Raw genomic sequence first — 115343 nt, 5'->3', positions numbered from 1 at the left:
TGATTACCCCGGAAGGAACAAGAAGCTGGGTGCCGAAATGGCGCAAAGGCTTTTATCATATGGCGATGGCGGCAAGAGTTCCGATTATTGTGGCAGCAGGCGATTTCAAAACGAAACAGATTCATTTGGGCTATGAAATTTCGGTGAAAGATCTCGAAACCCGCTCTTTCGAAGATATTATGCAGGAAATGGAAGATTATTACAAAAAAATTACACCCAAATATCCTGAAAAATGGAATCCAAAAATTTATTAAATAGCAAAATAATGACCGAAGATAAAAAAAACGGAATTCTGCACAAACTCAACAACTGGGGCGGCGATAATTTGGGTAAAACACTGGGAATTATTTTCACTGATGTTACCGATGATACCCTTACTGCCACTATGCCGGTAACGCCAAGAGTTCATCAGCCTTTCGGCATTCTCCACGGCGGTGCAAACTGTGTTCTGGCCGAAACGCTTGGCTCCTGTCTTTCTGTTTTGCACGTAGATACGGAGAAAGTGGTGCCTGTGGGAACCAATATCAATTCCAATCATTTACGCAGCAAAAAAGACGGAATGGTCACCGGAACTGCGAGATTTATCCGCAAAGGAAACACCATGCATGTCTCCGAAATCGATATCCGCGACGAATATGGTCACCTGATCAATCACACCACCATGACCAATAATATCATTCCACGTCCCAAATAAAAATGATTTTCTTTAGATTTCCTTTTTCCGAAACCATTTACACTACCGGCGATACTTCGGCTTCTGATGCAGTGTCTTTTCTGTCCTTCGATCAGTCAGAAAAATTAGATTTTAAAAGAAATATCAACGCAATATCAATAAGTGAGTTTTTAAATCATGAAGTCTTTAATGATGAATTGAAAATGGAACTCCTTGAATTTAAAGAGGAAACATCGGAAGAGTATCAGAAGAAGTTATTGAATGTAATGGACTTTATTAAAGATAATCAACTTTCCAAACTGGTGATTTCCAGAAGAAAACTGGTAGAATTCAACGGTTCGAAACTCAGTCTTTCCCAAACATTTCTTAATCTTTGCGAAGCCTACAAAAACGCTTTTGTGTATTTTTTTATTAAAGACGGAAAATGCTGGCTGGGTGCTTTTTCAGAATTATTAGGAAAATTTGATAAAAGAACGTCGGAGTTTGAAACCATAAGTCTTGCCGGAACGATACCTGTGGACGAAAAGTGGACAGATAAGGAAATTGAAGAACAAAAACCGGTAACAGATTTTATCTCTAATACGCTGAAAAATTATGCTTCTGAAGTTCATAAAAGCGACACTTACGACCATATTTCCGGAAACATCAAGCATTTAAGAACCGATTTCAAAGCGAAAATCACTGAAGAGGATTTGGAGAAAATCATTGCAGAACTTCATCCTACGCCTGCGGTATGCGGAATTCCAAAGGAAATGTGCAGAAATGCAATCGAAAATTTTGAACCGCATCCAAGAAATTTCTATGCCGGTTATATTAAAGTCGAGACCGAAGAAAATGTTCAGTATTTTGTAAATCTTCGCTGCGCTGAATTCTTTAAAAATGCAGCCCTAATCTATGTTGGAGGCGGCATTACCGCTGAAAGTTCCCCCGAAAAAGAATGGCGCGAAACCGAACTGAAGTCGGAGGCCATCCTGAAAAATCTCAGTTTTAAATAAATTTTTAATATGAAAATTCACCATATCGCCATCATCTGTTCCGATTATCAGGTCTCGAAAAAATTTTATACCGAAATTTTAGGGCTTCAAATTTTACGCGAAGTTTACCGTGCAGAGCGGGATTCCTATAAACTCGATCTGGGGGTTGGTGAGCATTATGTGATTGAACTTTTTTCATTTCCCAATCCACCGGCAAGACCTTCGCGCCCCGAAAGCTGCGGGTTGCGCCATTTGGCTTTTTCTGTGGAAAATTTGGAGGAAAAGCGCGATGAACTCATGAAAAAAGGTTTGGTATGTGAGGAAATCCGCGTGGATGAATTTACAGACCGGAAATTTTTTTTCACCCAGGATCCCGATGCTTTGCCGCTGGAATTTTACGAAGCTTAAAAGATGAAATTGTTTTATATCCTTCTCGGCGCTTCAGTCCATGGCAGAACGATTGAGCAGCATGATGTGTTTTTTGGCATCGCGGAAAAACTGAAAGATTTGGTTCCTTATATCAAAGAGTTCTGGCCGGAAGCGGGCAGCGATCTTCATCTTGATGCTTATCAGGAAGTGAAATTTGTCGATGGCTACGACGTTAAAATTGTTGAAAAAGGCAGTGAGAAATCCGAAAATCATTTGTTTTTCATCAATCTTGGCGGGTATAAAGCCGGTTTTTTCGAGGAATTTCATGAACAGCATTTGATGGTGGGAAAAAAAATGTCGGAGGTCATCAAAAGATCAAAGCAGACCGAATTTTACAAAACGATGGGATTCCCAGGTGCGGTAAGCCATATCGACGATAAACACGGCGTTGATGTTGATGATATTTTCAAAGTAAATGATCTTCTGCCTCAGGAAATGAGGGAAAAATATTCATTGGTTTTGGAAAAGTCTGGTGAAATTGAGCGGAAGAATTTCATCAAACCCAAATATCTTAAAATCGATAAAATTTAGAATGAGTTTATTCTTTTGCGATCTCTTCACGGTTATCTGATTCTTCTTTTATGCCTTCCTCAATCAGTTCTTCCACAACTTCTTTCTCCTCAGGTTTCAGCGTTTTTACTTCCTCTTCCTGTTTTTTATCGTACAGATTGATGTGAAATTGGCAGAGAATAGGGAAGTGGTCGGAACCAATGTGTTCCAAAGTTTCGAGTTTCTCTACGAAAATTTCTGGTGAGTGGAAAAGCAAATCCAGCGGAACCCGGAAAAACCAGTATTTTGCATGGAATGTTGCTAAAATCCCTCTTCCTACACGCGCATCAATCAGTTCACTGGTTTTACGGAAAAGAATGGAAGTCACCGACCACGCTACCGTGTTGAAATCGCCGATTACCAAAGACGGAATCTGGTTTTCTTTAATTTTTTTTGCCACACAAAGCAAATCACCATCACGTTCTTTCGAAGTGGTTTCCTCCGTAGGACTTGGCGGCGGTGGATGTACGGCAAAAACAACAAAATCATGTCCGTCCGCGGTCTGAAACCGTGCTTCGATGCTTGGAACATCATCTGCTACAAAAAAATGTACAGTAGATTCTACAAACGGAATTTTAGAATAAAGATGCATTCCGTATGTGTTTTCCAGGGTTATCTTTTCTGTGTAAGGATAGTTTTTTTCAAGTTTGCGGTTGGCCTGTTCCCAGTCAGTATTGCTTTCCATCGTGATGAAGATGTCGGGACTGTATTTCGCTATAAGTTGATGCAGTTTTTGGAAATTTTTATTGAACTGATAAACATTCACCGAAATGACTTTAACCGTCGCCGAAGCAGTAGAATTCTTTTTTACTTCTTTCTTTTTGTAAAATTTGGTGTAGCGGATTAAAATATAAAGGTGATAGAGAATCAAGATAAACTGCAAGGCATTTAAGAGCCACATCCAAAAGTTTTTTTCAGCAAAAATAATTGACGATGAAAATAAGATTCCCTGCAGTACAAGAATCTGAATCTTCATGAATTCCGGGACACGGAAAACCCAGTGCTGGCTCCTGAAAAACGGAAGAATGCTCAGAATAATAAGCAATACCGACAAAATAGCGAGAAATATTTCCATAGTTTATTTCATACAAAGTAAAACTAAAAAGTATTATTCTGCATACTTTTCAATTAAATAATTAAGCCATTTTTATGCCCTAAGAATTGCTTTTCGTAATTTTGTGAACTCCCCACCTCACGGGAAGGAATATAAATCAATAAAGAAAAAAGTGAAAATATGAAAATCGGAATTCTCGGTGGCGGACAGTTGGGCCGGATGCTTATTCAGGAAGCATTAAAATATGATGACGAATGGTTTACCCTCGATCCTGCCAAAGATGCGCCCTGCCATGCAATATCTAACTTTACCGAGGGAAATTTCGATGATTTCGATACGGTGTTAAATTTCGGGAAAGGGAAGGATGTAGTGTCCATCGAGATCGAGCATGTGAATGTTGATGCGCTTTACGAACTCCGCGAATGTGGTGTTAAGGTAATTCCAAGTCCCGAAATCATTCAGATTATCCAGCAAAAAATTCTCCAGAAAGAGTTTTATCTAAAACACGATATTCCAAGTCCGGAATTTCAGATTATCCAGAATACATCCGAAGCGAATTTTCCGCTGCCTTTTGTTCAGAAAATGAATGCTGGCGGTTATGATGGGAAGGGCGTACAGGTCATCAGAACCGAAGAAGATCTGAAAAAATTGTGGAACGTGCCTTCAGTTTTGGAAAGTCTGGTGGATATCGAAAAAGAACTTTCTGTAATTGTTGCCATCAACGAAAACGGTGAAACCAAAACTTTTCCGGTCACTGAAATGGTGGCGGATCCCAAACTTAATCTTCTGGATTTTAATATCTGTCCGGCGCATATTTCAGAACATGTGGAGCAACAAATTCAGCAAATCGTGAAGAAATTCATCAAGGCGGCTAATTCTCCCGGACTTTTTGCCATTGAACTTTTCCTCGATAAGAAAGATGAGGTTTGGGTAAATGAAACCGCGCCGAGACTGCACAATTCGGGCCATCAGACGCAGGAAGGAAACACCAATTCACAGTTCGAACAGCTTTACCGCGTTTTAAAAAATCTTCCGCTCGCGGATACCGATGCTTTCGGATTTTCAGGAATGCTGAATCTGGTGGGTGAAGAAAATTTCTCTGGAAAAGTAAAGTATGAAGGATTGGATGAAGTACTGAAATTACCCAAAACCTACGTTCATCTTTACGGAAAAACAGCAACCAAACCCGGGCGAAAAATGGGTCACATCAACATTCTGGCAAACTCTAGAAAAGAACTTTTAGAAAAACTTATTCACGTAAAATCACTTGTGAAGGTCGTTTCCGGGCATTAAACGTTTCGTTTAAAATTGTATTCTTTAATTAAATATTTTGTAATAACTTTAATACAAAATATTTGATTATGAGTAATATAGCAACAGTTTTGGCCCGCAAGGGGAATTTGTTTGTCAGTGTCAATCCGGAACAGACCGTTCTGGAAGCGTTACAGCTCATGGCTGACAGAAATGTTGGTGCAGTGGTGGTAAACGATGCCGACACGTATCACGGTATTTTTACCGAAAGAGATTATTCCCGCAATGTTATTCTTAAAAACCGGCATTCTTCAGAAACTAAGGTGAAGGAAGTAATGTCGGTAAATCTTCCTGAAATTAAACCGCTCGACACCCTGAATCACTGTATGCAATTGATGGCCGATCACAATGTGCGCTATCTGCCGGTGATGGAAGAGGGTAAAATGAACGGTATTATTTCGATTACCGATGTCATCCGCGAAAAAGTAATTGATCAGAAAGAAGTCATTAAACAGCTGAAAGAATATATTCAGGGTTAATCAATGCTTTGTTTTCTCCTCCGGAACATTCCCTTCTGGTAATTGGTGATAAAAACGCCGCAGATAATAAGCGCAGTGGCGGTAATAAATGCTGCCGAAATTTCTTCATCCAGAATCAGCCATCCCAAAAATATTGCGATTACTGTATTTACATAAGAAAGCAGGGAAACCTGGGTTGGCGATATTTTCTTTAAAGCAAAGTGAAACGCAAAATAAGCCGCTACAGACCCAAAAACCGCGAGATAAACAGTTGCTGCGATGCTTTTGAACGACCAGGAAGTCACCTCAATTTTATCAGACAGAATAAAAGCCAATGCAATCTGCGCTACTCCTGCAAATGCGAACTGGTAGAAGAGGTTCAACGAAATATTCTGGTGCTGAAGTTTCATTTTTTTGGTTAGAATTGATCCCAAAGCCCAACCGCAGATGGCAATAAAAATAAAGATGACGCCCATGCGGTAATCCGGATTCAGTAAATCCTGAATACCATCTTTAAAAATCAGAAGAATCCCGCTGAAGCCCATTAATATTCCCAGTAAAGAACGGTAGGTAAATTTCTGAAGACCAAAAAATATGCTTCCCAGAAATACAAGAAGCGGAGAAGTAGCGCTGATTAAAGAAGCCAAACTGCTCGAAAGATGCTCTTCTGCAACGGTCGTCATTCCGTTGGCTACAATCAGCATCAGTACGGAAAAAATGATTTGAATTCTTAGATTTTTCCACCCGATCCATCGAAGTTGTTTTGAAAACAGCAGAATGATAAATAATAATCCGGCCGCAATGACCTGTCGGATTCCCGCAACAAACCAGGGCGGAATAGTTTCCACCGCAATACGGATCCCGAGAAAAGTGGTTCCCCAAACGATGGCAAAGGTTAAAATAGCAATAATAAGTTTGGGGTCTTTGGGAAATTTCACAGTGCAAAAGTACGCTTTTTTGCTGCTTTTACGGGTCGGAGGAAGAATTGTTCTTATAAAATTCTTATCTTTAAAACTTTAAAAAAAGTAAAAAATGGTCGGAATTATCATGGGCAGCCAAAGCGATTTGCCCGTTATGCAACAGGCAGCGGATTTTCTAAAATCACTCGAAATTCCTTATGAATTAACGGTAGTTTCAGCCCACAGAACTCCGGAAAGAATGTTTGATTACGCAAAAACGGCAAAATCCCGTGGCCTGAAAGTCATCGTCGCCGGAGCTGGTGGGGCAGCCCATTTACCGGGAATGGTGGCTAGTTGTACCACTTTACCTGTGATTGGCGTTCCGATTTTATCTTCCAATTCAATAGACGGTTGGGATTCTGTACTTTCTATTTTGCAGATGCCGTCGGGAATTCCTGTAGCTACCGTAGCACTGAACGGCGCGACGAATGCCGGCATTTTAGCCGCTAAAATCATCGGAACTTCAGATGAGAATGTTTCTGGAAAATTAGAGCATTATCAGAATTCTTTGAAAGATAAGGTATTGGGAACGGTAGAAGATATCCGGGAGATTCATCCGAACAACTTCGATTAAAATAAAACGAACGCACTTCTATGAGGTGCGTTCGTTATTGTCAGCAGGTTTTTTTCTATTTATTATAGCTCGGGAGTGAAGGGTTAGTAATAAAATTACATTTTCTAACCGCAATAACTGAGGTTGCTGTATTGTTTGAATTGTCAGTGTCGGTAACTTCCGAGGTGTCGACAAGAGTTACACTTTTAAAACTCTCATTGTTTTTAAGTGCTTTCGGATAATATTCTCCCGTGATGGTCACAATTCCTGACCGGTTTGCCGGCAAGCCAACTTTGCCGCTTACTCTATTGGTTGGGAATGATGTGGTGGGTAGATTACTCGCGGTAAATCCAGTGGTTGATAATGATGTAATCTTAAACTGCGAAGTATTGAGCAGTGTTCCTGCGGAATTCTGTATTTCATTGCTGAAATTAATATTGCTCAGTGCAATGGGTGTATCATTTGTCACTTCAATATTTAGAGTAACCCGTGTTTTCTTGTCATTACATAAGATCGCCATATCAGAACGGCTGTCCACGCGGATATTTCCAGGAGTTGTAAGCAAAATATTGCGGATTTCGTGAAAGTTGTAACCACCGCCGGTTGCACCTGCGAAACCCACCTTTAAAGTCGGCGGAATAGGATAGGTTGCGCTGTTGATTGTATACGTAATAATTTCGGTGAAAGTTGTTTCCCCTTGTTTTCTCCACTTCACGTTTACCTGATAATCGGCGCCAACTCTTTTAACTTCCAGCTGGAATCTGCGGTAGAATTGATTGTCGGTAGGGCGGGTGGGTGTAATAGTGTTATAATCGATTTCGTTTCGGTTTCTGATTTGAGCCAGTGTTCCTGTTCGGTCTCCGAGCGGCGTATGAGCAAAATAAGGGTTAGACAGGTTATAAGTCGCAGAGGTAGGACCTCTTAAAACGACTGAGTTGGGAACTTCAACATTCGTTCCGCCATTTCTGTTTTCATTTGCGCGTGCAAAGTTTCCATATTCATCAAAACCAACGCCAATATAACCGCCACTCAAGCCTGTTGTTCCTGCAGGATTGTTGTAGGTAGCATAACCCAGTGAACCGCCGTATCCGCCTAGTTTAAACTCAGCTTCGGTTACATTTCCATTGAAAAGGAATACGGAAAATCCGTCCGCTCCGTTGTATCCGTCGTTGCTGGACCGCCATGCTTTGTACTCAAAATCCGCAAGGACCCCCAAATCAGTAGGAAAAGATTGCAGGATATACATATAACCTTTTTGATATGTAGCAGCATTTGTAAGCCGTAACCAGCCTTCACCGTTTGGATCTACGCCGGAAGCTGCCGTAAGCGTGGCATTGTCGCCCAATTTCAGCCCGCTGGAATCATTGGTTCTGAAGTTGTTGGTAATAGTAAACTGTGCGTTGTTCAGACTACAGCCAAGCAGTATGCCTGTCAGTAACAGTAATTTATTTTTTTTCATCACTTGTCTTATCTTACAACAAATACGATATTCATGAAACTCGCGTCGCTGGCATTGCCATATACCTCATAACTCATCAGTCCATTGGCATCGATGGTTACATTTCTTAGCAACGCAGTGTCATAATATGTAATATAATACTCCAGTTTATCTTTTGTAAGAGTGGGAATTGATCCTGCAGAACCTGTGCTTTTTACCGGTGGATTGGTAAACTGACTGGTATAAACTGCATGAAGATCCATTGTTTTTACACCCAAGGTAGTGGTGTTGACAAGGACTGAAGGCATGTAGAAAAATTTTGGAGTCACAGCTTCCTTAATCACAGCCTCCCATTTCCCAGTACCATTATCATAATAGTAAAATCCCGGAGCTTTGATGTTTGAAGTCTTGGTACTCGCTGATCCCGGAACTGCCGTAGCATAAATCAGTGTTGAGTGTTGGCTGCTGCCATATAAGGCATCTTTTGCTTTCAGTTCATCACCAGACATTCTAGTGATAAGTACACCTTCGGGAACCGTGGTTACAGTGGATTTTCTAACGTCAAATGTTGTAGAGGGTGCACTAGTATTGATACCAACTTGAGCGGTTGCCATAACGGATGCAGTACATCCAAGCAGGAAGTAAATTTTCTTCATTTATCTGTTTTTTGTTTTTAAAGGAGTGCAAATATAATTAAAAACCCCGGTACAAAAGAGAATAAACGTTAAATTTCGTTAATTTACTATTTTACACACAATATTTAGAAATCATCAGTGATATGATGTTAAGCATATGATTTCTATCTTTTAAAATTGGAAACGCTCAACTTCATAAGAAGTGAGTGTTTTGGAATTTATGGCGTATTTATTTTAGTGAGAATAGCCAAATGTAAGATTCCGGAAACTCTTTTGCCCAGTAATTTTCAGAATGGGTTCCGTAATCATCAAATTTCGTTTTGATGTTTTTCCTGCAAATTCCTTTGCCCATCAGTAACTGAACTGCTTTTTCAATGTCGGTGACCATTTCATCTGACTCTTTTCTGCCCGCCAGAAGATAGATTTTGGTCTTTTTTAAAGATTTTGAATATTCATTTAAATAAAGAGTCAAATCTTCCTTCGCAAACCAGAAGCTCGGACTGAACACGCCCAGTTTCCCAAATTTTTCAGGATATTTCAGGCCTGTGTAGAAGGAAATCAACCCGCCCATCGAAGAGCCGATTAATCCGGTGTTCTTTGCTGAAGAAGCCGTTCTGTAGTTTTTATCGATATAAGGTTTCAGGGTTTGTGCCAGAAAATCAGCGTACAGATCGCCTTTTCCGCCGCCGTGTTTTGTATTTTTCCAGGGCGAATATTCATTCAGTCTTTCGCTGCCGCCATTGTCGATGCCTACAATAATGGCCTGCTTTTTACCTTCGAGGAAGAACTCATCCATGGTTTCATCTACCTGCCATTCACCTGAAAAAGACGTAAGGTTGTCGAATAAATTCTGCGCATCGTGCATATAAATCACAGGGTATTTCTTCTTCGAGGCATCGTAATCTTCAGGAAGATAGATCCAGATTTTCCTTGTTGTACCGAGTTGCGGAACGGGGAAGTTTTCACTAAGGATTTTTACGTTTTTTGATGCGGTATGCTTTTTCTGCTCAGGTTCAGCCCATGAAAGTATGGTGTTTTCAAGTGTTTGCGGTATTCCCGTAAATGTAAAAGTTCTGTTTTCAATTCCTTTTCCTTCTGTATTTCCTTCCGCGGTTTCCCACCTTCCTGAAGTGAATTTATATTCAGCTGTTCCGGCCTGTTCAGGTATTTCAAGTTCATAGGTTCCGTTTTTGCTTTTCTTTAGTTCGAATGCCGGGTCCTGAGGATTCCATCCGTTCAGTGAAGAAACCATGAAAATTCTGGCATCTTCCGGCGTGTTTTCCGGTGTGGTAACGACAAGTATTACCTGCGCATTCAGAATTCCAAAATTCAGAAGGATGAAAACAAAATATTTCATGGTTTATTTTCTGAAGAATTCCATCAAATCCATATAATTTTTCTGGTTCACACCGTGCCCGTTCATATATTCACGGAAGGTAAAATAACAGCTTAAATCATAGAGGAGATCCGCCGCTTTACGGCCCCACTCCAATGGAATCACTGCATCATCAGTTCCGTGGGAAATGAAAAACCGAAGGTGCTGTAGTTTCTTTTTGTCTTTTATGATATCTTCCATCAGTTTTTCTTCCGGATAGGCGCTCATGCATGCCACCTTCGAAAACAGCAGTGGGTTTTGCAGCGCTAAGGCGTAAGCAAGAATGCCACCCTGGGAGAAGCCACAAAGGTGGGTTTCATTTTCGGTAAGTCCGTAATGATTGGTAATCTTCATGATGTTCTGAAGCAGTCCGTCCAGCGATGCTTTGGCTTGCGGAACATCAATTCGGTTTTCGGTATTCATAAGGTCGATGTCGTACCACGAGTAACCTTCGTACTGTGAATTAAGCGGTGCACGGAAACTCACCACGAGCCAATCTTCCGGCAGGGTAGGGACAAAAGAAAATAAATCCTGTTCATTGCTTCCGTATCCGTGAAGTAAAATTAAAAGTGGAGTTTCGGGTGTAATATTTTGTGGTTCGCGAACCAGATAAGATAAATCCATAGAACAAAGATATTCTATTTTTTCAGGAGCAACAAGGGTTGGTTTTCTTTTGGCTTCACGTCTGCCTATCTGCGCTCGCCAAATTCTGCGGCTGCGGAGCGGACTCTAAATCTGGCTCTGACAGGTGATCCCATCGGTGCTGTAAGAACGATTTTCTCTTCCGAATAAGATAATATTCTGTAATATCATAGAAAATATTTCATATCAAGTTAAACTTTAAGTAAAAGATGCTTTAACATTTGATTAATAATTATTTATAATCAAGTTCTAAAATTTACTTTAATTAATTTTAAATATATATTCACCTGTTTTACATTTGTATCGGGCAAAATTTTAGATATAACCCATGTAAAAATCTGTCTTAAAAATGGTATGTAAATATTTGCGAATCTCATCGTCCCTTTTATATACATGAACTGTGATTTTAAGATTATTTTTTACTTTCAATCCATAATATTTTACATCAAAACTAAATTATAAAAAATAGGAAAATAAAAGAGTCAGAATTTTAAGACCTTTCTTTTCATCAGTCATTTTCAGATTAACACAAAAAAAACCGGATATAAAATCCGGTTCAATATTTGTAAAGCTGGGCTTTAGATTTCTCTTTTTACCACAGCAACAGGTTTTAATCTGATCAGTTTCATTTTATCCAGTAAAACCATAATCAGATAAGTCACGTCGATTTCGTGCCATCTTACCCCACCGAAATTTGCTCTTCCGCCGTGTTTGTGGTGGTTGTTGTGATAACCTTCGCCCATCATCAGCCAGTCGAAATGGAACAGGTTTTTAGAGGTATCTGAAACTTTAAAATTCACGTAGCCGTAAATATGTCCGAACCAATTGATGATCACGCCGTGAATTGGTGCCATCATGTACGCAACCGGCAGCAGAATCCACTGCCACCACGCCGTTGCAAAGAAATAGAAAAATGCGGTATAAGCAACTGCCCAGGCAAGCCTGGAACCCCAAGAGCTTGCAAACCTATCAAAACCTTCCCACTGAGGAACGTTCTTCGTGAATTTATCCTCTATTTTTACCTTCTGCTGGTTGATCTGCTGGTAAATCGATTTCGTGCGCCACATCATCGTGAAAAGGTTGTGGTCATATTTCGGGGAGTGCGGATCTTTTTCGGTGTCGGCATACGCGTGGTGCATGCGGTGCATTACGCCATATCCGTACGCGGAGAGATAATTCGATCCCTGGGTGAGCCAGGTAAGAACATAACAAAGTTTTTCGCCGAAGCGCGACATTTTAAAAGACTGGTGCGCAGCATACCGGTGCAGGAAAAAAGTCTGAAAAAAAAGTCCTGAGTACCAAAGGACTGCAATAAAGATGATAATAACCATTAAAAAAAAAATTTAGGCGTAAAGGTACGAATTTAAAAAAGAACAAATCACTGCAAAACAGCGCACCCTTAGATAAATGCTATATCAATAATAAAAAATCCGGAAGATTCTTCCGGATTTGTGTTTTATAACGCTTTCACGATAAAGTAATTTTTCTTGCCTTTCTGCAAAAGCAGAAACTTTCCGTCGATTAAATCTTTTTCCGCAACTTCGAAAGTGTCGTTTACTTTGTCTTTGTTGATGGAAATTGCGTTGCCGGACAATTCTCTTCTGGCTTCTCCTTTTGACTTCAGAAAGCCTGATTTTTCAGAAATTAAATCGATCACATTGCTGCCAACCACTTCACTTTTGGCGATTTCCTTTTGCGGAACGCCTTCAAAAACCTCCAGGAAAGTCGCTTCATCCAGATTCACCAGATCTTCAGCCGTGGATCTTCCGAAAAGAATTTCCGAAGCCTTCACTGCTTTTTCATATTCTTCGCGGTTGTGAACCCAAATTGTCACTTCTTCAGCCAGTTTTTTCTGAAGTTTTCTTTCGTGCGGTGCGGTCTGATGTTCTGCGATAAGATTTTCAATTTCTTCCTTGCTTAAAAAAGTATAGAATTTAATGAATCTTTCAGCATCGGCGTCGGTGGAATTCACCCAGAACTGGTAAAACTTGTAAGGCGACGTTCTTTTTGGATCGAGCCAGTAATTTTCACCACTTTCAGATTTTCCAAACTTGGATCCGTCCGCTTTTGTGATCAAAGGAACAGTCAGCGCAAATGCTTCACCTTTTGCTTTTCTGCGGATCAGTTCAGTTCCGGTGGTGATATTTCCCCACTGATCTGAACCGCCCATCTGAAGTTTTACATTTTTCTCTTTATACAGGTGCAGGAAGTCGTAGCCCTGTAAAAGTTGATAGGTAAATTCAGTGAAACTCATTCCTTCTGCGCCGCCTTCACCAGTGATTCTTTTCTTCACCGATTCTTTGGCCATCATGTAGTTTACAGTGATGTTTTTGCCGATATCACGGATGAACTGAAGGAAAGAGAATTCCTTCATCCAGTCGTAATTGTTCACAAGTTCTGCGCTGTTGCTTTCAGTTCCATCAAAATTTAAGAATTTTGAAAGCTGCGTTTTCAGACATGAAACATAATGGTTCAGGGTTTCTTCATCCAGCGCGTTACGTTCAGTAGATTTTCCGGAGGGATCGCCGATCATTCCCGTGGCGCCACCCACCAACGCGATAGGTTTGTGACCGTGCTGCTGAAAATGGGCCAGAACTTTAATTGGAATCAGACTTCCGATATGCAGAGAATCCGCCGTAGGATCGAAGCCGATATACGCCGTAGTCATTTCTTTATTCAGTTGTTCATCGGTTCCGGGCATCATGTCGGCATACAGGCCGCGCCATTTCAGTTCTTCAATAAAGGGATTCATCTTCTAAAAATTTTAAGAGGCAAAGATAGGATTTTTGAAGGAAATTTTAGGGCCGGATTTTATGGGAAGTTTTCAGCCCGATTGCAAATCTGTGGAAAATTCAGCACTCTTTTCGTTTCAGGACTTTTCCCCGCGGTTCGTCGCCTTCGTACAGCGCAATTTCGGAGTGCAGAAACTCAGCCGCTGCAGCTGAATCTTTGACTTTTACCGCACTGCGTTCCAACATTTCAGCTTCAAAGGGATTCAATAAATATTCCCGAAGCCCATTTTCCCGCCAGTTGATTCCGGTACTGCATTTTTTATAGATTTCACGCGCCAGCGACAGAGCATCCAGAAGTGCCTGGTTGGCACCCTGACCTTTAAACGGACTCATCGGATGCGCGGCATCACCAATTAAAGTAACAGATCCTGCATGCACCAATGATTCTGAACTCAGTAAATCCCGGTCGTAAACGGGATAGCCGGAAATGAATCTCTCTTCAGTAGCTGCTAAAATTTCCGGAACCGGACTGTGCCAGGGTGTTCTGCGGATGGCTTCTTCTTTAAGAGCTCTGGCACCTTTTGCACTTAGGATTCTGGCTTCATCTTCAGGCATGGGAAAACTCAGCTGCCACATGACCGATTCGGCATCATAAGGCATGATGTAAATTCTTTCATTTCCGTTGGCGGTTTGAAATACCGTCGCGGAATCCAGTAAAGAATGGTGGGGGAGGCCAATCGAACTCAGCGGACAGATGCCCAGAATAACAATGCAGTCCAGATAGCGCAGCGGAGAAATCTTATCTCCAATCAAAAGACTCCGGACAGTGCTCCGGATTCCGTCGGACCCTACAATGAGATCAGCTTTTTCCACAACCATTTCGCCATTGACGAGAAAACTGAGGTTCATGCCGTTCTCTTTATTTTCCTCAAAACCGGTCAGCTGGTAGCCCCATTTAATGAAATTTGTGTTGCCAAGCTGCTCCATCAATGATGAACGCAGCGCCTGTCTGGCAATATGTACATTGGTTTTCCTGGCAGACGGTTTGTTGCTGCCTTCCAGCCATTTTCGCATTCCCCATTCGCCGACTGTTTTTCCCTCCGGCGTATGGACCAAATGTCGTGTAGATATCACACCTTTTTCCAGTTTCTGTATTCCGAATCCTTGAATTGCCTTGCTGGCCTGTTGAAGCGTAAGTCCATATCCCTGAGACCGCGCACCGAAACTCTGGTCACGTTCATAAAGCGTAAAAGGGATACCGCGGTGCAGACACGCAACCGCAAGCGCAGTTCCGCCAATTCCGCCGCCAATGATCGCAACATGAGGAAATTTTTCATGATTGGGAACTGGAAAATCTTCCGCAGGAATCAGTCCCGTTCCGGAACAGGTAGCACAGGGATAAAGATGGGCGTGCGGACGCACAGGCTCGGGAATTGCTCCATCGGATTTTTCATATTCTTCCAGGGCTTTTTCGTACCGGATTCTTACACTTTTTCGGATGCGCTGCTTTTTTTTGCCTTGCCCGGCGCATTCTGTACAAACCGTCCAGCATTGTGTTGGATGTTCCATTATGACCGGTGTTTTTTAAAGCATGGATTCGACATCTGTTCAGAAATTTCAGCAAAGATAATATTTTGCTCGCGGAAGATTTTTAATCTTATTCCACACTATCAGTTTCCTAAGTTTTTCATTAAATTTTAAAAGCCTAATTTTGCACCCCGAAATTCAGATAAGAACCTGTCGTTAAATGTAAAGCATTCCGGTAGCCATTCTTGTTAATTATAAATTGATAAAAATTCAGATATGAAAAGAATTGGCGAACACCGAAAACTGCTTGGCGTTGACAAAACCGCGACTTTAAAAGAGTTAAAAACCATTTACAGAAACACGATGAAAGACGCGCATCCTGATAAATTTGTGAATGATGAAGCAGGAAAACTCGAGGCTGAAGAGAAAAGCAAATCGGTGATTGAAGCATACCACTTTCTCGTGAGCATCAACCCGGAAACACAGGAAAAATATAGAGAGGAATATACCGAAACCACTTCCAAATCAAACATTCAGGATTTTGAGTACGAAAAACAGATTCTGAAAATTCAGCATTTGAACGGTAAAATGTTCGAATACATTGGCGTTCCAAGAAATACTTATATCAAAATGGTGAACGCTGATTCGCCAAGCCGTTTTGCAAGAAGACATATCTACGGAAATTTTGTCTACAGAAAAGCCGGCGAGGCCATGGTAGATTAATTTACAGATAAAAAAACCTCTTTTAAATCATTTAAAAGAGGTTTTTTTTTGAACTGAACTTTACTGGTTCTCTTCTTTTGCATCTGCCCAACGCTTCTCGCGCCAGTCCTGCTGTTCCTTTTTGTTCAGGAACGTCCATGCAATGATGCGGCTGGATTTGTTGCCTGTGCCTAATGGAATTGTTTTCAGGTGGAAAATATCGGCTTCTTCCAGAAGTTTATAAATTTTTTTCAGGTTCGATTCCTTCGAAACCAAAGTCGAAAACCAATAGCAGTTTTTGCTAAAATCCTTGCTTTCTGCGATCATGTTGCGGATAAAGGCAATCTCGCCACCGGGATAAATCAGTTCGTTGCTGATGCCCGCAAAATTGAGTTCAGCCGCTGCAGTCTTTTTGCCGGTAAGATTCCGAACCTTTCTTTGGGTTCCTTTTTCAGCTTCGTCGGCAGAAGAATGAAAAGGTGGATTGCACATTGTGAAATCAATTTTTTCATCAGCCTTGAGCACGCCCTCGAAAAACAGTTCTGGATTTTCCTGAAGGCGGATTTCGATATGCTCTTTTAATGACTCGTTCGAGGCTGCAATATTTTTTGCCGCTTCTACCGATTTTGGGTCGATATCGGAACCGATGAAGCTCCACCCGTATTCAGTGACTCCAATGAGCGGGTAAATGCAGCTGGCACCCACGCCCACATCCAGCGCCGTAATTTTCTCTCCGGACGGAATCCTCCCAAAATTGCTTTGGCTCAGTAAATCTGCCATATAATGCAGGTAATCTGCTCTGCCCGGAATGGGTGGACAAAGATTTTCTGAAGGGAAATCCCAGTTTTTAATGCCGTAGTAATGGTTCAGCAGGGCTTTATTCAGCAGCTTTACTGCTTCGGGATTGGCAAAATCAACGGAATCATTTCCGTATTTATTGGGTTTGATGTGTTTTGAAAGTTCGGGAACGGCAGTCTTCAGCGCTTGCACATCATAGAGGTCGCGGTTTTTGTTGCGGATATGAAGTCTGGTTTTTTCACCGGTATTTTTTTCTGTGGACATAATGCTTACGTAAAATTTGAATCGGCTAAGCTACGAAATCGACAGGCGACCTAAGAAACTTATCTTATTTTTCCTGAAAATTTAAATTTCATAACAGATAAGAAACCGTCTTATTGCGTGTGATGCAGCACTACATATTCCCAGGGCTTAAGTGAAAAAATAGTTTGGGCTTTCACTTCCTGCGGTTTTCCGGTGAAAAGATTGGTGTACATTCCCGTATCAAAATGGGTATCGAAGTTCACCTTCACCGGATCTTTGCTTAGATTAAAGAAAGCCAGAACTTTGTTGCCATTTTTCTCCCGCACAAAAGAAATAACCTGATCCATTTTATCGTTCATAATTCTCACCATTTCGCCGCCATGCATTCCGTTCCAGAGCGCCTGATTTTGATGCTTCAGGTTAAAAAGGGTAGTGTAGAGCACTTCGTTTTCGTGTTTTTTCCACTCTATAGGGTCGCGGTCGAAAAACTTCAGAGAGCGGTCCAGACCCGCTTCCTGACCGCTGTACACGAGCGGCATCCCGTCCATGAGCGCAGTGAACACAATTGCAGCTTTCAGCGCGGGCCCGAAATTGCTGTACTGGTTCCCCTCCCACGAATTTTTGTCGTGATTGTCAATGAAATTCATTCTAATTCCCTCCTTCGGGAAAATGGAAACATGTTCTGCAATATATGCTTCACCCAGCGTTTTTACACTTTTGTTGTTAATGGCGATCTGGTGCAGGATATTCCAGAGCGTCCAGTTGTAGGTGGCATCGAAAGCTTTGCGGTGAAGTTCCTTGTCTTCTGCTTCCGCCAGCATAAATACCGGTTTTATGGTTTCGAGTTCTGCACGGGCGTTTTCCCAGAAATCAATGGGAACAAAACTCGCCACATCGCATCGGTAGCCATCGATATCATATTCTTTTACCCAGAATTTCAGGGCGTCGGTCATGTATTTTCTTAAACCCGGCTGGCTGTAATCGAAGTCTATGATGTCATCGTAATCGCGCCATGGTGTGGACTGAAATTTTCGGTTTCTTCCCCGGCTGTACCATTCGGGATGTTCGGTTGCCAGCGCGTTATCCCAACTGCTGTGGTTCGCCACCCAATCCAGGATCACGTACATTCCCTGGGCATGGATTTCCTTTACAAGGTTTCTGAAATCAGCTTCAGTTCCAAATTCGGGATTCACTTTCAGGTAATCCTTTACCGAATAGTAACTGCCCAGACTTCCCTTTCTGTTCACGATGCCAATCGGCTGTACCGGCATCAGCCAGATAATGTCAATACCCATTTTTTTAAGCCGTGGCAGTTGTTTTTCCACTGCATTAAAGCTTCCTTCGGGTGAAAACTGACGGATATTCAGTTCATAGACTGTAGCATTTTTCACCCAGTCTGGGTTCGTGAGTTCGACATATTTCTTTGGCTGGTAGCGGGAATCGGTTGGCTGTGCATTCATGGTGAGATAAAAAAAAGCTAAAAAGACGGTAATCACGTGTGTCATGATGTTGATTTTTTCAATGAATAAATGTAGTGTTTAATTCGTAACCACTGTTCATTTCCATCTTCATAAAATTTAGGTGTAGTCTTTGCTGAAACTCTTAAGTAAGATGAATCTAAAATTTATAAACTAAAATTCAAAATCTCTATGATTCCAAAAAAAATCCACTACTGCTGGTTTGGCGGACAGCCAAAAAGCGAACTAGCCGAGCATTGTCTTGCTTCCTGGAAACACATTCATCCCGATTTTGAAATTATTGAATGGAACGAAAGCAATTCCCCGCTTCAGGACAATAATTATGTGAAAGAAGCCTATGCGCAGGGCAAATGGGCCTTTGTTTCCGATTATGTGCGTTCCAAAGTCATGTATGAACACGGCGGAATTTATATGGACACCGATATGGAACTGAAACTCCCGCTCGATGAATTTCTGAACGAAAAGGCAGTATGCGGTTTCGAGGTGAAAGGCGTTCCGTATTCAGCATTTTGGATGGCCGAGCCAAAGCATCAACTGTCTAAGGATTTTATGGATTGGTACAACCGCCAGGATGGTTTTTTTGAGAGAATTAATACCGATATCTTTTCTGAAATGCTCGAGAAGGAATACGGCGCTGACCGGTACAGTGATACCATACAAAAATTGAAACACGGTGTTACTCTTTATCCCTCCGTGTATTTCTCTCAGGATTTACCCAAGAATTATGTGAGTCACCACTTCAACGGTTCATGGTTTGGCGGCGATGCGGAAAATACGCACAAAAAGATGGTGAATGTGTACGGGCTTTTGGATCGACTTATTCATTATCCCGATGCCGCAAAAGCGGTAGAAAGCATTATTGACGAGCACCGCATTATCGATGTTAAAAAATTGCTGGATTTAATTCCTAAAAATAAAATCAGGGATTATCTTTGCGAAAATCCCTGATCACGTTCTTCAGTTGTTATCAATTAATTTTTATAATATTTCCCAATTCCCGCCGAATCAAAAGTAAAATTATGATGATTTTCCAACCTGTCAAGTTTCTTACTAATGGTAAGCGCCCATAGCACGAGTTCTTTACTGAAGTTTTGGTCCTCGTGGCCAAGTTGATCGGCGTACTCCTTAACAAATTCAGTTAGTGGTTTTATGCTTTCAAGTTTGTTATAAAACTCTTCATCAGTATCGGTGTAATTCAGTTCTACTGTATTTTGGTTGAACCACTGAATCAAATCCGTGTACGGAGTTTTAAAGCCTTCTTTTTCCAGTTTCGGGATGCGCGGGAAAAGCTGTTCAAACTGAACCATCACCGCCTGATCGATCAGCAGTTTCGCGACGTGGTCGGCGCCTTCCTGTTCGCCTTCGTAAACCAGTTCAATTTTTCCGGTGATCGAAGGAATGATAGACATGAAATCCAGAAGTCTTACAGTGGTTCTCTCGACGTCCGATTCAATGAGCCGGAGTTTTGCGGCAGCCATAAGATTTTCCATCGCAGAAATTGTGAGCCGTGCACTTACGCCACTTTTCGCATCCACATATTCGCTTTCACGAGCTGCGAAGGCGACTTCTTCCAAAAGGTCTTTTGCCAACCCGGGCACCATAATCTGTGCTTTATCTTCGGCGGAAACCAGAGCTTCCTGCTCGGTAATCTGCCGCGCCAGCGCGATGGTTTTCGGGTAATGCGTGAAAATCTGGGAACCAATTCTGTCTTTCAGTGGAGTTACAATACTGCCTCGGTTTGTGTAATCTTCGGGATTGGCTGTAAACAGAAACTGTATGTCCAGCGGCATCCTGAGCTGGAAACCGCGAATCTGTACATCACCTTCCTGTAGAATGTTGAAAAGGGAAACCTGAATTCTTGCCTGCAGATCTGGTAATTCATTCAAAACAAAGATGCAGCGGTTCGCCCTTGGAATCATGCCGTAATGCAGCACCCGTTCATCAGAATAAGGTAATTTTAGCGTCGCAGCCTTAATCGGATCGATATCACCAATCAAATCTGCCACGTTTACATCCGGTGTGGCGAGTTTTTCGAAGAAGCGGTCGCTGCGGTGAACCCAGGAAACAGGAGTCTCATCGCCCATTTCGGCAATAAGATCGCGGGCCATTTTTGAGATAGGCTGAAACGGACTGTCATTAATTTCAGAGCCTTTTACAATCGGCATATATTCGTCCAGAAGGCTCACCATGCTTCTGGCAATACGGGTTTTAGCCTGCCCGCGCAACCCAAGCAAATTAATGTGGTGACCTGCGAGCAGGGCTTTCTTCAATTGCGGAATTACGGTGTCTTCATAACCCCAAAGCCCTTCAAATACAGGTTCTTTGGCTTTGATCTTCGCGATAAGGTTTGCCTGAATTTCCTGACTGATGGTTTTATGGGTATAGCCGGAATTTTTTAATTCTTTAAATGTAATATCGTTTTTCATTTCGGTTAAGTAATAATTATTGTAATGAGCGCTTTCTAATTTTTATGTTTCTGAACTTCGGTCATCCAGCATCCAGCATCCCTCCTCTCAAAGTCTTCTGATTCTGTTTCTTTCGTAATCCTCAAAAATCATTTCTCCCAAATTAGAAAGTCCGGTAAGAAATGCTTTTCCTTTATTTTGTGCGGTAAACGCCTCCACAAATTTCCGGAGGTAAGGATCCTGGGCGATCATAAAGGTGGTAATGGGTATTTTCAGTCTTCTGGCCTGTGCTGCTTTAGTCAGACATTGGGAAACAATCATCTCATCGAGACCAAAACTGTTGGTGTAGAGTTCATCGTTGGGCAGTTTAATGCAGCTCGGTTTGCCGTCGGTAATCATGAAGATCTGTTTGTTTGTATTTCGTTTTCTTCGCAGAATATCCATCGCCAGCTCAAGTCCGGCAACGGTATTTGTGTGGTACGGGCCGACGTTTAAATAAGGAAGGTCTTTTATTTTTATCGGCCAGGCTTCGTTGCCAAACACTATGATATCAATCGAATCTTTTGGGTATTTACGTTTGATGAGTTCTACCAATGCCATGGCTACTTTTTTGGCTGGTGTGATGCGGTCTTCACCGTAGAGAATCATCGAATGGCTGATGTCGATCATGAGTACAGTACTCATCTGGGCTTTGTGACGGGTTTCCTCTACCACCAAATCATCTTCAGTAAGCCTGAGGTCGGCGATGCCATTGTTGATCTGGGCATTTTTAAGGCTTTCGGTCATGTTTACCGTGTTCAGATCGTCGCCGTACTGAAAGTTCCGGGTTTCCCCGTCGCGTTCGTCACCGACGCCTACTTTTGACGTGCGGTGATTACCGATGCCGGTTTTTTTCAGTTTTCCGAAAATCTGATCGAGGGCAAATTCGCGCAAAGCCTTTTCAAGCTTGGGTGTTAAAACGTTTTTGCCCTTTCCTGTTCCGGTGTTTCCTTCTTCAGGTTCTTTTTCTTCTTTGATATAGCCACGTTTTTTCAGGTCTTCTTCGAAATCGGCCAGCGTATATTCATTGGTAAAGATGTCATATTCCTTATCGAGCATTTCGAGCCATTCAAAAGCTTCTTCAATATCGCCGGAAGTGTGGGTGAGAAGATCTTTGAAGACATCAAAAACCCGGTCGAAGTGAGAGATTTCTTCCGGCGTATGTTTTTTAAATATAAAACCGTTTAAGGAATTGGGTTCTTTTTTCATCATTATAATCTTACATTTGATCCGGAAAAGTTATGGAAATTTTGTTCCATAAATTCTTCGCTTGCATAGATATTCGAAATGACGATTATTTGTGAAAGTTAAAATTGAAAACTACATCTTCATTTCAATCTCAACTTAATCTCCGGTATATTTCTTCACTGTTTTTTCGAAGAGATCGATATCGAAAGGCTTGGCAAGAAATTCGTCTGCACCGGCTTCACTGGCCAGTGCGCTGATGTTGCTGTTCGCTGAAAAATAGATCACGGGAATGTGTTTCAGCGTTTCGTTGGCTTTGATCAACTTTGTGGCTTCAATCCCGCTGATATCCGGCAGCCAATTGTCCATGAAAATAAGGTCGGGCATATAACTGCTGATCTGTTCTTCTACACTGTTGGTGGTGGGCGAAGTTTTCACTTCCAGGCCAAGATCTTCGAGAATTTCTGTGCAAAGCTCCAGAATTTCAATATTGTCATCAAAAATAAATACTTTTTTATTCATAGGATATTCAGTGATTAAGGTAAGTTATTAATATATTCCGACATTTCGTTGGATTTCAGCACGACATCTACGTCCACATTGGCCAGTGCAGCTTCGGGCATAAAGCTTACCACCGCTGTCGCCGGGTCCTGCACAAGGGCCATGCCTCCAAATTCCTTCACAATTTTCAGTCCTGCGGTTCCATCACTGTTAGCTCCCGAAAGCAAAAGACAAACAAGGTTTTCTTTAAATACTTCCGCAGCACTTTCGAACGTGACATCAATCGAGGGCCGTGAAAAGTTTACTTTTTCCGAGGCATCCAGAGAAAAAGTGTGGTCATTTTCAATGAGCAGATGGTAATTGGGTGGCGCAATGTAAAGCGTTGCGGGCAGCATCACTTCTTTTTCTTCCACTTCTTTCACCTTCATTTCGGTTTTTGCAGCCAGCAGATTGGTTAAAATATCGTCTTTTCCGGGTTTGCGGTGCAACACCAGAATTATGGGAAAACGAAGTGCAGGGTTCAGTCCCGGAAGCAATTTCAGGATGACCTCCAGGCTGCCGGCTGATCCGCCAATAAGCAATGCTTCACAGTGTTTCATAATTCATGGATTTTGCGCCAGATTTTTTCACCTTTCAACCGTTCAAAGTTTTTGGCAACGCTGGAGAAGTCCAGTGTTTCCTTGGTGCCTAAAGCCAGGTAACCGAATTTTTCCAGACTGTTATTAAAGAGTTCGAAAACTTTATTCTGCAGGGGCCGGTCGAAATAGATGAGGACATTTCTGCAGAGGATCAGCTGAAACTCATTGAAGGAATTATCGGTCACGAGGTTATGGGTCGAAAAAATAATCTTTGATTTCAGTTCATCTTTAAGTTTCCCCAAAGAATAATTTGCGGTATAATAATCAATGAAGTGTTCGCTTCCGCCTGCTGCGATGTAATTTTCGGTGTAGAGTTTTATTTTATTGAGCGGAATCATCGCCTGGTTAGCATTGGCTACAACCTCGCTGTTAATGTCGGTGGCGTAAATCAGGGATTTGTGCAGCAGATTGAGTTCTTTTAAGAAAATCGCTACCGAATACGCTTCTTCTCCGGTACTGCAGCCTGCGACCCAAATTCGGATAAACGGATAGGTGCCGAGTCGGGGTAAAATTTCGTTTCTCAAGGTTTTATAAAAAGCCGGATCGCGGAACATTTCCGTTACATTAATCGTGATTTCCTCAAGAAAACGTTTGAAATAGCCGGGCTCGGTCCTTATTTTGTACCGGTATTCGGCAAAACTCACGAATTTATCCATTTCATAAAGCCTCAGAATTCTGCGTTTTAGGGAAGCTCTGGAATAGCCTGTAAAATCGTAGCCATACACTTCCAGCACATCCGAAAGCAGAATTTCTATGAGTTCATCGCTATGTTCTGTTGATTTCAACACTTCAGTCAATTAGTTTATTCAGTAGTACAAGCAGTTCTTCTACATTTACGGGTTTGCTGATATAGCCGTCGGCACCTGCCTCCAGGCATTTCTCGCGGTCACCGGTCATGGCCTGTGCGGTAATGGCGATTACAGGTATGTTCTTCAGGGCGGTATCGTTTTTCATTTTGCCGATGGCTTCATAACCGTCCATTTCAGGCATCATCATGTCCATGAGTACAGCCCCGATATTTTTGTTTTCCTCCAGTAGTTCCAGTCCCTTCACTGCACTTAACGCGGAAAGACAATGGTATTTTTTAGCTTTGAGTACTGCGGTGAGCGCGAAGATATTTCGGCTGTCGTCGTCGATGATAAGGATTTCCTTTTCGGTATTCATTATAATAAGGAATTTTTAAATTTTATCGTAAAGCCAAACCCGGAGAAGGGAAATCAGCTGATCGATATCTACAGGTTTCGAAATATAATCTGATGCACCTACGGCGATGCATTTCTCACGGTCGCCCATCATTGCTTTTGAGGTTACCGCCAACACCGGCAGGTTTTTAAACTCAGGCATGGTGCGGATTTCGCGGATGCTTTCGTAGCCGTCCATTTCAGGCATCATCATGTCCATCAGCACCACATCGATGGATGGGTCTTTCTTCAGTGTATTCAGTGCTTCTTTCCCATCCATCGCAGGAATCACTTTCATACCGTGAAGTTCCAGGGCTTTGGTGAGCGAAAAGATATTCCTTACATCATCATCTGCAATCAGTACGGTTTTGTCTTTCAGAATATTGCGAAGTTCTCCCAAATTTTCGAAGCCGCCGCTATTTTGTTTGTTCTTTTTCGTTTTTTCTTCCACCAAATGTAGGAACAGACCGGCTTCATCTAAAATACGCTGATAAGAATATGCGGTTTTAACCACAATGGAATCTGCATATTTTTTAATCCTTTTTTCCTCTCCCTGTGAAAGGTTTTTTCCGGTGAATACAATGATTGGAAGCTGTTCCAGACCTTTGTTCTGTTTTATGGTTTCCAGGGTTTCGTAAGCAGTTTTATCCGGTACGCCCATATCGAGGATCACACAGTCGATTTCACGGTTCTGAAGCGCGTCGATACTGTCCGAAACATTATTGGCGATATCGGTATTGATGTTATTGGCACTTAAAAAGTAGCTGAGCGCTTTGGCATGTTGCTCGTTTTCTTCTACAATCAGCACTTTTTTCGGGCCCTTGGTCAGTACGTTTTCAAGTTTTTTGAAGATTTCCTGCATCTGTTCCAGGGCAAACGGTTTATTGATGAAATCTACCGCGCCACGGAGTAAACTTTCTTGGCGGAACTTCATTGAAGACATAATATGCACCGGAATAGGTTTGGTTTCAGGATTTGATTTCAGGGCTTCCATGACTTGCCAGCCATCCATTATTGGCAACTGAATATCGAGAAGTATGGCGAGCGGTTTAAAATGCTGGGCCATTTCAATCCCTTCGTCGCCGCGCACTGCCACGAGTACTTTATAGTCTCTTTTACGCGAAAAATCTACCAGGATTTTGGCAAAAGCCGTATCGTCTTCAATTATGAGAATAACCTTATCACCATCCTGAATATTTTCGCGGTCATCGTTAACAGATTCAGGAATCCTGCTGGAGATATAGCGTTCCGGCTGTGGTTTCGTTTCCGGGATGTACACTGCGGGTTCCTGTGGAACTTCCGGTTGTAACTCCTGAACTTTTTCTGAATCTAGAGGAACAATAAGCGCAAATTCACTTCCTTTTCCTTCGGTACTCTCCAGGGTAATTTCTCCGCCAAGAAGCCTTGCCAGTTCGCGGCTGATGGAGAGTCCCAGTCCGGTACCGCCATATTTACGCTGTGTTGATCCGTCGGCCTGCTGGAAAGCCTCAAAAACAAGCCTCATCTTATCTTTAGCAATGCCAATTCCGGTGTCGATGACTTTAAAGATGACTTTCTCCTTCGATGGATCCGCTGAAACCTTCAGCGTGATGCTTCCTTCAGAAGTGAATTTAATCGCGTTGGAAAGCAGGTTTTTAAGGATCTGCTCCAGTCGGAGTTTATCGGTACGCAGCATTTGCACTGCTTCGGCATCGGTCTCAATCTTAAGTTCCAGATTTTTATCTTTCGCGAGCGGGCTGAAAAGCATCCGCATATCTCCCGTAATTTCTTTTAAAGGGACATCATTGAACTCTAAGGTCATTTTCCCTGATTCAATTTTGGAAAGATCCAGAATTTCATCAATCAGCGTAAGCAATCCCTGACCGGAGCTCTGCATCACTTCTGCATATTCTACATATTGCTCATCCAGATCTTCACTTTCAGACATCAGTTTCGAAAGCAGTAAAATGGAGTTCAGCGGGGTGCGGAGTTCGTGCGACATGTTGGCGAGGAATTCCGATTTGTATTTGGTGCTCTGTTCCAGCTCTCTGGATTTCTGCTGAATGTCTATATTCCGTTCTTCGATCAGCGCGTTCTTTTCTTCGAGGAGGCTTGTACGTTCTTCAAGCTCCTGGTTGCTCTGCAGGAGTTCTTCCTGCTGCACGCGCAGTTCTTCCTCCGAAGCCAGAAGTTTCTGCGACTGGGCCTCGAGTTCTGCATTTATGTTTTCGAGTTCTGAGTGCTGGGACTGCAGTTCCTCGGACTGTGCCTGGGTTTCTTCCAAAAGTTCCTGAAGTTTTACACGGCTCTGCGCGCTGTAGAATGCAAGACCGATATTTCCGGCAACAGAGGAAAGAAATTCGAGCTGCAGCGGAGTATATTCCTGGGTGCTGCCCAGTTCCAGTACACCTAAAGGAATGTTATATCTTGTAATCGGTACGGCCACAATGTTGCGGGGTCTGGTATTTCCGGTCGCAAAACTGATGGTGGTTTCGCGGTCCGGGATATCTTCAACAACAAGCTGCTGTCTGGACTGGAATGCCTGTCCGGCAATTCCTTCGCCGATCTGCAGAGTTCTTCTGGTGTCCCGCTCGGCGAGGGCATAGCTTCCTTCGAGATGAAGGCGGTTGTCTTCCTGCTGCACGTAGAGGGCTGCCACGTGGCTGTTGGTTTTATCAGTAATGTGGTTTAAAATATCTGCGGCAAGCACACTGATGGTTTTTTCGCCCATCATGCGGTCATTCAGTTGGGCTACCGAGGTGCTCAGCCATTCTTTTTCCTCCAGTGAGTTGAAGGAGGTCTGAAGCGATTTGGCCATACGGTTTAGCGGGTCGGCCACGTTCCCCAGGCTTTGCTGCGCGTTGTCGTCTGAAAGAATATCGTAATCACCGTTCGAGATCTGTGCGGTTACTTTCTCGATTGCGATCAGACGGTTTACGGTCTCTTTATTTTTTTCTTCGAGTTCGTTGGTCAGTTTGTTTTTCTCATTGAAATCCTGAAGCACTTTACGGAAGAATACCAGCGTAATGAGAATGGCGAGCAGTGCGGAAGCAATGATGAGGAAAGGGGTGTACGCAGCAAATGTATTCATGGTATCGGTACGTTCCTGCAGAAGCCTTTCTTCTTCAGTCTGCATGGCACCTACCGTAGCGCGGATGGCATCCATGTATTTTTTTCCCGATAGCAGTTGTTCCGTTGTTACTTCCATATCACGTATCCTGTTAAGTTCCAGGTTTTTGTCCAGGATCATAATCCGTGATTCGATATTTGCTTTTAAATTTTCCAGATTTTGAGTCTGTACCGGGGATGGGGTAATCTCGCTGCTCAGTTCCGCAAGCGCCTGCGCAATTTTAGCCTTGCCGTTATTATAAGGAGTAAGAAAAGCTTCGTCGCCGGAAAGAAGATACCCGCGCTGGCCGGTTTCCGCATCTTTCAAAAGAGAAAAAACGTTATTCAGGTTTTTTATGGTCTCGTTACTTTCTTTTACCATTTTTGAACTCTCGATCAGGTTTTTTATGCTGATAAAAGAGGCCGTGGAGCTTAGCAGCAACACCAACATTGATAAGCCGAGTCCGTAAAGAAGATTGTTTTTAAAATTCATACGCTTAAATTATGGTTTAGCATCCATTTCAGGATGCAGGGGGATGGTAAAATAAAATTCAGATCCTTCGTCTGGCTCACTGTTCACACCAATTTTTCCCTCATGTCTTTCGATAATTTCCTGGCAAATGTAGAGCCCAATGCCCAATCCCTGGTACCTTTCGGAGGTTTCCTCTACCCTGTAAAATTTATCGAAAATCTGCGGTTGGTGTTCCTTTGCCATTCCAATGCCAAAATCTCTTACCGAGAAATAAATTTCATCTCCACGTCGTTCTGCTGTGAGGTGAACTTCGTCGCTGTCGGGCGCATATTTAATCGCGTTGGTCATAAAATTAATGATGACCTGCTCAATCCGCATTTCGTCACCAAAAATTTCAGTATCGATACCTCCTTTTTTAATGAACTTCACTTTGGGATTGGCCTGCTGCATGATCTCCACAATATGATCCAGAATCTTATCGAAATTGAAGTACTTTTTATTGAATTTGAGTTTGCCGCTTTCAATTTTAGAGATATCGAGTAGGTCTGCAACAAGGAGGTTCAGTTTTTCAACCTGATTCTGTACTTTGTGCAGGCGGATTCTGGTAGTTTCCAGATCTTCTTTGTCAAGGCTCCGTTCCAGCAGCTGAATATATCCTTTAATACTGGTCATCGGTGTTTTCAGTTCGTGGCTGGCGATACTGATGAACTCATCTTTTTTTCTTTCGGCTTCTTTACGGAATTCGATTTCCTCCAGGAGCTTGGTCTGCATTTCGTTCAGGGCGCGGCTCTGTTCGTAGATGCGGTAAAAGGTTTTCACTTTCAGCAACAGAATATTCATGTCAACCGGTTTGCTGATATAATCCAAACCTCCGGAGGAGTATCCGCGGGTAATTAAATTTACATTGGCAATCGCTGCAGAAAGAAAAATAATAGCTGTTTCTTTGGCCTTACTGTAGCCGGAAATGGCTTCTGCCACCTCAAAACCGTCCATTTCTGGCATCTGCACATCCAGAATGATAAGGACATAGGATTTTTTAAGGATTTTTTTCAGTGCTTCTTCCCCTGATGAAGCGGTATCTACCTCGAAGCCGTTTACTTCAAGTACTTTTTTAAGGGAAATTATATTCTCCGGAGCATCGTCAACAATCAGGATCATTTTGTTACTGGTTTAATTACAAAAGTTGACAAATATAATGTTTTTGAAATTTAAATGTATTAAAAGTTCATCCATACAGCCTTAAATGCTGCAGCTGGTAAGCGGAGAGGTTAATATCTCAATGTTGACGCAAGAGTCAGCTACTATTGTTATTTTTATTTATTTGAAAATCAATGATATATCCGTTGCAAACGACTGTAAACGGTAATAAACAATTCTTTACCGGCTATATTTTGAGGCCCGTTGAATCTTTGCATCAGAGATTCGGGTAAAACAGTGAGACCCGTTTCTGATGTTTAATTATAAAATTTTAAAGCCATGTCACTAAGAAACAGAGTTACCTTAATTGGTAGAACAGGAAAAGACGTTGAATTTGTAAAATTCGAAAACGGAAGAATTGGTAAAGTAAGTCTCGCAACCAGCGATTTTTACACCAACGCACTCGGCGAAAAAGTGGAAGAAACCCAATGGCACAATTTGGTGTTTTTCGGAAAAACAGTAGATATCGTCGAAAAATATGTAGAAAAAGGAAAGGAAATCGCAGTAGAAGGCAAAATCGTGTACAGAAGCTGGGACGACAAAGAAGGAATAAAACATTATATCACCGAAATCCGGGTGGAAGAACTCGTACTGCTGGGCGGTAAATAAATTTGCGCTTCCTCAGAGGACCGGTTTTCCGGATTAACTTTGAGGAAGCTTTTTTAATCTCAAAAAACACAATGTCATGAAAGTTAAAGTTTTAAAAGTCCGCCTGTCTGATGATTTTATTGAGCACGACCAAAAGGTACTCGACCGTTTTCTGGGGGAAAATAATGTCCTGCAATTCGAATCAGCCTTTGTGAAAGACGATGAAGGTTACTGGTCGGTGATTCTCTATTATGAAGAACTGAAAATGACCGTCAATGATTCCAAAACGCCCAAATATTCGGCAGAAAATGATGCCGAACTGAATGCTGACGAAATTAAAATCCTCGATTCGCTGAAACTCTGGCGTACCGAAAAAGCCAAAGACCAAAATCTCCCGGTGTATTTTATTGCCACCAATAAAGAGCTGCTTTCCATCGCCAAATACAAACCGGTAAAAAAAGAGGAACTGCTCGATATCAAAGGTTTTGGCAAGCACAAGATCGAAAATTACGGCGAAGAAATTATTGAAATTTTAGAATCGGTCTAGGGTAATAATCTTGTTTTAGTTTGCTTTAGCTCCACAAAAACACAAATTCCTATATATTTTATTAAAGCCGTTGATGGTATTCTTCGGCTTTTTGTGATGAAAAATCCTTTGCAATTCCTTATTTTTGCGACCGAAAAGCAATTCGAAATTGCTAATTAATCTTTACGTATTACAAACCAGCATGAAGCCAAGCTTAGCCAAAGGAACCCGCGATTTTACCGCAAAAGAAGTCATCAACAGACGGATGATCATCAATACCTTACAGAAAAATTTCGAACTCTTCGGGTTTCAGCCTCTGGAAACCCCGAGTTTTGAGAATCTTTCAACGTTAACCGGAAAATATGGCGAAGAAGGCGACCGATTGATTTTTAAAATCCTGAATTCAGGCGACTATGCTTCAAAAACAAAAGAAGAAGACTGGCTGGCTAAAAACTCCCAGAAACTCATTTCGCAGATCTCTGAAAAAGCCCTCCGTTACGACCTTACCGTACCTTTTGCAAGATTTGTAGCGATGAATCACGGGCATCTGGTTTTTCCCTTCAAAAGATACCAGATTCAGCCGGTTTGGAGAGCCGACCGACCGCAGAAAGGACGTTTCAGAGAGTTTTACCAGTGTGATGCCGATGTGGTGGGCAGCGAAAGCCTTTGGCAGGAAGTAGAGCTTGTGCAGCTTTATTTAAAATCATTTTCTGAACTTAAAATCCCCGTAACCATTCATCTCAACAACCGGAAAATACTTTCGGGATTAGCCGAATATGCGGGAATTTCTGATCAGCTAATCGACTTTACCGTTGCTTTGGACAAGTTGGATAAAATCGGAAAGGAAGGCGTCGTAAAGGAACTTCTGGAAAAAAATATTTCGCAGGATTCTATTGATAAACTCGATTTTCTTTTTACCCAAAATGAAGATGCATTGCAAAATGTTCTTCAGCTCAAAGAAAAATTTGCCGGAATTGAAACAGGAACTGCAGGCGTAAATGAACTGGAATTCGTGCTTACAAAATGTCTGGATTTGGGCATTTCTTCAGAAAACCTGAAGTTCGATATCACCTTGGCCAGAGGTCTCGACTATTACACCGGAGCGATCTTCGAAGTCAAGGCAAACGGTGTGGCCATGGGATCCATCGGTGGCGGCGGAAGGTATGATAACCTTACGGAAGTTTTCGGTGTAAAAAACATTCCCGGAATCGGAATTTCTTTCGGCCTCGACAGGATTTACCTCGTGATGGAAGAACTCGGAATGTTTATCGACAGTGCAGAAAGTTCGGTGAAATATCTTTTTGCCAATTACGGAGAAAAAGAGTCCGTTGCGGCTTTAAAAATCATTGCGCAGCTCCGCGGAAACGGTACCGCGGCTGAACTTTATCCCGAAGCTGCAAAACTGAAAAAACAGTTTACCTATGCCGAAAAGAAAGGAGTCCCGAATCTGGTGTTCTTCGGCGATCAGGAAATCGAAGCGGGGAATGTTACCATAAAAAACCTTCTCACCGGAGAGCAGGAAACCAGCTCTATTTCTGATTTTCTTGGGGTAAAGTAAACGCCTAAACTCTGGTGATCAGCCCCGAATCCGGCCAGGAAGCATTTATAGGATCAATAAATTTTACGGAAAATCAACACATTATTCCGCACAAAAACCTATATTTATCTCACGATCCATAAATAATTTACGATGGTTTACCTGATTCTTCCTGCGTTGCTTACGGTAGTTTATATTGCCTATCTGGTCTATCTGTTTTTCTGGAAAAGGGATATCATGCAATTCCGCGCGGTGCTGTATCCCGGGCTGGTTTTTATTTCCATGTGGGTTTTGCTGTACTATTTCGTGTTTCGTTAACTATTTATCACAATCTTAACAATGTGGTAGCTCGATGCTTTGCTTGTTTTTAATCTGGAAATAAATAACGCTTAACTTTAAAAGCTTGAAGATCCCTCCTTCGTCGGGATGATAATTTAAACCTCAACCTCATCATGAACTACCTCGAAATCAATCGCAAATCGTGGAACGCCAAAGTAGAACCTCACCTCAAATCCGACTTCTACTTCGTGGACGAGTTTCTCAAAGGCCGCAGCTCCCTGAACTCCATTGAACTGGATCTCCTTGGCGACCTCCGCGGCAAAAAGGTTCTTCATCTTCAGTGTCATTTCGGGCAGGATTCCATTTCGCTTTCCCGACTGGGCGCGAAAGTCACGGGCATCGATCTTTCCGACAAAGCCATTGAAACTGCCATAGATCTCGCCACGCAGTGCGGTACCGATACCGAATTTATTGTTTCCGATGTATATGAACTTCCGAACGTGTTGGAAGGCGAATTCGACATCGTTTACACCAGTTACGGAACCATCGGATGGCTGCCCGATCTCGACCAATGGGCGGCGGTGATTGCCCACTTCCTGAAACCCGGCGGCAAACTGGTGTTCGTGGAGTTTCATCCCGTGGTGTGGATGTATGATGACGATTTCACGCACATCAAATACTCGTATTTCAACGAAAAACCCATTATAGAGACTTACGAAGGTACCTATGCCGACCCGTCGGCCCCTCTCGTGCAGGATTACGTGATGTGGAACCACGCCACCTCAGAAGTTCTCACCAGCCTTATTGCCCACAGTCTGGAAATTAAGTCCTTCCTCGAGTACAACTGGTCGCCTTATGCCTGTTTCCGACATAACGAAGAATTTGAAAAAGGGAAATATCGGATTCCTCAGTTTGGGAGTAAGGTGCCACATGTATTTTCTCTCGTCGCCGAGAAGAAGTTTTCTCAACCTTAACCTTAACCCACTTTTCCAATAAAAAAATCCACTAGCCCTTAGGATTTATGATAAAAATTTGTATCATTGCAAATCTAAAATTTAGAATTTATAATCTAAAATTTCAGAAAATGGGGGATTAGCTCATCTGGCTAGAGCGTTAGACTGGCAGTCTAAAGGTGGTCGGTTCGATCCCGATATCCTCCACTGAATGAACCAACACTGGTAATCAGTAAGTTATGGTAATTGAATGTGATTAAAAACACATTTTTTTTACTGTTTTTTACTATTTTCATGTGTTGGTTTATTTTTTTTGTCTCTGTAAAGTGTCTGCTAATGGGTGGTTGTGCAAATTTACAGTTCTTTATTATTACTAATTTCCGTAATTTTTGTTGAAGAATCCTCATCAATTTTACTGATTCTAAAAAAAACTCCTTACACAATAGGATTATTAGTTCAAAAAAAATATGATTTAAACATCGCCACAATAAAAAATCGTATGTTATTGTAATTTTCCCCAAAAGACGGGAACATTTAAAAATATAGTTTTTACATCTGGAAGATTATGAAAGACAGTAAATTTTCGGGAGTTCAGATCATTAAGGTTTTATCTGAACAAAATCAAGGAAAAACAGTGAATGAGATTTGCCGGGAACACGGTAACAGTCAGCCTACTTTTTATAAATGGAACAGCAAATATGGCGGATTGGATGTACAGCAAATCGCTAAAAATGAAAGAACTGCAAAAAGGTATCCGAGTAGTTGGGGCTCACGCCTGATCAGATCCGGAATTTCTTCCGCAAAGAAGCTTGAAATTAAATCAGCTGAACCTTCATGCCGCAGAGTTCTTTTGTGGAAACACGCGGTGCACGGAAATATTTAATCTTGTTGATGGGAAACAGTTCTTCAGGATGACGTTGCTTAGGAGCATGCCAATTATTCAGCATGGTTTTTGGACTGCGCCTTTAGAAAAGTACGGAGGGAAATTGCGCGTTTATTTTATTTACAATTGTAAGTCTCAGTTGAGTATGCCCTAAAAATTCCGTATTTTTGCAAATCCCAAATATCCAGATACCGGGAGCTTAGAAATGAAAGATTCCAAAGAATATATTGAAGTTTACGGTGCCCGTGAACACAACCTTAAAAATATTTCCGTCAAAATCCCGCGCAACGAACTCGTGGTGATTACCGGACTTTCCGGCAGCGGAAAATCTTCCCTTGCCTTTGATACCATCTTTGCGGAAGGCCAGCGGAGGTATATCGAAACTTTTTCTGCCTACGCACGGCAGTTCCTCGGTGGCCTCGAAAGACCCGATGTCGATAAAATCGACGGTCTCTCTCCTGTAATCGCCATTGAGCAGAAAACCACCAATAAAAACCCGCGCTCCACGGTAGGTACCGTGACCGAATTATACGACTTTCTCCGGTTGCTTTTTGCCCGAGTATCCGACGCGTATTCCCTCACTTCAGGTAAAAAACTCGTCAGCTATTCCGAAGAGCAGATCATTGAGGTTATCAAGGAAAACTACAGCGGCGAGAAACTAATGCTGCTGGCACCCGTGGTACGTTCCCGTAAAGGTCATTACCATGAGCTCTTCATCCAGATGTCCAAAAAAGGCTACGGCCAGGCAAGGATCGACGGTGAACTGGTGGATATTGAAGCCGACCTGAAACTCGACCGCTATAAGACCCACGATATCGACATTGTGATCGACCGGTGGATCATCGGTGAAAACGCTTCCGAAAACAGGATGGAAAAATCCCTGCGTACCGCCATGCAGATGGGCGAGGGAACAATTGGGATTCAGATTCTTGGCAGCACAGATATCGAATATTTCTCCAAAAACTTAATGGATTCGGAGAGCGGGCATTCTCTTGCCCTCCCAGAACCGAATACCTTCTCATTCAACTCCCCCAAAGGCAGCTGCCCTTACTGTAAAGGCCTTGGGACTGTAAAAAAAGTCAATACGGATTACTTTGTTGAAAATCCTAAGCTTTCCATCAATCAGGGTGGTCTGCTTCCATTAGAGGATATTAAATCAAACAAATGGATCCTTGGCCAGATTAAAAATATCCTCGAGATCTTCGGTCTCGGGCTGGCGACTCCCTTTAACGATATTCCTGCCGAAGCCCTGGATTATATCTACCACGGCTGCCATAAGGAGTTCAGCAAAGACCTCAAATATGCAGGCATTACCAAGAAAATAAAAGTGAACTTCGATGGTCTGGTTCCCCTGATCAACGAAATGATCGAAGACAAGGAAAGCTACGATGCCATTCTTCTCGAAAGACATTTCACGACTGAAGAAGTCTGCCCAGAGTGTAAAGGTACCCGGCTTCAGCCATCAAGCCTCAGTTTCAAGATTGACGGCAAGAATATCGCCGAGATCAACGCCCTGTCTCTGCTCGATCTGAAAGACTGGCTCGAAGCAGTGGAAGACAAGTTCAGTGAAAAGAATAAAGTCATTGCCCACGAGATCCTCAAAGAGATCAAGACCCGCCTTCAGTTCCTCCTCGATGTGGGGCTGGATTACCTGAGTCTGAGCAGAAGTTCGCGCACCCTGTCCGGCGGTGAATCACAGAGAATCCGTCTGGCAACGCAGATAGGGTCGCAGCTTGTGAATGTGCTTTATATCCTGGATGAACCTTCAATTGGGCTTCATCAGCGGGATAATGAAAGACTCATCAATTCGCTTAAAAATCTGCGCGATATCGGTAATTCGGTAATTGTAGTTGAACACGATAAAGACATGATTCTGGAAGCCGATGAGGTGCTGGATATTGGCCCCCGTGCAGGGAAGTTTGGCGGAGAAATTCTCTGGCAGGGGAATCCTAAAGACCTGCTGAAAGCAGATACCGTAACGGCGGATTATATGACCGGTAAGCGAAAGATTGAAATCCCTGAAACCCGCCGCGAAGGCAACGGAAAATCCATTGTCCTGAAAGGTGCCACGGGCAATAACCTGAAAAACGTCACGCTTGAAATCCCCCTGGGGAAACTCGTGGTCGTCACCGGTATTTCCGGCAGCGGAAAGTCGTCCCTCATCAACGGGACGCTGTACCCAATCCTTAACCGTCACTTCTACAGGGCGGTGCAGGAGCCTTTACCATATAAAAAGATTGAAGGAATCGAGCATATCGACAAGATCGTGGACGTGGACCAGGCGCCGATCGGGAGAACGCCACGCTCGAACCCGGCTACCTATACCGGCATGTTTACCGACATCAGGAACCTCTTCTCTGAACATCCGGAGTCGAAAATTCGCGGCTATAAACCCGGACGGTTCTCCTTTAACGTAAAAGGCGGCCGGTGCGAGACCTGCCAAGGTGGAGGTCTGAAAGTGATTGAAATGAATTTCCTTCCAGATGTGTATGTACACTGCGAGACCTGCAACGGAAAACGTTTCAACCGCGAAACCCTCGAAGTGCGTTATAAAGGGAAGTCGATCTCGGATGTGCTGGATATGACGATTGATGAAGCTACGGAGTTCTTTCAGCCCCTGCCGAAAATCTACGCCAAAGTGAAAACTTTGCAGGATGTAGGGTTGGGTTATATTACCCTCGGGCAGCAGTCGACCACGCTTTCGGGCGGGGAAGCGCAGCGGATTAAACTGGCGACGGAGTTGGCGAAAAGACAGACCGGAAATACCCTTTATATCCTGGATGAACCGACCACCGGACTCCATTTTGAAGATGTAAAAGTGCTTATGGAAGCCATCAATAAACTCGTGGATTTAGGAAACTCTTTTGTAATAATTGAGCATAATCTGGATGTCATCAAGCTTGCTGACCACATTATCGATGTTGGTATGGAAGGCGGTAACAAAGGCGGTGAAATTATCGCCAAAGGAACACCGGAGGAAGTCGCGAAATCCCGCAAGAGCCTCACCGCCAGATTCCTGAAGAGGGAACTTGAATAAAATTCAATCAACAGGTAGCGTAATATCTTTAAACCGGAGCATCAGTTCCGGTTTTTTATTTAATTTTATTCCCGCTAATCACGAGAAAAAAATTGAGGGATGAGTTACGAAATACGAAGCATGCAGCCTGAGGATGGCGCTGCTGTCATTGCCATATTTGAGGAAGGAATCGCGGGTGGAAATGCCACGTTCGATGAGCATGCACCTTCGTGGGAAGCTTGGGACGATAAATACTTCAAGAGCTGCCGGTTCGTTCTGGAAGATGCCAATGATGAGGTGATGGGTTGGGCAGCGCTGCAGCCGATCAGCGCGCGCGACTGCTACAAAGGCGTGGCGGAAGTGAGTATTTATCTCCGGAACGCTGCCCAGGGTAAAGGTTTAGGCTCTATGATGCTCCAGAAACTGATTCTCGCCAGTGAAGAAGAGGAATTCTGGATGCTGCAGGCCAGCGTTTTCCCGGAAAATCAGCCGAGTATTATTATTCATGAAAGATTTGGATTCAGAACAGTGGGCAGACGCGAGCGTCTGGCGCAGATGAACGGTGTATGGCGCGATGTGGTTCTCCTCGAAAGACGGAGTTCTGTGGTAGGAATTTAGCATGATTTTTTCTGTGTGCACAATAAATTTTAAAGTTTGGCATTAGTATTGAGATGTTATCTTAAATTAAATCTCATAAAAAATGAAAAATCTATTTAAAATAATAGCAGCGGCAGGGCTTGCTTTTACTTTAGCCTCCTGTGGTGCTGCTAATGATGTTTACGGAAACAACTATCCAAACAATTATCCCAACGGTGGTGTTTACAGAACTCCGGACGGTACCGTTTACAGACAGGGCGATGTGTACCGCGACCGTAATGGAAACGTTTACCAGAACGGCAGGGTTGTAAGAAGAGGTGATGTATACGGCAGACCGGGAATCATTACCAGAAGAGGTGACAATACAGGATATTATCCGCGTAATAACCGGAATCTGCCTCCGGGACAAGCTAAGAAAATCTACGGAGGAAATGCTAAAGATTATGCGCCCGGTCAGGTAAAAAAAAGAAACGCTAACTGGAATAACAACCGTAATGAGGACTGGAGATATAATGATGACAGAAAAAAAGATTACAAAGACTACCGTAAATTCGGTGAAAAGTCAGAGAAGAATCACAAAAAATTCAAAAAAGGAAACGGTAAGCGACAAGACTAATCGATCTTAAAACAAAATGGCGGGAAATTTTCCCGCCATTTTTCTGTATAAGACTTTGCTTATTTATCGATTGAACCCAGTACTTTCTGGGCAAAACCGTTCAGTGCATCCCTTTCCGTCATTCCGTTATTTACGCTGCTGTGAACTTCGAGCGCTCCGCAAATATTGGTAATTAACTCTCCCGCAACATTTAAGTCTTCTTCAGTTGTTCCGCGGAATTCTGTAAACGCCTCCAAAACTTCCAAAGTTTTTTCGAGGTTTTCAGCACTTTGGGTCTGATAAAACTGTCTGATTATAGGTAGTTTCATTAATTTAATTCTTTAAAAAGATTAATAAGGCTTTCTGCCTGGTTGGTCTGAACCTGGTTTACCAATTCTCCGTTCTTAAAGATTGCAAAGGTCGGCAGATTGTCAACTTTCGCCAGTTTTCTACTTTCCGGAAGTTTTTCTGCGTCTACATAATAGAACGGAATGTCTTCGTTTTCGGCGGCAAGCTTCTTAAACTTCGGCTTCATGATTCTGCAGTTTCCGCACCATGTTGCACCGTACTGTACCACTACTTTTTCATTATCTGCAACAATTTGCTGCAAAGCGTCTTCTGTTAATTCTGTGTACATTTCAGCTGTTTTTTAATTAGTTTTGGTGATTTGCAAGGTATTCCGCGGTTGAAGCTCTGTTGGCCTGCATTGCATCTTTACCTTCTTCCCAGTTAGCTGGGCAAACTTCACCGTGTTTCTGAACGTGGGTGTAAGCATCGATCAGTCTTAAGAATTCTTTTACGTTTCTTCCTAATGGCATATCGTTTACCGCTTCGTGGAAGATTTTTCCTGTTTCATCGACCAGGTAAGTTGCTCTGTAGGTAACGTTAGAACCTGTGAAGATTTCGTTTCCTTCTGCATCGTATTCGAAATCCTGATCTACGATGCCCAGGATGTTGGCAAGCTGTCTGTGGGTATCTGCAAGGATCGGGTATGTTACGCCTTCGATTCCTCCGTTTTCTTTTGCGGTGTTTAACCAGGCAAAGTGTACTTCGTTGGTGTCGCATGAAGCACCGATTACTTTGGTGTTTCTTTTTTCGAATTCACCCAAAGCTTCCTGAAAAGCGTGAAGTTCAGTCGGGCAAACGAAAGTAAAATCTTTCGGATACCAGAACAATAATACTTTCTGCTCGTTTTTTGTAGCCTCTTCAAAGATGTTGATTCTTAAATCATCACCCATCTCACTCATTGCATCAATCTCGATGTTTGGGAATTTTTTTCCTACTAATGACATATTATATTGTTTTTAAATTTCTATGGTGCAAAGATACCATGTTTTCATCAATTAAAAAAGTGATTTTCGATTTATAAAATCTATTAGAATTAATATCTTCATAAAAGGAATCTTTGATGTTTTTATATTCTCATGAAAGTTTGAAAATAAATGAGTAAATTCACTTCTTAAAAGATAAAAAGCTATGAAAAAAATACTGGTCATTCTCTTAGTAGCGCTGGTGCTCATTCAGTTTTTTCCAATTGATAAAAATAATCCCGCACCCACACCGGGTATGGATTTATTAAAGATTAAAAACACGCCGGAAGCCACTGCGACACTCATCAGAAACGGTTGCTACGACTGTCACAGCAATGAATCAAAATATCCATGGTATTCCAATGTACAGCCTATTGCGTGGTTTCTTAAAGACCATATTGATGAAGGGAGAAAAGAACTTAATTTCTCTACCTTTGCGACTTATGAACCCAAACGTCAGGCACATAAACTTTTTGAAGCCGTAGACATGATTGAAAAAGGTGAAATGCCTCTTGATTCTTATATTTTAGCCCATCCGGAAGCCAAATACACTGAAGCACAAAAGCAGCAAGTGATCCAATATTTGAAATCGTTGGAAAAAGAAATCCGCGTTATGAATGATCTGCCGGCTGAAACTGCGAAAAAATGACAGATTCTTCCAAGTATTATGTTTTTTACGATGGCGACTGCGGCATGTGCAACTACTGGGTCCAGTGGATTTTGAAAAACGACCACCGGAAACAGTTCCTCTTTTCTGCCCTGCAGTCGGAGTTTGGGCAAAAATTTTTAAATGAAAGAAATTTAGAGAACCGGCAGCTTAATACTTTATATCTCTGGAAGCCCAACGCTTTTTACGAGACGAAATCACATGCAGTTTTTAAGATTGCAAAAATTCTCGGCGGAAAATATGTTCATCTCGGATATCTGAATGCATTGCCCAGGCCGATGACCGATTTTTTTTATGATCGGGTTGCCGCCAACAGGAAGCGTTTTTCAGTTCAGCAATGTGCTTTGCCAACGGCGGAAGAACAGGGCCGGTTTATCGAAAAATAACATCCAGAAGTGTTGATTCTCCTTGAAAATTCAGGCTTGAAAAAGGTCTAAAATTACGCTGCCCCGTCAGCAAAAAACAATAAACTAATTCTTATATTTGCACCCATGGAATACAATACCAACAGACCACAGCTGCACATGCCCGAATACGGAAGAATTATACAGCAGCTTGTTGAGCGCTGCAAAGAACTGGCTACAAAAGAAGAGCGGAACGAAATGGCCGTAGCAATAGTAGATTTTATGGGGCAGAGAAATCCCCAACTTCGCGACGAAGAGAATTATAAACATAAACTTTGGGACCATCTTTTTATTCTTTCGAATTACGATCTGGATGTAGATTCTCCTTATCCTTTCCCCACGGTGGAAGAACTGAATGAAAAACCCAAGAAAATGGAATATCCCAAACTTCAGGGAGATTTTAAATTTTACGGCAAAAGTATTCTTCAGCTGATCGAAAAAGCCATTGAACTGGAAGCAGGCGACGAAAAAGACGCGCTCATTCAAGTCATTGCAAACAATATGAAAAAATCTTACAATGTTTATAATAAAGAACATGTGCAGGATGAAGTAATTTTCAGGCATCTGAAGGATCTATCAGAAAACCGTCTTGATCTTACCGGTCTGGACTCGCTGGAGAAAAGCAAGATTTACTACGCAAGCGGAAGAACCAACAAAAATAACGGGAGAACCAACCAAAACCAGGCACAGAACAGCCAGAACAAAAGAAGAAATTTTCATAACAATAAAAACCGGAAGTAAAAGATGAGCGGATCATTTAAAATAAAAGGCGGGAAAAGGCTGCATGGTGAAATCACTCCACAGGGAGCGAAAAATGAAGCGCTTCAGATTTTATGTGCGGTTTTACTTACCGACGAAGAAGTAAGGGTAAAAAACATTCCCGATATTCATGATGTTAACCGACTGATCGAAATTCTCGGTGATTTCGGGGTGAAGATTACGAAAAACGCTCATGGTGATTACACTTTTAAATCAGATGCTGTAAATTTTGATTATATTAAATCAAATGATTTTAAGAAAGATGGTTCCAAACTCCGCGGTTCCATTATGCTTCTCGGCCCCATGTTAGCAAGATTTGGCGAAGCTTATATGCCGACTCCGGGCGGTGATAAAATCGGAAGAAGACGTCTTGATACGCATTTCCAGGGATTTGTGGAACTGGGTGCGGAATTTCATTACGATGAAAAAGAATATCTCTACTCCTTAAAAGCTAAAGAACTTCACGGGAAATTTATCCTCTTGGAAGAAGCTTCAGTTACCGGAACAGCCAATATTGTGATGGCGGCCGTTTTAGCCAAAGGAAAAACCAGTATTTACAATGCTGCCTGCGAACCTTATCTGCAACAGCTCTGCAAAATGCTTAACAGAATGGGCGCCAATATCTCTGGAATTGGTTCAAATTTACTCATCATTGAGGGAGTTGATACGCTTCACGGAACAGAACACACCATGCTGCCTGATATGGTTGAAATCGGTTCCTGGATAGGTCTTGCCGCAATGACAAAATCTGAAATTACGATTAAAAATGTACACTGGGACGAACTCGGCGTAATTCCGAATACCTTCAGGAAATTGGGAATACAGCTGGAGAAACGTGACGACGATATCTTTATCCCGGCACAGGAAAATTACAAAATACAGAAATTTATCGATGGTTCTATTTTAACCGTTTCCGATGCTCCGTGGCCGGGCTTTACGCCGGATTTGCTTTCCATCATTCTGGTTGTAGCTACACAGGCAAAAGGAACCGTTCTGGTTCACCAGAAAATGTTTGAATCCCGACTCTTTTTCGTGGATAAACTCATCGATATGGGCGCACAGATTATTCTGTGTGATCCACACAGGGCAACGGTGGTAGGTTTAAATCACGAATCTCCGCTTCGGGGCACAACGATGATTTCCCCTGATATCAGAGCCGGCAACGCCCTGCTGATCGCAGCACTTTCTGCAGAAGGAAATTCAACCATCCACAACATCGAGCAGATCGACCGTGGGTACGAAAATATCGACGGAAGACTGAAAGCACTCGGCGCAGAAATCGAGAGAGTTTAGTTCAGAAATTCATTAAACATACAAAGCCATTTTCTCAGTGAAATGGCTTTTTTTATGGGGAGCAACAAGGTTTAGTTCTCTCTTCATGTCTTCACCCGCTGTCCACTCTATCTTTTTTGGTGATTTCGCTTCCGCTCTATCACCAAAAAATGGATGCCGTTTCCATCGGGGCTATCAAGTTTTAGTAGATTCCTTCTGTAATCCTAAATTTAAAAAAACTATCTTTGCAAAAATTTTTGGGCTCGAAAAGTTCGAGTAACCCATTAATAATTACATTATTAAACAAAATTTAATGAGCAATATCGTTGCGATCGTTGGGCGCCCCAACGTAGGAAAATCAACCCTTTTTAACCGATTTTTAGAAAGAAGAGAAGCTATCGTAGATTCTACTTCCGGAGTTACCAGAGACCGCCATTACGGTAAATCTGACTGGAACGGAGTAGAATTCACCGTGATTGATACCGGTGGTTACGAAGTAAATAACGAAGATATCTTTCAGGAAGAAATCTCCAAACAGGTTCAGCTGGCTGTTGATGAAGCTACTTCCATAATTTTCATGCTGAATGTAGAAGAAGGTTTAACGGACACAGATCAGGAGATTTTCGAAATGCTGCGCCGCTCCAACAAGCCGGTGTATGTAACGGTAAACAAAGTAGATTCTGCCACTGAAGAACTTGCGGCTACCGAATTTTATCAGTTAGGAATCGAAAAATACTATACTTTATCTTCTGCCACAGGTTCCGGAACCGGCGAGTTGCTGGATGATATTGTTAAAGAATTTCCAACAACCGAATACAAAGATCCTTTCGAAGGTCTGCCAAAAATTACCATTGCGGGAAGACCGAACGTGGGAAAATCAACCTTGACTAACGCTTTGTTGGATGTTGAGAGAAATATCGTGACCGACATCGCAGGAACGACAAGAGATTCTATCGAAACTTTATATAACAAATTCGGACATGAGTTTGTCCTTGTAGACACCGCGGGAATGCGCCGTAAAGCCAAAGTGAAAGAAGATCTGGAATTTTATTCCGTGATGCGTTCTATCCGTTCTATCGAATATTCAGATGTGGTGATTATCATGGTGGATGCTACTTTAGGATGGGAATCTCAGGATATGAATATCTTCGGATTGGCTCAGAAAAACAGAAAAGGAATTGTAATTCTGGTGAATAAATGGGATTTGGTAGAAGATAAAAGCACCAACAGTACCCGCGATTTCGAGAACCAGATTAAGGAAAGAATCGGTCAGTTTACCGATATTCCGATTTTATTTATTTCTGCACTTACCAAACAGCGCATCCTGAAAGCCGTGGAAGTAGCCATGGAAGTTTACGAAAACCGCGCGAAGAAAATTAAAACTTCAAAACTTAACGAAGTGATGCTTCCGATTTTCGAACATACGCCGCCACCGGCGATTAAAGGTAAATACGTGAAGATTAAATACTGTGTGCAGCTCCCTACGCCAAGTCCACAGTTTGTATTTTTCTGTAATTTACCACAATACGTAAAAGAAAGTTATAAGAGGTTTACCGAAAATCAGCTTAGAAAAGAGTTTGGTTTTACCGGTGTTCCTATTGAAATCTATTTCCGTCAAAAGTAAAAAAAACTTAGGCCTTTCAGAATTTTTCTGAAGGGCTTTTTAATACATTAAATTTTCCCGAACTTTACAGCATAAATTAGCACTATGGTTACTGTTTTATCCGATCAATTCTCCCTTGTAAATACCTGGATCAATGAACTCCGAAATATTGAAGTGCAAAATGACCGAATGAGATTCCGTAGAAATATGGAGCGCATTGGCGAAATTGCAGCTTTTGAAATCAGCAAAAGTCTGGAGCAGAAAGAAATAGAAATTACCACGCCTCTGGATAAACTCAAAGTAAAAGAAGTTGCGGTGCAGCCCGTAATTACCACCATTTTAAGAGCTGGTGTCCCGCTGTTTCAGGGAATTCTGAATTATCTTGATAAAGCAGACTGCGGTTTCGTTGCCGCTTACCGAAAACACGATGCCAACGATTATTTCTCTATCAAACAGGATTATTTAACCTGTCCGAATGTGGACGGAAGACCATTAATTGTTGCCGATCCGATGTTGGCTACAGGAGCAAGTCTAATTGAAGCGATTAAAGATTTATTGAATCACGGAAAACCTTCTCAACTTCATATCGTGGCAGCCATTGCTTCGAATCAGGGCGTAGAAACCATCAAAAATGAATATCCAGATGCACATATCTGGGTGGGAGTTATTGATGAGCAGCTGACTTCTAAAGGTTATATTACGCCAGGCCTTGGCGATGCCGGCGATTTAAGTTATGGCGAAAAACTCCAGCGCTAATATTTAATTCAACTCGGACTTAGTCCACCGCCATTACGAGAACCGAAACTTTATTGTTTCCTGCTTTCAGGATTTCCCACGCAACAGAACTCATCGTATTTCCTGTGGTGAAAACATCATCGATCAGTAACACATGACTGTCTGAAATTTCCTGCGTAAGTGAAAAAAGATTTTCGGTTTCTGCACGATGCGATTTGTCTTTCTGAGCCTGGGCTTTGCGGTAAAAATTTCTTTTGATTACCTGATGGTCAAAAGGAATATCCAGTTTTTTTGAGAGGGTTTCGGTAAAAAGATGAAGCTGGTTGTAACCTCTTTCCTTCAGTTTTTTCGGATGTAACGGCACGGAAACCATGAGATCAGGTTTGTCCTCGGGAAATTTTATTCTTTCCGCAGTCCATTCCGCCAATATTTTTCCTGTCTTTTCGCGACTTCCGTATTTAAGTTGGTGAACAATTTTGCGGCTTACACTTTCTTCCTCAAACTGCATCAGTGCAAATGCATTCTCCACAGGAAAAAGTAAGGAGCAGCGCTCTTTTAAAAGGTTTTCCCGGGAAAAATCGTGATGGGTAAAAAGAACCTGACCGATGCAGATCCCACAAACCAATTCACCGGAACCAATGATTCGGCTACATTCCAGACAGCGGTTGGGGAAAAGTAAATTTAAAATCACAGGTATTGTTTAGGTATTTTAAAGTTACAAATTTTACTTTACCACGATCTACATCATCTCTTTTTTAATCATCTGGATGGCTTTCTTCATGTTTTCATTGAAAAGGTCTTTTTCCAGACGGAGCGGCGGTGCCTGCCTAACTTCGCAGTTCGGGATGCTGCAGAATTCGCAGGTTACGCCTACATTCACAGTTTTAATACGGTCGCTTTTCGCAAAATTTATCTTCTTTAAAGAGTTTGAATTCAGTAAAATTCCGAGGCAGTAACTCCTGTTTGTGCCATCGGAAAACGGGTTTTTCTGCGACGTTGACAGTACCAGATAAGTGAGTCCGCTGTCTTTATAATGGGAAATCTGAGCATCGGTTACGGTTTCGTTTTCTTTCAGATTAATCAGATTTTTCACGGCGATCCATCTTCTGCAGTAGTGCTCATTTGTGGCGTTTGCGTGTGGTGCTTGTTGCTGGTTCAGGTGAAGTTCCTTTAAGATTTCAAGCTTATCTGAATTTTTCTTTTTCGTGAAACACAGATAGAAAAGATCTTTAATGCCCAGTTCCTGCGGCAGAATGTTGGTCATCCGGTAATAAAAAGTTTCCGGAGAATTTGTAAATTCCTCGATAAGATTCTCAAAATTCTGTGGTTCCCATTCATGGGATTTAAAAAAAGATGAAATTTTTTCCGTTAAAATTCCTTTGTGTATCAGCAGACAGCCTGCGAAATACGATGCGTAATAATTGCTGAGCAGTTCCTCGAAACTGGTAAAATCAAGCCAGGAATACGTGTTGGGTCTGGGGTTGAGATTTAAGACGTTGTAGCCGATTTCTTTGGCAAAAATAAAGGTTTTCTGGTCTTCGTCTAAGAGTTCATTCAGTAACAGCAGTTTCTTTTCGGGGATAAAAAGAGACCGCAGTTTTCCGGTTGCGCCATATTTTTCAAAATCCAGATTTCTGATTTCATACTGAAGTTTTTCCGTCAGAATTTTTTCCAGATCACTGGAGTTTGGTTTATGTGGAATTTGATTTTCGATAGAATAGGCAACGGCTTTTTCCTCGATTTCAGGAAAATAATTATCATAAAGTTCCTGAAAACTTCTCACTACCGCAAAGTAAAACCGCTCTTTACTCAGGTTATAGTTCTTGGAAATTTCGATGAGTGTGTTTACAAAAGCCGTCACTTTTTTCGGTGCGTCGCTGATGATGCTGATGAGGTTGTTTTTGTTGATTCCGAAAAGATCCAGCGGGATTTCCTTGAAAAAATCCGACTGTATGATTTCCACAATCGGTGACAGGCTTTTATCCAGTTTTGTGGACACCAAATCGTTATAGCTGCAGTTAAGTGCGGTGGCAAGCTGGGCAATTTTGTCGTGTTTCGGATATTTTTTTCCGTTTTCGATCTCATTGAGATACGATTTTGATAATCCGGTTTGATTTGAAAGTTCCTGCAAAGAAATGTTTCTTTTCTGCCGGAACTGTTTCATTTTCAGTCCGAAAACGGTTTTTATGAATTCGGCGTCGTGCGTCATGGTTGCGTTTTAAATTTATAATCTTTCTAAATAGATTTAGAAATACGATGGATACAAAGTTAATTAAAAAAGAACTGTTGTTCGCATAATTATTTATTTTAAAAAATAGCGAACGTTCGCTGTAGGTGAAAAATTTTATTTAGATTTGTTGAATCAAAATCACAAAATATTAATTGATATGGAGACGGCAACAACATTTAAAATTCTGGCAGACAGACTTCATCACGATATTTTCACTTCGGAAATGATTGAGTTTCTTTCCGAACTTCATGTAAGATTCAATGAAGAAAGAAAAAAGCTCCTTGCTGCCAGAACAATGAAACAGGTGGAGTTCGATCATCATCAGCTTCCCGTTTTTTTACCTGGAACCAAAGAAATCAGAGAAACGGATTGGGTATGCAGCGCGCTTCCTGAAGATTTGCTCGACAGAAGAGTGGAAATTACTGGTCCGGTGGAACGTAAAATGATCATCAACGCCCTAAATTCAGGAGCTTCAACTTTCATGGCAGATTTTGAGGACAGCAATTCGCCGACCTGGGAAAACTGCATGGAAGGACAGATAAATCTTTCTGATGCTGTAAACCGCGCCATCAGTTTTGAAAATGAAGCCGGCAAAGTCTACCAACTTAATGACCAGGCTGCAGTTCTGCTGGTTCGTCCCAGAGGTCTGCATCTTGAAGAAAAAAATATAGAAATTGACGGAGAAAAAGCTTCGGGTTCTTTAATTGATTTTGGAATCTACTTTTTCAGAAATGCCAAGAAACTGATCGAAAACGGTAGCGGACCTTATTTTTATCTTCCAAAACTCGAACATTACAAAGAAGCCCGATGGTGGAATGAAGTTTTTAAATTTTCTCAGGATTACCTCAAGATTCCGCAGGGAACCATTAAAGCAACCGTTCTTATTGAAACCATTACAGCGGCTTTTCAGCTCGATGAGATTCTGTATGAACTGAAAGAGCACAGTTCCGGACTGAACTGTGGAAGATGGGATTATATTTTCTCTTACATCAAAAAGTTCAGGAATCTGCCCGAATTTCTCGTTCCCGACAGAGACCAGGTGACCATGACTTCACCTTTTATGAGTGCTTATTCGAAACGGGTAATTCAGGTTTGCCACAAAAGAAATGTTCACGCGATGGGTGGAATGGCGGCGCAGATTCCCGTAAAAAATAACGAAGAGGAGAATGAGATAGCCTATGCAAAAGTTCGTGCAGACAAGGAGAGAGAGGTGAGAAATGGGCACGATGGAACCTGGGTTGCGCATCCGGGACTGGTTCCTGTTGCGAAGAAAATTTTCGATGACCTGATGCCTGAAAAAAACCAGATTCACAAAAAATTCGAAGAATACCAGATTTCAGAAAGCGACTTGCTCGAAATTCCAAAAGGGACAATCACTGAAAATGGCGTAAGAAAAAACATCAATGTCGGAATTCTTTATATTGAATCCTGGCTTATGGGTGTGGGTGCAGCGGCGCTTTACAACCTAATGGAAGATGCGGCGACCGCAGAAATTTCACGTACGCAGGTTTGGCAGTGGCTGAAAAATGAGGCAAAACTTGATGACGGCAGAACGTTAACCAAAGACATGGTGTTGAAATGGCAGGAAGAAGAACTTCAAAATATTAAGAATTATGTGGGTGAAGAGCGTTACAAAAACGGAAAATTCGCTTTAGCCACCGAGATTTTCGATGATCTGGTCCTTAATGACGATTTTGAAGAATTTTTAACACTAAAAGCTTATAATTTTATTTAAATCCAATAATAATCAAATCCAAAATACAATGAAAAACCAGGAACAAATTCGCCAGCTTGAACAGTACTGGCTCGAAAACCCAAGATGGAAAGGTGTTGAAAGACCATATTCCGCAGAAGAAGTATTAAAACTGAGAGGTTCTTACCAACTCGATTACACCATTGCAAAATTGATGTCTGAAAAATTATGGGAGAAACTCAACAATCAGGATTTTGTCGCCGGATTGGGTGCACTTACAGGAAATCAGGCCGTTCAGGAAGTGGATGCCGGCTTGGAAGCCATTTATCTTTCCGGTTGGCAGGTGGCCGCAGACGCGAACCTTTCCGGAGAGATGTATCCTGACCAAAGTCTTTATCCTGCGAATTCCGTCCCAAGTGTCGTGAAAAGAATTAATAATGCTTTGTTGAGGGCCGATCAGATTCAGTCTGTAAACGGTGTGGCAGGAGAAGACAGAAAGGAATATTTGGTTCCAATCGTTGCCGATGCTGAAGCAGGTTTCGGTGGAAATTTAAATGCTTACGAACTGATGAAGCAGATGATTGAAGCGGGTGCAGCTGGCGTTCACTTTGAAGACCAGCTTTCTTCAGCGAAAAAGTGCGGACATTTAGGCGGAAAAGTTCTTGTGCCAACGCAGGAAGCTGTCAACAAGCTTATTGCTGCGCGTTTGGCCGCAGATGTTTGCGGAGTTCCGACGATTGTGGTAGCCAGAACTGATGCTGATGCGGCTGATTTGCTGACGTCGGATATAGATGAACGCGACCAGAAATTTGTAACCGGGAAAAGAACGACGGAAGGTTTTTTTGAAGTGAAAAACGGTGTAGAGCAGGGTATTGACAGAGGTCTTTCTTACGCACCTTATGCGGATCTGATCTGGATGGAAACCAGTAATCCGGATTTGGAATATGCGAGAAAATTTGCCGAAGGAATTCATGCCAAATTCCCCGGGAAAATGTTGGCTTACAACTGTTCTCCATCTTTCAACTGGGCTGCGAAACTTTCTGTTGCTGAAATGGAAACCTTCCGCGAAGAACTTGCGAAAATGGGATATAAATTTCAGTTTATTACGCTTGCTGGTTTCCACGCTTTGAATACTTCGATGTTCGAACTGGCTTTGGCATACAAAAAACGCGGAATGGCCGGTTACAGCGAACTTCAGGAAAGAGAATTCGCGTTGCAGAAAGAAGGTTTCCGTGCGGTCAAACACCAGAATTTTGTGGGAACTTCTTATTTCGATGCACTGCAAACCGTAATTACAGCAGGAAATTCTTCTGTAGTTGCGATGAAAGATTCTACCGAAACAGCACAGTTCCATTAAGATACTATCGTTTAATTTGTAATTGTTAATTCATCCTCCCGCATTTTTGTGGGAGGATTTTTTAGACTTTAATCTTGCCTGTACAAATCATCAAATCCCAAATCATCACATTATCACCTCAAAATCTTATCTTTGCAAAATGATTAGAATTACCAAAATTTTCACCTTCGAAACCGCACATGTCCTTTACAATTACGACGGTAAATGCAAAAATATGCACGGACATTCCTATAAACTTTTTGTTACTTTAAAAGGAACGCCGATCAACGATCTGGAAAATCCTAAAAACGGAATGGTTGTGGATTTTGGCGACATCAAGAAGATTGTAAAATCTGAAATCATCGATGTTTGGGATCACGCAGTTTTGGTGAACGGTACTTCTCCTCATCAAGAACTGGGCTCAGATCTGCAACAGAAAGGTCATAAAGTGATTTTCTGCGACTACCAGCCGACCTGCGAGAATATGCTCTACGATATTGCAGAAAAAATTAAGAACAAACTTTCGGGCGATGTCACTTTGGCTTACCTCAAACTTCACGAAACCGAAAACTCCTATGGAGAATGGTTTGCAGAAGACCAAGCTTAAAAAGGTAAATTTCGATCTATTATCAAAAGTATGAAAATCAGTTTACAGCCCAATAAAAAAGTTTATTTCGCATCCGATCAGCATTTCGGCGCGCCAACAGCCAAAGAAAGCAAGATCCGGGAAAAAAAATTCATCCGCTGGCTCGATGAAATCAAAGCCGACGCACAGGTTCTTTTTCTCATGGGCGATCTATTCGATTTCTGGCACGAGTGGAATCACGTAATCCCGAAAGGCTACGTGCGGGTTTTGGGCAAACTGGCTGAACTCAAAGATTCAGGGATTGAGCTTTATATGTTCGTCGGTAACCACGATCTTTGGATGAAAAATTACTTTGAAGAAGAAATTGGCTGCAAAGTTTTTTTCGATAAAAAGTACTTCGAGATTAACGGAAAAAATTTCCTGCTTGCTCATGGTGACGGTTTGGGTCCGGGAGATAAAGGCTACAAGAGAATGAAGAAACTTTTCACGAATCCTTTTGCGCAGTGGGGATTCAAATGGCTTCATCCGGATATCGCGATGAAGGTGGCGATTTATTTTTCTACCAAAAACAAAATGATTTCCGGGGAAGAAGACAAAGAATTTCTGGGCGAAGACAAAGAATTTCTTATTATCTATTCCAAAGAAAAGCTGAGAACCGAAAAAATTGATTATTTCATCTACGGTCACCGGCATTTACCGATGGTTCTGGATTTAAAATCTGAAGAAAACACCGCAAAATATATTAATCTCGGCGACTGGATTTCTTATTTTACCTATGGAGAATTTCAGGAAGATTTTGAACTGAAACCCTTTGAAAGTACCGCAAAAGTTTAAATCAATGTCGTCCATCTTCAACATACAAACCGAATCCGATTTCCAACAAAAATGTCTGGAGACGTTCCGCTATCAGTATGAAAACGTGGAGGTTTACCGGAAATTTGTCGATTATCTGAACATTAATCCCGCGGAAATTGATGCCGTGGAAAAAATTCCGTTTCTGCCGATTGAGATGTTCAAAAATCATTTGGTTTTAGATAAAAATTCAAAGACTGAAAACTATTTTCAAAGTTCCGGGACGACTCAAATGACGCGTTCGAGGCATTTTATTGCTGATTTTGGGCTTTACGAACAAAGTATTTACCAAAGTTTCGCGCAGTTTATCGGTAAACCGGAAGACTATATTTTCCTAGGTTTACTGCCCAATTATTCTGAAAATCCGCATTCTTCCTTAATTTATATGGTCGATTTTCTCATGAAGAAATCGGCTAAACCGGAAAACGGTTACTTTCTGTATAATCATCAGGAACTTTTTGATTTGCTGAAGCAGCTTTCAACCGAGAACAAGAAAGTTATTCTGTTCGGAGTTTCTTTCGCGTTGCTCGATTATCTGGATTTTTGTGATGCGGAACTACTTAAACATATAAACTCGGAGAATTTAACCGTTATTGAAACGGGCGGAATGAAAGGCCGTAAAGAGGAAATGACGAAAGACGAACTGCTCCGGATTTTGCAGAACGGTTTCGGAACCGAAAAGATTAATTCTGAATATTCGATGACGGAATTATTGTCGCAGGCTTATTCGCTGGGAGAAAATATTTACGAAAGTCCGCAATGGATGCGCATTTTAATCCGCAACACCGAAGATCCGTTTTCTTACCTTGAAGACGGCAGAACCGGCGCTCTCAACATCATCGATCTGGCGAATATACATTCCTGTAGTTTTATTGCGACCCAGGATTTAGGCAAAATCATAAACGATTTTGAGATGGCTTCATCAACTTCGTTTCTTCGCAATGGCAAATTTCAGGTTTTGGGAAGGATCGATCATTCGGATATTCGCGGGTGCAGCCTTTTGGTGTCTTAATTCTTTAATTTGATGATTAAAATAGAAGAGCTTACCTATAATTTCATTTCCCAATTTTATGATTTCGAGAAAGATTTGGTGTTGACCAATCATTTTCATTCCAATTGGGAAGCTGATATTATGGTCGTAAGTTCCGAAGGTTTCAGTCATGAGTTTGAAATTAAATTCTCGAAAGCCGATTTCAAAAATGATTTCAAAAAACATTACAAGAATGCTAAGACAAATGAAAAATTCCTGAAACACGACAAAATTTCGTGTGGAGATTATATCTGCAACCACTTCAGTTTCCTTTTGCCCATGGGAATGATTGATGCAGATTTGATTCCTGAACACTGCGGAATCATCGAATTTGACCACAATCCTGACAGTTGGAAAACCACTTTTCATGAAATCCGTAAACCCAAAAAAGTTCACGAAGAACAATTCTGGAATCTCGTGGATAAAGATTTGATGCTTAAAATGATGGCGCGTAATTACTATTACAAAAAACTCGAAGTGAAGGGGAAACTGGAGGAACTGATTTTGCCACCTCCTATCTCCGGAAAAAAATAAACTTTCCCAGGCAAATGTAGCACTGCTTTTGATGTTTAAAAGTATGTATTTACTAACTTTACAATAAAACGCACAGCATGGTTTCAAATAAATTCAGAATTATACTTTGGTCAGTCGGGATTTTACTGCTGATTTTTCTAGGTTTTTTTCTTTATCAGTTAACGCAGGCCGAATCGGTAAATTCAGTGATGACTTTGCTGATGTTGGTTCTCGGATTGATTCTTGGCGGAGTGATCGCTTTTCTGGCTTCTAAAAAATTAACTGCCGATCCCGCTTTAGTAAAAGAAAGTTCGCATACGGTTGCCGAAAGCATGCGCAAGGTTTTCAAAATCGTTTCTGCGGAGGGACATTTCAATGAAATTTACAATTACGAAGAAAGTTCGAAGATTTTTAACTTTATACCGTCGAAAAAGAAAGCGCTGGTCATTATTCAGGCTAAAGTTCTGGTGGGTTACGATTTCGAGAAATTCAAATGGCAGATCGATGAACAGAACCGTACCGTGAAACTTGTTGATTTTCCTGCACCAGAGATTATTTCGACCGAAACCGATTACAAATATTACAATATTGAAGAGCAGTTCTTTAATCTTTTCAGCAAAGATGATCTCGCAAAAGTTCAGCAAAACGGCAAACAGCAGGTGATTGAAGCTGCGAAAAAATCTCATCTTCCCGAGGTCGCTGCCGAACAGATGCGCACGTTGCTTACCGAACTGTTGGCTGGTAAAAATTTTGTTCTGGAGAATCCTGCAAAAATCGCTGAAACCAAGAATCTGATCGATTACAGAAAGATGAACGGCAGCCAGTAAGTGCAGCAGCGTACGTACTTATTTAGGTGATGAAAAGCAGTATTAAACGGCTTTGAAATATTAATGTTTAAATGCTTGTTTTGTCATAACTTTCACTATTTTTACATTCTTAAATTTTATTCAATGAAATATTTTTACACCCTCATTTTAGCCCTACTTTTACCGTATTTTGCTGTCGCACAGCAAGTTGTTTCGTATTCGGTAAATCCGGCAACTTTTGATGAAACCGATGCGATTACCGTAACTTTTACTGTAAATGAAGCCAATTTCGGCGTAGGAACTTCGCATGCGCTTTACTTATGGGCGTGGTCTTACGATTCGAACAATGTAAATGCTGATGCGCCGACGAACGGAACCTGGTCGGCCTCTAATCCTGCCAATAAACTCACGTATGTTTCGAGTTCGGGAACAACAGGAACTTATACTTTCACGATGAATACCGTGAAATCTTTTTATGGAAACCGTACCAATCCACTTTCAAAAATCGGTTTTCTGGTAAAAACGGTAGATGGTTCGGTTCAGTCCCAGGATATCGTGCTGAATGTAGGAAAGTTTCAGTTTAACCTTACCAATCCGCAACCGGGAAGTACCAATGTTGTAAATTCCGGTACCGTGATTAATATCACCGGAACTTCTTCTCTGGCTGCGAATTATCAGGTAAAAGCTAATGGTGCTGTGGTTTATACCAGCGCTGCGCCATCTACCACACTGAATTTTCCGTACACTGTTACCCAGGATGCAACGATGGAAGTTACCGCTACCAATCCAGCTGACGCGAGTTCTGTTGTGAAAACTTTTACAGTTTCGCTGGCGCTTCCGGTTCAAACGGCACCAATTCCCGCGTATATGAAACAGGGAATCAGTTATGATCCTGCAGACCCAACCAAAGTTGGTCTTGCGCTTTATGCTCCCGGCAAAGCTTATGTCCACGTCATCGGAAGTTTCAATAACTGGACGGTTAGTGCGAATTATCTCTTGAAAAGAGATACGACCAATCCTAATCTTTACTGGATTGAAATTACCGGTCTTACACCGCAGCAGATTTATACGTTCCAGTACAGAACTGCCGACGGAATTAAGGTTGCGGATCCTTATTCACCTTTGGTGCTGTCGCCTTACGATGATCCGTATATCAATCAGAACGCGATGGTTTATCCTGATTTACCAGCTTATCCTGCCGGACAGAGTTTTGAAGTTTCTGTAATTCAGACTGCAAAACCGGCTTATCCGTGGGTCGTAAACAATTTCAATAAACCTGCAAAAGAGAATTTAATTGTATATGAACTTCTGGTAAGGGATTTCACTACTCAGAAAACATGGCAGTCTCTGATTGATAAAATTCCATATTTAAAATCCTTGAAAATTAACGCAGTGGAACTGATGCCGGTGATGGAATTCGACGGGAACAATTCCTGGGGTTATAATACCGGTTTCCATTATGCCCTTGACAAAGCGTACGGAACTCCGGAAAAATTTAAAGAATTTATCGATCTATGCCACCAGAATGGTATCGCAGTTATTCTTGATATTGCATTGAATCATGCGACCGGACGAAGCCCTATCGAAAGAATGTGGATGGTAGATCCTGATGGCGACGGTTTTGGTGATCCTGCTGCGGATAATCCTTATTTCAACCAGGTAGCAAAACATTCTTACAGCGTATTTAATGACTTTAACCACTCAAAAGCTGAAACCAAATATTATGTAGACCGTGTTATTGAACATTGGATTAAAGAATACAAAGTTGACGGATTCCGTTGGGATTTAACGAAAGGATTTACGCAAAACTGTACTGCAGGTGATGATGCGTGCACCAACGCTTACCAACAGGACAGGGTGAATATTTTAAGAGGATATGCTGACAAACAGTGGAGCTATGATCCTACTTCCTATATTATTTTTGAACATTTAGGAACGGATTCTGAAGAAGCGCAATGGGCAAATTACCGTACAGCAGAGGGTAAAGGAGTGATGATGTGGGATAAACATACGAACGCTTATAATCAGAATACCATGGGATTTGCCGCAAGCAGCAATTTCAGCAGGGTAGATTTTGAAGCCCACGGTTTCTCCGAGAGAAGAGCGATGAGTTATGGGGAAAGTCATGATGAAGAAAGAATCATGTACAAAAACATCAATTTCGGTGCTTCTACAGCGGGTTACAGCACCAGAGACCTTAACAATGCGCTGGAAAGACAGAAAGCTTATGGTGCCGTGTTTTTAACTGTTCCGGGACCGAAGATGATCTGGCAGTTCGCTGAATTAGGTTTTGATAAAAGCATCTATACCTGTGAAGACGGCGTTACCGTAAACACTGAATCCGATGCGATTCCCGGCGACTGTAAACTAAGCCCGAAACCTACAGCATTCGGATTAGGTTATGATACTGATGCTGCGAGAAAATCGGTTTACGATACCTGGGCGAAAATTTTGGAACTCAGACTTGCCAACGAAGTTTTCAATACAAAAACTTTCACGGTAGAATCCGGTAATCTTATGCCGCGGATTTATATCTGGAATAACGCTGCAGCCAGTGCGCTAAAAAATGTGGTGATCCTTGCCAACTTTACTTTAACGCCGCAAAACGTCGTTCCGGATTTTCCTTATACCGGAAGTTGGGTGAATTTAATGGACAATACTTCAGTTTCTGTTTCAAGCACCACGGCACCGATTACAATTGAGCCGGGAGGTTTCAGGATTTTCGGGAATGCCTCTGCTTTGGCAACGGATGAAGCCGGATCTGTTAAAAGTGAAGTTTCTTTAACCCTGACTCAGAATCCGGTGACGAACGGAACCGCAAATCTGAGATATACCAACGCGAAAAACGGAACAGTGGCCATTTATGACTTAACCGGCGCTTTGGTAAAAACAATGAAAGTAACGAAAGATAACGGTGATGAAGCTATTTCCATCAACGGACTGAAATCAGGAATGTATTTAATTCAGCTGAAATCCGACAAAGGAGTTGCTGTTACCAAAATGATGGTGAAATAATCGTTTTAAAATAAAAGAGAGAAACGGTCTGCAGATTTGCGGACCGTTTTTTTTAATACTGAAAATCTTTTGGAGTGTGTTTGATATAGTCTTCCAGAACTTTCATCTGGTCTTTATGGCCAATTTCAACCAGTTTTCTGTATTTCCTGGGATCGTCAAGATTATAAATCTGCTGTGCAATCTGATTGGCTTTAATGATGAATTTAGGAAAAACCGCAGTCACCGCCACCTTAGGAATCTGCAGCCTTTCGTTAATTTCCCTGTCGAGCAGAAACCAGTTCATGCTCTGGTGAAGATTCAGCAGAAGTTTGCGCTGAAAAGGATATTTGTAAATCGTGCTTTCCAGGTTTTCTGCCAGAAGTGCCTGAGCAAGCTGTACAGAACCTTCGTCTCCTTGATCCTGAAGGGTGCTCCATAAATAGAGCTGTTCCACGGCCTGCTGCCTGTTTTCCGGAAGAAATTCCGTGGGAATCCCGAGAAGATAACCAATATATTTCCAGAGATGAAAAACACCTGCTTCCTCTTCTTCAGAAATTTTAACGCTGAGCTTTTTCAGTCCCTGCATCAGCACAAGACTAAAACCGGTGTAAGTTGCAAGCATATCCCAGAAGTTGATCGGTTCGCCCCAAATTTCGTAATCCCAGTTTTTTCCTTTTTCTTTAATTTTCAGTCTTGCGTAAGAATGCATGAGTCTTGTTCTTATAATGAGCTGGTAGGCTTCAGAATTGACTTTCAGAGCATCTTCCCGGGTCACATGAATCCAGAATTCGAGCGTATCTTTCAGACGTTTTACGGCGCCTTTTTTAAGTGCTCCCGTAAAGATTAAGGGTTTGTTGAGATAAGCATAATCATAGCCGCCCATGAGGACAAAATCCCGAAGAATAATCAGTGCGTTGGTTCCGCTTCTCATGCAGAGTCTTGCACCGTTGTTGGCTAAATCTTCATCAAACCAGTTTGGGACCTCCTGCATCTGGAGAAAAAATCTTTTTAACCTTTCTGGAGCATCATCATTTTCCGAAATTTTGTTTTTTGAAAACTGCTGAACTAAGGCTGAAGCTTCATTGTAGGGGAGTTTGAGATAAGTGTCATTCACTGCATTGTCGCCCAATTCATCGACTTGATAATAAAGATGCGCGAAATTTTCAAAATTTTTGAAAGTCGGTTTCCAGCCTGACCAATTGAGCAGTTGTTTTCCATTGCCTTTTGCCCAAAAGGTTTTGAAATGTTCGGAATCTTTAAATTTTGGCTCAATCTGCATTTTTTGGAGAATTTTTTAACAGCCATAAAATTACTAAAGTCAGAACAAAATGCGGGATAATACTAAATGCATCTACACCGCCACCAGTAACATAAAAACCATGACTTCCCAAACTTATATTTCCTGATGGATATTCTATTGAATTAGGAACTCTATGGAAAAGATGAATGATGGTGGCTGCAAAGCCATAAAATATTATTGAGTAGAAAACTGTTCTTCCGAAATTTTTGCTTTCAAGTAGTAAAATTACTGCAAGCAAAAATGGAGGTAAAACGACAAGTTGATATAAGATAATTTCTAAAAAAGTTGCTTTTGAATCACCAAATACGAATTCTTTCACGATAAAATTTCCTAGGAAAAACTGTAGAAGTAATCCAACGAATATTAAAGAAATTTTTATGGAATTTTTCATTTTTAAAACGCTGCAAGTTTTAAGCCGAGAATCCGCGATAGCGATGGTAACGAAAATCCTTTTTTTTTTTGCGCGGCGGCGAAGCCGCCGCGCAAAAAAAAGATTGTAGTGGACGTAGCGACCCGAGTTGCTGCTTTAGCGTTGGAGAGGGGATTGCCAGATTAATGAATTAATGAGATTGCTTTGTAGTTTCGCTGCGCTTCACTCGTCGCAATGGCAATGCGGCCGTTTTGTCGCTCGCTTCGCTCGCGCCAACTCAAAAAAAAACCTCCAAAAAATTTAGGAGGTTCTTATCATATAGTTAAAAAGCCGATTATAATGAAGCGGAGTGTACCAACAAATCAGTCAATTTATTAGAATATCCCATCTCGTTATCGTACCATGAAACTAATTTCACGAAAGTTGGTGAAAGCATAATCCCGGCATCTTTATCGAATACTGAAGTTCTTTTTTCGCCCACAAAGTCCTGAGAAACCACTGCGTCTTCAGTGTAACCTAAAATTCCTTTCAGTTCGCCTTCAGAAGCGGCTTTCATTGCTGCACAGATTTCTTCGTAAGAAGTTGGTTTTTCTAATCTTACTGTTAAATCCACAACAGAAACGTCGGCGGTAGGAACTCTGAAAGACATTCCTGTAAGTTTACCATTTAGTGAAGGAATTACTTTTCCTACTGCTTTTGCAGCACCTGTAGAAGAAGGAATAATATTGTTCAAAGCAGAACGGCCTCCTCTCCAGTCTTTCATTGACGGTCCGTCAACGGTTTTCTGAGTAGCTGTAGTTGCGTGAACGGTTGTCATTAAGCCTTCTACAATTCCGAAATTATCGTGAATTACTTTTGCCAATGGAGCCAGACAGTTGGTGGTACATGAAGCGTTAGAGAAAATTTTGATATCGTCTGTCAATTCCTTGTGATTTACTCCCATCACAAACATCGGTGTCTCATCTTTTGAAGGAGCAGAAAGGATCACTTTTTTTGCACCTGCATTGATGTGAGCCTGCGCAGATTCCTTAGAAAGGAACAATCCTGTAGATTCTACGATATATTCTGCACCTACTTCGTTCCATTTCAGGTTGTTAGGGTCTTTCTCGGCGGTAACTCTAATTTTTTTACCGTTTACGATAAGGTCGTTTCCTTCTACAGAAACAGTCCCTTTAAACTCGCCGTGTACAGAATCATACTTCAGCATATAAGCCATGTATTCTGCATTGATAAGGTCGTTGATTCCTACAACTTCGATGTTTTCTCTTTCGGTCATTGCTCGGAACACAAGACGCCCAATTCTGCCGAATCCGTTGATTCCTACTTTGATTGTTGACATAATACTTTGTTTATAAATTTATTTAACGTTTATTATTTTAAAGAAAGGTTTTCCCTCTAAATCGCCAGTATTTCTGAAAGCTTCAGTAAATTTTGATCAATCTCGTTATGTTTTTTAATGGCTTCTTCAAAAGGGGTATACACCAGGTTATTGGACTGCATTCCTGCCATCTTGTTGGTTTTTCCTGCCATTAAACCTATTACCGCGCCATATCCCAAGCGGCTTGCTAAAACCCGGTCGGCACAGCTTGGTGAGCCACCTCTCTGGATATGCCCCAGAATTGCTACACGGATATCATAATCCGGGAATCCTGCTTTTGTAGCTTTTGCCAGATCGTAGATGCTGCCCAGTTTTTCACCTTCGGCAACGACTACAATACTTGAAGTTTTTCCGGCTTTTTCTGCTTTTTCAAATGTTTCGAAAAGATCATCGATGCTGTCTTTTCGTTCAGGAATCAGAATATCAACTGCTCCGGTAGCAATCCCGCTGTTCAAAGCAATAAATCCCGCGTCGCGTCCCATTACTTCTACAAAAAATACCCGGTTGTGGGAGGTTGCTGTATCCCGGATTTTGTCGATGGCTTCCATCGCGGTATTCAGAGCGGTATCGTAGCCAATGGTATTGTCCGTTCCGAAAATATCGTTGTCGATGGTTCCCGGAATACCGATAACCTTGACTCCGAATTCTTCGTTGAAAATTTTTGCTCCGGTAAAAGTACCGTCACCGCCGATGCATACTAAACCGTCGATTCCGCGTTTTACCAAGTTATCGTAAGCTTTTTTCCGCCCTTCTTTGGTTTTGAATTCCAACGATCTTGCAGATCTCAGAATGGTCCCTCCGGCTCCGATGATGTTTTTCACCGACCGTGGTCCCATTTTGGTAAAATCATCATTAATAAGACCATTGTAGCCTTCTCTTACACCATAACATTCTATTTTAAAATGACTTGCAGTTCGTACTACCGCTCTCAATGCGGCGTTCATCCCTGGGGCATCACCACCTGAGGTGAAAACCGCTATCTTTTTTACTGCACTTTCTTCCATATATAAAAATTTCAGCACAAATTTACAAAATCTCTCTCAAATATTGGCCTAACATTTAACAGCTTTGGAATATCATTTAAAATTAATATCATCACCCAAATGGGCGGTAAACCTCATGTTTAATTTTTTAATCTGCAAATATTGATTAATTTTGCGCAATGTTGAGAAATAAAACATATCAGCGATTGGCAGCCGTAATTTTTACAGCGGTTTATCTTTTCGTGGCTTTGTTCTCGCAGAATTTTCACAATCACGGCAGTGGGGAGGTTTTTAAAGATTTTAATTTCAAGAAGTCTGAAAAAACTTATTCGCCAGGTCATTTGTCACAGGAATTTACCGACTGCTTGTCCTGTCATCTGCTTCACGACGGTCATTCTCTCTTTCCGGAGGATTTTCAGTTCAAATTTGTGCAGCCCGATGATTTTCAGAAAGAAATTTTCGCCTATGCACAGCGGTTTTCTAAACTTGAATTCTTCTCGTTCCAACTTCGGGGTCCGCCTTCAAATTTCATTTAAATTACACATTTCCAGTGAAATGTATTGTTAAAGGTTTTTGATTAAATCTTTAAATTTTTCGTATTTAATTAATTTGAAATTTACATTTAAATGAAATTTACTTTCAATATCCTGTTGATCTTTTTCGGATTAACGCTCATCAGCGCACAGCAAACATTTAAAATTAAGGGCAAAATTATCGATTTTCATGATAAAGTTCCGCTCAAAAACGCCGTTATCAAAATCGGAAATTATACCGAAACTTCGGACCATAATGGTTTTTTCAGTTTCAGTTCCGTGAAAAAAGGGAAGTATGCCATTACCGCAACCCATCCCGATTGTGAGGCCTATACTGATCAGATCACTGTAAATAATAATCTAGAAATCACCCTTAATCTTGAACATCATATATCAGATATCGAAACGGTTACCATTCACGCCGCGCATAAAAAGTCGACTCCTTTAATTATCAGGACAGTAGATAAAAAAGAAATCGAAAGAAATTCCACCGAAAATCTGGGGAATGTTTTATCGGGAATTTCGGGAGTCAGCGCGCTAAAAACCGGTAATAATATTGCGAAACCTATTATTCATGGACTTTATGGAAGCAGAATCGCGGTCATTAATAACGGTGTAAAGATGGCCGAACAGGAGTGGGGCGTGGAACATGCACCGAATGTTGACATCACACATTTTGAGCATATTGATGTGATAAAGGGCGCATCTGCCTTGAAGTACGGAAGCGACGCTATCGGCGGTGTGGTGTTACTTATTCCTGAAAACTTCAAAAAAACAGATACGCTGAAAGGTTCTGTAAATCTTTCGGGGATTTCAAACGGACGCGGAATGGGTGTCGATCTTAATCTAGTGAAAACATGGGAAAACGGCTGGGGCGTGAAGACCAACGGAGGTTTCAAAAAGCTTGGCGACCTGGAGACTCCGGATAATCTTCTGATAAATACAGGGATGAATTTCAGTTCTTTTGGATTTACGATACAGAACAACAGTTTTCTGCAGGGAATTTCTTTGGATTACAGTTTGACGGATCAGGAAATCGGAATTTTCCGAGGTTCTCATATTGGAAATCTCGAGGATTTTTATACGGTATTAAATTCTGACCTGCCCATTTACACGAGGGATTTTTCTTATTCGATCGACAATCCGAAACAGCAGATCCAGCATCATTTGGCTAAAATTTCAGCTTACAAAAGATTTAAAGATTTGGGGAAATTTTCTGTCGATTACAGTTTTCAGTACAATCACCGCAAAGAGTATGATTTAAGAAGAGGCGAACTTTCAGAAATTCCGTCGCTCGACCTGGAACTTTTCACCAATAATCTGAATATCACCAACTTAATTGAAAGAAAAAACTGGAATCTGGAAACTGGAATCGATTTAACCTACCAGTATAATTATTCCACACCAGAAACTATGGCGAGAAGGCTCGTTCCCAATTACACGAAATATTCGGGTGGAATGTATTCTGTCCTCAAATACAGAATTAATCCAAAACTGAATGTTGAAGGCGGTTTGCGTTATGACCACACAAAGTATAAGGTAAAAAAATGGTACGATGAAAATGACTGGAATAACCTTTACGCTGGAGATTTCGAAGAATTTTATGTAAAAACCGATGGAAACAGGGTTTTTACAAAGTCGGTTTTAACGTACAGAAATCTGTCTTTTAACGCGGGTATAGATTTAAATCCCTCAGAAAATTTCAGTCTCAAATTCAACTACGCGAAAGTAGCAAGAACACCCAATATTGCTGAACTTTTTGCGGACGGACTCCATCATTCTGCCGCGGTTCTGGAACTTGGGAACATGCGCCTGAAAAATGAAGAAGGCAACCAGTTCAATCTTAACATCGATTCTAAATTTAATGTTTTGGGAGGTCTGCAGCTTTCAGTGAATCCTTATTTGTTTCTTACCAAAAACTTTATCAACCAAATTCCGACGGGAATTCAGAACACCATCCGCGGCGTTTTTCCGGTTTGGAGTTATGAGCAGATTGACGCTACGATGTTCGGGCTTGATTTCGATGCACAGCTGAAAATCAATAACGAGTTTACTTATAGAGGCCGTTTTGCTTATGTAAAAGGTACGGATGAGACAAATGATCAGCCTTTGATCCTCATGCTGCCGCCGAATTTTGCGAACAGTATTGAGTTTTCTAAACCGGAATGGAAAAACTTCTATTTCAAAATCGAAAACCAAACCTTCCTTCAGCAAAAGAAATATCCGCTTTTCAATCCTACCATAAACGTATATGAAAATGGGGAAGAAGTAGAGAAGACCCTCGATTTATCTACACCGCCGCCAGCTTATGCTTTGTGGAGCATACAGACAGGCCTAAAGTTAAATAAGCAGTTTTCTGCCGGCTTGATTGTGACCAATCTTTTCGATAAAAACTACAGGGATTACCTGAACAGGATGCGTTTTTTCTCTTATGAAATGGGCAGAAACATCATTTTCAATGTAAAATACAACTTCTAAAAATTACAGCATGCAAACATTAAAAAATATAAAATATTTACTCATCGTTTTCTTTTCTTTGGTTTCCATCGCCTGCAGCAGAGCCGATGAAGATGAAGATGTACTTTCGCAGGAAGATATTTCGAATATCATTCTAAACGTTAAGGATGATGTTACAGGAATCGTAAAAACCTATAATTATACGGTAAATGCTGCAACAAATCCTGTCATAAAGTTGGAAGACGGAAAAACCTATACTGTTGAAGCCATTTTCAAAAACGGTAACGAAGATGAAACCGAAAGCATTATATCAGCAAAAGATGAGCATTTCCTGATTTTCGATTTTCAGGGTTCGCAGATTGAGTTAACACGGGAAGACGACGAGTCCTCCACAAGAACCGACGGAAATAAACTCGGACTTCTTACAAAATGGAATGTTATTAAAACTTTAAACGGGCCAAATCCCAAACTCGAACTCCAGTTAATTCACGATGCAGTTTCGGTAAGCGAAGAGCAATCCGGCTCTGCATTCGGAACAGCGGAAGGCGGTGAAACAGATGCGGTTGCTGTTTTTGGCATGAGTAATTGATTTTTAACGTTCTTTAGTATTATATGAATGTTAAAATCTAAAAAATAATTCCTATTTTTGCAACCTAAATTTTCAAAACATAACAATGAACGTTACAGCGACAAACCACGATGAAGTAAGCGCGTTACTTACAGTTACGATAGATAAGTCGGATTACAAAGATAAAGTTGAAAAACAACTGATCAATTATGCTAAAAACGCACAGGTTCCTGGATTCAGAAAAGGAAAAGTGCCATTGAGCATGGTAAGAAAGCAGTATGAAGCTGGTATCGCTTTTGAAGAAATCAACAAGCAGGTTTCTGATGCACTGAATAACTATGTAAACGAGAACAAACTTAGATTGGTTGGCCAGCCTGTACCACAGCCGGTAGATGACCTTAACCTTAATGCAGAGCAGCTTTCTGTTGCTTTTGAAGTTGGTTACGAGCCAGATTTCACCATCGACTTAAGTAAATATGAAGCGCCACACTATCAGGTAGAAGCTTCTGATAAAGAAATCGGGCAAAGCATCGAAAACATGCAGAAGCGTTTCGCAACTCAGGTTCCACAGGATGCAATTGCTGATGATTCTCACGTAGCGCTGGAAATTAGCCAGGTTGTTGAAGAAAATGCAGAAGGAGAGCATAACCACGCTCCAAAATCTGTTGTAATCAATGCTGAGAAAAAAGAAGCTTTCAACCTTGTTAAAGCTTTGAAAATGGATGAAACCGTAAAAGTTTCTAAAGAAGATTTACAGAACAACGAAACTTTGGCTACAGAATTAGGTTTCAGCAAAGCGGAAGTAGAGCACCTTCACCACGATCAGTTAGAGGTGAAAGTTAAAGATTTCTATGGTTTGGATTTGGCAAAACTTGATCAGGATTTATTCGATAAAGTATATGGTGAAGGAAACATTAAATCTGAAGAGGAGCTTAAAGCAAAAGTGAAAAGTGAGTTGGATGAATATTTCCAGCAAAATGCAGATGTACATTTCGTGAACAAAGTTCTGGAGCAGATCAACGAAAAAGAAGAAGTAAAACTTCCTGAGAATTTCTTGGTTAAATTCTTAATATTCAGCAACGAAAACATCAAGTCTGAAGAGCATGCAAAAGAAGTTCTTGAAGCGGAAAGAAATCAGTTGAAATACCAGATTCTTGAAGGTAAACTGATGAACGATAACGAGATTAAACTGGAGTATGCTGATATCCTTTCTCAGGCTGAGCAGTTGGTGAAAAACCAGTTGGCAATCTACGGAATCCACCATTTATCAGATGAAGAAATTCAGAAATATGCAGTTGAAATGCTGAAAGACCAAGAGCAGGTTCGTCAGATTTCCGCAGAAGTTGGAATGGCAAAACTGAAAGATGTAATCCTGGAGAAAGCAACTAAAAAAGCCACTAAAATCTCTCACGATGAGTTTTTAGAAGAACTGAAAAAGTAATTTCACTTTAATAAATATAAAATCCGTCTCAGCAATGAGACGGATTTTTTTGTTAAGATTAATAAATATATATTTACACTACAAATATTCTTAATTATATGCTAAAAATTTACTTTAAAAGTTTTGTTACAGTTTTTATCATTCTATTTTTATTGGTTTCTTGTAGAGGAGAAACTGAAACATCAACATTGGATATACAAAAACCTACGACACCCCAAAACATTTCGGTTAGTAAAATTACCAAAAATTCTTTCAGTTTAAATTGGTCTGCTTCCACTGATAATGTCGGAGTGTCAGAATATCTTATTTCTGTGAACGATCAATTATATACTTCTAAAGAAACCAATATTGATATTCGGGAATTAAATTCTGCCAGTTTACATAGCGTCTCTGTAACCTCTAGAGACGCTGCGGGAAATGTTTCAGGCACATCAGAAATTATTAATGTTAAGACACTTTCGGGTGTTACAGATTTATATATTTCTGCAAAATCAAAATTTTGGAAGAATGGTAATTCTACCAGTTTGGAAGTTTTATCGGGTTTTCAAAATTTTGGAGGTAATATTTTCGTAGCAGAGAACAATGTTTATTCATCTGGATTCATCACAAAAGGAAATGTTGATGATTATCGTAGAATTGCATCGTACTGGAAAAATGGTATATTAAAAACTTTAGAACCACTGAATTCTACTGAACTTAGTAGCGCAGAAGATATAGCTGTAAACGGAAATGATGTTTACGTGGTAGGATCGGTTACGAGATATATTCCGTACTCCTACTATAAATGTTACTGGAAAAATGGAAGTAAAGTAATATTGCCCGGTTCTACGTGGAATGGAAGGTATTCTGATCCCCGTATTTCTAAAATGAAAATTGATAATGATGATGTTTACATTGCCAGTTCTATTTACGAAAACGATTATAAACCTGTTTACTGGAAGAATGGAACATTATATCAACTTCCCAAACCCACAACATTTAATTTTTCTGATATAACAAGCATTGATGTCGAAAATGGCAATGTATATATTGGCGGTGGGGGTCTGAAATTTTTTACTGATAAAAGAATGGGATTTTATTGGAAAAATAATGAAATTCACGAGTTTGCGGACTGTGAGGGGATCATGTGTATGGATGTTGTAAATGATGATGTTTATGTAGCCGGTTACAATAATGCCGGAAAGCTTGCGTACTGGAAAAATAATGTCATGACAGAAATTCCTTTTGGCAGACAGGTTCAGAGTATCAAAGTCATTGATAATGATGTTTACCTGCTGGTTTCATATAATTCGGAATACGAACAGATTCAGAAAGTATTTAAAAACGGTCAGGAAATTTCAAGTTTTAATCAGGAAAATTTAGGAAATTTATTCTTAACGACATATTAGAATTAAATTAAATAAATATTTTAAGTTGAAAAAACATGTAGCAAAAAAAAATCCGTTCTGTAGATACAGAACGGATTTTTTGATTCAATTTTTTAGTAACTGAAATAATCCAGATTTTTATTGGAAGTAAGGAAGTTCTCCATTTGATACAACTGTTTTTCAGAAATATGAATCTCCAGGGTCAGTAAGATATGATCGAAATCTTTCTCGATTGCTATTTCGTTCAGTTCGCTGGTCATTGCTTTCAGATCGCCTAAGATTGTTATTTTGTGAGCGAGAAAATTATGCGTGCTCATACGCATCTTTAGAATTTTGTGGTGATGAAGAGGCAGAAAATGTTTTGTAAGATATTTCGCGGTATAAATAATGAGGATCGCCGAAATAAGAAAGGTAAAGGCAATATATATTTCTCCGAAACCAATAGCCATTCCCACTGCTGCAGCCATCCAGATAATTCCCGCGGTGGTAAGTCCGTACACAGTGAAACCTTCTTTGAATATGACGCCGGCACCCAGAAAGCCAATTCCGCTCACAATATACGACGCGATTCTGGTGGGGTCGCCATCGCCGGCAAGTTTATAGGAAATAATCGAGAAAAGGGTAGAACCCAGACAAATGACGGTTATGGTTTTCAACCCCGCGGATTTGTCTTTCATTTCCCTTTCGAAACCCAGAATCAGCCCGGCAACGATCGAAATAATGGCTTTATAAACATCTAAAAGTTCAAAATGCTCCGACATTTTTTATTTAAAGATATAATTTTTCTATGAATTGAACTCGCGGTTCCACTCTTCGGCCGCATCGCAAAGCGTGTCGTAAAATTCTTCGCCGTATTTTCTGATCAGTGGTGTCTTCAGGAATTTATACACCGGAACTTTCAGTTCTTTTCCCAGTTCGCAGGCAGGATTGCAGATTTCCCATTCATGATAGTTCAGCGCGGTAAATGTAGAATATTCGGTCACACGTATCGGGTAGAGGTGACATGAAATGGGTTTCTGCCAGTCGACTGCTCCGTCTTCATAAGCTTTTTCGATACCGCATTTGGTAACGCCTTTATCATCAAAAATTACATACGCGCACTCTTCGCCGTTTACCATCGGTGTTACATAATCGCCGTCGTTCGGATCAATGGTCCATGTTCCCTGTTCTTCCAGCGCTTTTATTCCTTCAGGCCTTAAATATGGTTTAACCTGCGGAAAAATCCTGTCGAGAATCTCGGTTTCGTATTTCTCCAGAGGAGCGCCTACATCGCCTGCAACACAGCATGCGCCTTTGCATCTGCTTAGATTACACACAAATTCTTCAGATAAAATATCTTCAGAAATTAATTTATCGTCAATTTGAATCATCGTAATTAAATATTAAAATTATAGTAACCCTGGAGTTTGAAAAGGATGAGACTGAAAATAATCAGCCACAATCCGGTTTCCTGCATCCAGTATTTGGGTAAAAATTTCAGCATTCTGCTTAAAATAATGGATGCCGGAAAAGCAAGCAAGAGCAGGTACTCGTAATGTTTCCCCATATACAGCACAATTGTAATCAACTGCGACAGCGAAAAAATCAGCAGAAATGTATATTTGAATTTGCTTGTCGGGCTTTTCTTGTTAAAGTTCCTGAAATGATCCATCACCGCATGAAGCAACATCAAAACTACAGGAAGCAGCCACAGCAAACCTTCGATATTTTCGGAAGGTTTGAAATCTCCGAACGGAAAATAAGCCGGATTCCAGGAATTCATTCCCAGAAAATAGGCAATCCCAAGATAGGAGATTCCCACCAGAAAAATGCCATAAAAAAGCCTGAAAATATGCAAACCAATACGGTCTGAAGTTCCTATAATATGCAAAATCAGAAAGATCGACATCGGCCAGGTGGTCGGCAGAAAAATGAAATTCAGTGCCAATATTGCCCCTACGAGGGGATAAGAATTTTTGCGGACGCTCATGTCCACATTTGTCAGCAGAATCAGGATGATAGAATTGGTAAAAAGAGAAACCGCGATTCCTATATCGAGATCACCGGGATATAGTGCAAAAATAAATGCGGTATATAAAAATAAGGGCAAATGCGTCTGGTAATTCAGGGCAATCGTGTTAAAACAGAAATAGCCCATGGCTACGCCTGCAAATGTAATTACCGCGGAAAAAAAATCTAAAGTATTGAGGTCGAGAAAGTTGAAGCCGATTACAATTAAAAGTAGTACACCGATGTAAACTGGTATTGAAAAAATATTGCTTTCTTTTGAAAGTAATCGAAACATTTTTATTAATTTTGTGCAAAGTTAATTTAAAAAAGGAAAATAATGACGTCTTTCTTTCTCTTCTTAAGTGATGTATTCAAGTGGTCTTTCGGTTTGTTTGATGCAGCAGGTAATGTCTTGAACTGGATTCTGTTTCTGGTTGCATCAGCTTTATTCACCTATTGGTGTTATGTATTGATGGTAACTTTAGGTGGCGACAAAGACAAAGAATATTTTTCACCTACTGAAGGTCATCATCCTTATTACGATCCGAAGATCCACAAAAAAGACTAAAATAATTGATACTTATCTTCATAATAAAATCCCGAAATTTTATAATTTCGGGATTTATAATTTCGTTACTTTCAATTATTAATGCATCGGAATTACAAGCACTGGAATTGTCGAGCGTCTTGTAAGTTCCTTGGTTAAACTGCCCACAAATACGTCATAAATTCCGCTTCTTCCGTGCGAACCCATCACAATGTAATCAGCGTTTTTTGATTTGGCATATTCCAGAATAATATCTCCGGCCACACCTTGTTTCAAAAGATGTTCGCAATCCACATCCTGTGCGATAATGCGCTGTTCAATTACATTCAGCCGCAGCAACTCATCTTTAATTTCATTTTGCTCCACCTCAGGGAAATACTGGAAGCCCATGTCGCCTATAGCGAAACCAATATCCGCCGGCGCTACATGAATAAGACAGATTTTTCCTTTTGTTTCTTTAGCGAATTTTACTGCACCATCAATAAGTCTGTCGGTTGCGTCTGAAAAATCTACAGGTAATACGATGTTAATCATGATCTTAATTTTTGTTCCTTAAAGTTACAAAAGTTTCTGCAAACGGTCAAGTAATTTACTGAATTCTGAGATCCAGCACTTTTTCATTTTCAAGGAAAGCCTGTAGAATATCGTTTTCTGCTACTTTTCCAACTCCCTGCGGCGTTCCAGTAAAGATAAGATCTCCAGTTTTTAAAGTGAAATACTGCGATACAAAAGCGATGATTTTTTCCGGCGAGAAAATCATCATTGAAGTTTTGCCGTCCTGAACCTTATCTTTGTTTTTAAGTAAAGAAAAATTCAGGTTCTTCATATCGAAACTGCTCTTTTTATAAAATTCTGAAACTACAGCGCTCCCGTCGAAACCTTTGGCAAGTTCCCAGGGAAGTCCTTTTGCTTTCAGCTGGCTTTGTAAATCCCGCGCCGTGAAATCAATTCCCAATCCTATTTCTTCGAAATAATTCGAGGCTTTTTCTTCCTGGATGTATTTTCCGCCTTTCGAGATTTTCAGCACGACTTCCAGTTCATAATGCACGTCATCAGAAAATTCGGGAATATAAAAATCCGAACCTTTCTTCAGGATTGCCGTGTCGGGCTTCATGAAGATTACAGGATTTTCAGGGATTTCATTTCCGAGTTCTTTGGCGTGTTCGGCATAATTGCGGCCGATGCAGATGATTTTCATTCGCTTTAATTTTTATTGATGAATTTAAAGTCTCTAATCATGTTTAGAATTTAGAACGAAGCTGAATTCCCGTCAGGACTTTCTTCGTATACAGAGGGAAATCCGCATTCTGAATCCAGCCGTAATAGCCCAGATCTTTTTGGAATACATCTTTAACCCTTTGTCCTTTGTATTTCCCGAAACTGAAAACCTCTTTTCCGTCTTCATCGAACGCGATAAAACCTGCCAAATCTGCAAATTTATGGTGTGATGAAAATTCACTTAATGCCGCGATTTCATTCGGTAAATCTTCATAATGACCCACCTGTGCGTCGAGAACTTCAAATGTCGCCAACACATCAGCTTCCGCAGAATGCGCGTTTTCGAGGTCTTTTTTGCAGTAGAATTTGTAAGCCGCCGTTAGATTCCGGGGTTCCATTTTGTGGAAAATGGTCTGTGCATCAACAAGTTTGAATTTATTCAAATCGAAATCGATTCCCGCTCTTAAAAGTTCTTCTGCCAGAAGCGGAACATCAAAACGGTTCGAGTTGAAGCCGCCTAAATCGGTTCCGGAAATCATTTCCATTACTTTCGATGCAATTTCACTGAACTTCGGAGCGTTTTTCACGTCCTCATCGCTGATTCCGTGTACCGCTGTAGATTCTTTCGGGATATACATTTCCGGATTTACAAGCCAGGTTCTGCTTTCGCGGGAAGCGTCGGGATTTACTTTCAGGATACTGATTTCAACAATGCGGTCTTTTGCAACGTTGGTTCCCGTCGTTTCAAGATCGAAGACACAAAGCGGTTTATAAAGTTTTAAATTCATGGTATTATTTTAAGTAAGATAAGGTAGGCAGAAGATTTCGTTCTTCTGAGTTTAACGGAGTTGTTTCTGAAAAACCAGCGAAATCAACATATAATAGAGGATGACCAAAGGAATTCCGACTGTTTTAAAAATGATAAGAATCAGAACCGAGCCGATTAACAGAGCAATTTTTGGGTAATTATCTTCCAGTTTCATGGATTTGAACTTCATCGCGATCATTTTAATGGGCGAAACAAGAAGCCATGAAGAAACCACCGTGAAAAGAATCAGAAGGAGTGAATTTTCGAACAGAAATGAAAAATTTCCGGACTCTAAAAAAGCAAAGTATAATCCGAAAATCAGAATCGTGTTTGATGGTGTGTTTAAACCTTTAAAATAATACGTCTGTTCGTCATCAAGATTAAAAATTGCCAGTCTTAAACAGGAAAATAAAGTGATAAAAAGGGCAAGATATTTTATTTCAAACGGTAAATCGGTTCCCAAAAACTGGTTTCCGAAAGGCTCTAAAGCTTTATAGATGACAAGTCCGGGAAGCAGGCCAAAACTCACCATATCGGCAAGCGAATCGAGTTGTGCGCCGAGATTGGAGTTCGATTTCAGGGCGCGGGCAATAAATCCGTCGAAGAAATCCAGAACCAGAGAAATAATGATGCAGAGGGCAGTAATCTGGTAATTGCCCGCCAGCAAATGGATGACGCCAATACTGCCTGAGAATAAATTCGCCAGCGTAAATGCATTTGCCAAATTGTTTTTGATAAAATTCATAAGAGCAAAAGTAAGGTTTTTATTAAAATTTTGCCGCCGGCAAGCCAAATAAACTTAATCCTAACGAAATATGAATTTAATGTAAATTTGCAGCATTGTTTTTTAAAATTAGAATGAAGGAATTAAGATTGCAGGAAATCGGCGTGCTTTTTTACAGGATTTTTCTGGCTTTTGTTTTTTATCAGGTTGCAAGGTTATTGTTTTGGTTCTTTAATAAAAATTTAATCCGCATCGATTCGGTTTCAGATTATTTCACTATCGCTTATCACGGAACCGCGTTTGATACCACAGCAATTTTTTATGTGAATTCGCTTTTTATTCTGCTGAGTTTGCTGCCTTTGGTCATTAATACCAAAAAATATTACCAGAAATTTCTGTTCTGGCTTTATTTCATCACCAACGGAATTGCGTATGGAATGAATTTCGGGGATTTTGTGTACTACAAATTCTCGCAGGCAAGGCTTACAATGGCCGCCATGCACGTTGCTCAACATGAAAAGAATATTGCCAAGGTGTTTTTGGTTTCTGTGGTTGAGCATCCGTTTGTGATTCTATGGTTTATCCTGTTAATGATTTTGTGGATTTTCCTTTATAAAAAAGTGAAAGTTACTGAACGCAAACCTATGAAGAAATGGGTGTATTTCGTTTCATCGGTGATAAGTTTATGTGTAGTAGCAGCGCTCGTGGTTGGCGGAATCCGTGGCGATTTTAAACATTCTACGCGGCCGATTAATCTCGTGGATGCGAACCGGCATGTGAAAAATCCGCTTCAGGCCAATGTGGTGCTGAACAGTGTGTTCTCCTTTTTCAGAACCATGAATACCAATAATTTTCAGGAAGTGCATTTTGTTGATGAAAAGTTTATCGAACAGAATATAAAGCCATACAAACTCTACAAAAGAGAAGGTGTTGAGCCGAAACCCAATGTTGTGATTTTTATTCTCGAAAGTTTCAGTAAAGAATATTCCGGCGCGTTTAATAAGAATACTAAGATTAAAGATTTTGTTTCTTATACGCCGTTTTTCGACAGTCTTGCTACGCAGAGTTTAATTGCGACCAATGCTTTCGCCAACGGAAGGCAGTCTATCCATGGAATGAGTTCAATTTTAGCCGGAATCCCAACGTTGAAGGACGCTTTTACAAGTTCGCCTTATTCTAACCAGAAAATTCAGTCTGTCGTTTCGGTAGCGAATGATATGGGTTACGATACTTCTTTTTTTCACGGCGCACCGAATGGGTCGATGGGCTTTATGGGATTTGGGAATATTTTAGGTTTCAAACACTATTACGGCAAAACTGAATATAATAATGATGCAGATTTCGATGGGATATGGGGAATATGGGACGAACCGTTTTTCCAGTATTTCGCGAAGACACTAAATATAAAGAAATCACCTTTTATGGCGACGATGTTTTCGGTATCATCTCATCACCCTTTCAAGGTTCCGGAAAAATACGCCGGAAAATTCAAAAAAGGTCCGCTTGAAATTCATGAACCTGTAGGTTACACCGATTATGCGCTGAAACAGTTTTTCGAAACCGCCAAAAAAATGCCCTGGTATCAGAATACGATTTTTGTGATGGTGGCCGATCATACCAACCAGATTGCATATCCTGAATATGAAAAAGCGATGAACCGTTTTGCCGTTCCGATTCTGTTTTACTCACCAAACCCGAAATATGACCTGAAAGGCGAAATCTCAACGCCCACCCAGCAGATGGATATTTACCCGACTTTAGCCGATTTAATGGGCTATAATAAGAAAATAAGAAGTTGGGGCAGAAGCTTGGTTTCTGATAAAAAAGAAGATCACTTGATTGTTAACTCGAGTGGAGTGGAGCAGTTCATTATTGGAGATTTCATCTACCTTTTCGATGGTAAAAACTTTACAGGAATTTATAAGCTTAATGATTTGGGTTATGAAAACAATCTTCTGGGAAAAATAAATACACAGGAAATTAAGTTGGGCGAACTGAAAGCAAAAGCCTGGTATCAGGATTATATGAACAGGGTGATCAACCGTAAACTCAATTAATATTAAACATTTGTTTAGTTTTAATAATTTCTGTTTTTACTTATAATAGTATGTTCCGAATAATTAAAGATTTGGTGTTTAACTTTTTTTAATTACATTTATCAAACTAAAAATTTAAATATTTTATAAAATGAAAAAAATAATGTTCGCTTTTGTTGCACTGTTTTTCGCAACACTCTCTTATGCCCAAATCGAAGGCAAATGGAAAACCATTGATGATGAAACAGGACAGGAGAAATCAATCGTAGAAATCTTCAAAAAATCCGACGGAAAATATTACGGGAAAGTAACCCAGCTCTTAATAAAACCTGCTAACGCAAATTGTGTAGACTGTAAAGATGACAGAAAAAACAAACCTATTTTAGGAATGGAAGTGGTGCGCGGTCTTAAAAAAGAAGGAAACGAATTTACCGGCGGAACCATTACAGATCCTAAAACTGGCAAAACTTACAAGTGTACCATTACAAGAAGCGGCGATAAACTGAACGTAAGAGGTTACATCGGTTTTTCTTTAATCGGAAGAAACCAAACATGGCATAAACTGAAATAACAATTTCACAATATTTTAAAAAAGCAATTCGTAAGGATTGCTTTTTTTATGTCGTTTATCATCTGAAGGTTTGGGAAAAAATCTTTACTTTTGTAATCTAATTTTTCAATGAATATGAAGGAATATACTTTTCGTGAAGTGATTGCACAGGCAATGAGCGAAGAAATGCGTAAGGACGAATCAATCTATTTAATGGGTGAAGAAGTTGCAGAATACAACGGTGCTTATAAAGCATCGAAAGGCATGCTCGATGAATTCGGTCCGAAACGGGTAATTGATACACCCATTGCAGAGCTTGGTTTTACAGGGATTGCAGTAGGTTCTGCAATGAATGGCAACAGACCGATTGTGGAATACATGACTTTCAATTTTTCCCTCGTAGGAATCGACCAGATCATCAACAACGCAGCAAAGATTCGCCAGATGAGCGGCGGACAGTGGAATTGCCCAATCGTATTCCGTGGTCCTACAGCATCAGCGGGTCAGTTGGGTGCAACACACTCGCAGGCGCTTGAAAGCTGGTTTGCCAATATACCGGGACTTAAAGTAATTGTTCCTTCTAATCCTTACGATGCAAAAGGATTGCTGAAAAGTGCAATTCAGGATAACGATCCTGTAATCTTCATGGAATCTGAGCAGATGTATGGCGACAAAATGGAAATTCCTGAAGAAGAATATTACCTCCCAATCGGTAAAGCCGATATCAAAAAAGAAGGAAAAGATGTGACTTTGGTTTCTTTCGGTAAAATTATGAAACTTGCCATGCAGGCCGCTGAAGATTTGGAAAAAGAAGGGATTTCTGTTGAAGTAATCGATCTTAGAACGGTTCGTCCGCTGGATTTCGATACCATTATCGCATCAGTTAAAAAAACAAACCGATTGGTTATTTTAGAAGAAGCCTGGCCATTTGGCTCTGTTTCCTCAGAAATCACTTATATGGTTCAGCAGAAAGCGTTCGATTATCTGGATGCACCTATCAAAAGAATTACTACTCCCGATGCACCGGCACCTTATTCTGCAGCCCTGTTTGCTGAATGGTTCCCGAAACTTGAGAAAGTGAAAGAAGAGATTAAAAACGCAATGTACATCAAAGCATAAATTTATACTCCCGAAAGGGAGTTTTTTTGTGCTGTACTTCAGATATTCGTTAAAAAATAATTTCCGAATAGGTTTTTAATCTAAATTTGCGCATTAAATATTTATTAAAATGTCAGACGTAGTAATCGGTGGGCATCATTTCGATACGAAAAAACTTACCGCAATGGGGGTGCTGGTTTCCCTCGGAATTGTTTTCGGAGATATAGGAACTTCCCCTCTATACGTAATGAAGGCGATTGTGAACGCAAGAAAAGAGGGTGGTAACCTGCCGTTTGATGAATATATTGAAGGCGCGCTTTCCTGTATCATCTGGACACTCACGCTTCAAACCACTTTAAAATACGTAATCATTGCCCTGCGTGCGGACAACAAAGGCGAAGGTGGAATCCTTTCCCTTTATTCTCTTGTAAAAAGACTCAAGAAAAAATGGCTCTATCTTGTAGCGATTGTAGGGGGCGCAACGCTGGTTGCAGACAGTGTTATCACCCCATCGCTCACGGTAATGTCCGCTGTTGAAGGATTGCAGATTTTCAATCCCGAAACTCCCGTAGTAGCGATCACGCTGATTATTTTGGCCATTGTATTTTTTATTCAGCAGTTCGGAACCTCCTCCATAGGTAAATTTTTCGGGCCGGTGATGGTGGTTTGGTTTCTAACGCTCGGTGTTTTCGGCTCGCTGCATATCTTTGATCATGTTGAAATTTTAAAATCTTTCAGTCCTTACTATGCTTATAATTTAATCACCCATTCGCCCAGCGCGATTGTGATCATGGGTGCAGTTTTTCTTTGTACAACAGGCGCAGAAGCACTGTATTCGGATCTGGGACATTGCGGAAAACAGAATATCCGGGTCAGTTGGGTCTTCGTTAAAATAATGCTCATTTTAAATTATCTCGGACAGGGCGCCTGGCTTCTCGATAATCATCATTTGGTCGCACAGGGCATCAACCCAATGTTCGGAATAATGCCGGTGTGGGCAATTCTGCCGGGGGTTATTCTGGCAACAGCTGCAGCAATTATTGCGAGTCAATCGGTGATCACAGGATCTTTCACCATGTTTTCAGAAGCCATGTCGATCTCTTTCTGGCCTAATCAGCAAATCGATTATCCTTCAGGAATCAAAGGACAGATGTATATTCCACGAATCAACTGGGGTTTAATGGTGCTCTGTTTTATCGTTGTGATTTATTTTCAGCATTCAGAACTCATGGAAGCTGCCTATGGTTTAACCATCACCATCACCATGTTAATGACAACAACACTGCTCTTTTACTGGCTCAACAGAAGCAGGGTGAATAAGTTTTTTGCTTTCGGTTTTCTCGTACTGTATCTTTTTATAGAATTAGGATTTTTCTATGCTAACGTAATTAAATTCTTTGATGGCGGGTGGCTTACCATCGTTTTGGGCGGTTTTATCGCCGTTTGCATGTATGCATGGTACAATGGAAGACTCATCAAAGCCAAATTTATCAAATTTGTGAAACTGGATCAGTATGTACCGATTATTAAAGACCTGAAACTGGATGAAACCATCCCCAAATACGCCACCAATCTTGCATTTTTGAGCCGCGCCAAAAAAGATGATGAAATAGAGTCTAAAATTATCTACTCCATTCTTAGGAAACAGCCGAAAAGAGCCGATCATTATTTTATTCTGAATATTGTAAATCAGGAAGATCCGTTTACTTTTAAATATACCATCGACGAAATTATGCCTGGAACCATTTACCGGATCAATTTTCTGCTCGGATTTAAAATTGACCGACGTATTAACGATTATTTCGATCAGGTTTTAGCAGACATGATGGAAGAAGGAAGCATCCCGTCCAGAAGTAGCCATCCATCGCTGCGTGCCTATAATATCCCGCCGGATCTTAAGTATATCATCATCGATAATACCTATATCAATGATACATTACTTACGGTAAAGGAAAAAATGACGCTCAATATTTACAATTTTGTAAAATACATCGGCAGCGACGATTTCAAGGCGTGGGGTGTTTCCGCGCATAATGTGGTGGTAGAATCTGCGCCGCTTCTTGACCAGAAAGTGGTGACAAAGAAACTGCAGCAGGTGGAATTCAAACACTATAATTCTTAAAATTAAAGATTTCCGCAGGATTTATTCCCGTAAAACCCGCCGCTTTCATTTAGAATGAAATCGCTAAATTTGTAGATAATTTTTTTTGATGGACCCGAAACAGAAAGATCTTAATATAACCACAATAAAAGAAGTCCTAAGACAGTATCTTCTTGAAAAAGGTTTCCGAAATACCCCGGAACGCTACACCATTTTAGAGGAAATTTACTCCATGGAGCATCATTTTAATGTAGATGACCTCTATCTTCTGATGATGCAGAAGAAATACCATGTCTCCAAAGCAACCATTTACAATACCATCGAAATTTTTCTGGATGCAGGCCTCATCCGAAAACACCAGTTTGGCGAGAAAACCCTCACGTCATCTTCTTACGAAAAATCTTATTTCGATAAACAGCACGATCATCTGGTGATTTATAAAAAAGATTCCGATAAAGAAATAGAAGAGATTATCGAGTTCTGCGACCCTAGAATTCAGGGGATTAAAGAAGCAATTGAAAACGCATTTGGTGTAAATATTGATTCTCATTCGCTCTATTTTTACGGTACCAAAAAAAATTAATGAAAAACCTTTTCGTTTTATTTCTTTTGATCTGTGTTCAGTTTTCTGCACAGATTGTCACCAGACCTCAGGACCCTTTGGTGAAAGATCCATATTTCGGGACCGCTCAAAATGCAACTCCCGGAGATAAAGTTCGCCTTATTCACTCCGATTTTTTTCAGAAAAATCCCCAAAGATATAACGGCAATCCTTATTTTTCAGGCAATGTGCAGTTTGAGCATCAGGGCTCGCTGCTCACTGCAGATGAAGTGATTTTTTATGAGGAACAGAATTTCATCAAAGCTACCGGAAACGTAAAGCTTCAAAATGCTGACGGATCTGTAATTACCGCAGGAGAAATGGAGTACGACGGAAATTCGCAGAAAGGAATCGCCAGAAAGAATGTTGTCCTTACAGACCCAAGACAAACGATCAAAACAGAGACTTTGTACTACGACAGGATTTCGAACAAAGCGTATTTCAATACCGGCGGAACCATTTCGGATGCAACCAATGTGATGTACACTAAGTCTGCAACTTACGATCTGGCTACCAAAATGATTGATTTTACAGGAAATGTAAAGATCAACAATCCGGATTATACCGTTGAAGGAACCAACATCAAACAAAATCAGGTGACCAACACAGCAGATTTTTTCGGTCCCACGACGATTACCAACAAAAACAATCCATCAAACTTCATTTATACTGAAAAAGGTTCCTATAACATGAATTCAAAGGAAGTTTATCTGAAGAAAAACTCCAGGATTCATTATAATGGCAAAGTGCTTACCGGCGACGATATGTATTTTAACCAAATCACAGGATTCGGAACAGCCAAAGGAAACGTAACACTTCGCGATCCGGCCGAAAACCGTTATATGAAAGGCGGTTACGGCGAGATCTACGAAAAAAAGGATTCGGCGATGATGACCGAGAGGCCTTATGCCGTGAAAATTCTGGAAAAAGATTCCATGTACTTTTCTGCGCAGCGGATCCTGGCTTACCAAAAGCTGGACGCAAACGATCCTTTGAAGAAAAAAAGCTTCCTCAGGGCTTACCGGAAAGCCAGAATGTACAAGTCAAACATTCAGGTTAGAGCAGATTCCCTAAGTTTTAATGAAACCGACGGCATCATGCATCTTTTCGGAAAACCGATTGCGTGGAGTGGTGAAAAGCAGGTTACTGGCGATAAAATTGAAGCCTATTTCGACACCGAAAACGAGTACATCGATTCTTTGAAAGTGGTAGGCAATGCGTTCGCCATCAGCAAAGCAGATTCATTAAACTTGAAGGATGAATTCAACCAGATTAAAGGCAAGCTGATGACCGTTTATTACAAGGAAAACCAAATAAGTCTGGCCAAAGTCATCGGTAATGCACAGGCCATTACCTATGCCGATGATACGAACGAAAAAACCAAAGAAACCGAAAGGATAGGAGTTGCGCTTTCTACCTGTGGCACAATAGAAGCGGAGTTTGAGGAAAACAAAGTGCAGATTATTTCCTGCAATGTCGGAGCTAATACCGATGTCTATCCGATGAGTAAAATTGCGAGGGAAAAACGGTTTTTCCCGGACTTTAACTGGAATACCAAAGACCGTCTCCGCAAATGGCAGGACATTTTCCTTGATACACCAGAGTATGAAGAAATAAAGTACGAACCAGCCGATACCCTCTATAACCAGGCCCAGAAAGCCATCGATGATGCTAAGGCAAAAGAGGAAGCCAAGAAACCTAAACGCGTAAGGAAATAGTTTTTATTTGGGCGCTTTTATCCGTCCTCCGTTCCCGCTTTTTTGTTCGTCGTTCCTCCTCACAAAAAGAGCTCCACTCAGGCCGGGGCGCATATTGCGGGCGAAGATAAGCGTGAAATAGTTTGCATCGTTCTGAAGGAAAGCGATGAGTGTTGAAAAATTTATATGAATAGGAGGCGTTCCGTAGTAACGCGATGCGTGTAGAAATGAAATACATTACCTCGCTTCGTTCCGTAGGAACGAGATGTGTGTAGAAAATTTACCAGAATAGGAGGTGTTCCGTAGGAACGCGATGCGTGTAGAAATGAAATACATTACCTCGCTTCGTTCCGTAGGAACGAGATGTGTGTAGAAAATTTACCAGAATAGGAGGTGTTCCGTAGGAACGCGATGTGTGTAGAGATGAAATAACATAACAGCGGTGCGTTCCGTAGGAACGCTATGTTTTTTAAAATATAAAATCGATACAATATGAAATCAGATTTCTTTAAATATCAGGCACAAACCACACAATTCGCAGAAGGATTTGAGGTGGAAAAAGCCGAAGGAAGTTACATTTACGGCAAAGACGGTAGGAAATACCTCGATTTTGTAGCCGGAGAAAATTTCCCAGAATAGGAGGCGTTCCGTAGGAACGCGATGTGTGTAGAGATGAAATAACATAACAGCGGTGCGTTCCGTAGGAACGCTATGTTTTTTAAAATATAAAACCGATACAATATGCAATCAGATTTCTTTAAATATCAGGCACAAACCACACAATTCGCAGCAGGATTTGAAGTGGAAAAAGCCGAAGGAAGTTACATTTACGGTAAAGACGGCAGAAAATACCTCGATTTTGTCGCAGGAGTTTCCGCCAATACTTTAGGACATTCTCACCCAAAAATCGTAGAAGCCATTAAAGCGCAGGCAGAAAAATACCTGCACGTGATGGTTTACGGCGAATATGCCCAGGAAATGCCTGTAAAACTTTGCCAGCTGCTTGCAGAAGCCACTCCCAATCCTTTGGAAGTTACTTATCTCGTCAATTCAGGTGCCGAAGCCATCGACGGCAGCCTGAAACTTGCGAAAAGATACACCGGAAGAGAAGAAATCGTCTCTTTCAAAAACTCGTATCACGGAAATACCCACGGCGCTTTGTCGGTTTCGGGAAACGAATATCATAAGCGTGAATTCCGTCCGCTGCTTCCGATGGTGACTTTCATCGGATTTAATGACGAAAAAGACCTGGAAAGAATAACCGAGAAAACAGCCTGCGTGATTATGGAAACCATTCAGGGAGCGGCAGGATTTCTGGTTCCGGAGAATGATTATCTGAAAAAACTCAAAGCCCGTTGCGAAGAAGTGGGCGCTTTGCTAATTCTGGATGAAATTCAGCCAGGATTCGGAAGAACCGGAAAACTTTTCGCTTTCGAACATTACGGGATCGTTCCCGATATTCTGGTAATGGGCAAAGGAATGGGCGGCGGCGTTCCTGTTGGCGCTTTTATGAGTTCCAGAGAAATCATGGAAACTTTATCGCATTCGCCAAAACTTGGGCATATCACCACATTTGGCGGTAATCCACTCATTGCGGCATCAAGCTATGCCACGCTGAAAGAAGTTCTGAACAGCGGACTGATGAATGAAGTGGACGAAAAAGAAAAACTCTTCCGTGAATTATTGGTTCATCCTAAAATTAAAAATATCAACGGCCGCGGATTAATGCTCGCCGTAAATCTTGGTTCTGCGGAATATACTTTGAATGTTGCAAAACGCTGCATGGAAAAAGGTTTGGTCGTTTTCTGGCAGCTTTACCGAAACGAATATCTACGCATTTCGCCGCCGCTTACCCTATCGCTGGAGGAAATAAAGGAAGGCTGCGAAATTATTCTTCAGGTTCTTGATGAAGAATGAAAATCCCCGAAATAGAAACGCTCTGAAATTTCAGCCTCGATTGAACGGTTTTGTATGAGCTCTTTTCTACCTTGTTGTGCATTAAAGCCGTCGTAACAAGGTAGAAAAAGCGAGTAGTGAAAGCGGGAATTCCGATGGAAGAAAATCAGGCATTTCGGGCTCATGATATTTCGCATATTCGACTAAATATTTTGCATACTTAAGAAATTAATTTATATATTGCGGCACAATAAAAAAATAGGGAACGATATGGCGAAAACGAAAGTGCAATACGAATTTCCAATGCACTGTCAGTCGGAGATTTTATATGAATATTTGGCAAGTGCAGAGGGGCTTTCCGAGTGGTTTGCTGATGAGGTTGTGGAAAAAGGCGACGACTTTTTCTTCAGCTGGAACAGTGGACCGGCAGAAAAAGCCACGCTTATCCGCTACAAACCTGAAAGTTTTGTGCGTTTTCGTTGGGAAGAAGACGAAGGAACCAAAAATTTCTTCGAAATGAGTATTGTAATTGATGATATTACGGAAGATCTTTCGCTTAATATCACAGATTTTTGTGATCCGGGAGACGAGGACGAAAACCAGCTCTACTGGGAAAATCTCCTCGAAAATCTAAAAATAAAATTGGGCGCATCTTAATTTTTTTGAACCGATAAACTTGATGGACGAATTTTCGTTCATTATTTTTTTAATAAAAATCTACCCTTATTTTGTTAGAAACTGTCTTTAGTTCCGATAATTTTCAGCCTCAAAACCGTGCATTTCTTTACGGTGATGCAGTAAAGGTTTCCTTTTTTGTGCGAAGCTCGAAGCTGATCATGGCCGAAGAATGTTATTTTTTCCTCATGGCTTCTATGCGTAAAATGCGCATGAATATCCCGCTTACTTATACCCTGGAGTTCTTCCAGAACCTTTTTAAAGAAAATGTTATCGATAAAGGGGCAAGCGAGGCAATAATAATGCTCTTGATGTACCGCAACCGAACCGAACAGTCGCTCGGGAAAGCCGAAGTTTCCTTCTATTTCGAAGTTAAAAAAGTCGAAGATGTGTTGGCGTTGCAGGGCGGAATAGAACTGGATCTGATTAAAGAGATTAATGTAAACACCAATCTTCTGAGCAACATCCGGGTTCACTGCCCTGAAAATATTTATGCTGAGATTTACGCAAAGGAAAACGATCTGGATGAGGTTATCCTGCTGAATCCCAACAAACGGATCGCTAGAAGCATTTCCGGGAATTTGCTTTTCCTGAATGAGAACATCATCCGCATCCCAAAACAGACCGAAGGTGCCTATATTTCACCTTTAATGGAGAATTTTGTAACCTTTGTACACAAACACCGTTTGGCAGAGATTCAGGAATCGGAAATGATCGCGTTTGAATCTCAGAAGGCAGAGGAAATTTTAATGATTTCCGATGAAAAAGGAATTTGCAGCGTCTCAAAAATCAGAAACAAAACTTTCGGAAACATGAGATTTGCCGAAATAATCAGCAAGTGGAAAAGCGATTTCGCCTGAAATTGACAAACCCGATAAACAACCTTGAAAGAAAGTCATTGACCGGGTTTTAGTTTTTATGTTAAAGCAATAACGTAATAAAAATACGGAAATTATTTGGGTCTGCGCTAAAGTTTTGTTAAAGTTTTTTGTTGAAAGACAAGCCGGCTTAATTCATTGAAACATCCTCCGGAGCATTGGCCCAGATCAGAAATTCGCCACCTAGGTTCTGCATGATGTTTTTCCATAAACTTTCGTCGTTAGGCAGCGTATAGTCTAAATTGTAAACTTCTACCACTGTCCACATTTTACGCCTTACCTCACTTTCCAGCTGTTGTGACGCCCAACCGGAATAACCGGAGAATACTTTGATTTCATTTACAGAAATTTCATCTTCAACAATTCCGGTAACGATATTTTCGATGTCTTCGGTCAGGTAAAATTCATCACTGATTTCCGAAAAATTCTCAGTCACCTTTTTTCCTCTGCAGATGAAGAAAATTTTGTCATTTTCTACTGGTCCGCCTTCGTAAACATCTACTGCAAAACCAAAAATCGTATGCAGACGTTCACTCATATTTTTATTTTTTTTGTTGAGAATTAATCCAAAAGCGCCCTCATCATTATGATCTACAATAAGAACAACCGAGCGCGAAAAGATATCGCCGGAAATATCCGGAGTGGAAATTAATATTTTACCTTTGTACGAGTAATTCATCTGAAATTGGTGGTTCTACAAAAACCTCTTATCAAATGTAATAAAAAATTTAATGGAAAATCTTCACGACAAAAGAAAAGTTTACGAAAAATCTCAACTTCTTGAAAATCAAATTAAAGGAAATCCTATGGAGCAGTTCCGAGACTGGTACCTTGAGGCACAGGAGCATCCGGATGTTTCTGAGGCCAATGCGATGTCGGTTTCTACGGTAGAAAATGACGGCTGCCCACGCACCAGAATGGTGTTGCTGAAATCGTATACGTGGGAAGGTTTTGTGTTTTATACCAATTACGAAAGCAGAAAAGGCAGAGCGATAGAGCAGCGTCACCAGGCCTGTCTTCACTTCTTCTGGCCGCATCTGGAAAGACAGATTATTATCAAAGCAAATCTGCAAAGGCTGGCGGAGAATTTAAGCGACGGTTACTTCCAATCCCGCCCGAAAGGCAGTCAGTTAGGTGCTGTGGTTTCGCCGCAGAGCCAGATTATTCCCGACCGTAATTTTCTGGAAGAGAAACTGAAAAATCTGGAGAGGGCGTATGAAGATAAGGAAGTTCCGCGCCCGGCAAACTGGGGAGGTTATCTCGCTAAACCTTACGAGATCGAATTTTGGCAGGGTAGGCCAAATCGTCTTCACGACAGGATAATTTACGAACTTCAGGAAGATTTCGATTGGAAGATCAGTCGCCTTGCTCCCTGAACATTTATTGGCTATGCACCAAAAAACCCCACCGAAAGATGGGGTTTAATTTTACTGTGAGCTAAGTAATTATTTTTTCTTAGCGCCCATTACAGCTCCTGCTAAATCTGCACCAGCTTTAAATTTAGCAACTTTTTTAGCAGCAATTTTAATTGGTTTTTTGGTCGCAGGGTTAATACCTTGTCTTGCAGCTCTTTCAGCTACAGAGAACGTACCGAAACCAACTAAAGAAACTTTACCGTCTTTTTTCTTCAAAGTAGAAGTTACGTTAGAAATGAAAGATTCTAAAGCAGCTTTTGCAGCAACTTTTGTAATGTTCGCATCTTTTGCGATTGCGTCGATTAATTCAGACTTGTTCATAATAATATTATTAAGGTTAGTTTTATTGTTAAAGCAAATATAAAACAATTTTCAAATTGTGCAAATTTTTTATATATAATTAATCAAAACTTGAGAAAAGAGTATAATTTAACATAAACTTATAAATCAGGATTTTTTCAATTAATAAGCATTTGCAGCCTATAAAATCATGCCAAAACCTTTATAATCCTACGTTTTCTGATTTAAGATTTTTATTATTCATAATTATGAATTATTGAATTTGCAGTGGATTTTTTGGTGCAACCGATGCTCTATAAGTGTTAAATTATTGATAGTGATGATATTCCCAGGCTTCTGAAGTGGGTTTTACGTAGAGAATATTAGAATTAAAAGATTAAAATTCTCACTCGTTTTGATTAAAATAATTAAATTTGCGCCATGTTAATTGAAGTATTTAAATCTAAAATCCACAGAGTCCGGGTTACCGAATCAGACCTTAATTATATCGGCAGCATCACGATTGACGAAGACCTCCTGGAGGCCTCCGGAATTGTGGTGGGGGAAAGGGTGTATATCGTAAATGTAAACAATGGTGAACGTTTCGATACCTATGCCATAAAAGGAAAAAGAAAATCCGGCGAAATATGCCTCAATGGTCCGGCAGCTAGGCGCGTACAGAAAGATGATATCATCATTATTATTTCTTATGCACAAATGACGCCAGAAGAAGCGCAGACTTTCCAGCCCAAGATTATTTTCCCTGATGAAAAGACCAATCTCCTTACTTAATTTCTGAATCCGCACTTAAATTTCCCCCCTTTGGAAGAAAATAAAAAACCAAATCCTCTAAAGACACTCATTACAGTTTCTGTTTCTCTTGCCATTGCAGGGCTTTTCATGTGGTTCGCACTGAAAGGAATGGAATTCAAAAAAATTGCAGGTTACTTTGCAAAAGCCAATTACTTCTGGGTTTTCGCCGCGGCATTCTTCGGGCTTCTGGCTTATTGGTTTAGGGCGGTCCGTTGGAATCTGCTTTTGGAACCAATGGGTTATAAAATTTCGAATTCCAATGCGTTGTGGACGATTTCTTTCGGATATTTGATGAACCTTACCATTCCCAGAAGCGGAGAGCTGGCCCGTTCTACCGCCCTTTTCGGAGTTGAAAAAGTTCCTGTAGACAAATCTTTCGGCACCATTATTCTCGAACGGGTAGTGGATCTTGTATGTATGGGAGGATTCCTTCTTCTGACCCTGATTTTTAAATATGATGCAATTCTTTCCTTTTACCGGTATGTCACTCAGGTAAAGGGAAAAACTCCAGAACCACAATCTAACAATAAATTATTTCTTCTATTGGGAGCAGCGGTTGTTTTGGCGATTTTGTTTTTTGCTTTAAAACAAAGACTTGAAAAATTTTTGCTGTATCAGAAAATTTTAAACTTCGCTACCGGAATTATTCACGGTTTGATGTCGATTTTTAAAATGCGGCAGAAAGGGAAATTCATTCTTTTATCGCTTGCCATCTGGATTTCTTACTACCTGGCAGCATATCTCGTGTGTTTTGCGCTTCCGGAAACTTCGGATTTTACTTTTGCAGATGGCTTTTTTATCATTGTTGTAGGGACTTTAGGAATGATGGTTCCGGCATCCGGCGGAATCGGTGCTTTTCACTTCGCGTTGAAACTGGGGATTATGGCACTCTTTCTTTCAATGGGTAAAAACCCAGAAGAAGGTGGCGAAGTAGGGCTGTCTTATGCATTTATCTCCCACACCATGCAGCTCGTCATCATGATTGTGATGGGGGTTATATCGATTCCGGTACTTGCAAAGGAACGTGGTCGTTTGCTTTCAAAATAGAATTTCTTTTTCTTGTGTGCTGCGTGCGTAGTTAATCATAATTGATTTTTATTGATTATTTAATAAAAAATTAGCCTTTTAGGTGTCGATAGGAATGGTATTTGATGTGTTTTTTATTGATTAACATAAAATACACAAGTATGAACAAATTACTATGCCCTATTTTAATGTTGTGTGTATCATCAATTATTTACGCACAGTCAGGTAATGTTGGAATCAATACAACAAATCCGCAGGCAACTTTAGATGTGAATGGTAATCTAAAGGTTAGAACAGTTGAAACAGTTACTTCGCCATCCAATGACCAAGCCGTATTGTTAATAGACAAATCTGCATCCGGAGATTTTGTTTTAAAGGAAATTGCGGTAAGTAATTTGCTGGGTTCCACCGGTGCAGGTTCTTCTGCGTATTCTGCGCACCGCAATGGCAGCTGGTCATTGCTTAATATTAACCTTGGTGACAGCACTTATCCTATCAGTCTTTCTGGAAATGATACCAGGATTGGCGATTCGGCATTGTTTACCGATGGAGTGTATACTGCTCCTATATCCGGAATATACGATGTGAATTTTGAAGTTCAGTTAAGTGGGGTTGATCTTACCGTTCTTTCCGGTAAAAGTTTAGTTTTATATAAAAATACCGCCGTTTGGCAAACTAAACCGTTCAATGGCGTGAGGGTAGAAGTGGGTCTTTTTCCGGTTGCTACAATACCTGTAACGTCCACGAGCCTCCATTCTCTTGTTCAGTTAGATGCTGGTGATACACTTACGTTCGCCCTCAACACAGGCGGTGTTCTTCCGGTAAATTTAGGCGTTTTGCCTGTTTCCTACACTTCTTTAAAACTTTTTAAAGTGGCAGATTAATGAACTAATCAGCGTTAATCAAAAAACTTTAAGATGCTTCTGCAAAGACCAAAAAACACGTGAAATTTTCACGTGTTTTTTTACAAATCTATTTGTTCTTATGATCCAAAAGCCCTTTTCAGTAAACTCTCTACTTTGGGCTCGCTACCTCTGAAGTTCTTATAAAGTTCCATCGGATCTTTTGTGCCTCCTGAGGATAGCAAGACTTTATACTTTGCGGCGATTTCCGGATTGAAAATTCCGTTTTCTTTGAAATATTGAAAAGCATCCGCATCCAAGACTTCGGCCCATTTATAGGAATAGTAACCCGCAGAATATCCGCCCTGGAAAATATGCGAAAAGCTTGTGCTCATTGCCGTTTCCGGATTTGATGGATAAAGATTAGTGGCCTTTGTTTCTTCGGTTTCAAAGGTTTTGATGTCGCCAACCTTGTCGGCATTGCTGTGGTAAGCCATATCCAGAAGCCCGAAACCAAGCTGCCTTAAAGTCTGGTAACCTTCCATAAAATTTTTGGAATCCGAAATTTTCTGGATTTTCTCATCCGGCAAAACTTCACCGGTTTTATAATGTTTGGCGAAAGTTCTGAGGAATTCCGGTTCATAACAGAAATTCTCCAGAAACTGCGACGGAAGTTCTACAAAATCCCATTTTACCGAAGTTCCTGAAAGGTTTGGATACGTGGTATCTGCCAGGACCCCATGCAGCGCGTGACCAAATTCGTGGAAAAGCGTGGTTACTTCCTGAAAAGTGAGCAGGCTTGGCGTGTCTGAAGTGGGTTTCGAGAAATTGCAGACTACAGAAATATGCGGTCTTGAATTTTCTCCGTTTTTCCGGAACTGATTTTTAAAACTAGTCATCCACGCGCCGGCACGTTTCCCTTTTCTTGGGAAATAATCCACATATAGAAGTGCTTTAAATACGCCGTCTTCAAAAATTTCGTACGTTTTTACTTCTTCGTGGTATTTCTGGATCTCGGTGGATTCCACAAAATCAAGTCCGAAAAGTTTTTTAGCCAAACCGAAAACGGCTTCCTGAACTTTTTCGAGCTGGAAATAAGGTTTCAGTTCCTCGTCGTCGATATCAAATTTCTGCTTGCGGAGTTTTTCTGCATAGAAAGTATGGTCGTAACTCTGCATTTCTTCAATTCCGTCTGCTTTTGCAAGTGTTTTAAGTTCTTCGATTTCTTTTTCTGCGTAAGGTCTGGCTTTCTCCAGAAGTTCATTTAAAAAAGAAGTTACCTGATCCGGAGATTTGGCCATTCTTTCTTCCAGAACGTATTCCGCATAGTTTTTATAGCCCAGTAACTGCGCTTTTTCCTGCTTGAGGGTGATAATCTCTTTAATGAGATTCTGGTTATCAAACTCATTATTGCTGAATGATTTTTTTCCGTTTGCCAATGCCAGTTCTTTTCTCAGTTCGCGGTTTTCCGCATACGTCATAAAGGGAATATAACTCGGGTACTGCAGCGTCACCACAAAACCTTCAAGATTGCGCTCTTTCGCATCTTCCCGGTATTGCTGAAGAATCGCTTCCGGAATTCCGGCCAGGTCTTTTTCGTCGGTGATATGTTTGAAATAATTATTGGTTTCAGCCAGTACATTCTGCCCAAACAGAAGCGATTTTTTAGAAAGCTCGATGCTGATTTCCTTAAATTTTTCTTTATCGGTTTCATTCAGCAGAGCGCCGCTTCTCACAAAACCTTTGTAAGTTTCGCTTAGAAGCATCTGTTGTTCTTCGTTCAGTTGATATTTTTGCTGTTCTTCGTAAACTTTTTTAATCTTGCTGAAGAGTTTTTCGTTTTGCGAGATTTTTGCTGAAAATTCTGTTAAAAGTGGCGAAACTTCCTGCGCGATTTTCTGTATTTCGTCATTAGTTTCAGCTGAATTCAGATTAAAGAAGATGCTGGAAACCACATCAAGTTTTTCGCCCGAGTAGGCCAACGCTTCGATAACATTTTCAAAACTTGGTTCTTCGTTGTTTTCAACAATATCATCGATTTCTTTCTCAGAAATTTTAATCAGCTCCTGAAAAGCGGGCAGAAAATGCTCTTCCTTTATTTCGTTGAAAGGTGCTGAACGGTGTTTGGTATTGAAATTTTCTAATAATGGATTTTGCATAGTGTAAGATTTGTGAACGGAAACTTAAAGTAAGGTAAAAGCAATGTCAAAGTAATGTCATACGAAGGTGTAAATTTACTGAAATTTATATTTTATATTTGTTTAAACATTAAAACTAAAATAAACCGTCATGAAAACTTTTTTAAAAATCCTGGTGGGCGTGGTTGCTGCACTTATCGTTGTCATGCTGCTGATGGGTAAGAAATACCATTTCGAAACTTCTGCCGTCATCAATGCACCGGCCGATAAAGTATGGCAAAACATGAGTTCGATGAAGGCTTTCAACCAATGGAATCCGTTTATGGACCTGGACCCGAATGTAAAAGTGACTTACTCCGGAAATTCCGGTGAAGTTGGCGACCAGTATTGCTGGGAAGGTAATGATGATGCGGGAAAAGGCTGCCACATCGTTACCGCTTTGGTCCCGAATCAGAAACAGTCGACGAAAATGATTTTCGAAATACCTTTTGAAAGCGAAGCGACCTCAGATTTGGTTTTGAGTCCGGAAGGAAATTCCACAAAAGTCACTTGGTCAATGGATTGTGAACTCGATTACCCGATGAACCTGATGAAGCTTTTTATGGACTCACAGATGGAGAAATCCTACGGTTCGGGTCTGAAGAAACTTAAATTAATCTCAGAAGAATAATTCGGGCTGAAAACTTGGAAGTCGGGCATTAGTCCGACTTTTTTCTTCCGGCACATTCTGGTGATTCATAAGCTGCAGGTAATTCAGAAAAATATGAGGAAGGATTGAAATCATCAAAAATAATTACCTTAAATTTGCCTTCAGTACGTGAAAAACTGTTTTTCCGGAATTCAAAACCTTATAATATTATTTAATGAAGAAAATTACAGCCCTCGCGCTTCTTTCTATAGCCCTTGTTTCCTGTAAAAAAGAAACCAAAACCATTACCAAAGTCGATCCCGAAACCGGTAAAACTGTTACGGTTGAAGTTCCTGTAGAGGACTCAGCAAAGATTGAAAAAACGGCAGCAGCAGCTGCGGCAATTAAAGATTCTATGGGACTTTATACCCAGTCTTTTAAGCTGGAAGTTGGCAAAACCTATCCGCTGAAAACCTATCAGAAAGATGTACAGACCATGACCGCGCCGGATGGTAAAACCCAAAGTGGAACCAGCGAAAGTACCGATGAAATGTCATTTACTGTAAATAAGTTCGAAAACGGAATTTACGATATCACCATCAACCTAATCGGTAAAAGAAATGCCCAGTCGGCAAACGGAAAAACCGTGGCTGTTGATACCAAACTTGCGGAACCGGCAGATGAACAGCTGAAAATGATGTGGAAAGTGAATAAAGCCCTTGTTGGGAACAAACTTAGTATGAAGATGGGTGAAGACGGTAAAGTGATTTCGATTACAGGTTTCGATCCGGTTTATAGTAAAATTGCTGCTTCGGCAGGAGCTGCGATTAAAGATGCTAAGCAGAAAACGGCTTTTGTAAACAGTTTTAAAGAAAGTTTTAACGAAAAAGTCCTGAAAGAACAGTTTACCAAAAACCTGCTTTTGCTTCCGGCAAAAGGCGTAAAAATCGGCGACAAATGGTCCCAAAGTGAAAATGCAACACCCGACGGGAAAATTAAACTCACCACCACCTACATGCTGAAAAGCGTGGGCGATGGCGTAGCCGTAATTGCCGTAGGAGGCGGAATTCCAAAAAAATCCGATAAGAAAACCCAGGAAGGAATTACCCGAAGCATGAGTTCTGAACTTTCTCAGAACGGAATCATTACACTTGACCAGAATACCGGCTGGATAAAAAACCAAACAATTTCTGTGAAAACGACGCAGTCTGAAACACTTTCCGACGGCAAACAGTCGCAAACCATGAAAAGCGTTTCTAATTCGACGGTAGAGGTAAATCCGGCGAAGTAATCGGCGGCAAATTGTTCATTTCTTAATCGCGATAAACAATGAAGTATATTTTAGAGTTAATTCTCGCAACCATCATCATCTTTTTCCTTTGGAATATTTTAAAAAGAATGTTTTTCAGCAATTTTTATAAATTCCCAAGACCAGAAAACAGAAACGAAACACAGTCCCGGAAAACCAAGAAAAATTTGGATTCCAAAATTAACTGGGATGCAGAAACGGTTGATTACGAAGAAGTAAAAGAAAATAAATACAAAGAAAAATAAACGCAGCCCTTTTGAAATTAGTAGTTTTGAAAGGGTTTTTATTGATGATATTCACTATGGCAAAAAACAGAAAACTCATATTCATCGCAGGAAGCATTATTGTTTTTATCATCCTGGCTTTGGTTTATGCAAACCCTGTTCTCACGGGCAAACAGCTTTTTCAACACGATATTGTGCAGTACAAAGGCGGCGCCAAGGAACTATTGGATTACCGCGCCCAAAACGGGGAAGAAACCTATTGGAGCGACTCCATGTTCGGTGGGATGCCCACGTACCAGATGGGAGCACAGTTCCGGGGCGATATCATTAAAAAAGTTGATGATTTACTTAACTTTCTGCCCAAACCCGCCAATTATATTTTCCTGCTTTTCTCAGGGTTTTTCCTCCTTGGAATGGTTGCTGTAAGAAACTGGAAGTACGCATTTTTAGGAGCAACTTTTTTCGGACTTTCAACTTATTTTTACATTGCACTTGCAGCTGGACATAACGGAAAAATACATACCGTAGCGTATTTTGCGCCGCTGCTTGCAGGGATTCTTCTGGTTTACATCCGTAAAAAATACATTATCGGTTTCATTGTAACCGCTTTGTTTATGGGGCTTCAGATTGCTGCAAATCACCCGCAGATGACCTACTACCTTTTTATTGCGCTTGGATTTCTGTTTATTTCAGAACTCGTGCGGGCAATTCAGGGGAAAACCGAATGGAAGCATTTCGGAATCGCTTCCGGGATTTTAGCGTTCGCTTTTTTGCTTGGTGTTGGAATGAACTCTCAGCGGTTAATGGCTAATTCCGAATACGTCACCGAAACTGTTCGTGGGAAGCAGATTTTAGACAACGATATACACGCTTCCGGAAAATCGGGAATGGATAAGGAAAGCATGCTGATGTGGAGCTATGGAAAACTGGAAACACTAAATCTTTTTATTCCAAGATTAATGGGCGGTTCTAGCACAGAAGAAGGTTCCGACAGAATGATGAACCGTGTTCAGGAGTTGGTTCAGGAAAACGTGTCTTCGCAGGAAGAAATGGACCGTATTTCAAGGGGTTTCGGTTCGCTGACTTATTGGGGCGAACAACCCGGAACTTCCGGACCTGCGTATCAGGGCGCGGTAGTTGTTTTTCTTGCGATACTGGGCTTTTTCTTTGCCTGGAAAAAATACAGATACTGGATTTTAGGCGCTTCAATTCTCACGATTTTTCTGGCTTGGGGAAGCAATTTTATGATCGTGTCGGATCTCTTTATTGATTTCGTTCCTTTTTATAATAAATTCAGGGCGCCAAGTTCAATTCTGGTCGTGGTAGAACTGCTGTTTCCTTTAATTGCCATGGTCGGTCTTTACAGATTTTTCAATTCTAATGAAAAGACGGAAACTAATTCTGAAAATATTCTGACAGAAGATTACAAAAAGAAAATCCTCACGTATGTAAGTGCTGGAACTTTGGGAATTACAGTTTTGCTTTTAATTTTTGGTAAATCAGTTTTAGGTTTCTATACAGATAATGAAAAAGCATATCTGCCGCCATTCCTGCTCGATTTTTTAGTAGATGAACGTTCGAAAATGTTCACGATTGATGCAATAAAAGCTATTGTTTATGTCGGTATCACTGCTACCGTTTTATATTTAGGAATTAAGAGGAAAATCAGTCAGAATTTAGCCATTCTCATTATTGGTTTGGTGAGTCTTTTTGATTTGTGGAGTGTTAACAAAAGGTATTTGAATAACGAAAACTTCATCGATAAAACCTTTACTGAAAATCCTTTTCAGACTGAAAATTCAGAACTGCTGATGCAGAAAGTTGGCGAAAACCGAAACCTACAAACTCTTCTTGCTAACGCAAACGTAAACAAAACTCTTGAACTTATCGCTGAAAAAGACAAAACCCATTACAGAATTTACAATCAGGTTTTAGGAACATTCAGCGAGACCAATACTTCTTATTTTAAATCCTCTGTGGGTGGCTATCATGCCGTGAAACTTCGCCGTTATGATGATTTAATCAACGAATATTTCAGCCGTACCGATACCGTTCGGGTACCGAGAATTCTCAATATGCTTAACACAAAATACATGATTTTCGGTGATGCTGAGAATCCTGAAGCAGTGGTGAATCCCCAGGCAAACGGCAATGCATGGTTTGTTTCTGAACTGAAATTTGTAAATTCTCCTAACGAAGAAATCAAGCAGATCGGTGAAGTTGATACCAAGAAAATTGCGGTGATTTCGAATGAAGATAGAAAATATTTTGACGGGAAACCAATACAGCCAGATGCTGCAGCGGTTCTGAATCTTACAAAATATCAGCCCAATAAACTGGAATTCAAAACACAATCAAGAACACCGCAGTTAGCTGTTTTCTCTGAAATCTACTATCCAAAAGGCTGGAAAATGTTGATTGATGATCAGGAAGTTCCTTATATCAAAGCGAATTATTTACTCAGAGCGGTTCATGTTCCGGCCGGAAATCATACCGTAAAAATGATCTTCGAACCTGCGGTTATTCAAACCGGAAAAGTAATTTCAATGATCACATTCGGACTTTTCTTAACCCTGAGTTTAGCTGGAATATATATGCTTTACCGCAAAAGAGGCAAAAGGAAATTGCACAGTTCTCAGTAATACAAAGATTAAAAAAGTTTTATGATTACCCAGAAGTACATTACAGACCTTACTTACAGAATCAACGGCGCCTGTATTGAAGTTCATAAAATTTTGGGTTCGGGATTGGCTGAAATTGTATATCACAAAGCTTTAGAAAAAGAGTTTCAATTAAGAAATATTCAGTTTAAATCTGAGTTTGTAATTCCGGTAATTTATAAGGAAGAAAACTTGAATTGTGATTTTAAATGTGACTTTTTAATTGAAGATTTAATTGAAGATTTAATTGTGTTAGAAATTAAATCCGTAACGCAAATTTTAGATATTCATAAATCTCAAGTTTTAAATTATATGAATTTATTAGAAGTCCCAAAAGGAATTTTGGTTAATTTTAATGTTAAGAATTTGTACCACCTTGGTTAGGAAACTTTCGTTAATAAATATTTTGATCAGCTGGACTAATTATTAATTCATTACAAAAAACATTAGATTTTGCTGTCTTTTGAACAGCTGAATCGCATTAAAACTTTTGCCTCTTTTGCGGTAATATATAATGAATAACAAAAAAATTTTAATCATCACTTATTACTGGCCACCTGCAGGTGGGCCCGGCGTTCAGCGGTGGTTGAAATTTGTGAAATATTTACCCGATTTCGGCTGGAATCCCGCCGTTTTTATCCCCGAAAATCCAAGTTATCCTATTGTTGATGAAACTTTGCAGAATGAAGTTTCAAAGGATTTAAAAATCATCAGAACAAAAATTTGGGAACCCTATCAGATTGCCGAACTTTTTGGTAAAGACAATAAAAAATTCAAAGCCGGCCAGTTCGATGTTGGTAAAAACCAAACCTGGAAATCCAGACTTTCGATTTGGGTCCGAGGAAACTTCTTTATTCCCGATGCCCGCATATTTTGGGTAAAGCCTTCAGCAAAATTCCTGAAGAAATATCTTAAAGAGAATCATTTTGATGCGGTTGTAACCACTGGCCCGCCACATTCTATGCACTTAATCGGCCTGGAACTGAAGAAAGAATTTCCCAACCTGAAATGGATTGCAGATTTCCGTGATCCCTGGACCGAAATTTCCTATTACAAACATTTAAAACTCACAAGATCTTCAGACAAAAAGCACCGCGACCTTGAGCAGCAGGTTTTCAAAACTGCGGATATTACTTTAGCCACAAGTTATACCGATGCTGAAAATTTCAGACAAAAAGGTGCGAATGCAGTTTGTATTACGAACGGATTTGACAGAGAAGCAAAAATTGAGGCAAAAATTGAGGCAAAAAATTTTACAATAAGTTACATCGGCGTTCTTGAACAGCTCCGGAATCCCGAAATTTTATGGAAAGTTTTAAATGATATCATTGCTGAAAATCCTGATTTTGAAAACGATTTCCAACTGAAATTTGTAGGAAGAGTAGATGATAAAATTTTATCTGAAATCGAAAATTCTGCACTGAAAAACTCACTCAGTAATTTGGGTTATCTTTCTCATTCCAAAGCAAATGCGGAAATGCAGGATTCGGATTTGCTTCTGATTACCAATTTCCCGGATGACAGTTCGAAAGGAATTATCCCCGGAAAGATTTTTGAGTATTTAGCCACCGGAAAACCAATTCTCTCTTTTGGTCCGCAAGACAGCGATGTAAAGAGAATTCTTTCTGAAACCCACGCCGGTAAACATTTTTCGTATCAGGATGCAGCTTCTTTAAAAGAATTTATTTTGAACCAATACCAAAACTGGAAATCGGGAAGCAGTTCATCGCACATAAAAAACATCGAAAAATTTTCACGAAAAAATCTTACCGAAAAGCTGAGCCAAATTTTAGAAAATTAATCATACGAAAAATAACAATTGATCACAAAAAAAGAGCAAAACACTGTTTGCTCTTTTTTGCACTTGTGCTGTAATTTTATAACCAGCCCATTTCCTGCATCCAATCGTCATTGTAGATTTTGCCTACGTAACGCGACCCGTGGTCGTGTAACAGCACTACGATTACATCATCTTTCGTGAACTGATCTTTCATCTGAACCAATGCAGCAATGGCACTTCCTGCAGAATATCCGCAGAAAATACCTTCTTCTTTTGCCAGTTTTCTCGCATAGATTGCACCGTCTTTATCGGTTACTTTCTCGAAATGATCAATCACGGTCATGTCGTAGTTTTCGGGGATAATATCTTCGCCAATTCCTTCTGTAACGTAAGTATAAGCGTGGTCGTAATGAATTTCTCCGGTTTCGTGAAACTCTTTTAAAATAGAACCGTACGTGTCCACACCGATGACTTTGATGTCCGCATTTTTCTCTTTAAAGAACGTTCCGCAACCCGTAACAGTTCCGCCGGTTCCGGCTCCTGCAACAAAATGCGTGAGTTTTCCTTCGGTCTGTTCCCAGATTTCCGGAGCGGTTTGTTCGTAATGCGCCTGGCGGTTCGATAAATTATCATATTGGTTTACATACCATCCGTTTTCGGTTTCCGTAGCCAGTCTTTTGGAAACGGAATAATAGGAGCGGGGATCCGTTGGTTTTACGTCAGTAGGACAAACAATTACTTCAGCTCCCACGGCTCTCAGGATATCACATTTTTCTTTAGACTGTTTCGAATTGGTAACGAAGATGCATTTATAACCTTTTACGATGGCTGCGAGGGCAAGCCCCATTCCTGTGTTTCCGGAGGTTCCTTCGATGATGGTTCCGCCCGGTTTTAGCCTTCCGTCTTTTTCAGCATCTTCAATCATTTTTACCGCCATTCGGTCTTTCACCGAGTTTCCGGGGTTAAATGTTTCAACTTTCGCCAAAACCAATGCCGGAAAATCTTCGCCCAAAACTTTGTTCAGTTTTACAAGCGGCGTATTTCCGATGGTTTCGAGAATGTTTTTTGAATATTTCATATATGTTTAAATTATAATTAACTGTATTTAAGGGATTTTACCGGCGAAATTTTGCTGATAAGGTAACTCGGTAAAATAAGCGAAATTGCTGATACTAGAAGAATTCCTACCGATATTGCCAGAATATGAAGGATATTGAGATCCACGGGAACTGTGCTGAGATAATAATTTTCAGGATTCAGTTTGATGACTCCGAAATATTTCTGAATCAGTAAGAAACCGATTCCCACTAGGTTTCCGATGACCAGTCCAGGAATCATAATCATCAGTGTGTAATTGATGAAAATAGTCTGGATTTGTGCGTTGGTGGCGCCCAGTGTTTTCAGCATTCCGATGGAGTTTGTTCTTTCAATAATCAGAATTAAAAGCACCATTACAATATTGATGATGACTACTACCAACATAATGATGATGATCAGCGCGATGTTGGTATCAAAAATCGCAATGAAATCCATGATCTGCGGGTATTCGTCTGTGGCTTTTACAATATAATTTTTATAGCCTACAAGTTTGTCGATTTTCGGAGCATCTTCGTCGATGTAATTGATGTTTTTCAGAAAAACATCGATACCGCCAACTTCATTCTTTTCCATTCCCTGAATTTTGCGGGCATGGTTGATTCCGCCGATGATAAAGAGGTCATCAATCATCTTGATATCGGTTTTGTAAATCCCGACTACTTCAAATTTGCGGTAAAGCGGACTCTGGTTTTCCTTTGAAAAAACAGCAACAATACTGTCTTTTACCTTAAGATGCAGGTCATTGGCGATTTTCTGTGAGATACATACACCGCTATTGAAGCCTTTTTCTGTAATGTCTGGAGTTGTACCGGCAATAATAAATTTCCTGAACCTTTCGGCATCGAAATCTTTACCGACGCCTTTGAAAATAATTCCCGCAAAATTATGTTCGTTACGCAAAATGCCGCTTACAGAAACATATTTCTGGGTGCTCGCCACATCTTCAAGTTGTTTTATTTTATCGATCTGAAGCCCTTCAGTGCTCAGTATCGAAGAGTTATAAGAATTGTTGGATTGCTTGGACTTTATCGAAATATGTCCGGAGAAATCGGCCATTCTTTCTTTTATGGCTGTTTTGGAACCAATGCCGGTAGACACCGTGATCAGCGAAACGATAACTCCCAATGCTACGGAAAGCCTGCCGATAAACACAATAATCCGTGAGAGATTATTTTTGTTATCTTTGGAAAAAGCAATTTTTTTAGAAAAATATAATGGAAATTTCAAGCCGATGAGTTTAAGCGCCAAAATTAAAGATTTACTTCTGATTGTGCTAATTTATTTTGGTTTCTGCCAGATGAATTTTGCGCAGAATACCGATCAAAACTGTTTTAAAACTGGTGCCGACCGGCCGGAACTTTACCTGCCGCTCCTTCAGAATAAAACGGTGGCAATCGTTACGAACCAGACAGGATTGTTGAAAGACCGCACCTTTTTGGTCGATTTTTTAGTGAAAAACGGCATCAGAATCAAAACGATTTTTGCACCTGAACATGGGTTCCGCGGAGATGCAGATGCTGGTGAACATGTGAAAAACGGAGTGGATACAAAAACTGGAATCCCAATAATTTCTTTGTATGGCGACAATAAAAAACCAAAACCGGAGCAGCTGAAAGGAATCAATATTGTTCTTTTTGATATTCAGGATGTGGGCGTAAGATTTTACACCTATATCTCAACTTTAACATATGTTATGGAGGCAGGCGCCGAAAATGGAGTAGAAGTAATCGTACTTGACCGACCCAATCCGCACGATGGTTATATCGACGGTCCAGTTCTGAAAGACCAATGGAAAAGTTTTGTAGGTATGCATAATGTCCCGGTTGTATATGGACTTACGATCGGTGAATATGGAAAAATGGTAAACGGTGAAAAATGGCTAAAAAATGGTGTTCAGGCAAAATATACTTTAATTCCGATGCTGAATTATCATAAAAAGCAGCGCTACGGAGTTCTGGACAAACCCTCACCAAATCTGCCGAATGACAAGGCAATAAACCTGTATCCAAGTTTATGTTTCTTCGAAGGAACACAGGTTTCCGTAGGTCGCGGAACCGGTTTGCCGTTTCAGATTTACGGAAGTCCCTGGACCAAAAACTTGCCTTATCAGTTTATGCCACGCCCTAATTTTGGCGCTAAAGATCCTTTCCTGAACGGTAAATTATGCTTTGGTGAAAACCTTTCCGATTATCCTGAAGATTTGCACGCACTGAATATTGACTGGCTTTTGAAAGCTTACAGTAATTACAAAAATCCTGCGCAGGATTTCTTCCTGAAAAACCTTTTCTTCGATAAATTGGCCGGAACCGACGAACTTCGAAAGCAAATCGTTGCCGGGAAATCTGCCGTAGAAATCAAAGATTCATGGAAAAAAGGACTCGAAGATTTTCGGAAAATCAGAACGAAATATGTGATGTATGAAGATTAAATAGCAGGAATAGAAGATCGGGTTGATCATCCAATGCACAATTTTTTAAAACATCCATCATCTTTAAAAACTTGCCTTCACCTGCACCGATCCTATATGTATCGTTCTTTCTCCTGAATTTCTGCCTTCGTAGTTCATATTCAGTTGGATGAATGAATTGATGGATTGCTGTAAAAATACCGACCACACCTGATTTTTTCCAGGCTTCAAACCATCGAGCATTTGGTTGCCGACAATCGAAAAATTGTTTCCGGAAAAGTCGTTACTGATGAAAGAGAAACTGCCGCGCACCGAAGTTTTTCTGCGTTCCCACTGCAGACTTCCGGTGAGATCAAACGTTTTTAAAAATTCTTCACCATCCATTCTTTTTTTCTGGCGTAAAGCCGAAGAAAGTTCTGCCTGAACTGCTTCCGTGAATTTATAAGTCGCTTTCGGTTTTGTTTCGAAATTATTTAGAATATAATCTCTGGAATTGAACAACTGCGACGCGTTTTCAATATGATGCGCCGAGTTTTCCCAATCAACACGGAAATCTTTGCTGAACCAATAGCCAATATTTAAAAAATGCGAATCCTGGCTGCGTTCCTCATTGCTGAAATTGGCATTTACCAAATTATCATTCGCAACGAATCGGTAATTCCCATTCCAGCCGGATTTTTCGGTCGGATTGAATTGCGCTGAGGCCAGGAAATTCTGGTTTTTAAGGATTTGGTCTGCGTTTTTTTCAAAAGGATTCAGAACCAATACTTTTTCTCTTTTATAAAATGAGTTTTGGGAATTGAGTGAAATATTGAAGTTCCAGCGTTTAAGAAACTGATTTTCAGAATTAAAAACCACGGAAGGATTCACAAATAAGGCCAGCTGCATTTTGTTTTTATTCGACGGTATATAATTTACCGTATTGGTATAAACTCTGATATACTGCGCCAGATCGGCATATTCGGCGATTTCAAATTCATCAAGCTGCTGAATTCCGTCACCGTTATAATCGGTCCATTTGTAAACGCCCTGCCCGTCGGTCACTTTTATGTATTGAAATTCCCGCTGCGCTTCCTGCCCGTTTCCGAGTTCATAAAAAGCCTGCAAACGCATTCCGTTACGGAAGAGCTGCTGGTTGTAAAGAATATTTCCTACTACAAAATCCTGATTAAGATTTGCTGCAACATCCTGATTCTGATAGTAAAATTTTCGGTAGTGAATCAACGCATTCAAACTGGTTTTTTCCGTTTTAATAATTTGACTTTCTGCCATGATTCCCAAAATATGGTTCATATTTTCGAGGGAATTGTTTCGTACCGAATCATTATCTCGGAAATACATCCGCGTAAGTAATTTCGTTCGCGAAGAATCACTGATTTTTTTCTGAATGAAAACTTCCTTCCAGCTGAAACTCGTTACATCCAGCTGATTCGTTTCGTTGAAGTTTTTCACGTTATGTTCCATACTTCCGCCAATCGCCCAGCTTCCTTTTTTGGTAGAATATTCAGAAATTATTCCGCTTCTTACAAACTTCGTATCCTGAAAAACCGCTTTCGTATCGAGATAAGAAAAATTTCCTCTGGTATTGAATTTTCCTTTTATCCAGCCAAAATCCAGATCGTTTTTAATTCCTGTGTAAGAATTTTTCTCGTCCAGATAATTGATTTTATAATTTAAAAAGGAGGAATTGTTCCATTGATTCAAAAAGCTGAAAATAAAACGGTTTTGCGTGATCTGGTTGAATTCCTGCGCCAAATTGAAATCCCGGGAAAATTCTACATCATTAATCCTGTCCAGAATATGGAACCGCGAATTGATATGCTGGTATTCAAAACTCGGCGTTCCTTTCCAGTTGTTTCTGCTGAAGGTTTTATTTCCGAAAATCCTTCCCGCATACCCGATATTCTGATTGGAGTCTTTGGATGAAAATAGATTCACATCGAAATTACTCATCGAAACATCAGCCCCAATCTTACCATTGTTCAGTAAAAACTCAGAATTGGCAGAAAAAACCTGGGTTTTCTGTGGTGACGGAAGTTTTCTGACGGCCCGGTATTCGCCCATATTAGTGCCTACATATTCGAAAACGCGGCCGTTGTTGGTGGTTTGTTTTATACGGTAATCGCCCAGGTTTTGTCCGAAATAAGTATAGGCAACCTGATATAACGTTTGATTTTGATCAGTTGAAAATTCGTAATAATTTCCGTTCGGATTTTGAATGAGCTGGTATAGAATTTTGTTAACATCATACTCCGAAACCGTTCCCGACGGCGCATACATCAAATCCGTATTGTTGCCCGCATTGGCCAGGATCTGTTCGTCTTCTTTGCTTAAGTTCAGGGAAAGTGGCGCATTTTTATTGTCGTTTTCCATAAACCAGTTGAAACCGAACTTTGATTTTTCTCTTTCATGTCGGATGCCGCCGGTCACCAGAAATCTTGTGTAATTTCTGTTGGTGTAATTGTAGGAAATGGTAATGAAATTCTGTTTAAAAATGGGTCTGAAACTAGTGAACGTAATTTCTCCGGTGTTGTAATTGATGACGTAATCCTGATTTTCGCCGCGTTTCATTAAAATCCCGTCGATGTAAACCTGCTCCGAACCTGAAATGATGGTAATGAACTGCTCACCGTTTTTGCCTGTCAACCGGTAAGGTCCCTGATTTCCTTCCACACCCTGAAAACGGATGCGGTGGAATTCACTTCGTGCAACTCCTGCAGAAACATCTATAAAGGTTTTATTTTCGTTTCCGAACCCGGTTTCAAACTGCAATCCCATACTGCGCCGCTGGAAACGACCGAAATAAGTCGCTTCATCCAGCAAATCCAGATGCCCGGCGCGGAGAATAGAGCGGTCCTTAATATTGAGCTGCATATAGATTTTGTCGAATTCTTCCAATGTCTGCGTGTAACCGTCGGCCTGAATGGGTAAATTATGATCGGAAATCGACGCCAAAACCGTGACGTCTTTCGATAATTTTCCTGAAATCTGTAAATCCATGGAGCTTTGAACGCTCTGTCCCTGATTGTTACCAAAAGTAATTCCCCGGATGATGGAGCCTTTCGAGTTCAGATCTCCCAAAATTTGCGAACGGGTGTTTTTAACCAACACTCCCTCGTCAATAATAATTTTATTCTGAGTTCGAATGAAATCTAAAGTGTCTTTCGAAAAAACATCCTTTTCAATCTTTGCTGCGAGTATGGAATCCTTTTTAAGAGAATCTTGGATATTTGGATTTTTCCACGTGAAAATCTGAGCATCAGTAATCTGTAATGCAGCAAAAACCAAAATGGAAAGGAATAATTTTTTAGCCAAAGCTTGTCTTAAAAAGTTTTTGTAAAAATAACGAAAAACAGTCTCTAAAATTGCAGTTGCATAATTAACATTAATTTAACTCAGTTGTTATGATATGTGCAAAAAAGATCGTAGTTTCGCAGTCTAAATTATTAATTATTAAATTTTTTAAAAAATGAAAAAATTCTATTCTTTATTTGCAGTAGCTGCATTATCTGTTTCAGCGTATTCTCAAGTTGCAACAACTGTTCTTTCTGAAGATTTTGCTTCTATTACTACTGGAAACAATACTACTACAGGTGGATCTTCATCAGGTTGGAATGGAAATGAAAATTTCCCGAATGTAGTTAAAGCTTACCAAGCAGGTGGTGTAGTGAAACTGGGTACTGGTAGCGCTATTGGATCCTTAACTTCAAAAGAATTAGATTTATCTACAGATGCAAATGCTGTAAAAGTAACTTTCGATGTAAAAGGTTGGACTACAGTAGAAGGTAATATTAAAGTAACTGTTTCAGGACAAGACTCGCAAACAGTAACTTATTCTGCAACTTTGGCAGATGCTTTTGAAACGGTAAGTCTTACTTTCGGGAAAGGTCTTGCAAATTCAACAGTAACTATCGAAACTACTGCTAAAAGAGCATTTATTGATAATGTGAAAATTGAAGTTATTGACAATTCTATGGCTGTAGTTGATGCAAACGCTTCAAAAGCAAAATTAGTAAAAAACACTGTTGTAGATAGCAATATTATTTTCGCTGCAAAAGCTGATGTAAAAGTAATCAACGCAAACGGACAAGTAGTAAAAACTGCTTCTGTAAACGAAAATACTACTTTAGCTGTAGCTTCTTTGGCAAAAGGAATGTATATCGTAACAGGTACTGTAAACGGACAAGCTGTTTCTCAGAAAATCATTAAAAAATAACAGTTTTAATAATTTGTTAAATATAGAATACTTCATCCCGGTGAAGTATTTTTTTTGTAATTTTACACTCCTTAAAAAAGAATATAATTTTAAATCAATTGCAATGAAAAAAATCTTTACAATTTTAGGCTTAGTTTCGGCTTCAGCGATGATGTTTGCCCAAACGAATTTAGTGCAAAACCCTGGTTTTGAAAGTGACTTAACTTCCTGGGCAGCTGGTACCGGAAACGGTTATACAGCTCCGGCAATTTTAACTACTAATCCACACAGTGGTTTAAAATTAGCGGCTTATGAACTTCCTACTGCTACTACAGGTTTTTATCAAAATGTTCCAATTGCGGGAAGTACTCAGTATACACTTACATTTTGGTACAAAGCGTCTACTACTAGACCAGAAGGTACTAATCAAAATAATATTTTCAGATTGTGGAGTGTTATGAAAGATACAACTGGAGCTCCTGTTTATAACAGTGCAACTGCGGCAGATGATCCATTAAGAACAAACAATGGATATTTGCCGATTGCTCCAACTGAATGGACTCAACATACAGTAGTATTTACTTCTCATCCTTCAGCTGCAAGTATAGATGTTGCTTTCAGATCTTATGGTAGTGGTTCTTCTTACGTTGATGATGTACAATTGGTGCAAGGGAATCTTGCCGTTTCAGATGTAAACGCTTTCGATAAAGCTGTAAAAATGAACACTATTGTTGGTAACGAACTTCGTTTAATCCTTCCAGGAAAAGCTACGGTGAACATTTATACAGCAGACGGACGTTTGGTAAGCTCTAACAGAGTTGATAACGGGCAGGCAATTAATACCTCTTCAATGGCAAAAGGAAATTATATTGTAACTGTAGATAACGGATCTGCAAAAGTGAGCAGAAAAGTAATCAAAAACTAATATTTTATTTCTTTAAATATTGAAAGCCGCTTTTCTAGCGGCTTTTTTATTTTCTATTATTGACCTCCCAACATCGCGCTCTCATCACCCAACATCCATCATCATCAAAACCATCCTCTCCTGAAGTAGTTTGTGATCGCGTTGAAATTCAATACCAGTGTAAAACGGATTCTGCTTCCGTAATCTTTAAAAGAAGGCTCAAATCCCAGTGAACTCTGGATCGGGAAGTAAACCTCCAGAAAATCAGGAATTACCTTCACCTTAACACCTGAATCCCAGATGAACTGTGGATTCATCAACCGATTTTTATACACACCGGCATCAGCATATACGTTAAACCATTTCCACACATGAGAATCAATATTTACTGCGGTAATCCACTGGTTAGCCGATTTCGCAACATGAGACTTGAAACCGCCTTCGGCAAGAATAAACTGTTGAGAAAACAATCCTGAAGTGGCACTTTGTCCTAAGAGCCCATACGAAAATGCATAATTCGAAACCCTTGAAATCCCATAATCAAAAAGATTGTTTTTTGTTTTATTGGTGATGAAATAGCCGCCAAAAAATCTGAAACTTACCTTTTTATCCTGCGCATATTCCCAGCGGTAAAATGCTTCTGCAGAAATCTTCTGGAAATCTTCCATCCACTGCAGATTGGTACTGAAGGATTTTTCATGAATAATGCTTCGGTCTGCATAGCCATAACCCAGATTCCAGAGGTTGTATTTGGCATATTCGGTGTCTTCCATAAGCGGATTCAGCTCCTTTTCGAAAAAATTATAAGATAATCCTAAACTTCTGCCAATATCGGTTCGGGGGTTTTTAGTGAAATTAAAACTCGCAAAAGCAGAAACTTTTCGGTACGTTAAATCATAATCATAATGAAAGTGTGAGGCTGAAACACCCAGATCAAGATTTCTGTAGAAACTATTGGCAGGTTGAAAAGAGTAGGCTACACCGCCTGAACCGGTAAGTTTCCCTGTTCCTGAACTGTAAAACGGAGTGAACGAATAGTTGAATTTACGCTCAAAAAAAGAAGTGTTCCTGAAATTAAGTCCAACCAGCACTTTATCATAAGCGTTGAAGTTTAACCTTGGATTCAGGTAAATCTCATTATATTCGGGATTGGGAATGTCTTTAAAAAACTTGAATCTTATTTTCTTGGTATTGGCAAAAAGTCCTTTGGTATAAAGATAATTGTCGCGGAAATTGTTTTCCGGAAAAATATATTCACTGTTCACCACGATTTTTTCAGCATCAGATTGTGGGATATTATAAATTTTTTTGGCCTTGGAATCGTCGGTATCGAACCAGAATTCCTTCACATCACCCTCGGCATTCTGGGTTTCGATTTTGAAAGGAATAGGAAGTTCGGTGTTTTTCGCAATCTTTACATGAAATTCATCACCCGATTTGGTATATCTTTTCATATTAAAGTTTACCCGGTTTTTCTTTTGGATAAAGGGATCGAAGAAATCCGAGGAATAACCGGATGCCAGGCTCAGTTGATCAATGAAATCTTTCTGGTCGGTGTGGCTGCGCGAATTTTTTGATAAATATTCACTGATAAAATCATCGAACTTTTCAGTACCCATTTTCTCGGCAATAAAAGAAAACAAGCTTCCAGTTTCGAAATGACTGATGGCGTTGGCGTTGAAATTACTCAACTTTTCGAAAGATTCTCCGATCGGCTGATCCAGATTCTGCGTCATGATGTACTGATACGTGAGTCCATAACGTTCCTTAAGTTTCAGGTCGGATGCATACAAAAGCTTCAGTGGTTTAAAACCGAAAACTTTTAGATTTTCCGGCAGTTCTCCCAGCAGTTTTTTCTCCGGATAATAGCGGTCGATATACTGTATTTCGAGATACGTTTTCAAACCGTTAGCAAGCCAGTGGTCTTTTCTTTTTTCGAAAATTGTGGCCTGCTCGACAATTTTTTTGGAGAGAATGCTGAAATAATTCAAATCAGTTTTTTCAGCATCACTGAAAAGTTGGTATTTGAATTTCCAGAATTTAAGGTCATCAATTCCGGTGAAATCCTCACTGTCCCGAAATTTTTCTGAAATGAAAATTTTTTCCGGCAGAAATCCGGTTTTATTTTTAATGAAATTAAGTTGTAGCGGCAGGTAAAACTCCAGATTTTGTTTTTCGGCTTCATCCAGATGGTAACCGAAATCAATTTCTGTTTTTTCACCATCAATCCTGGTAATAATCTTTGAAAAATTGTTTTCAGAAATCAGAAATTCAGGATCGCGGTTCAGGCTTCCTTCAAAATAATTGGGCTGAATTTCTTTGAGGTTACTCTGGGAATAATAATTGGGCGGAATGTTCAGATTTACCTTCCAGTAAATGCCCGGACTTTGGTTTTCTTCAATATCGATATAATATCTTTCCTGCGACGAATCATCAGCAAATCGGTCCGGAACAATGAAGAAATATTTCAGCATCCACTCTTTACCGTCGCTTCCGTAACCTGTAAATTTCTGTAAAGGCAGGTCTATAACATATTGAAGGGATATCTTAACCTGTTCGCCAGGTTTCAGACTTTTAGAAAGCGGAATAAAAATGTTTTCGTCATCTGTGGAAGGGCTTGATACAGTTTTATCTTCAATTTTAATTTCCAGATTTTCTACGCTTCCTAATTCATGACTTTTGGCAAAGTAAAGATCACTTTTGCGGTCTTCCAGCTTTCTTTTAGCGAGTGGGGTAGTATAAGTTTTGTAGGCGGCAGTCCAATTGAGGAGTTTGATGGTATCTGCATCAGTAGACGAAATATTGGTATAAGCAATATCCTGATTTACAGTTATTTGTCTTTGGTTTGCTTTAATTTCAGCTTCGATGTAAATGCTGTCCTGCTGCGCCGAAACCGCAACATAATTCAAAATCAGTAAAAAGCCGCAGAAAATTCTATTCATTTTAATGTAACCCTCAAATATAATGATGTTTTTCGTAAACCGATTTAATTATAATTTATTTACAAATAATAATTAATTTTGATTAAAGTCCAGCATTTGCGAAAATTATACCATATTACGTTTCTTCTGGGAATTATGTGCGTTCAGCTTGTGTTCTCTCAGGTGACTGAAACGACCGAGCCTTTGCTTGTCGATCTTAAAAAATCTAAAATCATCACGCGATTTACTCCTCCCAAAGGATATTTCTGGATGAAAGAGCAACCCGGAAGTTTCGGTGAATATCTGGTGAATTTTCCGCTGCATCCTCCCGGTTTTCCGGTGCGCGATTACAGAATGGTTCCGGTGAAAACGCAGGACCGGCATATGGCGCTTCTGAAAATTGATGTTGGCGAAAAAGACCTGCAGCAGTGTGCAGACGCGTGGATGAGGCTGTATGCTGAATATCTGTGGTCTCAGAAACGCTTTGATGAAATTGGTTTCGAATTTACCAGCGGACAGTTTTTTGCCTGGAAGGATTATAAAAACGGAATCCGGACAAAAGAATCAAAGAAAAAAGTAAGTTTCTACGATTCGGGTGTTGTTAATGAATCTTATACCGCTTTTCGGGATTACCTGAATATTATTTTCCTTTATGCGGGAACTATTTCTTTGGATAGGGAAGCGGTGCCGGTTACGCAGAATTCAGACATCAAAACAGGCGATTTCATCATCAAACCCGGAAGTCCCGGGCATTCGGTAATCATTATGGGTATAGCGACGAATAATGCCGGAAGAAGGCTTTATCTTCTGGCGGAAAGTTTCATGCCGGCGCAGGATATTCACATTCTTAAAAATACTGCCCATCCGGAACTTTCACCTTGGTATGAATTGGATGTGAATGCGCCCAAAACCGTAACGGCAAAATATACTTTCAGCCCAACTTCCATCAAAAGATTCCGGGCTCTGAAATAAAAAAAAACGGAAATCTGGTTTCCCAAACTTCCGTTTCAACTACTAAAAACACAAACTAAAATTATTCAGCTGTAAGTTCAAAATCTCCTTTAATGCTTACAAGATCGCTGATCATGGGTGCAGGGAAATTAGGACCTACGTTGAACTCAGATCTGTTGAGTGTTCCCAGAACCTGGTAGCCGTAGGTTGTTTTTTTGTTCATTGCGTTAACCGTAGAACCTTTGTAAATCAAAGTTAAGGTAACCGGTTTTGTAACGCCGTGCATGGTCAGGTTGCCTTTAAGCGTGTACTGATCCTTTTTTGTTTTGGTTAAGGACGTACTGGTAAAATCCATTGTTGGGAATTTTGCTGCATCGAAGAAATCTGCACTTTTCAGGTGATTGTCTCTGGCTTCAATGTGCGTGTTGATGGAGTTTACATCTGCAGAGAAGGTAAGTTTAGAATTCACGAAATTCTTTTCGTCTGCTTTAATGGTTAAATCTGCCTTATCGAAGTTTCCTGTAATGTCGTTAATCCCAAGGTGAGTAACAGTAAACTGGATTCTGGAGTGGGCTGCATCGCTTTTCAGATTCAACTGAGCAAATGTGGATACGGTGAACATAAATACCGTAAGGATAGAGAGTAACTTTTTCATAATACTTTTTTGTTTTAATTATAGTGCAAAAATAAAATTGATAAGATGGTTGGGCATTGATCTAAGATAAGAAATACTTAATCGCAGTTTCCGTCGGTATCGCAGCTTTCTCCCTGGCTGATGATTTGCAAGCCTTTGTCACCGGCAGAAAACTCTTCAAAAGATTTGGTGAGCACTTCCAGAAAATGTTCAGGCTGCTGAGCTCCAGAGATACCATATTTATCATTGAAGACAAAAAACGGCACCGCGTTGATGCCCAACTGTCTTGCCATTAACCCATCCTGTGCTACAGCATGTGCCATTTCATCGGATACTAAAGCATTTTTAACTTCTTCTTCAGTAAGACCTACAGATTTTCCGGTTTCAAGAAGTACAGTTTCATCATCGATGTTTTTTCCTGAAATAAACTGCTCTTCAAAAAGAGCTTCTTCCATAGCGTCAGCCAAATTTTTCTTCTTTGCCAGCTGAATGAGAAGATGTCCTTTGAAAGAGTTCGCCACTTTGGTGTCATCAAAATTAAAATCGATGCCTGCTTCTTTTCCGGCGTTTTTTGCATGTTCGTGCATTGCTTTTGCCTGGCTTACAGGGATGCCTTTTATTTTCGAGAAATAATCGTAAGGATTCACCTCGGGCTGAGTCTCTAAACTGGGATCAAGCTGGAAACTGTGCCACGTAACTTCAATCTTATCAGCATGTGGAAACTGTGATAAAGCTTTTTCAAATTTCTTTTTTCCTACATAACAGAACGGACAGCGGATGTCGCTCCAGATATTTACTTTCATTTGTTTTAAATTTAAGATTTACAAAGATACAGCCTGAAAACCAGCGACCAATTGATATAAGGTAAGAAACAGCTGTTTAAAATTACAAATAATACTGCAGAAGCAAATACCATACTGCCAGTGTTATAAAAGAAAGCGGAATGCCCACACCTACCATCAGATTACAAAGTTTGGGCTCCAGTTTATGGGTTGATGCGATAATTGCCGCGGTGATCATCGGCGCCATGGCGGCTTCCAGAAAAGCAATTTCCACCGTTTCACCACGCTGCTTTAACACTATAAAATACAGGACGAAAATAAATGCCGGAAAAAGGATAAGCTTAAACAGAAGTCCCCACAGCAAAGGCTTCGAATATTCTCTGGGAGGTTCCCATTTCAGCTGGCTTCCAACAGAAACCAAAGCTAAGGGAACCGTTGTAGCGCCAAGCTTTCCGAAAACTTCATCTAAATCTGCGGCAACCGGGATGCTGAAGATATTCAGGAGTACGGCTGCTGAAAAAGCGATAAAAGGCGGAAACCTTATGATTTTATTGAAAATTTCAGCAACAGAATTCCTCGTGCCCGAATAATAATTAGCCACAGCGATTCCTACGGTGGAAAGCGCCACGAAAGAACCCGGCTGATCGACGAGCATCACCGTTTTCAGGCCGTTTTCCCCGAAAAGCGACTGAATAACCGGAATCCCCACAAAAGAAGTATTTCCGAAACCCGCACACATGATGAGCGCGCCGGTGAGGGATTTAGACCATTTGAACTTTTTAGAAAGAATACTGAAGAATACCAGTGACAGAAAGATATTGAGCCAGGCGATTGCGACGGGAAAAATAACCTCAAAACTTAAGAGTAGTTTCGGAATATAATAGAGCGACAGCGCCGAAAGCGAAATATTGATCACAAAAGAATTCAGTGCCAGATGCCCGTCTTCCGGAAAGAGTTTGGTCTTCCTCAGAAAAACACCGAGGAAGAGACAAAGAAAGAGCAGAATTATATTAGCCATGGAATGCTTTACCTTTTACAGACTCTCCAGATAGGCGTTCCAGCCGGCAATTTTGTAGTTGAGTGCTGCTTTTTCAGCATCTTCAGCTTTATAGATGCCACGGCCTACAATCATAAAATCAGTCTGCAGGTTTTTGAAAACATATTCAGGCGTTTGGTATTGCTGGCCTTTTCCGTCGCCCGAGTCGCCCATATTCACACCCGGCGTGAAAAGAAGAAGTTCTTCAGGAAGCTGTTTTTGGGAAACACCGCCAATAACGTTCGGGTGCGACTGTGCGATTTTTAAAGCTTCTTCCTGATAGTTTTTGTTGGTTAAAGTTCCTTTGGAAGACATGCCCACAATCGCTACAACGCCTACATTCAGAAAACAGTCCAGCGCTTCGTAACCTCCGATTACGTGCGAAGTGACAAAATCTGCCCAGTTCGAAATCTTGTAGATTCCATACGAAAACTGCAGTTCCTGGGTATTGCCGATATCTGCAAATTTGCGGTCTTCCATCAGCATGAAATTATATTTGGTTGCCAGATCTTTCAGCGGAAGAATTGTGGTATCCGGATCGAAATCGGTAATAATATCGATATGTGTTTTAAGAGCCACGATGTGTGGACCGACTTTTTCAGCAAGATCCAGCAGTTCTTGCGTGGTAATAACGTCGGCAGAGACGATGAGGTTTGATTTTTTTTCAAGCGAAATTTCCAGAAGCTTTTTCGCAACAGAATGTTCAGCGTTTGCGAGTTTTGTTTCGTAAGATGCGCGTTTTTTCTCTTCAAATTTCACTATGTTTCCTTTAAGAAAATCGTCGATTCTTAAAACTTCGTCGTCGGTTAAATGTCCTTCTTCTTTAAGCATTTTGCAGACTTCCGAAATGGTGAACAGGGTATGTACGCGGTAGCCTTTACCTTCAAGCATTTCTTTTCCGCCCTGTTCACGGTCAAGAACCACTACAATATCAGAAACCGTAATACCTTCGTCCTCAATCTCGGGAATCGTTTCCAGAAGAGATTTTCCGCTGGTGATTACATCTTCGACAAGAAGACAGTTTTGTCCTTTCGTATAAATGCCTTCAATCATTTTTTTGGTGCCGTAATCTTTGGCCTCCTTTCTTTTAATGATGAGAGGAAGATAGCTTTCCAGCGACATTGCAGTTGCCATGGGAAGTGCGGCGTAAGGAACCCCACAGATGAGATCGAAATTATCGAGTGGAAGCATATCGAGCAGATAGTTCGCCAGCCGTTTCAAAATTTTTGGGTCCGACGCCAATGGTCTTAAATCCACATAAAACGGACTTTCGATTCCGCTTTTAAGAGTAAAACGGCCGAATTTAATAATTCCTAACTCATAGCATTCGAGAAAAAACTGTTTCTTACTTTCCATTTATTTTTTACTTTCTACAAAGTTAGGGTTTTCAGGGAAATTTCACGGAAGGATAAAAGGTTAAAATATCTTAAAAGACTTTTGTTTTGCCAGGCACTGCCGCAATTCCTCAGCGGTCCGTAAATTGAAGGTAGATTAAAGTGCCCGCCGCGGCAGTCATAATAACCAGAGCAACAGATCCCAGGATGCGTCGGCTTTTTATTCAGTTTTGTTGAGTGTCCAAATAATTGCTTTCTCCTTAGTTGCTCTAAAAATTGTCGTATGTTTTTCTTTTGGTTCGTCAGAAAATTTCCATTTAATATTTGTTAGATTTTCTGCCTTCAAAATTTCAGCTAATTCTTTTGTGTAAGGCGAAATATCTTCTGCATTTGAACCTGCAAACCAAATCCGTTTTTCTGCTATGGGGAAATTTGCTAAATGTTCTTTTGCTGTCCTTACCAAATAATGATTGTTCCACCAAAGTGAAGGGTCAAAAGCGATATAATTGTCAAACATTTCGGGTGCAAGGAAAAATGTTTCCATTACAAAAAGTCCTGATGCAGATTCTCCAATGATACTTTTTTCGGTCGTCGTTCTGTATCGTTTGTTAATTTCAGGGAAAAGTTCTTCTTTGATAAAAGCTCTAAACTTGTCTGAACCACCAACAACTGGTGCAATTTCTTTGTCTTTTGCTACTTCTGTAAAGCCTGTCAAATCTCTTCTTCGTTGAGTATTTTCAATTCCGACAAGTAGCAAAGGTTTTATTTTCTTTTCTTTAATCAGTTTAGCCAAAGTGTTTGCAATGTGAGGAAAGTCTTCTTTTATTCCTCCATCTGCCATATACATTACTGGCAAAGAGTCTTTACTTGTTTTATAATTTTCAGGTGTCCAAACATTGATTACTCTTTCTTCTCCAACTTGTTTAGATTGAATTTTAAAAGTTTCGTGTTTTGGAATAGGGTCGTTAGGTTGTGATGCGTTTGAGCAACTTGTCAATGCTACAAGTATAAAAAGAAAGTTGTAATAAATGAATTTCATATTTTCTGTTTTTTGTCTGTTAATATTTTGTAGGCTGTCGTTTTAATCTGACGGACAGAGGTTTGAGTATATTGCTTGTAGCGGTTTTTGAAGCACTTTTTTTGTCGGTTTGCAGCAAATTTACTTAAAAGCTTAAAGCTTGAATTTACCACTTTCCACGACATAAGAGATATTCGCTGTGCCTGTTGCACAACCAAATATACAGAAAACTTCCTTTGCCTTTTTAAAACTTTAATTTCCCTAAATTAGCCTGTGCAGGGAAAGAAAAAATACACATCCAAGATTTTCTATCAACTCAGCCTGGATTTACGCCTGTTTCTGGGCTATGACCTTGATGAAGAACTGCCGTGGCGTTGCACTCTGAGCCGCAAGCGGCAGCTGTTTCGAGAACAACTGTTTCTGGAACTTTTCAGAAAAGTGCTTTCCTGTGTGTGGAGAAGGTTATGGTTCACGGTAAAAGGCAACGGCTTCAATAGCTTCCATTTAAGCTCACCTGAAATCCCGGAAACTTTCACCGGCAAAAATAAAAACCTCCTTTAAATCGCTTAAAGAAGGTCGTTTTTTTGTGTTTTTGCACGCTGCTGTTTATAAAATCAGAGTTGTGCAACGGTTACCGGTGTTATGTGTAGTACAAATTAGCTAAATAGATTATTTATGTTTCCGTTAAAATCATCTTGAATAATTTTATTAAAATTCTTGTGATCATCAAAATAT

Annotated in this window: 111 protein-coding genes, 1 tRNA gene and 1 pseudogene (2 of these 113 only partly in view); 65 read left to right on the top strand and 48 right to left on the bottom strand. The window is 40.5% G+C overall.

The window, feature by feature from the left end:
• The 5 genes in view from OK344_RS03955 to OK344_RS03935 are tightly spaced (at most 11 nt apart) and all read left to right on the top strand, a layout consistent with a single transcriptional unit that may run on beyond the window.
• Positions 1-254, top strand: partial view of a 1-acyl-sn-glycerol-3-phosphate acyltransferase gene (locus OK344_RS03955; protein WP_265143548.1) — the end only. 313 nt of this gene lie to the left of the window's left edge; only the last 254 of its 567 coding nucleotides appear in the window; the start codon falls outside the window, past its left edge; it ends in the stop codon at positions 252-254.
• 11 nt (positions 255-265) lie between these two features.
• Entirely contained in the window at positions 266-694 is a 429-nt protein-coding gene (locus OK344_RS03950; protein ID WP_265143547.1) for a PaaI family thioesterase, read from the top strand.
• A 2-nt stretch (positions 695-696) separates the two neighbouring features.
• Positions 697-1668: a chorismate-binding protein gene (locus tag OK344_RS03945; RefSeq protein ID WP_265143546.1), complete on the top strand. Its 972-nt coding sequence runs from the start codon at positions 697-699 to the stop codon at positions 1666-1668.
• A 9-nt stretch (positions 1669-1677) separates the two neighbouring features.
• A complete protein-coding gene (gene gloA2, locus OK344_RS03940; protein WP_265143545.1) occupies positions 1678-2055 on the top strand; it encodes an SMU1112c/YaeR family gloxylase I-like metalloprotein in 378 nt (125 codons plus the stop codon).
• 3 nt (positions 2056-2058) lie between these two features.
• Positions 2059-2607, top strand: coding sequence for a DUF1543 domain-containing protein (locus OK344_RS03935; protein ID WP_265143544.1), 549 nt, complete (start codon positions 2059-2061; stop codon positions 2605-2607).
• Between the two features lie 7 nt (positions 2608-2614).
• Here OK344_RS03935 and OK344_RS03930 read toward each other — a convergent pair whose 3' ends face one another.
• Positions 2615-3700, bottom strand: a complete 1086-nt coding sequence (locus OK344_RS03930; RefSeq protein ID WP_265143543.1) for an endonuclease/exonuclease/phosphatase family protein — start codon at positions 3698-3700, stop codon at positions 2615-2617.
• Between the two features lie 159 nt (positions 3701-3859).
• Here OK344_RS03930 and OK344_RS03925 point away from each other — a divergent pair, with 159 nt between their 5' ends.
• Both OK344_RS03925 and OK344_RS03920 read left to right on the top strand, forming a co-directional pair.
• Positions 3860-4972, top strand: a complete 1113-nt coding sequence (locus OK344_RS03925) for a 5-(carboxyamino)imidazole ribonucleotide synthase (protein WP_265143542.1) — start codon at positions 3860-3862, stop codon at positions 4970-4972.
• 68 nt (positions 4973-5040) lie between these two features.
• The gene (locus tag OK344_RS03920) at positions 5041-5469 is read left to right on the top strand and encodes a CBS domain-containing protein (protein ID WP_265143541.1); all 429 of its coding nucleotides are present in this window, start codon (positions 5041-5043) and stop codon (positions 5467-5469) included.
• Here the strand turns inward: OK344_RS03920 and OK344_RS03915 are convergent.
• Positions 5466-6386 carry a DMT family transporter gene (locus OK344_RS03915; RefSeq protein WP_265143540.1) on the bottom strand — a complete coding sequence of 307 codons (921 nt, stop codon included), beginning with the start codon at positions 6384-6386 and terminating at the stop codon, positions 5466-5468. The genes OK344_RS03920 and OK344_RS03915 overlap by 4 nt on opposite strands.
• A 94-nt stretch (positions 6387-6480) precedes the next feature.
• Here OK344_RS03915 and purE point away from each other — a divergent pair, with 94 nt between their 5' ends.
• Positions 6481-6981, top strand: coding sequence for a 5-(carboxyamino)imidazole ribonucleotide mutase (purE, locus tag OK344_RS03910; RefSeq protein WP_265143539.1), 501 nt, complete (start codon positions 6481-6483; stop codon positions 6979-6981).
• A 55-nt stretch (positions 6982-7036) separates the two neighbouring features.
• On the opposite strand, the gene OK344_RS03905 is transcribed toward purE, so the two are convergent.
• The 7 genes from OK344_RS03905 to OK344_RS03875 form a co-directional block, all read right to left on the bottom strand.
• On the bottom strand, positions 7037-8419 hold the full coding sequence (locus OK344_RS03905; RefSeq protein ID WP_265143538.1) for an L-type lectin family protein: 1383 nt from the start codon (positions 8417-8419) through the stop codon (positions 7037-7039).
• 8 nt (positions 8420-8427) lie between these two features.
• Complete coding sequence (locus OK344_RS03900; RefSeq protein ID WP_265143537.1) at positions 8428-9054, bottom strand: phage tail-like protein; 627 nt, start codon at positions 9052-9054, stop codon at positions 8428-8430.
• Between the two features lie 208 nt (positions 9055-9262).
• Positions 9263-10390, bottom strand: coding sequence for an alpha/beta hydrolase (locus tag OK344_RS03895; RefSeq protein ID WP_265143536.1), 1128 nt, complete (start codon positions 10388-10390; stop codon positions 9263-9265).
• 3 nt (positions 10391-10393) lie between these two features.
• Positions 10394-11032, bottom strand: a complete 639-nt coding sequence (locus OK344_RS03890) for an alpha/beta hydrolase (protein WP_265143535.1) — start codon at positions 11030-11032, stop codon at positions 10394-10396.
• A 596-nt stretch (positions 11033-11628) separates the two neighbouring features.
• Entirely contained in the window at positions 11629-12381 is a 753-nt protein-coding gene (locus tag OK344_RS03885; protein WP_265143534.1) for an acyl-CoA desaturase, read from the bottom strand.
• Between the two features lie 125 nt (positions 12382-12506).
• On the bottom strand, positions 12507-13802 hold the full coding sequence (gene tyrS / locus OK344_RS03880) for a tyrosine--tRNA ligase (RefSeq protein WP_265143533.1): 1296 nt from the start codon (positions 13800-13802) through the stop codon (positions 12507-12509).
• A 100-nt stretch (positions 13803-13902) separates the two neighbouring features.
• Complete coding sequence (locus OK344_RS03875) at positions 13903-15351, bottom strand: FAD-dependent oxidoreductase (RefSeq protein WP_265143532.1); 1449 nt, start codon at positions 15349-15351, stop codon at positions 13903-13905.
• Positions 15352-15585: 234 nt separating this feature from the next.
• On the opposite strand from OK344_RS03875, the gene OK344_RS03870 reads away from it, so the two are divergent.
• The gene (locus OK344_RS03870; protein WP_265143531.1) at positions 15586-16032 is read left to right on the top strand and encodes a KTSC domain-containing protein; all 447 of its coding nucleotides are present in this window, start codon (positions 15586-15588) and stop codon (positions 16030-16032) included.
• 60 nt (positions 16033-16092) lie between these two features.
• On the opposite strand, the gene rlmF is transcribed toward OK344_RS03870, so the two are convergent.
• Positions 16093-17073 carry a 23S rRNA (adenine(1618)-N(6))-methyltransferase RlmF gene (gene rlmF, locus OK344_RS03865; RefSeq protein ID WP_265143530.1) on the bottom strand — a complete coding sequence of 327 codons (981 nt, stop codon included), beginning with the start codon at positions 17071-17073 and terminating at the stop codon, positions 16093-16095.
• Positions 17074-17183: 110 nt separating this feature from the next.
• Positions 17184-18557 carry an alpha-amylase family glycosyl hydrolase gene (locus OK344_RS03860; protein ID WP_265143529.1) on the bottom strand — a complete coding sequence of 458 codons (1374 nt, stop codon included), beginning with the start codon at positions 18555-18557 and terminating at the stop codon, positions 17184-17186.
• Positions 18558-18674: 117 nt separating this feature from the next.
• On the opposite strand from OK344_RS03860, the gene OK344_RS03855 reads away from it, so the two are divergent.
• Positions 18675-19478 (top strand): glycosyltransferase family 32 protein, encoded by an 804-nt coding sequence (locus OK344_RS03855; RefSeq protein ID WP_306400429.1) that lies wholly within the window; start codon positions 18675-18677, stop codon positions 19476-19478.
• A gap of 23 nt (positions 19479-19501) precedes the next feature.
• On the opposite strand, the gene OK344_RS03850 is transcribed toward OK344_RS03855, so the two are convergent.
• From OK344_RS03850 to OK344_RS03815, 8 genes are all read right to left on the bottom strand, one after another.
• Positions 19502-20956, bottom strand: coding sequence for a sigma 54-interacting transcriptional regulator (locus OK344_RS03850; RefSeq protein WP_265143528.1), 1455 nt, complete (start codon positions 20954-20956; stop codon positions 19502-19504).
• An 87-nt stretch (positions 20957-21043) separates the two neighbouring features.
• Positions 21044-22183 (bottom strand): vWA domain-containing protein, encoded by a 1140-nt coding sequence (locus OK344_RS03845; RefSeq protein ID WP_265143610.1) that lies wholly within the window; start codon positions 22181-22183, stop codon positions 21044-21046.
• Between the two features lie 135 nt (positions 22184-22318).
• Positions 22319-22681 (bottom strand): response regulator, encoded by a 363-nt coding sequence (locus OK344_RS03840; protein ID WP_265143527.1) that lies wholly within the window; start codon positions 22679-22681, stop codon positions 22319-22321.
• Positions 22682-22695: 14 nt separating this feature from the next.
• Positions 22696-23259 (bottom strand): chemotaxis protein CheB, encoded by a 564-nt coding sequence (locus OK344_RS03835; RefSeq protein ID WP_265143526.1) that lies wholly within the window; start codon positions 23257-23259, stop codon positions 22696-22698.
• A complete protein-coding gene (locus tag OK344_RS03830) occupies positions 23256-24086 on the bottom strand; it encodes a CheR family methyltransferase (RefSeq protein ID WP_265143525.1) in 831 nt (276 codons plus the stop codon). Before OK344_RS03830 ends, OK344_RS03835 begins: the two co-directional genes overlap by 4 nt.
• Position 24087: 1 nt before the next feature.
• On the bottom strand, positions 24088-24462 hold the full coding sequence (locus tag OK344_RS03825; RefSeq protein WP_265143524.1) for a response regulator: 375 nt from the start codon (positions 24460-24462) through the stop codon (positions 24088-24090).
• Positions 24463-24477: 15 nt separating this feature from the next.
• On the bottom strand, positions 24478-28059 hold the full coding sequence (locus OK344_RS03820; protein ID WP_265143523.1) for a response regulator: 3582 nt from the start codon (positions 28057-28059) through the stop codon (positions 24478-24480).
• Between the two features lie 9 nt (positions 28060-28068).
• Complete coding sequence (locus OK344_RS03815; RefSeq protein ID WP_265143522.1) at positions 28069-29196, bottom strand: ATP-binding response regulator; 1128 nt, start codon at positions 29194-29196, stop codon at positions 28069-28071.
• 318 nt (positions 29197-29514) lie between these two features.
• On the opposite strand from OK344_RS03815, the gene OK344_RS03810 reads away from it, so the two are divergent.
• The 10 genes from OK344_RS03810 to OK344_RS13435 all read left to right on the top strand — a co-directional run bounded on the left by OK344_RS03810 (position 29515) and on the right by OK344_RS13435 (position 38230).
• Positions 29515-29844: a single-stranded DNA-binding protein gene (locus tag OK344_RS03810; RefSeq protein WP_088469942.1), complete on the top strand. Its 330-nt coding sequence runs from the start codon at positions 29515-29517 to the stop codon at positions 29842-29844.
• Positions 29845-29920: 76 nt separating this feature from the next.
• Complete coding sequence (locus tag OK344_RS03805) at positions 29921-30370, top strand: HRDC domain-containing protein (protein WP_265143521.1); 450 nt, start codon at positions 29921-29923, stop codon at positions 30368-30370.
• 181 nt (positions 30371-30551) lie between these two features.
• The gene (gene hisS / locus OK344_RS03800; protein WP_265143520.1) at positions 30552-31907 is read left to right on the top strand and encodes a histidine--tRNA ligase; all 1356 of its coding nucleotides are present in this window, start codon (positions 30552-30554) and stop codon (positions 31905-31907) included.
• Positions 31908-32039: 132 nt separating this feature from the next.
• Positions 32040-32204, top strand: coding sequence for a hypothetical protein (locus OK344_RS03795; protein WP_265143519.1), 165 nt, complete (start codon positions 32040-32042; stop codon positions 32202-32204).
• 134 nt (positions 32205-32338) lie between these two features.
• Positions 32339-33139 (top strand): class I SAM-dependent methyltransferase, encoded by an 801-nt coding sequence (locus tag OK344_RS03790; RefSeq protein ID WP_265143518.1) that lies wholly within the window; start codon positions 32339-32341, stop codon positions 33137-33139.
• Positions 33140-33251: 112 nt separating this feature from the next.
• Positions 33252-33325 (top strand) — tRNA-Ala (locus tag OK344_RS03785).
• A gap of 358 nt (positions 33326-33683) precedes the next feature.
• The gene (locus OK344_RS03780) at positions 33684-34001 is read left to right on the top strand and encodes a transposase (RefSeq protein WP_265143517.1); all 318 of its coding nucleotides are present in this window, start codon (positions 33684-33686) and stop codon (positions 33999-34001) included.
• A gap of 205 nt (positions 34002-34206) precedes the next feature.
• Positions 34207-37038 carry an excinuclease ABC subunit UvrA gene (uvrA, locus tag OK344_RS03775; RefSeq protein WP_265143516.1) on the top strand — a complete coding sequence of 944 codons (2832 nt, stop codon included), beginning with the start codon at positions 34207-34209 and terminating at the stop codon, positions 37036-37038.
• A gap of 99 nt (positions 37039-37137) precedes the next feature.
• Entirely contained in the window at positions 37138-37635 is a 498-nt protein-coding gene (locus OK344_RS03770) for a GNAT family N-acetyltransferase (protein WP_265143515.1), read from the top strand.
• An 82-nt stretch (positions 37636-37717) separates the two neighbouring features.
• A complete protein-coding gene (locus OK344_RS13435; protein WP_265143514.1) occupies positions 37718-38230 on the top strand; it encodes an LptM family lipoprotein in 513 nt (170 codons plus the stop codon).
• 59 nt (positions 38231-38289) lie between these two features.
• Here the strand turns inward: OK344_RS13435 and OK344_RS03760 are convergent, their stop codons facing one another.
• From OK344_RS03760 to OK344_RS03750, 3 genes are read right to left on the bottom strand one after another with little or no spacing between them, the layout of a single operon-like run.
• The gene (locus tag OK344_RS03760) at positions 38290-38538 is read right to left on the bottom strand and encodes a DUF6952 family protein (protein WP_088469949.1); all 249 of its coding nucleotides are present in this window, start codon (positions 38536-38538) and stop codon (positions 38290-38292) included.
• The gene (locus tag OK344_RS03755) at positions 38538-38846 is read right to left on the bottom strand and encodes a thioredoxin family protein (RefSeq protein ID WP_218249914.1); all 309 of its coding nucleotides are present in this window, start codon (positions 38844-38846) and stop codon (positions 38538-38540) included. The genes OK344_RS03760 and OK344_RS03755 overlap by 1 nt, the downstream gene beginning before the upstream one ends.
• Positions 38847-38862: 16 nt before the next feature.
• Positions 38863-39501, bottom strand: a complete 639-nt coding sequence (locus tag OK344_RS03750; protein ID WP_265143513.1) for a peroxiredoxin — start codon at positions 39499-39501, stop codon at positions 38863-38865.
• 184 nt (positions 39502-39685) lie between these two features.
• On the opposite strand from OK344_RS03750, the gene OK344_RS03745 reads away from it, so the two are divergent.
• The 6 genes from OK344_RS03745 to upp all read left to right on the top strand — a co-directional run bounded on the left by OK344_RS03745 (position 39686) and on the right by upp (position 44980).
• Positions 39686-40168, top strand: coding sequence for a heme-binding domain-containing protein (locus tag OK344_RS03745; protein WP_265143512.1), 483 nt, complete (start codon positions 39686-39688; stop codon positions 40166-40168).
• Entirely contained in the window at positions 40165-40572 is a 408-nt protein-coding gene (locus OK344_RS03740; protein ID WP_265143511.1) for a thiol-disulfide oxidoreductase DCC family protein, read from the top strand. Before OK344_RS03745 ends, OK344_RS03740 begins: the two co-directional genes overlap by 4 nt.
• A 105-nt stretch (positions 40573-40677) precedes the next feature.
• Entirely contained in the window at positions 40678-41331 is a 654-nt protein-coding gene (locus tag OK344_RS03735) for a DUF4290 domain-containing protein (protein ID WP_088469954.1), read from the top strand.
• 3 nt (positions 41332-41334) lie between these two features.
• Positions 41335-42642: a UDP-N-acetylglucosamine 1-carboxyvinyltransferase gene (gene murA / locus OK344_RS03730; RefSeq protein ID WP_265143510.1), complete on the top strand. Its 1308-nt coding sequence runs from the start codon at positions 41335-41337 to the stop codon at positions 42640-42642.
• A gap of 292 nt (positions 42643-42934) precedes the next feature.
• Positions 42935-44245: a ribosome biogenesis GTPase Der gene (der, locus tag OK344_RS03725; RefSeq protein WP_088469956.1), complete on the top strand. Its 1311-nt coding sequence runs from the start codon at positions 42935-42937 to the stop codon at positions 44243-44245.
• An 84-nt stretch (positions 44246-44329) separates the two neighbouring features.
• A complete protein-coding gene (gene upp / locus OK344_RS03720) occupies positions 44330-44980 on the top strand; it encodes a uracil phosphoribosyltransferase (protein ID WP_265143509.1) in 651 nt (216 codons plus the stop codon).
• 19 nt (positions 44981-44999) lie between these two features.
• Here the strand turns inward: upp and OK344_RS03715 are convergent, their stop codons facing one another.
• Both OK344_RS03715 and OK344_RS03710 read right to left on the bottom strand, forming a co-directional pair.
• Complete coding sequence (locus tag OK344_RS03715) at positions 45000-45650, bottom strand: ComF family protein (protein WP_265143508.1); 651 nt, start codon at positions 45648-45650, stop codon at positions 45000-45002.
• Between the two features lie 48 nt (positions 45651-45698).
• Entirely contained in the window at positions 45699-47168 is a 1470-nt protein-coding gene (locus OK344_RS03710; protein ID WP_265143507.1) for a helix-turn-helix domain-containing protein, read from the bottom strand.
• A 178-nt stretch (positions 47169-47346) separates the two neighbouring features.
• Between OK344_RS03710 and aceB the strand changes: the two genes are divergently transcribed.
• The 8 genes from aceB (at position 47347) to OK344_RS03670 (ending at position 57020) form a co-directional block, all read left to right on the top strand.
• The gene (gene aceB / locus OK344_RS03705; protein WP_265143506.1) at positions 47347-48924 is read left to right on the top strand and encodes a malate synthase A; all 1578 of its coding nucleotides are present in this window, start codon (positions 47347-47349) and stop codon (positions 48922-48924) included.
• A 28-nt stretch (positions 48925-48952) separates the two neighbouring features.
• Positions 48953-50239, top strand: coding sequence for an isocitrate lyase (gene aceA / locus OK344_RS03700; protein WP_265143505.1), 1287 nt, complete (start codon positions 48953-48955; stop codon positions 50237-50239).
• A 139-nt stretch (positions 50240-50378) separates the two neighbouring features.
• Positions 50379-50825, top strand: coding sequence for a 6-pyruvoyl trahydropterin synthase family protein (locus OK344_RS03695; protein ID WP_265143504.1), 447 nt, complete (start codon positions 50379-50381; stop codon positions 50823-50825).
• Positions 50826-50855: 30 nt separating this feature from the next.
• Entirely contained in the window at positions 50856-51638 is a 783-nt protein-coding gene (locus OK344_RS03690; RefSeq protein ID WP_265143503.1) for a UDP-2,3-diacylglucosamine diphosphatase, read from the top strand.
• Between the two features lie 4 nt (positions 51639-51642).
• Positions 51643-52668, top strand: a complete 1026-nt coding sequence (locus tag OK344_RS03685; protein WP_265143501.1) for a LuxE/PaaK family acyltransferase — start codon at positions 51643-51645, stop codon at positions 52666-52668.
• Between the two features lie 12 nt (positions 52669-52680).
• Positions 52681-53220 carry a hypothetical protein gene (locus tag OK344_RS03680; RefSeq protein ID WP_265143500.1) on the top strand — a complete coding sequence of 180 codons (540 nt, stop codon included), beginning with the start codon at positions 52681-52683 and terminating at the stop codon, positions 53218-53220.
• A gap of 77 nt (positions 53221-53297) precedes the next feature.
• The gene (locus OK344_RS03675; RefSeq protein WP_265143499.1) at positions 53298-54026 is read left to right on the top strand and encodes a DUF4230 domain-containing protein; all 729 of its coding nucleotides are present in this window, start codon (positions 53298-53300) and stop codon (positions 54024-54026) included.
• Between the two features lie 123 nt (positions 54027-54149).
• Positions 54150-57020, top strand: coding sequence for an alpha-amylase family glycosyl hydrolase (locus OK344_RS03670; RefSeq protein ID WP_265143498.1), 2871 nt, complete (start codon positions 54150-54152; stop codon positions 57018-57020).
• A 52-nt stretch (positions 57021-57072) separates the two neighbouring features.
• On the opposite strand, the gene OK344_RS03665 is transcribed toward OK344_RS03670, so the two are convergent.
• The 4 genes from OK344_RS03665 to pfkA form a co-directional block, all read right to left on the bottom strand.
• Entirely contained in the window at positions 57073-58278 is a 1206-nt protein-coding gene (locus OK344_RS03665) for an oxygenase MpaB family protein (RefSeq protein WP_265143497.1), read from the bottom strand.
• Positions 58268-58690, bottom strand: coding sequence for a hypothetical protein (locus OK344_RS03660; protein WP_265143496.1), 423 nt, complete (start codon positions 58688-58690; stop codon positions 58268-58270). The genes OK344_RS03665 and OK344_RS03660 overlap by 11 nt, the downstream gene beginning before the upstream one ends.
• A 313-nt stretch (positions 58691-59003) precedes the next feature.
• On the bottom strand, positions 59004-60008 hold the full coding sequence (gap, locus tag OK344_RS03655; protein WP_265143495.1) for a type I glyceraldehyde-3-phosphate dehydrogenase: 1005 nt from the start codon (positions 60006-60008) through the stop codon (positions 59004-59006).
• 56 nt (positions 60009-60064) lie between these two features.
• Complete coding sequence (gene pfkA / locus OK344_RS03650; protein ID WP_088469971.1) at positions 60065-61051, bottom strand: 6-phosphofructokinase; 987 nt, start codon at positions 61049-61051, stop codon at positions 60065-60067.
• 158 nt (positions 61052-61209) lie between these two features.
• Between pfkA and OK344_RS03645 the strand changes: the two genes are divergently transcribed.
• From OK344_RS03645 to OK344_RS03625, 5 genes are all read left to right on the top strand, one after another.
• Positions 61210-61566 carry a hypothetical protein gene (locus OK344_RS03645; protein ID WP_265143494.1) on the top strand — a complete coding sequence of 119 codons (357 nt, stop codon included), beginning with the start codon at positions 61210-61212 and terminating at the stop codon, positions 61564-61566.
• Between the two features lie 90 nt (positions 61567-61656).
• On the top strand, positions 61657-64041 hold the full coding sequence (locus tag OK344_RS03640) for a TonB-dependent receptor (protein WP_265143493.1): 2385 nt from the start codon (positions 61657-61659) through the stop codon (positions 64039-64041).
• 10 nt (positions 64042-64051) lie between these two features.
• Positions 64052-64609, top strand: a complete 558-nt coding sequence (locus OK344_RS03635; protein WP_265143492.1) for a hypothetical protein — start codon at positions 64052-64054, stop codon at positions 64607-64609.
• 85 nt (positions 64610-64694) lie between these two features.
• Complete coding sequence (locus OK344_RS03630) at positions 64695-66029, top strand: trigger factor (protein ID WP_265143491.1); 1335 nt, start codon at positions 64695-64697, stop codon at positions 66027-66029.
• A gap of 188 nt (positions 66030-66217) precedes the next feature.
• Positions 66218-67417 carry a fibronectin type III domain-containing protein gene (locus tag OK344_RS03625; RefSeq protein WP_265143490.1) on the top strand — a complete coding sequence of 400 codons (1200 nt, stop codon included), beginning with the start codon at positions 66218-66220 and terminating at the stop codon, positions 67415-67417.
• A gap of 92 nt (positions 67418-67509) precedes the next feature.
• Here the strand turns inward: OK344_RS03625 and OK344_RS03620 are convergent, their stop codons facing one another.
• Genes OK344_RS03620 through OK344_RS03610 form a run of 3 tightly spaced genes read right to left on the bottom strand, consistent with a single transcriptional unit; the run spans position 67510 to position 69680 of the window.
• Complete coding sequence (locus OK344_RS03620) at positions 67510-68157, bottom strand: MgtC/SapB family protein (RefSeq protein WP_265143489.1); 648 nt, start codon at positions 68155-68157, stop codon at positions 67510-67512.
• Positions 68158-68181: 24 nt separating this feature from the next.
• Positions 68182-68766, bottom strand: coding sequence for a DUF3109 family protein (locus OK344_RS03615; protein WP_265143487.1), 585 nt, complete (start codon positions 68764-68766; stop codon positions 68182-68184).
• 5 nt (positions 68767-68771) lie between these two features.
• Positions 68772-69680, bottom strand: coding sequence for a DUF6427 family protein (locus OK344_RS03610; protein ID WP_265143486.1), 909 nt, complete (start codon positions 69678-69680; stop codon positions 68772-68774).
• Between the two features lie 42 nt (positions 69681-69722).
• Here OK344_RS03610 and OK344_RS03605 point away from each other — a divergent pair, with 42 nt between their 5' ends.
• Complete coding sequence (locus OK344_RS03605; protein WP_265143485.1) at positions 69723-69953, top strand: hypothetical protein; 231 nt, start codon at positions 69723-69725, stop codon at positions 69951-69953.
• 78 nt (positions 69954-70031) lie between these two features.
• Here OK344_RS03605 and OK344_RS03600 read toward each other — a convergent pair whose 3' ends face one another.
• From OK344_RS03600 to OK344_RS03585, 4 genes are read right to left on the bottom strand one after another with little or no spacing between them, the layout of a single operon-like run.
• Positions 70032-70466: a universal stress protein gene (locus OK344_RS03600; protein WP_265143484.1), complete on the bottom strand. Its 435-nt coding sequence runs from the start codon at positions 70464-70466 to the stop codon at positions 70032-70034.
• 55 nt (positions 70467-70521) lie between these two features.
• The gene (locus OK344_RS03595; RefSeq protein WP_265143483.1) at positions 70522-71130 is read right to left on the bottom strand and encodes a fumarylacetoacetate hydrolase family protein; all 609 of its coding nucleotides are present in this window, start codon (positions 71128-71130) and stop codon (positions 70522-70524) included.
• 43 nt (positions 71131-71173) lie between these two features.
• The gene (locus tag OK344_RS03590; RefSeq protein WP_265143481.1) at positions 71174-71938 is read right to left on the bottom strand and encodes a 3'-5' exonuclease; all 765 of its coding nucleotides are present in this window, start codon (positions 71936-71938) and stop codon (positions 71174-71176) included.
• A 51-nt stretch (positions 71939-71989) separates the two neighbouring features.
• The gene (locus OK344_RS03585) at positions 71990-72703 is read right to left on the bottom strand and encodes a CDP-alcohol phosphatidyltransferase family protein (protein ID WP_265143479.1); all 714 of its coding nucleotides are present in this window, start codon (positions 72701-72703) and stop codon (positions 71990-71992) included.
• Positions 72704-72816: 113 nt separating this feature from the next.
• Between OK344_RS03585 and OK344_RS03580 the strand changes: the two genes are divergently transcribed.
• From OK344_RS03580 to OK344_RS03535, 10 genes and pseudogenes are all read left to right on the top strand, one after another.
• Positions 72817-74739: an LTA synthase family protein gene (locus OK344_RS03580; protein ID WP_265143478.1), complete on the top strand. Its 1923-nt coding sequence runs from the start codon at positions 72817-72819 to the stop codon at positions 74737-74739.
• 130 nt (positions 74740-74869) lie between these two features.
• Positions 74870-75289, top strand: coding sequence for a DUF2147 domain-containing protein (locus tag OK344_RS03575; RefSeq protein ID WP_088469985.1), 420 nt, complete (start codon positions 74870-74872; stop codon positions 75287-75289).
• A gap of 114 nt (positions 75290-75403) precedes the next feature.
• The gene (locus tag OK344_RS03570) at positions 75404-76387 is read left to right on the top strand and encodes a pyruvate dehydrogenase complex E1 component subunit beta (protein WP_265143477.1); all 984 of its coding nucleotides are present in this window, start codon (positions 75404-75406) and stop codon (positions 76385-76387) included.
• A gap of 109 nt (positions 76388-76496) precedes the next feature.
• Positions 76497-78488 (top strand): KUP/HAK/KT family potassium transporter, encoded by a 1992-nt coding sequence (locus tag OK344_RS03565; RefSeq protein WP_265143476.1) that lies wholly within the window; start codon positions 76497-76499, stop codon positions 78486-78488.
• A gap of 88 nt (positions 78489-78576) precedes the next feature.
• On the top strand, positions 78577-79050 hold the full coding sequence (locus OK344_RS03560) for a Fur family transcriptional regulator (protein WP_088469987.1): 474 nt from the start codon (positions 78577-78579) through the stop codon (positions 79048-79050).
• The gene (locus OK344_RS03555; protein ID WP_265143475.1) at positions 79050-80786 is read left to right on the top strand and encodes an OstA-like protein; all 1737 of its coding nucleotides are present in this window, start codon (positions 79050-79052) and stop codon (positions 80784-80786) included. The genes OK344_RS03560 and OK344_RS03555 overlap by 1 nt, the downstream gene beginning before the upstream one ends.
• 471 nt (positions 80787-81257) lie before the next feature.
• A pseudogene (locus OK344_RS03550) lies at positions 81258-81386 on the top strand (aspartate aminotransferase family protein); the annotation flags it as partial.
• 120 nt (positions 81387-81506) lie between these two features.
• Positions 81507-82682: an aspartate aminotransferase family protein gene (locus OK344_RS03545; RefSeq protein WP_265143474.1), complete on the top strand. Its 1176-nt coding sequence runs from the start codon at positions 81507-81509 to the stop codon at positions 82680-82682.
• Between the two features lie 249 nt (positions 82683-82931).
• Positions 82932-83318: an START-like domain-containing protein gene (locus tag OK344_RS03540; protein WP_265143473.1), complete on the top strand. Its 387-nt coding sequence runs from the start codon at positions 82932-82934 to the stop codon at positions 83316-83318.
• 71 nt (positions 83319-83389) lie between these two features.
• Entirely contained in the window at positions 83390-84196 is an 807-nt protein-coding gene (locus OK344_RS03535; RefSeq protein ID WP_265143472.1) for an aminotransferase class IV, read from the top strand.
• Positions 84197-84344: 148 nt separating this feature from the next.
• Here the strand turns inward: OK344_RS03535 and OK344_RS03530 are convergent, their stop codons facing one another.
• Complete coding sequence (locus OK344_RS03530; protein ID WP_265143471.1) at positions 84345-84893, bottom strand: YqgE/AlgH family protein; 549 nt, start codon at positions 84891-84893, stop codon at positions 84345-84347.
• Between the two features lie 52 nt (positions 84894-84945).
• On the opposite strand from OK344_RS03530, the gene pdxH reads away from it, so the two are divergent.
• Positions 84946-85590, top strand: coding sequence for a pyridoxamine 5'-phosphate oxidase (gene pdxH / locus OK344_RS03525; protein WP_265143470.1), 645 nt, complete (start codon positions 84946-84948; stop codon positions 85588-85590).
• Between the two features lie 69 nt (positions 85591-85659).
• Here pdxH and OK344_RS03520 read toward each other — a convergent pair whose 3' ends face one another.
• Entirely contained in the window at positions 85660-85950 is a 291-nt protein-coding gene (locus tag OK344_RS03520) for an HU family DNA-binding protein (RefSeq protein WP_088469993.1), read from the bottom strand.
• A 399-nt stretch (positions 85951-86349) separates the two neighbouring features.
• Between OK344_RS03520 and panD the strand changes: the two genes are divergently transcribed.
• From panD to OK344_RS03505, 3 genes are all read left to right on the top strand, one after another.
• Positions 86350-86700, top strand: a complete 351-nt coding sequence (gene panD, locus OK344_RS03515) for an aspartate 1-decarboxylase (RefSeq protein WP_088469994.1) — start codon at positions 86350-86352, stop codon at positions 86698-86700.
• 30 nt (positions 86701-86730) lie between these two features.
• The gene (locus tag OK344_RS03510; RefSeq protein ID WP_265143469.1) at positions 86731-87768 is read left to right on the top strand and encodes a lysylphosphatidylglycerol synthase transmembrane domain-containing protein; all 1038 of its coding nucleotides are present in this window, start codon (positions 86731-86733) and stop codon (positions 87766-87768) included.
• A gap of 140 nt (positions 87769-87908) precedes the next feature.
• Positions 87909-88631: a hypothetical protein gene (locus OK344_RS03505; protein WP_265143467.1), complete on the top strand. Its 723-nt coding sequence runs from the start codon at positions 87909-87911 to the stop codon at positions 88629-88631.
• A gap of 98 nt (positions 88632-88729) precedes the next feature.
• On the opposite strand, the gene OK344_RS03500 is transcribed toward OK344_RS03505, so the two are convergent.
• Positions 88730-90748: a M3 family metallopeptidase gene (locus OK344_RS03500; RefSeq protein WP_265143466.1), complete on the bottom strand. Its 2019-nt coding sequence runs from the start codon at positions 90746-90748 to the stop codon at positions 88730-88732.
• 130 nt (positions 90749-90878) lie between these two features.
• On the opposite strand from OK344_RS03500, the gene OK344_RS03495 reads away from it, so the two are divergent.
• The 6 genes from OK344_RS03495 (at position 90879) to OK344_RS03470 (ending at position 97349) form a co-directional block, all read left to right on the top strand.
• Positions 90879-91397 carry an SRPBCC family protein gene (locus tag OK344_RS03495; RefSeq protein ID WP_265143465.1) on the top strand — a complete coding sequence of 173 codons (519 nt, stop codon included), beginning with the start codon at positions 90879-90881 and terminating at the stop codon, positions 91395-91397.
• Between the two features lie 193 nt (positions 91398-91590).
• The gene (locus tag OK344_RS03490; RefSeq protein WP_265143464.1) at positions 91591-92646 is read left to right on the top strand and encodes a DUF6263 family protein; all 1056 of its coding nucleotides are present in this window, start codon (positions 91591-91593) and stop codon (positions 92644-92646) included.
• A 38-nt stretch (positions 92647-92684) separates the two neighbouring features.
• Complete coding sequence (locus OK344_RS03485) at positions 92685-92909, top strand: hypothetical protein (protein WP_265143463.1); 225 nt, start codon at positions 92685-92687, stop codon at positions 92907-92909.
• Positions 92910-92965: 56 nt separating this feature from the next.
• Complete coding sequence (locus OK344_RS03480; RefSeq protein WP_265143462.1) at positions 92966-95530, top strand: YfhO family protein; 2565 nt, start codon at positions 92966-92968, stop codon at positions 95528-95530.
• Positions 95531-95551: 21 nt separating this feature from the next.
• Positions 95552-95932, top strand: coding sequence for a GxxExxY protein (locus OK344_RS03475; RefSeq protein WP_265143461.1), 381 nt, complete (start codon positions 95552-95554; stop codon positions 95930-95932).
• 130 nt (positions 95933-96062) lie between these two features.
• On the top strand, positions 96063-97349 hold the full coding sequence (locus tag OK344_RS03470) for a glycosyltransferase family protein (RefSeq protein ID WP_265143460.1): 1287 nt from the start codon (positions 96063-96065) through the stop codon (positions 97347-97349).
• 76 nt (positions 97350-97425) lie between these two features.
• Here OK344_RS03470 and OK344_RS03465 read toward each other — a convergent pair whose 3' ends face one another.
• Together OK344_RS03465 and OK344_RS03460 are read right to left on the bottom strand one after the other, a co-directional pair.
• A complete protein-coding gene (locus OK344_RS03465) occupies positions 97426-98406 on the bottom strand; it encodes a PLP-dependent cysteine synthase family protein (protein WP_265143459.1) in 981 nt (326 codons plus the stop codon).
• Between the two features lie 17 nt (positions 98407-98423).
• Positions 98424-99653, bottom strand: a complete 1230-nt coding sequence (locus OK344_RS03460; RefSeq protein ID WP_265143458.1) for an ABC transporter permease — start codon at positions 99651-99653, stop codon at positions 98424-98426.
• A gap of 4 nt (positions 99654-99657) precedes the next feature.
• On the opposite strand from OK344_RS03460, the gene OK344_RS03455 reads away from it, so the two are divergent.
• A complete protein-coding gene (locus OK344_RS03455; RefSeq protein WP_265143457.1) occupies positions 99658-100854 on the top strand; it encodes an exo-beta-N-acetylmuramidase NamZ family protein in 1197 nt (398 codons plus the stop codon).
• Positions 100855-100917: 63 nt separating this feature from the next.
• Here the strand turns inward: OK344_RS03455 and OK344_RS03450 are convergent, their stop codons facing one another.
• A complete protein-coding gene (locus OK344_RS03450; protein ID WP_407936695.1) occupies positions 100918-104148 on the bottom strand; it encodes a DUF8818 domain-containing protein in 3231 nt (1076 codons plus the stop codon).
• A gap of 154 nt (positions 104149-104302) precedes the next feature.
• Here OK344_RS03450 and OK344_RS03445 point away from each other — a divergent pair, with 154 nt between their 5' ends.
• Positions 104303-105049 carry a T9SS type A sorting domain-containing protein gene (locus OK344_RS03445; RefSeq protein WP_265143456.1) on the top strand — a complete coding sequence of 249 codons (747 nt, stop codon included), beginning with the start codon at positions 104303-104305 and terminating at the stop codon, positions 105047-105049.
• A 13-nt stretch (positions 105050-105062) separates the two neighbouring features.
• Positions 105063-105953, top strand: a complete 891-nt coding sequence (locus OK344_RS03440; protein ID WP_265143455.1) for a T9SS type A sorting domain-containing protein — start codon at positions 105063-105065, stop codon at positions 105951-105953.
• Between the two features lie 104 nt (positions 105954-106057).
• Here OK344_RS03440 and OK344_RS03435 read toward each other — a convergent pair whose 3' ends face one another.
• The gene (locus tag OK344_RS03435; protein ID WP_265143454.1) at positions 106058-108874 is read right to left on the bottom strand and encodes a gluzincin family metallopeptidase; all 2817 of its coding nucleotides are present in this window, start codon (positions 108872-108874) and stop codon (positions 106058-106060) included.
• 135 nt (positions 108875-109009) lie between these two features.
• On the opposite strand from OK344_RS03435, the gene OK344_RS03430 reads away from it, so the two are divergent.
• Positions 109010-109825 (top strand): DUF4846 domain-containing protein, encoded by an 816-nt coding sequence (locus OK344_RS03430; RefSeq protein WP_265143453.1) that lies wholly within the window; start codon positions 109010-109012, stop codon positions 109823-109825.
• 61 nt (positions 109826-109886) lie between these two features.
• Here the strand turns inward: OK344_RS03430 and OK344_RS03425 are convergent, their stop codons facing one another.
• The 5 genes from OK344_RS03425 to OK344_RS03405 form a co-directional block, all read right to left on the bottom strand.
• Complete coding sequence (locus OK344_RS03425; RefSeq protein WP_265143452.1) at positions 109887-110459, bottom strand: YceI family protein; 573 nt, start codon at positions 110457-110459, stop codon at positions 109887-109889.
• A 77-nt stretch (positions 110460-110536) separates the two neighbouring features.
• Positions 110537-111241 (bottom strand): DsbA family oxidoreductase, encoded by a 705-nt coding sequence (locus tag OK344_RS03420; RefSeq protein ID WP_265143451.1) that lies wholly within the window; start codon positions 111239-111241, stop codon positions 110537-110539.
• 82 nt (positions 111242-111323) lie between these two features.
• Positions 111324-112238 (bottom strand): AEC family transporter, encoded by a 915-nt coding sequence (locus tag OK344_RS03415; RefSeq protein WP_265143450.1) that lies wholly within the window; start codon positions 112236-112238, stop codon positions 111324-111326.
• A 15-nt stretch (positions 112239-112253) separates the two neighbouring features.
• Positions 112254-113612 (bottom strand): orotidine-5'-phosphate decarboxylase, encoded by a 1359-nt coding sequence (gene pyrF, locus OK344_RS03410; RefSeq protein ID WP_265143449.1) that lies wholly within the window; start codon positions 113610-113612, stop codon positions 112254-112256.
• Between the two features lie 198 nt (positions 113613-113810).
• Complete coding sequence (locus OK344_RS03405; protein WP_265143448.1) at positions 113811-114629, bottom strand: alpha/beta hydrolase; 819 nt, start codon at positions 114627-114629, stop codon at positions 113811-113813.
• 252 nt (positions 114630-114881) lie between these two features.
• Here OK344_RS03405 and OK344_RS03400 point away from each other — a divergent pair, with 252 nt between their 5' ends.
• Positions 114882-115169 (top strand): hypothetical protein, encoded by a 288-nt coding sequence (locus OK344_RS03400; protein ID WP_265143447.1) that lies wholly within the window; start codon positions 114882-114884, stop codon positions 115167-115169.
• 95 nt (positions 115170-115264) lie between these two features.
• Here OK344_RS03400 and OK344_RS03395 read toward each other — a convergent pair whose 3' ends face one another.
• Positions 115265-115343 carry the end of a hypothetical protein gene (locus OK344_RS03395; protein WP_265143446.1) on the bottom strand. 500 nt of this gene lie beyond the right edge of the window, so the window shows 79 of its 579 coding nt (coding positions 501-579); its start codon lies off the right edge, out of view; it ends in the stop codon at positions 115265-115267.

The organism is Kaistella yananensis (assembly GCF_026107505.2).
GTDB classification, from domain to species: domain Bacteria; phylum Bacteroidota; class Bacteroidia; order Flavobacteriales; family Weeksellaceae; genus Kaistella; species Kaistella yananensis.
Note: the sequence above shows the minus strand (reverse complement) of the source record. Positions and strands in the feature narration are given on the sequence as shown.

What these genes read in the sequence shown, in the direction of transcription:
- OK344_RS03790 (WP_265143518.1), top strand. Translation starts at nt 32,339, where the DNA reads ATGAACTACCTCGAAATCAATCGCAAATCGTGGAACGCCAAAGTAGAA.
- OK344_RS03520 (WP_088469993.1), bottom strand. Translation starts at nt 85,950, where the DNA reads ATGAACAAGTCTGAATTAATCGACGCAATCGCAAAAGATGCGAACATT.
- OK344_RS03845 (WP_265143610.1), bottom strand. Translation starts at nt 22,183, where the DNA reads ATGAAAAAAGAACCCAATTCCTTAAACGGTTTTATATTTAAAAAACAT.
- OK344_RS03635 (WP_265143492.1), top strand. Translation starts at nt 64,052, where the DNA reads ATGCAAACATTAAAAAATATAAAATATTTACTCATCGTTTTCTTTTCT.
- OK344_RS03795 (WP_265143519.1), top strand. Translation starts at nt 32,040, where the DNA reads ATGGTTTACCTGATTCTTCCTGCGTTGCTTACGGTAGTTTATATTGCC.
- OK344_RS03640 (WP_265143493.1), top strand. Translation starts at nt 61,657, where the DNA reads ATGAAATTTACTTTCAATATCCTGTTGATCTTTTTCGGATTAACGCTC.
- OK344_RS03435 (WP_265143454.1), bottom strand. Translation starts at nt 108,874, where the DNA reads ATGAATAGAATTTTCTGCGGCTTTTTACTGATTTTGAATTATGTTGCG.
- OK344_RS03430 (WP_265143453.1), top strand. Translation starts at nt 109,010, where the DNA reads ATGTGCGTTCAGCTTGTGTTCTCTCAGGTGACTGAAACGACCGAGCCT.
- OK344_RS03875 (WP_265143532.1), bottom strand. Translation starts at nt 15,351, where the DNA reads ATGGAACATCCAACACAATGCTGGACGGTTTGTACAGAATGCGCCGGG.
- OK344_RS03455 (WP_265143457.1), top strand. Translation starts at nt 99,658, where the DNA reads ATGAGTTTAAGCGCCAAAATTAAAGATTTACTTCTGATTGTGCTAATT.
- OK344_RS03575 (WP_088469985.1), top strand. Translation starts at nt 74,870, where the DNA reads ATGAAAAAAATAATGTTCGCTTTTGTTGCACTGTTTTTCGCAACACTC.
- OK344_RS03555 (WP_265143475.1), top strand. Translation starts at nt 79,050, where the DNA reads ATGAAAAACCTTTTCGTTTTATTTCTTTTGATCTGTGTTCAGTTTTCT.
- OK344_RS03745 (WP_265143512.1), top strand. Translation starts at nt 39,686, where the DNA reads ATGAAAAAAATACTGGTCATTCTCTTAGTAGCGCTGGTGCTCATTCAG.
- OK344_RS03405 (WP_265143448.1), bottom strand. Translation starts at nt 114,629, where the DNA reads ATGAAATTCATTTATTACAACTTTCTTTTTATACTTGTAGCATTGACA.
- pyrF (WP_265143449.1), bottom strand. Translation starts at nt 113,612, where the DNA reads ATGGAAAGTAAGAAACAGTTTTTTCTCGAATGCTATGAGTTAGGAATT.
- OK344_RS03750 (WP_265143513.1), bottom strand. Translation starts at nt 39,501, where the DNA reads ATGTCATTAGTAGGAAAAAAATTCCCAAACATCGAGATTGATGCAATG.
- OK344_RS03815 (WP_265143522.1), bottom strand. Translation starts at nt 29,196, where the DNA reads ATGATCCTGATTGTTGACGATGCTCCGGAGAATATAATTTCCCTTAAA.
- OK344_RS03735 (WP_088469954.1), top strand. Translation starts at nt 40,678, where the DNA reads ATGGAATACAATACCAACAGACCACAGCTGCACATGCCCGAATACGGA.
- OK344_RS03465 (WP_265143459.1), bottom strand. Translation starts at nt 98,406, where the DNA reads ATGAAATATTCAAAAAACATTCTCGAAACCATCGGAAATACGCCGCTT.
- uvrA (WP_265143516.1), top strand. Translation starts at nt 34,207, where the DNA reads ATGAAAGATTCCAAAGAATATATTGAAGTTTACGGTGCCCGTGAACAC.
- OK344_RS03870 (WP_265143531.1), top strand. Translation starts at nt 15,586, where the DNA reads ATGAAAAGAATTGGCGAACACCGAAAACTGCTTGGCGTTGACAAAACC.
- OK344_RS03565 (WP_265143476.1), top strand. Translation starts at nt 76,497, where the DNA reads ATGTCAGACGTAGTAATCGGTGGGCATCATTTCGATACGAAAAAACTT.
- panD (WP_088469994.1), top strand. Translation starts at nt 86,350, where the DNA reads ATGTTAATTGAAGTATTTAAATCTAAAATCCACAGAGTCCGGGTTACC.
- OK344_RS03530 (WP_265143471.1), bottom strand. Translation starts at nt 84,893, where the DNA reads ATGAATTACTCGTACAAAGGTAAAATATTAATTTCCACTCCGGATATT.
- OK344_RS03620 (WP_265143489.1), bottom strand. Translation starts at nt 68,157, where the DNA reads ATGTCGGAGCATTTTGAACTTTTAGATGTTTATAAAGCCATTATTTCG.
- OK344_RS03415 (WP_265143450.1), bottom strand. Translation starts at nt 112,238, where the DNA reads ATGGCTAATATAATTCTGCTCTTTCTTTGTCTCTTCCTCGGTGTTTTT.
- OK344_RS03505 (WP_265143467.1), top strand. Translation starts at nt 87,909, where the DNA reads ATGAACAAATTACTATGCCCTATTTTAATGTTGTGTGTATCATCAATT.
- OK344_RS03540 (WP_265143473.1), top strand. Translation starts at nt 82,932, where the DNA reads ATGGCGAAAACGAAAGTGCAATACGAATTTCCAATGCACTGTCAGTCG.
- tyrS (WP_265143533.1), bottom strand. Translation starts at nt 13,802, where the DNA reads ATGAATCCCTTTATTGAAGAACTGAAATGGCGCGGCCTGTATGCCGAC.
- purE (WP_265143539.1), top strand. Translation starts at nt 6,481, where the DNA reads ATGGTCGGAATTATCATGGGCAGCCAAAGCGATTTGCCCGTTATGCAA.
- OK344_RS03900 (WP_265143537.1), bottom strand. Translation starts at nt 9,054, where the DNA reads ATGAAGAAAATTTACTTCCTGCTTGGATGTACTGCATCCGTTATGGCA.
- OK344_RS03665 (WP_265143497.1), bottom strand. Translation starts at nt 58,278, where the DNA reads ATGCAGATTGAGCCAAAATTTAAAGATTCCGAACATTTCAAAACCTTT.
- OK344_RS03560 (WP_088469987.1), top strand. Translation starts at nt 78,577, where the DNA reads ATGGACCCGAAACAGAAAGATCTTAATATAACCACAATAAAAGAAGTC.
- OK344_RS03590 (WP_265143481.1), bottom strand. Translation starts at nt 71,938, where the DNA reads ATGAATTTAAAACTTTATAAACCGCTTTGTGTCTTCGATCTTGAAACG.
- OK344_RS03770 (WP_265143515.1), top strand. Translation starts at nt 37,138, where the DNA reads ATGAGTTACGAAATACGAAGCATGCAGCCTGAGGATGGCGCTGCTGTC.
- OK344_RS03580 (WP_265143478.1), top strand. Translation starts at nt 72,817, where the DNA reads ATGAAGGAATTAAGATTGCAGGAAATCGGCGTGCTTTTTTACAGGATT.
- OK344_RS03950 (WP_265143547.1), top strand. Translation starts at nt 266, where the DNA reads ATGACCGAAGATAAAAAAAACGGAATTCTGCACAAACTCAACAACTGG.
- aceB (WP_265143506.1), top strand. Translation starts at nt 47,347, where the DNA reads ATGGAGACGGCAACAACATTTAAAATTCTGGCAGACAGACTTCATCAC.
- OK344_RS03920 (WP_265143541.1), top strand. Translation starts at nt 5,041, where the DNA reads ATGAGTAATATAGCAACAGTTTTGGCCCGCAAGGGGAATTTGTTTGTC.
- OK344_RS03660 (WP_265143496.1), bottom strand. Translation starts at nt 58,690, where the DNA reads ATGAAAAATTCCATAAAAATTTCTTTAATATTCGTTGGATTACTTCTA.
- der (WP_088469956.1), top strand. Translation starts at nt 42,935, where the DNA reads ATGAGCAATATCGTTGCGATCGTTGGGCGCCCCAACGTAGGAAAATCA.
- OK344_RS03425 (WP_265143452.1), bottom strand. Translation starts at nt 110,459, where the DNA reads ATGAAAAAGTTACTCTCTATCCTTACGGTATTTATGTTCACCGTATCC.
- OK344_RS03755 (WP_218249914.1), bottom strand. Translation starts at nt 38,846, where the DNA reads ATGTACACAGAATTAACAGAAGACGCTTTGCAGCAAATTGTTGCAGAT.
- OK344_RS03895 (WP_265143536.1), bottom strand. Translation starts at nt 10,390, where the DNA reads ATGAAATATTTTGTTTTCATCCTTCTGAATTTTGGAATTCTGAATGCG.
- OK344_RS03475 (WP_265143461.1), top strand. Translation starts at nt 95,552, where the DNA reads ATGATTACCCAGAAGTACATTACAGACCTTACTTACAGAATCAACGGC.
- OK344_RS03675 (WP_265143499.1), top strand. Translation starts at nt 53,298, where the DNA reads ATGGTTTCAAATAAATTCAGAATTATACTTTGGTCAGTCGGGATTTTA.
- OK344_RS03685 (WP_265143501.1), top strand. Translation starts at nt 51,643, where the DNA reads ATGTCGTCCATCTTCAACATACAAACCGAATCCGATTTCCAACAAAAA.
- rlmF (WP_265143530.1), bottom strand. Translation starts at nt 17,073, where the DNA reads ATGTCCACAGAAAAAAATACCGGTGAAAAAACCAGACTTCATATCCGC.
- hisS (WP_265143520.1), top strand. Translation starts at nt 30,552, where the DNA reads ATGAAGCCAAGCTTAGCCAAAGGAACCCGCGATTTTACCGCAAAAGAA.
- OK344_RS03945 (WP_265143546.1), top strand. Translation starts at nt 697, where the DNA reads ATGATTTTCTTTAGATTTCCTTTTTCCGAAACCATTTACACTACCGGC.
- OK344_RS03820 (WP_265143523.1), bottom strand. Translation starts at nt 28,059, where the DNA reads ATGAATTTTAAAAACAATCTTCTTTACGGACTCGGCTTATCAATGTTG.
- OK344_RS03630 (WP_265143491.1), top strand. Translation starts at nt 64,695, where the DNA reads ATGAACGTTACAGCGACAAACCACGATGAAGTAAGCGCGTTACTTACA.
- OK344_RS03835 (WP_265143526.1), bottom strand. Translation starts at nt 23,259, where the DNA reads ATGAAACACTGTGAAGCATTGCTTATTGGCGGATCAGCCGGCAGCCTG.
- OK344_RS03615 (WP_265143487.1), bottom strand. Translation starts at nt 68,766, where the DNA reads ATGATTCAAATTGACGATAAATTAATTTCTGAAGATATTTTATCTGAA.
- upp (WP_265143509.1), top strand. Translation starts at nt 44,330, where the DNA reads ATGGTTACTGTTTTATCCGATCAATTCTCCCTTGTAAATACCTGGATC.
- OK344_RS03490 (WP_265143464.1), top strand. Translation starts at nt 91,591, where the DNA reads ATGAAGAAAATTACAGCCCTCGCGCTTCTTTCTATAGCCCTTGTTTCC.
- OK344_RS03710 (WP_265143507.1), bottom strand. Translation starts at nt 47,168, where the DNA reads ATGACGCACGACGCCGAATTCATAAAAACCGTTTTCGGACTGAAAATG.
- OK344_RS03645 (WP_265143494.1), top strand. Translation starts at nt 61,210, where the DNA reads ATGTTGAGAAATAAAACATATCAGCGATTGGCAGCCGTAATTTTTACA.
- OK344_RS03595 (WP_265143483.1), bottom strand. Translation starts at nt 71,130, where the DNA reads ATGAAAATCATCTGCATCGGCCGCAATTATGCCGAACACGCCAAAGAA.
- OK344_RS03485 (WP_265143463.1), top strand. Translation starts at nt 92,685, where the DNA reads ATGAAGTATATTTTAGAGTTAATTCTCGCAACCATCATCATCTTTTTC.
- OK344_RS03680 (WP_265143500.1), top strand. Translation starts at nt 52,681, where the DNA reads ATGATTAAAATAGAAGAGCTTACCTATAATTTCATTTCCCAATTTTAT.
- pfkA (WP_088469971.1), bottom strand. Translation starts at nt 61,051, where the DNA reads ATGGAAGAAAGTGCAGTAAAAAAGATAGCGGTTTTCACCTCAGGTGGT.
- OK344_RS03500 (WP_265143466.1), bottom strand. Translation starts at nt 90,748, where the DNA reads ATGCAAAATCCATTATTAGAAAATTTCAATACCAAACACCGTTCAGCA.
- OK344_RS03545 (WP_265143474.1), top strand. Translation starts at nt 81,507, where the DNA reads ATGCAATCAGATTTCTTTAAATATCAGGCACAAACCACACAATTCGCA.
- OK344_RS03420 (WP_265143451.1), bottom strand. Translation starts at nt 111,241, where the DNA reads ATGAAAGTAAATATCTGGAGCGACATCCGCTGTCCGTTCTGTTATGTA.
- OK344_RS03690 (WP_265143503.1), top strand. Translation starts at nt 50,856, where the DNA reads ATGAAAATCAGTTTACAGCCCAATAAAAAAGTTTATTTCGCATCCGAT.
- OK344_RS03885 (WP_265143534.1), bottom strand. Translation starts at nt 12,381, where the DNA reads ATGGTTATTATCATCTTTATTGCAGTCCTTTGGTACTCAGGACTTTTT.
- OK344_RS03850 (WP_265143528.1), bottom strand. Translation starts at nt 20,956, where the DNA reads ATGAAAAACGATATTACATTTAAAGAATTAAAAAATTCCGGCTATACC.
- OK344_RS03610 (WP_265143486.1), bottom strand. Translation starts at nt 69,680, where the DNA reads ATGTTTCGATTACTTTCAAAAGAAAGCAATATTTTTTCAATACCAGTT.
- OK344_RS03585 (WP_265143479.1), bottom strand. Translation starts at nt 72,703, where the DNA reads ATGAATTTTATCAAAAACAATTTGGCAAATGCATTTACGCTGGCGAAT.
- OK344_RS03905 (WP_265143538.1), bottom strand. Translation starts at nt 8,419, where the DNA reads ATGAAAAAAAATAAATTACTGTTACTGACAGGCATACTGCTTGGCTGT.
- OK344_RS03860 (WP_265143529.1), bottom strand. Translation starts at nt 18,557, where the DNA reads ATGACACACGTGATTACCGTCTTTTTAGCTTTTTTTTATCTCACCATG.
- gap (WP_265143495.1), bottom strand. Translation starts at nt 60,008, where the DNA reads ATGTCAACAATCAAAGTAGGAATCAACGGATTCGGCAGAATTGGGCGT.
- OK344_RS03570 (WP_265143477.1), top strand. Translation starts at nt 75,404, where the DNA reads ATGAAGGAATATACTTTTCGTGAAGTGATTGCACAGGCAATGAGCGAA.
- OK344_RS03840 (WP_265143527.1), bottom strand. Translation starts at nt 22,681, where the DNA reads ATGAATAAAAAAGTATTTATTTTTGATGACAATATTGAAATTCTGGAG.
- OK344_RS03480 (WP_265143462.1), top strand. Translation starts at nt 92,966, where the DNA reads ATGGCAAAAAACAGAAAACTCATATTCATCGCAGGAAGCATTATTGTT.
- OK344_RS03930 (WP_265143543.1), bottom strand. Translation starts at nt 3,700, where the DNA reads ATGGAAATATTTCTCGCTATTTTGTCGGTATTGCTTATTATTCTGAGC.
- OK344_RS13435 (WP_265143514.1), top strand. Translation starts at nt 37,718, where the DNA reads ATGAAAAATCTATTTAAAATAATAGCAGCGGCAGGGCTTGCTTTTACT.
- OK344_RS03925 (WP_265143542.1), top strand. Translation starts at nt 3,860, where the DNA reads ATGAAAATCGGAATTCTCGGTGGCGGACAGTTGGGCCGGATGCTTATT.
- OK344_RS03470 (WP_265143460.1), top strand. Translation starts at nt 96,063, where the DNA reads ATGAATAACAAAAAAATTTTAATCATCACTTATTACTGGCCACCTGCA.
- OK344_RS03780 (WP_265143517.1), top strand. Translation starts at nt 33,684, where the DNA reads ATGAAAGACAGTAAATTTTCGGGAGTTCAGATCATTAAGGTTTTATCT.
- pdxH (WP_265143470.1), top strand. Translation starts at nt 84,946, where the DNA reads ATGGAAAATCTTCACGACAAAAGAAAAGTTTACGAAAAATCTCAACTT.
- OK344_RS03810 (WP_088469942.1), top strand. Translation starts at nt 29,515, where the DNA reads ATGTCACTAAGAAACAGAGTTACCTTAATTGGTAGAACAGGAAAAGAC.
- OK344_RS03495 (WP_265143465.1), top strand. Translation starts at nt 90,879, where the DNA reads ATGAAAACTTTTTTAAAAATCCTGGTGGGCGTGGTTGCTGCACTTATC.
- OK344_RS03805 (WP_265143521.1), top strand. Translation starts at nt 29,921, where the DNA reads ATGAAAGTTAAAGTTTTAAAAGTCCGCCTGTCTGATGATTTTATTGAG.
- OK344_RS03760 (WP_088469949.1), bottom strand. Translation starts at nt 38,538, where the DNA reads ATGAAACTACCTATAATCAGACAGTTTTATCAGACCCAAAGTGCTGAA.
- OK344_RS03445 (WP_265143456.1), top strand. Translation starts at nt 104,303, where the DNA reads ATGAAAAAATTCTATTCTTTATTTGCAGTAGCTGCATTATCTGTTTCA.
- OK344_RS03935 (WP_265143544.1), top strand. Translation starts at nt 2,059, where the DNA reads ATGAAATTGTTTTATATCCTTCTCGGCGCTTCAGTCCATGGCAGAACG.
- OK344_RS03695 (WP_265143504.1), top strand. Translation starts at nt 50,379, where the DNA reads ATGATTAGAATTACCAAAATTTTCACCTTCGAAACCGCACATGTCCTT.
- OK344_RS03890 (WP_265143535.1), bottom strand. Translation starts at nt 11,032, where the DNA reads ATGGATTTATCTTATCTGGTTCGCGAACCACAAAATATTACACCCGAA.
- OK344_RS03740 (WP_265143511.1), top strand. Translation starts at nt 40,165, where the DNA reads ATGACAGATTCTTCCAAGTATTATGTTTTTTACGATGGCGACTGCGGC.
- OK344_RS03670 (WP_265143498.1), top strand. Translation starts at nt 54,150, where the DNA reads ATGAAATATTTTTACACCCTCATTTTAGCCCTACTTTTACCGTATTTT.
- gloA2 (WP_265143545.1), top strand. Translation starts at nt 1,678, where the DNA reads ATGAAAATTCACCATATCGCCATCATCTGTTCCGATTATCAGGTCTCG.
- OK344_RS03600 (WP_265143484.1), bottom strand. Translation starts at nt 70,466, where the DNA reads ATGATTAACATCGTATTACCTGTAGATTTTTCAGACGCAACCGACAGA.
- aceA (WP_265143505.1), top strand. Translation starts at nt 48,953, where the DNA reads ATGAAAAACCAGGAACAAATTCGCCAGCTTGAACAGTACTGGCTCGAA.
- OK344_RS03825 (WP_265143524.1), bottom strand. Translation starts at nt 24,462, where the DNA reads ATGAATACCGAAAAGGAAATCCTTATCATCGACGACGACAGCCGAAAT.
- murA (WP_265143510.1), top strand. Translation starts at nt 41,335, where the DNA reads ATGAGCGGATCATTTAAAATAAAAGGCGGGAAAAGGCTGCATGGTGAA.
- OK344_RS03605 (WP_265143485.1), top strand. Translation starts at nt 69,723, where the DNA reads ATGACGTCTTTCTTTCTCTTCTTAAGTGATGTATTCAAGTGGTCTTTC.